This is a genomic window from Rhizobium sp. UGM030330-04 (assembly GCF_003208455.1).
Lineage (GTDB): Bacteria > Pseudomonadota > Alphaproteobacteria > Rhizobiales > Rhizobiaceae > Agrobacterium > Agrobacterium rhizogenes_A.
On record NZ_QKML01000004.1, the window covers coordinates 1 to 111389 of the forward strand.

The following is a 111389-nucleotide window of genomic DNA, read 5'->3' on the forward strand; positions in this document are numbered from 1 at the left end:
GGTACGGTTGTGACGGGTCGCGTTGAGCGCGGTATCGTCAAGGTTGGTGAAGAAGTCGAGATCGTCGGCATCCGTCCGACCTCGAAGACGACGGTTACCGGCGTTGAAATGTTCCGCAAGCTGCTCGACCAGGGCCAGGCTGGCGACAACATCGGTGCACTGGTTCGCGGTGTTAACCGTGACGGCGTCGAGCGTGGTCAGATCCTGTGCAAGCCGGGTTCCGTCAAGCCGCACAAGAAGTTCAAGGCCGAAGCCTACATCCTGACGAAGGAAGAAGGCGGCCGTCATACGCCGTTCTTCACGAACTACCGTCCGCAGTTCTACTTCCGCACGACGGACGTGACGGGCATCGTTACGCTTCCTGAAGGCACGGAAATGGTTATGCCTGGCGACAACGTGACCGTTGACGTCGAGCTGATCGTTCCGATCGCGATGGAAGAAAAGCTGCGCTTCGCTATCCGCGAAGGCGGTCGTACCGTCGGCGCCGGCATCGTGGCCTCGATCGTCGAGTAATCTCGACCGTTGAAATTCTGGCTGGCGGCGGTGTGAACAACACCGCCGCCGGACTTTTAGCAAAAAGCCTGGCGGCGTTGCATTTTTAGTGCTTGAAAAATTCGGTGAAAGCGCGTAAACGCGCACTCACAATCACCGCTGGATTCGCAAGCGATTGCGGAACGCGGTGTTTTTAGCAATACAGACTACCGAAATGATTGGGGTGCGACGCGCATCTCTCTCGATTTTTGAAAATCTGCGGCGCCACGATCAATAGAAGTTCATGTGTTTCCGCGTGCGGAAACGAATAACAAAGAACAAGGACAAGACGAATGAACGGCCAGAATATCCGTATCCGCCTCAAGGCGTTCGATCACCGGATCCTCGATGCCTCTACCCGTGAAATCGTGTCGACCGCAAAGCGCACCGGCGCCAGCGTTCGCGGCCCGGTTCCGCTCCCCACCCGCATCGAAAAGTTTACCGTCAACCGCTCTCCCCACGTTGATAAGAAGAGCCGTGAACAGTTCGAAATGCGGACGCACAAGCGTCTTCTCGATATCGTTGACCCCACCCCGCAGACTGTCGATGCTCTGATGAAGCTCGACCTCGCTGCTGGCGTTGACGTGGAAATCAAGCTCTAAGACCCGGCCCGATCCATCCAAGGTGAGGGCTGAAATAACAAGGAAGGTACGTGGAGCAATCCAACGACTTCCAAACCGGAGACCGGAAACATCGTGAGATGTCGAAGGGCACTCCTTAACAAAGGCCAGAGAGGGTTTTCCCTTCAAGGCTCGCAAGAGGATGAACCAATGCGTTCAGGTGTGATTGCACAGAAAGTGGGTATGACACGCGTCTATAACGACGCAGGTGAACATATCCCCGTAACAGTATTGCGACTGGATAACGTACAAGTCGTTGCCCAGCGCACGGAAGACAAGAATGGCTACACCGCAGTTCAGCTCGGTGCCGGCCAGTCCAAGGTCAAGAACACGACGAAGGCGCTTCGCGGTCATTTTGCCGCTGCCAATGTCGAACCGAAAGCCAAGCTCGTCGAGTTCCGGGTTTCCCCCGAGAACCTGATCGACATCGGTGCAACACTGACCGCAAATCATTTTCAGACCGGCCAGCTGGTCGACGTCACCGGAACCACGATCGGTAAGGGTTTCGCCGGTGCTATGAAGCGTCACAACTTCGGTGGTGGCCGCGCTTCGCACGGTAACTCGATCTCGCACCGTGCACACGGTTCGACCGGTTCCAACCAGGATCCGGGTCGCGTCTGGAAGGGCAAGCGCATGGCTGGTCATATGGGCCAGACCCGCGTTACGACCCAGAACCTCGAAGTCGTTTCGACTGATGAAGACCGTGGCCTCATCCTCGTGAAGGGTGCAGTTCCCGGCTCGAAGGGTTCCTGGATCATCGTCCGCGACGCCGTCAAGTCGGCTGCGAAGTAAGGGAGCCTTATCATGGAATTGAACGTCAAGACCCTCGAGGGAAAAGACGCCGGCAAGGTTTCTCTGTCGGATGAGATCTTCGGCCTCGACCCCCGCCAGGACATCCTGGCCCGTATGGTTCGCTGGCAGCTTGCAAAGAAGCAGCAGGGAACCCACAAGTCCAAGAACCGGTCGGAAGTTTCCCGCACCGGCGCGAAGATGTACAAGCAGAAGGGTACGGGCCGCGCTCGTCACCATTCGGCTCGCGCACCGCAGTTCCGCGGCGGCGGCAAGGCCCACGGCCCGGTCGTTCGCAGCCATGCACACGACCTTCCCAAGAAGGTTCGCGCGCTGGCCCTGCGTCACGCCCTGTCTGCAAAGCTGAAGGCTGAAGAACTGATCATCGTCGATCAGCTCGTCGCGTCCGAAGCAAAGACCAAGGCTCTGCTGGGCAGCTTCGCTTCGCTTGGCCTGACCAACGCTCTCGTTATCGGCGGCGCTGAACTTGATGGCAACTTCAAGCTCGCTGCTCAGAACATCCCGAACGTGGACGTTCTGCCGGTTCAGGGCATCAATGTTTACGACATCCTGCGCCGTGGCAAGCTGGTGCTTTCCAAGGCTGCTGTAGAGGCTCTGGAGGAGCGGTTCAAATGACGGATCTTCGCCACTACGATGTGATCGTATCTCCTTCGATCACGGAAAAGTCGACGCTGGTATCCGAACAGAACCAGGTCGTATTCAACGTCGCCAAGAATGCTTCCAAGCCTGAAATCAAGGCTGCCGTGGAAGCTCTCTTCGGCGTCAAAGTCACGGCTGTGAACACGCTTATCCGCAAGGGTAAGACCCGTCGTTTCCGTGGGTTCGCCGGTAAGCTGAAGGACGTCAAGAAAGCCGTCGTCACGCTCGCCGAAGGTCAATCCATCGACGTGTCCACCGGACTCTAAAGGTTAGGCCCAAGCGGGCAAAGACCCAAAAGGGAACAAGAAAATGGCATTGAAAAGTTTCAATCCGACCACGCCGAGCCAGCGCCAGCTGGTTATCGTGGACCGCGCTTCGCTCTACAAGGGCAAGCCGGTAAAGGCTCTCACCCAGGGCCTCAGCTCCAAGGGTGGCCGTAACAACCAGGGCCGGATCACCGTCCGTTTCCAGGGTGGCGGTCACAAGCGGACCTACCGTCTGGTGGATTTCAAGCGTCGCAAGTTCGACGTGGAAGGCACCGTTGAGCGTCTGGAATACGACCCCAACCGCACCGCGTTCATCGCGCTGGTTACGTATACCGACGGCGAACAGGCTTACATTCTCGCGCCACAGCGTCTCGCTGCCGGTGACAAGGTGATCGCCTCCGACAAGGCAGTGGACGTGAAGCCCGGCAACACCATGCCGCTTCAGTACATTCCGGTCGGTTCGATCATCCACAACGTCGAGATGAAGCCGGGCAAGGGCGGTCAGATCGCTCGCTCCGCCGGTACGTATGTCCAGCTCGTCGGCCGCGATGCCGGCATGGCCATCCTGCGTCTCAACTCGGGCGAACAGCGTCTGGTGCACGGCTCCTGCCTCGCATCGATCGGCGCTGTTTCGAACTCGGACCACGCCAACATCAACGACGGCAAGGCCGGTCGTTCCCGTTGGCGCGGCAAGCGTCCGCACGTTCGCGGCGTCGTCATGAACCCGGTCGACCACCCGCACGGTGGTGGTGAAGGTCGCACGTCGGGTGGTCGCCACCCGGTTACTCCGTGGGGCAAGCCCACGAAGGGCAAGCGCACCCGTTCGAACAAGTCGACCGACAAGTTCATCATGCGCTCGCGCCATCAGCGTAAGAAGTAAGAGAGGTAGTCACTAATGGCTCGTTCAGTATGGAAAGGTCCGTTTGTTGACGGCTATCTTCTCACCAAGGCTGAGAAGGTGCGCGAGAGCGGACGTAACGAAGTAATCAAGATCTGGAGCCGTCGCTCCACGATCCTGCCGCAGTTCGTTGGTCTGACCTTCGGCGTCTACAACGGCAGCAAGCATGTGCCCGTCTCGGTCAACGAAGACATGGTCGGACACAAGTTCGGTGAATTCTCTCCGACCCGTACCTATTACGGTCACGGCGCGGACAAGAAGGCAAAGAGGAAGTAATCATGGCGAAGGCTAAGACCGAACGCCGGCTGAAGGACAACGAGGCTCAGGCCGTTGCCCGTACGCTCCGCGTCAGCCCCCAGAAACTGAACCTGGTTGCCGCTCTTATCCGTGGCAAGAAGGTTGATCGCGCTCTCGCCGAGCTCGAATTCTCCCGCAAGCGCATTGCAGGCACCGTCAAGAAGACGCTGGAATCTGCAATTGCCAATGCGGAAAACAACCATGACCTCGACGTCGACGCTCTCGTCGTCGCCGAGGCCTATGTTGGCAAGTCCATCACCATGAAGCGTTTCCACGCTCGTGGCCGTGGTCGTGCTTCCCGCATCGAAAAGCCGTTCTCTCACCTCACGATCGTTGTTCGTGAAGTCGAGGAAAAAGGGGAGGCCGCATAATGGGTCAGAAAATCAATCCGATCGGCTTCCGCCTCGGCATCAACCGTACCTGGGACAGCCGCTGGTACGCTGACACCGCAGAATACGGCAAGCTTCTGCATGAAGACCTGAAGATCCGGGCTTACCTGATCAAGGAACTCAAGCAGGCCGGCATCGCCAAGGTCGTCATCGAGCGTCCGCACAAGAAGTGCCGCGTCACGATCCACTCGGCTCGTCCGGGTCTGATCATCGGCAAGAAGGGTGCAGACATCGAGAAGCTCCGCAAGAAGCTTTCCGAAATGACCAACTCCGAAACGCACCTCAACATCGTTGAAGTGCGCAAGCCGGAAATCGACGCGACGCTGGTTGCCCAGTCGATCGCTCAGCAGCTCGAGCGCCGCGTGGCTTTCCGCCGTGCGATGAAGCGTGCTGTTCAGTCCGCAATGCGTCTTGGCGCCGAAGGCATCAAGATCACCTGCGGCGGCCGTCTCGGCGGTGCAGAAATCGCTCGTACCGAATGGTACCGCGAAGGTCGCGTTCCGTTGCACACGCTGCGTGCGGACATCGACTACGGCACGGCTGAAGCTGAAACCGCATTCGGCATTTGCGGCATCAAGGTCTGGATCTTCAAGGGCGAAATCCTTGAGCACGATCCGATGGCTTCTGAGCGTCGCGGTCTCGAAGGCGACGCACAGGGCCCTGCAAGCCGTGAGCGTGGCGATCGTGGCGATCGTCGTCGCGAAAACGCTTGATTGACGCTGGCGAAAGATAAGCTCGGAGAAGTAAGAAAATGTTGCAGCCAAAGCGTACTAAGTACCGTAAGCAGTTCAAGGGACGCATCAAGGGCGTCGCCAAGGGCGGCTTTGACCTGGCATTCGGTGAATTCGGCTTGAAGTCGCAGGAACCGAACCGCGTGAATGCACGCGAGATCGAAGCGGCCCGCCGCGCGATCACGCGTTACATGAAGCGCGCAGGTCGTGTGTGGATCCGCGTATTCCCCGACGTTCCGGTAACGGCCAAGCCGACCGAAGTTCGTATGGGTAAGGGCAAGGGTTCGGTCGATTACTGGGCATGCAAGGTCAAGCCCGGTCGTATGATGTTCGAGATCGACGGTGTTACCGAGGAGATCGCCCGTGAGGCGCTTCGTCTCGGCGCTGCCAAGCTCTCGGTCAAGACGCGCTTCGTACAGCGCATCGCAGAGTAAGGAGCAAGGCACATGAAAGCCGATGAAGTTCGCGGCCTCAGCGCCGACCAGCTCAAGGACAAGCTCGCCGATCTGAAGAAGGAGCAGTTCAACCTGCGCTTCCAGAAGGCAACTGGCCAGCTGGAGAAGTCCTCGCGCATCAACGAAGTCCGCAAGGATATCGCCCGCGTTAAAACCATTGCCCGCCAGAAGGCGGCAGAAGCCAAGGCCTAAGGAAGAATAATATGCCGAAACGCATTCTGCAGGGCGTCGTAGTGTCCGACAAGAACGAGAAGACTGTCGTGGTCCGGGTTGAGCGCCGATTCGCTCACCCGCTGCTTCAGAAGACCGTTCGTCGTTCGAAGAAGTACAAGGCACACGACGAAAACAATCAGTATAAGGTCGGCGATGTCGTTTCCATCGAGGAATGCGCACCGATCTCCAAGGACAAGCGCTGGACGGTCGTTTCCGCCCAGGCTTAATTTCATCAGAATCGCGCCTTGTGTCTTGCACTTGGCGCGAATTCCTGTATGAAGCAGCGCAAGGACGCTCGTGACCCGAGCGTCTTTTGCTTTGATGCGCACGGAAGGTCCTTCGGGAAACCACCCTGTCACGACATTTCCGCGCAAAAAAAGAGATATTCATAAGCTGGGGCAGGGGGCTCGCTCGGGAGAGTTTGCCCAACCGTTCCGGTAACAACAAGAAGGCGACCTGACATGATTCAGATGCAAACAAACCTCGACGTGGCGGATAATTCCGGCGCACGTCGTGTCATGTGCATCAAGGTGCTGGGCGGCTCGAAGCGCAAATATGCTTCTGTTGGCGACATTATTGTCGTTTCCATCAAGGAAGCTATTCCGCGCGGCCGCGTCAAGAAGGGCGACGTGATGAAGGCGGTTGTCGTGCGCACCGCCAAGGACATCCGCCGCGCTGACGGCAGCGTCATCCGTTTCGATAACAACGCAGCCGTTCTTATCGACAACAAGAAAGAGCCCATCGGCACCCGTATCTTCGGACCGGTTCCGCGCGAGCTTCGCGCCAAGAACCACATGAAGATCATCTCGCTGGCTCCGGAAGTACTGTAAGGAGCGAATGCGATGCAGAAGATTCGTAAAGGCGACAAGGTTGTCGTATTGACCGGTAAGGACAAGGGCCGTACCGGCGAAGTAATCCAGGTTTTGCCGAAGGAAGACCGGGCTGTTGTGCGTGGCGTCAACATGGTGAAGCGTCACCAGCGCCAGACCCAGGCCCAGGAAGCCGGCATCATCAACAAGGAAGCATCCTTGCACATCTCCAACATCGCCATCGTCGACAAGGATGGCAAGCCGACCCGCGTTGGCTTCTCGGTTGTGGATGGCAAGAAGGTCCGTGTGGCCAAGCGTTCGGGAGAAGTGATCGATGGCTGATAAGTACGAGCCGCGTCTCAAGACGGAATACGTTTCCCGTATCCGTGGCGCCATGCAGGAGAAGTTCTCCTACGCAAACGTCATGATGATCCCGAAGCTTGAAAAGATCGTGATCAACATGGGCGTTGGCGAAGCAACTGCCGACTCCAAGAAGCCCACGATTGCTGCCGGTGACCTGGCTGCGATTGCCGGCCAGAAGCCGGTCGTTACCCGCGCTCGCAACTCGATCGCTGGTTTCAAGGTTCGCGAAGGCATGCCGATCGGTGCGAAGGTTACCCTTCGTGGCGCCCGCATGTACGAATTCCTTGATCGTCTGGTCAACATCGCGCTTCCGCGCGTTCGCGACTTCCGGGGCCTGAACCCGAAGAGCTTTGACGGCCGTGGCAACTTCGCCATGGGCATCAAGGAACACATTGTGTTCCCTGAGATCAACTACGATAAGGTTGATCAGATGTGGGGCATGGACATCATCGTTTGCACGACGGCGACGTCGGACGACGAAGCTCGGGCTCTGCTGACAGAGTTCAACTTCCCGTTCCGTCACTAACCGTAACGACGAGCGTAGAAAAGGAACTCCGATATGGCGAAAACAAGCGCAGTTGAAAAGAACAAGCGCCGCCGCAAGTCGGTCGCCCAGCAGGCCGCCAAGCGCGCCGCACTGAAGGCGATCGTGATGAACCAGTCCCTTCCGATCGAAGACCGGTTCAAGGCCACCCTGAAGCTCGCTTCGCTGCCGCGTGACGGCTCGAAGACGCGTATCCGCAACCGCTGCGAAGTAACGGGCCGTCCGCGCGCGTTCTATCGCAAGCTCAAGATGTCGCGTATCGCGCTTCGTGAGCTGGGCAATTCCGGCAAGGTGCCGGGCATTGTCAAGTCGAGCTGGTAAGGAGACGGGCACATGACCATGACTGATCCTTTGGGTGATATGCTCACCCGCATCCGCAATGGTGCTGCTCGCCGTAAGTCTTCGGTAAGCACGCCGGCTTCCAGCCTCCGCGCACGCGTTCTCGACGTGCTGCAGGCTGAAGGCTACATTCGCGGTTATTCCAAGGTCGATTTCGAAAACGGCAAGTCCGAATTCACCATCGAGCTGAAGTACTACGAAGGCGCGTCCGTGATCCGTGAGATCGGCCGCGTTTCCAAGCCGGGCCGCCGGGTTTATGTCTCGGTAAAGTCCATTCCGCAGGTCGCGAACGGCCTCGGCATCACCATCCTTTCGACCCCGAAGGGCGTGATGGCCGATCACCAGGCTCGCGAACAGAACGTTGGTGGCGAGGTTCTTTGCTCGGTCTTCTAAGACCCGAGCAGGATCTCCATAACGAACAGACAGGATTGAATAATGTCTCGTATCGGTAAAAAGCCCGTTCCGGTTCCCGCAGGTGTGACGGCCAATGTCGACGGCCAGAAGGTCACTGCGAAGGGCCCGAAGGGTGAACTGTTTTTCGTCGCTAACGACGACATTCAGCTGAAGCTCGAAGATAACGGCGTTTCCGTAACGCCGGCTAACGGCACCAAGGAAGCTCGTTCGAAGTGGGGCATGTCCCGCACGATGATCGAGAACATCTTCAAGGGTGTTAAGGACGGCTATGAGCGCAAGCTCGAAATCAACGGCGTTGGTTACCGTGCCGCCATGCAGGGCAAGAACCTGCAGCTGGCTCTCGGCTTTTCCCACGACGTGGTTTATGAGCCGCCGGTCGGCATCACCATTGCCGTTCCGAAGCCGACGGAAATCATCGTTTCCGGCATCAACAAGCAGCAGGTTGGCCAGGTAGCCGCGGAAATCCGCGAATACCGCGGTCCCGAGCCCTACAAGGGCAAGGGCGTGAAGTACGCTGAAGAGCGTATTGTCCGCAAAGAAGGCAAGAAGAAGTAAGGATCACGCGAAATGGCTAGCAGGAAAGAAGCACTTGCACGTCGCGCGAGCCGTGTGCGCCGCCAGATCAAGGCGGTTGCCAACGGCCGCCCGCGCCTGTCGGTTCATCGCTCGTCGAAGAACATCTACGCCCAGATCATCGATGACGTTGCTGGCAAGACGCTTGCGTCTGCCTCCACGCTCGAAGCCGATCTGCGCGGCTCGCTCAAGACTGGCGCCGACGTTGCAGCAGCAGCTGTTGTCGGCAAGCTGGTTGCCGAGCGTGGCGTCAAGGCTGGCGTCAAGGATGTCGTATTCGATCGTGGCGCGTTCATCTATCACGGCCGCGTCAAGGCCCTGGCAGACGCTGCCCGTGAAGGCGGTCTGAACTTCTGATCTTTTTCCGCCCGGGCATCGATCCGGGCGGAATTTCACCGGACCATGCGGATCTCTTCATCGAGGCCGCTGGTCTTTTCGTTTGCCGTTCCACCCGCAAAAGAAAAAGGACAAGGACAATGGCACAGGATAAAAGAGGTTCTCGCGAAGATCGCCAGAACCGCGAAGAGCGCGATAGCGAATTCGTCGACAAGCTGGTCGCGATCAACCGCGTTGCAAAGGTTGTTAAGGGCGGCCGTCGTTTCGGTTTCGCCGCTCTCGTCGTCGTTGGCGACCAGAAGGGCCGCGTTGGCTTCGGTCACGGCAAGGCTCGTGAAGTTCCGGAAGCGATCCGCAAGGCAACTGAAAGCGCAAAGCGCGATCTGATCTTCGTTCCGCTGCGCGATGGCCGCACGCTGCACCACGACGTCAATGGCCGTCACGGCGCAGGCAAGGTTCTGCTGCGTTCGGCCAAGGCCGGTACCGGTATCATCGCCGGTGGTCCGATGCGCGCCGTTTTCGAAACGTTGGGCGTTCATGACGTGGTTGCCAAGTCGACCGGTTCCTCGAACCCGTACAACATGGTTCGCGCCACGTTCGACGCTCTGAAGCATCAGGTTCATCCGAAGGACATCGCTGCACAGCGCGGTCTGAAGTTTGCGACCCTTCAGGCTCGTCGTGCCGCTTCCGGCAACGCTTCTGAAGAATAAGGAGCTGGATCATGGCCAAGAAGACTACTGAAGCCAAGAAGACTGTTACGGTCGAGCAGATCGGCAGCCCCATTCGCCGCCCGGCAATCCAGCGTCAGACGCTGGTCGGTCTGGGTCTCAACAAGATGCATCGTCAGCGCACCCTGGAAGACACTCCGGCGGTTCGCGGCATGATCCGTGCGGTCCAGCATCTCGTTCGCGTCGTTGACGAGAAGTGAGACGGAGTAACCTATCATGAAACTCAATGAAATCAGAGACAACGAAGGCGCCTCCAAGGACCGTATCCGCGTTGGTCGCGGTATCGGTTCCGGCAAGGGCAAGACCGGTGGTCGCGGTGTGAAGGGTCAGAAGGCTCGTTCGGGCGTCGCCATCAACGGCTTCGAAGGCGGTCAGATGCCCATCTACCGTCGTCTGCCGAAGCGCGGTTTCAACAACATCTTTGCTTCCGAATATGTTGTCGTATCGCTCGGCCGCATTCAGACCGCCATCGACGCCAAGAAGCTTGACGCTTCCGCGACGATCGATGCCGCTGCTCTCAAGGCTGCCGGCGTTATCCGCCGCGCCAAGGACGGCGTACGCATTCTCGCCGACGGCGAGCTGAAGGCCAAGGTCGCTTTCGAAGTTGCCGGTGCTTCCAAGCCCGCAATCGAAAAGATCGAAAAGGCTGGCGGCTCGATCAAGCTTCTCGCAGTTGCAGCAGAAGCCTCCGAGTAATATATAGACTTCAGACGCCCGGGGCTCGTCGCTCCGGGCGTTTGCGCTCCCTGGCCACTGGTGCTTTCGACCTAAATCGATTTATAGAGCATCAGGGCAATCTCTTCGCGGTGTGCTTCCAAGGCCCCGCTTGCGGCAGAAAGTGCTGCAGGGAGAGCCTCACAGTTCTTGAACTTCCGTAGGGGAGGGGATAGGACATAAAAAACAGGGTGAGGCATGATGGCGGCTCAGAGCCGCATTTGTCCGAAGCCCGGTTTTGACCAGTATCTTTTAGACCTTTCCGCATCGGCCGGTTGCGCTGGCTGGCAAGGGTCATTCGGAGAAATTTATGGCTTCAGCAGCGGAACAACTGGCTTCGAACCTGAATTTTTCGACCTTCGCTAAGGCGGAGGATCTGAAAAAGCGTCTCTGGTTTACTCTTGCCGCACTTCTCGTCTACCGTCTCGGCACCCATATTCCGCTTCCGGGCCTGAACCCCGAAGCCTATGCGCAGGCCTTCCAGGGCCAGGCCAACGGTATTCTCGGTCTTTTCAACATGTTTGCGGGTGGCGCCGTCGAGCGCATGGCGATCTTCGCGCTCGGCATCATGCCTTACATCTCCGCTTCGATCATCGTGCAGCTCATGACCTCGGTCGTGCCCTCGCTCGAAGCGTTGAAGAAGGAAGGCGAAGCCGGACGGAAGATCATCAATCAGTACACCCGTTACGGCACGGTGCTGCTCGGCACGCTGCAGGCCTATGGCATTGCGGTCGGCCTCGAAAGCGGCAACGGTCTCGTGGTCGATCCGGGCTGGTTCTTCCGCATCTCCACGGTCATCACGCTGCTCGGCGGCACGATGTTCCTGATGTGGCTCGGCGAGCAGATCACCTCGCGTGGTATCGGCAACGGTATTTCGCTGATCATCTTCGCTGGTATTGCCGCGGGCCTGCCCAAGGCGCTGGCCGGCACGCTGGAACTCGGCCGCACCGGTGCGCTTTCGACGCCGCTCATCCTGACGGTTGTCGTAGTCGCCATCGGCGTCATCGCGCTCATCGTTTTCGTGGAGCGCGCCCAGCGCCGCCTGTTGATCCAATATCCGAAGCGACAGGTTGGCAACCGGATGTTCCAGGGCGATACCTCGCATCTGCCGCTGAAGCTCAACACGGCCGGCGTCATTCCCGCGATCTTCGCATCGTCGCTGCTGCTGCTGCCGGCAACGGCTGCGGGTTTTGCCGGCAACACCAACCTGCCGGCCTGGGCGACATCGATCATCGCGTCGCTGCAGCACGGACAGCCGCTGTTCATGGCGCTCTATGGTCTGCTGATCGCGTTCTTCGCGTTTTTCTACACGGCTATCGTCTTCAATCCGAAGGACACGGCCGATAACCTCAAGAAGCATGGCGGCTTCATTCCGGGCATCCGTCCGGGCGAGCGCACCGCGGAGTACATCGATTACGTCCTGACCCGTATCACGGTTGTCGGCGCGATTTATCTGGTCTTCGTGTGTATCCTTCCTGAGACACTTATCGCACGCACGGGCATTCCATTAGCCCTTGGTGGTACTTCGCTTTTGATCGTTGTCAGTGTAACTCTTGACACGGTTGCGCAGATTCAGGGTCACCTGATTGCGCAGCAATATGAAGGGCTGATCAAGAAGTCGAAGCTGCGTGGAGGAAAGAGGGGACGATGAGACTGATATTTTTGGGTCCGCCGGGTGCGGGCAAGGGAACCCAGGCCAAGCGGCTGACTGACAAGTACGGGATCCCGCAGCTTTCCACCGGTGACATGCTGCGCGCTGCGGTCAGCGCGGGCACCGAAATCGGCAAGCGCGCCAAGGCCGTCATGGACGCCGGCGGGCTGGTTTCCGACGATATCGTCAATCAGATCGTTTCCGAGCGTATCGAAGCACCGGACTGTGCCAAGGGCTTTATTCTGGACGGCTATCCGCGCACCGTTCCGCAGGCGAAGGCGCTTGCAGAGAACATGCGCAAGAAGAATCTGGTCCTTGATGCCGTCATCGAACTGAAGGTGGACGAGGAGGCGTTGATTCGCCGAATCGAAAACCGCGTGGCAGAAACCGTCGCCGCCGGCGGCACTGTCCGTTCTGACGATAATCCGGAAGCTTTCCGCAAACGCCTCACGGAATATCGCGAAAAGACCGCTCCGCTGTCCAGCTATTACAGCGAGCAGGGCGAGCTTGTAACGCTTGACGGCATGGCGGATGTCGATGCCGTAACCGAGGCGATCGAGCGCGTTCTCGAGAAAGCCTCCGCCTGATTGACGGAGCGGATGGGCGAGGGCTGTTGCGTTCTTACCCGTATCCCGCTTTGGCATGGCGGCAGATCCTCTGGATCGCAAAAGAATCTTGGCGGAGCCGGTTGCTTTTTTGCGCTGATTCCGTTAAATACCGCGCCAACTCGCGACATCCCAAGCGACTGGCGCGGATTTCCCTGAGGGATGGGAAATCCGGGTTCGGTCGTTTTGACTTGTCACGGACACCAATTTGAACTGGCGGTCTTGTCGGCCGCTCGAATGGAATCACCACTTGCCGGATGGCAACTGGAACCAAGGAGAAGAGACGTGGCACGTATCGCTGGCGTCAATATCCCGACTGCGAAGCGCGTTGTTATTGCGCTGACCTACATTCACGGGATCGGTCCGAAATTCGCGCAGGAAATCATGGACAAGGTTGGCCTGCCGGCTGACAAGCGCGTTCATCAGCTGACGGATGCTGAAGTTCTTCAGATCCGCGAAGCCATTGACCGCGACTACCAGGTCGAAGGCGACCTGCGTCGTGAGACGTCGATGAACATCAAGCGTCTGATGGACCTTGGCTGCTACCGCGGCCTGCGTCACCGTCGTGGCCTTCCGGTCCGCGGTCAGCGCACGCACACCAACGCTCGCACCCGCAAGGGTCCGGCGAAGGCTATCGCTGGTAAGAAGAAGTAATTTTCCGGTTCTCCGGAAAGGGGAGGCTGGTGCAGTCCGCGCCAGCCTTTCTGAGTTTGGCGTGAGGCTCCAGTGGGGCTGATCGCCGGTGTAGCCGCTGGTGTTACGGCGGTGAAGAGATCAATGAAAGGTATAAAATGGCCAAGGAAGCCGCACGCGTCCGTCGTCGCGAACGCAAAAACATCACGTCGGGCGTCGCGCACGTCAACTCGACCTTCAACAACACGATGATCACCATCACCGACGCACAGGGCAACGCCATTGCCTGGTCGTCTGCTGGTGCCAAGGGCTTCAAGGGTTCGCGCAAGTCGACCCCGTTCGCTGCCCAGATCGCTGCTGAAGATTGCGCGAAGAAGGCTCAGGAACACGGCATGAAGTCGCTTGAAGTTGAAGTTTGCGGTCCGGGTTCCGGCCGTGAATCGGCACTTCGCGCCCTGCAGGCTGCCGGTTTCATGATCACTTCCATTCGCGACGTGACGCCGATCCCGCACAACGGTTGCCGTCCGCGCAAGAAGCGCCGCGTCTGACGCGACCGTGGTTCGGAAATTCCGCCTTTCCTTCGGTCTGGCGGAATTTTCGCGTATCTGGCGTGTGCGCGTCGATTTCGATCGACGGACTTGCGCTCAAGAACCCACTGATGAACCGCTGAATTAGGTTCCTCTCGGTGTTTTCATGCTCGGTCCGTCACGATTGGATGGTGGCGGCGAACGGAAGGTTTAAAGATGATTCAGAAGAACTGGCAGGAACTTATCAAGCCGAACAAGGTCGAGTTCACCTCGTCCAGCCGCACCAAGGCAACGCTGGTTGCCGAGCCGCTGGAGCGTGGTTTCGGTCTTACCCTCGGCAACGCGCTGCGTCGCGTTCTGTTGTCTTCTCTGCGTGGCGCCGCTGTAACGGCCGTGCAGATCGACGGTGTCCTGCACGAATTCTCCTCCATCCCCGGCGTTCGGGAAGATGTGACGGATATCGTGCTCAACATCAAGGAAATCGCCATCAAGATGGACGGCGATGATTCCAAGCGCATGGTCGTGCGCAAGCAGGGCCCTGGTGCCGTGACCGCTGGTGATATCCAGACGGTTGGCGACATCGAGATCCTGAACCCCGACCACGTGATCTGCACGCTCGACGATGGCGCTGAAATCCGCATGGAATTCACCGTCAACAACGGCAAGGGTTACGTACCGGCTGAGCGCAACCGCGCGGAAGATGCCCCGATCGGCCTCATTCCGGTGGACAGCCTCTATTCTCCGGTCAAGAAAGTGTCCTACAAGGTGGAAAACACCCGTGAAGGCCAGGTTCTCGACTATGACAAGCTGATCATGACGATCGAGACCAACGGTTCGGTTTCCGGCGAAGACGCCGTTGCCTTCGCCGCTCGCATTCTTCAGGACCAGCTGGGCGTCTTCGTCAACTTCGACGAGCCGCAGAAGGAAGCAGAAGAAGAATCGGTTACCGAACTCGCGTTCAACCCGGCGCTTCTCAAGAAGGTCGATGAGCTCGAGCTGTCCGTTCGTTCGGCAAACTGCCTGAAGAACGACAACATCGTTTATATCGGCGACCTGATCCAGAAGACCGAGGCCGAAATGCTTCGCACGCCGAACTTCGGTCGCAAGTCGCTGAACGAAATCAAGGAAGTTCTCGCTTCCATGGGTCTGCACCTCGGCATGGAAGTGCCGGCATGGCCGCCTGAGAACATCGAAGATCTCGCAAAGCGTTACGAAGACCAGTACTAACAATCAAAAAGGCAGACCCTTTAAAGACTGCCTTTCCCCGTCAAACAGCAGATAAGTCATCTGCATGTGCCAGGAAACGGCAGGCCTTAGAGAAGGAACCTGCGAAGAAGGAGAATAGCAATGCGCCACGGTAATTCAGGCCGCAAGCTCAATAGAACCGCCAGCCACCGCAAGGCAATGTTTGCCAACATGGCTGCTTCGCTCATCACCCATGAGCAGATCGTAACCACGCTTCCGAAGGCGAAGGAAATTCGCCCGATCGTTGAGAAGCTCGTCACCCTCGGCAAGCGCGGCGACCTGCACGCTCGTCGTCAGGCGATCTCGCAGATCAAGGATCAGGACGCGGTTCGCAAGCTGTTCGACGCGATCGCAGCCCGTTACGCAAACCGCAACGGCGGCTACCTGCGTATCATGAAGGCCGGCTTCCGCCAGGGCGACAACGCGGCTCTCGCCGTTGTTGAATTCGTCGAGCGTGACGTTGACGCCAAGGGCGCAGCCGACAAGGCTCGCGTTGCCGCTGAAGCCGCTGCTGCCGAAGCCGCATAAAGTTTGACGCCGTTCAGGCGTCATGAGTTAAAAAAAGCCGGGCGAGAGATCGCTCGGCTTTTTTGTTTGCTCACGGTCACGCGCTGGCATGTTGCGAACTATTGGCTCAATTTTTCTCTATAAATCGCGCCGCTTCTGGCTGCTCTTCGCCAAGGACGGGCTTTATTGAGCGGCCTGTCACAGTCGGCCGAAGTGCGGTCGAGCGTTGCTAAAGCCAGCTCGTTTCTTGCTTCAGCGGCGCAGTGAGCGATGACCTTACCATTGGGATCTATGATCCCTGCCGGGCCTTCGTGAGCGGTTTGAGCGGGTGTCGCACCGCTAATCCAGACACAATTGAAGCCGGCGTGGGCGCGAAGGGCGATCTGGAAAAAGCTTCTTATGCCGTAGGATGAAAACAGGACCGCATCGACATTTGCTCTTTCGTATTCCATGAATAATTCAGGGAACTGGACTTCGATGCAGGTGAGGCAGCCGAACCGATATCCATCGACGTCAAAAGTAACTGGCCGAGTTCCTGGGGTGAACCAGCCATCCAGTTCCGAGTGCGAAAGATATCGTTTGTCATATCGTTCAATCAACGCTCCGGTTTCACTGAAAATGTACTGGCTGTTATGTGGTGCATGGGGACTGGGCAGCGGGTGCGCGCAGCCGATGGCCGCGAAGATGCGACGTCGCCGGCAGGTCTCGGCAATGGTTGCGCGTTCTGCTTCGAGGGCACGCCAATCAAAAGATTTCCAGACGTCCGGGGATGCAAGCTGGGCTTTCGCGTAGCCTGAGAGCGCGCCTTCGCAAAAATTTACGAGGCGCGCGCCCTGATCTGCCGCCATCTCGATAAGGCGTCTTATCGTCTCGGCATTTTCCGCGATATCGGCCGTAACGATGCTTTGCGCAGCTGCGATCTTTATCACGATAGCCTCCGAGCCTTGAGTCTATTCCGGAGTTTAGCAATTTAGTTGGAGACGTGCCGGCGGATGTTTGTGGCAGAGGACTGTGTTTTTCGCGCCCGCTTCCTCGCCATGATCACCGGCCGCACCAGCCGATAGCCAAGCAATACCACCATCGTGCTGATATAGAACACCGGCTCCAGCGTGATCGACTTTCGCGCCAGCACGAAATGCAGCACGCCGACGATGAGGACGAGGTAGGCGAGCTTGTGCAGCGTGTTCCAGCGGCTGCCGAGCCTGCGGATCGACCAGCGGTTGGAGGTGAGCGCCAGTGGAATGAGCATGAGCAGCCCGGCCATGCCGAGCATGATATAGGGGCGTTTCAGGATGTCGCCGGCGATGGAGCCGAGGATCAGGCCTCGGTCCAGCACCAGATAGACGGTGAAATGCGCCAGCACGTAGTAAAAGGCGATCAGTCCCAGCGCGCGGCGATAGGCGATGAGGTTGATGTTGAAGAGATCGCGCAGCGGCGTCACCAGCAGTCCGAGGCACAGGAAGCGCAGCGCCCAGATGCCGAGCAGGTGTTCGAAATCCTTGACCGGGTTGAAGCCCAGGCCACCGGTTGCGGCGAGATAGAAATACCAGACGCCCGGACAGAGGCCGATCACATAAAGCGACCAGACTGCCGCAGGCTGGTAACGCTTCGGCAGCGATGGAAAGGGAAGGGCAAAGGCCATGGTCAATAATTCGCCTTCAGATCCATGCCGGCATAAAGGCTCGCAACCTCATCATAGCCGTTGAACATCAGGGTAGGGCGGTTCTGCACACCGAAGAAGCCACCTTCGCCGATACGCTGCTCCGTCGCCTGACTCCACCGTGGATGATCCACATGCGGATTAACGTTGGAATAGAAGCCATATTCACGGGCATTGGAGTTTTTCCATGTCGTTTCCGGCTGTTTTTCGACAAGCGAAATCCGCACGATGGATTTGATGCCCTTGAAGCCGTATTTCCACGGCACGACCAGCCGGATCGGCGCGCCATTCTGGTTCGGCAGGGTCTCGCCGTAAAGCCCGACGGCAAGGATGGTCAGCGGGTGGCGGGCCTCATCGAGGCGCAGGCCCTCGACATAAGGCCAGGAGAGAGGCTGGAACAGGCCGCTCTGGCCCGGCATTTCTTCCGGCCGCACCACGGTTTCGAAGGCCACATATTTCGCGCTGCCGAGCGGCTCCACCTTGTCGAGGAGGGCGGCGAGGGGGAAACCGATCCACGGAATGACCATAGACCAGCCCTCGACACAGCGCATGCGATAGGTGCGCTCCTCAAGAGGATATTTCATCAGGTCTTCGATGCCGAATTCCTGCGGTCTGGAAACGAGGCCGTCCACCTTCACCGTCCATGGGGCAGGCTTGAACTTGCCGGAATTTTCCTTGGGGTCGGATTTTCCGACGCCGAATTCGTAGAAATTATTGTAGCTGGTGACGGCGTCGAGCGGGGTGAGCTTCTCATCCAGCTTGTAGGCGCTGGCTTTTGCGGAAAGCGGGGCGGCAATCGCTTCGCGGCCGGCAAGCCCGATCGCTGCCAGCCCCGCCGCCGTGCCGAGAAAGCCGCGTCGGGACAGGTAGATATTCTTCGGCGTAATTTCACTTGCCGCGATCACGGGCAGACGATAGGCGGGCATTTCAACCTCCACAAAAGCCGGGTGCATCGGCGATAAATCGATTATGATAGCCAATACGACCGCTGCACAGATATGTTTCAGTGCTCTGCGGAAAAACAGCGGCCAGAGGGTGAAAATCGCGCATTTGTGATGAGGGCCCGGCCGAATGACCTGCCGGAGAACGAGCGTACCGTACCGAACCGTACTGTTTTGCCCGAAGGTGACAGTGACAGGGCTTGCGGTTTGCGCTAGAAAAACCGCAAAATAGGGCGGAAGCCGTTTTGACCGCGCTGCGGAAGACGGCCCTTCTGCCCAAGAGATTGAGGAAAACACCATGCCAGCCTATCGCTCCAGAACGACAACCCACGGCCGCAACATGGCGGGCGCGCGCGGCCTTTGGCGCGCCACCGGCATGAAGGACAGCGATTTCGGCAAGCCGATCATCGCGGTGGTCAATTCCTTCACGCAGTTCGTGCCGGGCCATGTGCATCTGAAGGATCTCGGCCAGCTGGTTGCCCGCGAAATCGAGGCGGCGGGCGGTGTTGCCAAGGAATTCAACACCATCGCGGTCGATGACGGTATCGCCATGGGCCATGACGGCATGCTCTATTCGCTGCCGTCGCGTGAGATCATCGCGGATTCGGTGGAATATATGGTCAATGCCCATTGCGCCGATGCGATGGTGTGCATTTCCAACTGCGACAAGATCACCCCCGGCATGCTGAATGCGGCGATGCGCCTCAACATCCCTGCGATCTTTGTTTCCGGTGGCCCGATGGAAGCGGGCAAGGTCGTCCTGCACGGCAAGACGGTGGCGCTTGATCTGGTCGACGCCATGGTTGCGGCTGCCGATGACAAGATTTCCGACGAGGACGTGAAGGTCATCGAACGCTCTGCCTGCCCGACCTGCGGTTCCTGTTCCGGCATGTTCACCGCCAATTCCATGAACTGTCTGACCGAGGCGCTTGGCCTGTCCTTGCCCGGCAATGGTTCGACGCTTGCCACCCATTCGGATCGCAAGCGGCTCTTCGTCGAGGCCGGCCATCTGATCGTCGATCTGGCGCGCCGTTATTACGAGCAGGAGGATGAAACCGTTCTGCCGCGCACCATCGCCAACAAGGCGGCCTTTGAAAACGCCATGTCGCTGGATATCGCCATGGGCGGCTCCACCAACACGGTGCTGCATATTCTGGCGGCAGCGCATGAGGGCGGTGTGGATTTCGGTATGGAAGACATCGACCGTCTTTCCCGTAAAGTTCCGTGCCTTTCCAAGGTCGCGCCCGCCAAGCAGGACGTGCATATGGAAGACGTTCACCGCGCCGGCGGCATCATGCGTATCCTCGGCGAGCTGGAGCGCGGCGGTCTTATCAACCGCGATACCTATACCGTGCACGAGACGACGTTGGGCGATGCCATTGACCGCTGGGATATCACCCGTACCAACAGCGAGACGGTGCGTGAATTCTTCAAGGCTGCCCCCGGCGGCGTGCCGACGCAGGTGGCTTTCAGCCAGTCCTCGCGTTGGGACGATCTCGATACGGACGGCGAAAACGGCGTTATCCGCTCGGTTGAAAAGCCTTTCTCCAAGGATGGCGGTCTGGCCGTGCTTTACGGCAACATCGCGCTTGATGGCTGCATCGTGAAGACGGCGGGCGTCGATGAATCCATCCTGAAATTCACCGGCCCGGCAGTGGTTTACGAAAGCCAGGACGCGGCCGTGAAGGGTATCCTTGGCAACGAGGTCAAGGCGGGTGACGTCGTCGTCATCCGTTACGAAGGGCCGAAGGGCGGGCCGGGCATGCAGGAAATGCTCTATCCGACCAGTTATCTGAAATCCAAGGGTCTCGGCAAAGCCTGCGCGCTGATCACCGACGGCCGTTTTTCGGGTGGTACCTCGGGCCTCTCCATCGGCCACGCCTCGCCTGAGGCGGCACAGGGCGGCGCCATCGGCCTTGTGCGCCAGGGCGACCTGATCGAAATCGACATTCCGAACCGCACCATCAACCTGAAGGTCACCGATGCGGAACTGGCTTCGCGCCGGGCCGAGCAGGAAGAGCAGGGCTGGAAGCCGGCGGCACCACGCAAGCGCAATGTCACGACGGCGTTGAAGGCCTATGCGGCCTTTGCTTCCAGTGCGGACAAGGGTGCGGTGCGGATTTTGCCGGAGTAAGGTTCGGTCCCGGTTGAGGAAGGGCTCAACCGTCCCGTTGTGCGGGGCGGCTGGTGCTTGCTTGGCAAGGGTCAAAAAGCTCTCATCCATCATGCCCGGGCGCCTGCAAGTGATTGATTTTAAGTGATGTGGATAGATCCTCGGGACAGGCCCGAGGATCCCGCAGACTGCGACGCGAGATTTACCATCCTTCGATCAGCCGCTCTTCGAGCGGCTTTTTTCGTCCTGAAGCCGGTGATGCGCTTCCGTTCACAAACAGATTCAATTGCCTCAGAAGATGATTCGCCATTCTTGTTCAAGTTGCTGTTTTAACGGCGTAAATTCAAAAATACTGGTCCGCTGCATTCCGCCCGGCAGTCACATTGGAGTGATGTTCATCTGTCGGGCCTTTTCCAGAACTCCGGGATGCCTAACTTCATCAGCATGAAAAGACGAACCGCACTCGCCCTCATCGCATCCCTGCCTCTTGCCCCGCTCGCCCGCGCGCAAAGCTCCGGCAATGCCGCCCGTTTTGATCCATTGCTGAGGGATGCGGATGCGCTTTCGAGTCTCAAGGCCGTTATCGTGAATATCGACGGTGCGGAGGTCGCCAGCCGTGCCTACCATGGCGCCAGCCTTAACGGCTCCACCAACATCAAGTCGGCGTCAAAATCGGTCATTTCGGCGCTGGTCGGCATGGCGATCGACCGGAAGATACTGTCAGGTGCCGATCAGCCGATTGCGACTATCCTGCGCAGTGATTTTCCGCCGAGTCCCGATCCGCGGCTGGAAAGGGTTACCGTCGGCAACCTGCTGTCCATGCAATCCGGTCTGGAGCGCATGTCGGGGCCGAATTACGGCCGCTGGGTTGCCAGCCGCAACTGGGTGAGAATGGCGCTGGGTTCCGGTTTTGTTGGGGAACCGGGAGGCGGCATGCTTTATTCCACCGGTTCCACCCATCTGCTTTCGGCGATCCTTACAAAAGCTTCCGGCCGTTCGACGCTGTCGCTTGCGCGTGACTGGTTCCGTCCGCTCGAAGGATTTTCCATCGGCGGCTGGGAGCGCGATCCGCAGGACATCTATCTCGGCGGCAACCAGATGGCGATGACGGCGCGCTCATTGCTGGCCTTCGGAGAGCTTTATCGTCTGGGTGGTGTGACGCCCAGGGGCGAGCGGCTGATTTCGCAGAGCTGGATCGACCAGTCCTGGCAACAGCGCACCAATTCGGTCTTCAACGGCGACGGTTACGGCTATTGCTGGTTCATCAAGGAGATGGCGGGAGAGACGGTCTATTACGCCTGGGGTTATGGCGGGCAGATGCTCTATATCGTTCCCGCAAAGCGACTCTCCGTCGTGATGACCTCTCGTGAAGACGCGCCATCGGCCAGAACCGGTTATCGTGACCAATTGCATGGCCTTACGGAAAACATCATCCGGGCCGCATAGCTTCATATGCCAATGCCGCTAGGCCGCCAGACGGCGTCTCAGCTGGAGGCCGTCGCGGAAGCTCTTTGCAAGAAGGGTGATATTTAGCGCCCCGGCGCAAAGCTCCAGCGCCTGAACGGCGTAGAAGACGCCGCCGTAATCGTCTGAGAGGGCGAAATGCCGAAGCACGAACGCGCAGGGGACGAGGATCAGCAACCCGTTCAGTGCGATGAGCGGCATACGCTTCTTCTTGGCTGCGACCAGCGGATGTTTCCATTTTGCGCCCATGCGAAAGCCGCTGAAACCCGTGATCGCGAGCGCGGGTGCAAGCACCAGGAAGCCCCATGGAATGGCGAGTTTGACGGCACGGATTGCTTCACTGGAACCGGAAATTTCGGTCAGCGCGGTGGATAACCAAAAGGCGAGTATGGTCGCCAGCGCCAGCGTGCCGGCGACGGGATGAAGGGTTCTCATCGATATAATCCTTTAGAAGATCGGGTCAGCCTTGCGGTGGATCGGCGTCCAGTCCGGCGAAAAGCTGGTTCAGGCAGTCTATGGCGTTACGCAGTTGCTCCGCCTGCATATCCGTGGCCAAACGGTCGGCGAGTTCATTCCATTGCTGCATGGTGGCGGCATAGGCGTTCTCGCCCTTTTCGGTAAGGCGGATGAGTTTGGCCCGCTTGTGGTGCGGATTGTTTTCGAAGCAAACGATGTCCTGTCGTTCCATCTCATCGATGAGGCGTTGTACACCCTGACGGGTCTGGCCCATGTTCCGTGCGATCTGCGCCACGGTCAAAGGCTGGCCGGCAAGCACCACCGCTCCCAGAACCTGCCAGCGTGCGCTGGACAGGCCGAAGGGGGCAGAGAGCGCGTCGCCTGCGGCAATCAACGCGCCATTGGTTCGAAAGATGGCGACCGCCAGAGCGGAAAGAGTATGTGCGTTATCCGTTTTCATGACAACACATTTCCATATTGACAATATGTTGTCAATATGGAATTCCCGCTACAACGGCCGTGAGATGCTCTGGAAGGCCTCTCCGAGGCGCTTCATGCGCTCCTCGTAGGCGCTGGTAAGGCAGGCGACATCCGCCGCGCATTCCTGGCGTTTCTTCAGCCATTGGCTCTGCTCGTCGCGCAGCGTGTCGCGGGCGCCCATGGCCATCAGTTGAGTGAGGATGTCGAAGGTGGTGGCCATCTTCACATCCTGATCGTTCAGGGTGCGGTTGTCGCAGATCGCCTTCTCGTCGGCGGCCAGATCGGGCTTCGTGCAATCGAAGCTGGCAGCGCCAGCGGGCGAGCCGAGAGTGGAGGAAACGAGGAGGATGCCGCAGGCGAGAAAAGTCTGTTTCAGATGCATGTGTCGTCTCTTTCAAGGACAGTCGATGCGGATGAAACCAAAAAGGGGCCTTGCTGGTTCCAGCTTCCGGAACCGGCCTGAACAGGGAAAAGGCCGGCCATCATCTTGCCGCTCTTTGCTTTACAGGCTTTGGCGTTATAACTCCATCATACTGATGACGATGAGGAATCACATGCGAAGCGTGTTGAAGTATCTGTCCACCGGCTTTCTCGCCGCGCTCGTTCTCCTGCCCGTGGGTGCCGCGGCGCAGGACAACAGGGCCGTGCCATCGAGCCACACGGAAATGCAGCTTTCCTTCGCGCCGCTGGTCAAGCGCACCGCAGGCGCGGTGGTGAACGTCTATGCCGAACGCGTGGTGCAGCGGCGCCTTTCGCCTTTTGCCGGCGATCCTTTCTTCGAGCAGTTCTTCGGCCAGCAGATGCCGAACCGCACGGAAAAACAGTCGTCGCTCGGCTCGGGTGTGATCGTGACCGCCGGCGGTCTCGTGGTGACCAATAATCACGTCATCGACGGGGCTGATGACATCAAGGTGGCGCTGGCGGACGGGCGTGAGTTCTCCTCCAAGGTGCTGCTGAAGGATGACCGGGTCGATCTCGCCATTCTGCAGATCGATGCGAAGGAGCAGTTCCCGGTGCTGTCGCTTGGCAATTCCGATGCGATTGAGGTCGGCGATCTGGTGCTGGCCATCGGCAACCCGTTCGGTGTCGGTCAGACGGTGACCAGCGGCATCGTCTCGGGCCTGGCGCGCAACCAGGTGACGCAGGGCGATTTCGGCTTCTTCATCCAGACCGACGCTTCCATCAATCCCGGCAATTCCGGCGGCGCGTTGATGAACATGGCGGGTGAACTGATCGGCATCAATACCGCCATCTTCTCCAAGGGCGGCGGTTCGAACGGTATCGGTTTTGCCATTCCCGCCAATCTGGTCCGGGTTTTCGTCGCCGCCGCCGAGCGGGGGGACGCAAGTTTCCAGCGGCCCTATATTGGCGCGACTTTCGATCCGGTAACCTCGGATGTCGCTGAAGCGCTTGGCCTGCATCGCGCTCGCGGTGCGCTGGTGGTCAGCGTCGTCAAGGACGGTCCGGCCGAGAAGGCGGGTATCGAGCCGGGGCAGGTCGTCACCGCCGTCAACGGTTTCGAGGTGGAACATCCGGATGCTCTTGGTTATCGCCTGACGACGGCCGGTATCGGCAAGTCAGCCGAACTGACAGTCATGGACAAGGGCAAGGAGAAGAAGCTGACCATTGCGCTCGACACCGCGCCTGAAACCGCGCCGCGCGATGAACGCCTGATCGAGGGCCGCAATCCCTTCGCCGGCGCGACCGTCGCCAATCTTTCGCCGAAGCTTGCCGACGAATTGCGCATGTCGTCGCAGGTGACCGGCGTTGTCATTACCGATGTGAAACGTGGCTCGCCCGCCTATCGTGTCGGTTTTCTGCCCAAGGATGTGATCCTGTCGCTGAATGGCGCGGATATCGCCTCCACGGCTGCTGTCGAAAAGGCGCTGGACGACAATCCCGGCTTCTGGCGCGTGGAAATCCTGCGTGACGGCCAGCGCATCCGGCAGTTCCTGCGATGAGCGACGACCTCTTTGCCCCGCAAGTGCCCGTGGAGGTCGCCAACCGGCGGCCTCTTGCCGATCGTCTGCGTCCAAAGACGCTGGCGGAGGTGAGCGGGCAGCCGCATCTGACGGGCGAAGAGGGCGTTCTGCGCCGCATGATCGAGAGTGGCTCCCTGGGATCGATGATCTTCTGGGGTCCGCCCGGAACCGGCAAGACCACGGTTGCTCGCCTGCTTTCCGGCGAGGCGGGGCTTGCCTTCGAGCAGATTTCGGCGATCTTTTCCGGCGTCGCCGATCTCAAGAAAGTATTCGAGGCAGCGCGCGCCCGCCGGATGAATGGCCGGCAGACGCTGCTTTTCGTAGACGAGATACACCGTTTCAACCGCGCCCAGCAGGACAGTTTCCTGCCGGTGATGGAGGACGGCACCATCATTCTGGTCGGCGCCACCACCGAAAATCCATCCTTTGAGCTGAATGCCGCTCTTTTGTCGCGGGCGCGTGTGCTGACGTTCCGCTCGCATGACGAGGAAAGCCTGAGCGAGCTTTTAAAGCGCGCCGAGGAGGCGGAGCAGAAGGCCCTGCCGCTGACGGAAGAGGCGCGGGCCAGCCTGATCCGCATGGCCGATGGCGATGGCCGCGCCGTGCTGACCCTTGCCGAAGAGGTCTGGCGCGCGGCGCGCAAGGACGAGACTTTCGATACCGAAGGTCTGACGCGCATCGTACAGCGCCGAGCGCCCGTCTACGACAAGAGCCAGGACGGGCACTACAATCTCATTTCCGCGCTGCATAAGTCGGTGCGCGGTTCGGACCCGGATGCGGCGCTTTATTATCTCGCCCGCATGTTCGATGCCGGCGAGGATCCGCTCTATATCGGCCGGCGGCTGGTGCGCATGGCGGTGGAGGATATCGGCCTTGCCGATCCGCAGGCGCTTGCCGTCTGCAACGCCGCCAAGGATGCTTATGACTATCTCGGTTCACCTGAAGGCGAACTGGCGCTGGCGCAGGCCTGCGTCTATCTTGCCACCGCGCCGAAATCCAACGCCGTTTATACCGCCTTCAAGGCGGCGATGCGGGCAGCCAAGGAAAACGGCTCGCTGGTGCCGCCGAAACACATCCTGAATGCGCCGACCAAGCTCATGAAGGGTGAAGGCTATGGCGACGGTTACCGTTATGACCATGACGAACCGGATGCCTTTTCAGGACAGGATTATTTCCCGGAGAAAATGGGGCGCACCACTTTTTACGATCCGCCGGACCGGGGGTTCGAACGGGAAATCCGCAAGCGTCTCGACTGGTGGGCGAAGCTGCGCCGCGAGCGTGGGGTACGCTAGGGTTTGCGTGGTCGGGGCGGGAGCCGCATTGCGCGGCGATGTTGAGAAACAGAATCAAGCCGCTGGCAAAAAGAGTCGCGAAACCGCGACAACCTCCTGTTTTTAAAGGAAATCAGGACGCCTTACGGTGGGGTGTCGCCTGTGGTTGCGCCGGCAGCATCTTGACCGAGGATTCCGCCAGGCCGTTATGGCCTTCGGCATCGATGATGAGGTGCCAGTGCATCGTTTCGGGAATGGCGATGCGGATCGGCGATTTTTTGGCGACGCCGCCGAGATATTTGAAGTCGAGCAATTCGGTGAAACGCTGGAAATTCGCGCTCGTCATCAGCCGGACATTGTTGACGGCCGACAGCGATATTTCAATGCTGGTGCCAGCCCGCAATTCCTTCAGGTCATAATGCGTATAGCGGAAATTCGGCCGTGCCATCGCGCGCCTCCCTGTATCCGTATTTTGGCAAAAGAGGATAGAACGCCAGGGTTAACGAGCTCTTTAAAACGGCACGGGGTTTGACGAATTCCACCCCGGCTGTACCGGTTTCGGATGGTGGTTTCCAGTATTGCAGGTACTGATCGACCGCCGATCGACATGAGTGAGAATAATACTAACGTATAATATGCATATTTAATGATAATAAATTTTTCAACTTTAACCTCGGCTGGTCGAACTACATCATCGGCGTTGGGGGGGAGTATGAAAAATATCACGATATCTATGCGCCTTTATGCGCTCGTCGCATTGTTTCTGGCAATATTGACCGCAGCCCTGACTTTCAGCCTGTTTGAAAGTTACCACAAGATGGAAAGCGAGCGGAAAGCGGGACTGGCGGCGATGAACGAAACCGCCGTCGCCATTCTGGAGCAATATTACCGCCTGGAGCAGGGCGGCAGTCTGAGCCGGGAGGCGGCGCAGCAGCAGGCCAAGACGACCATCGCCGCCATGCGTTATGACAATGGCAGCGGTTATTTCTGGATCAACGACATGCATCCCAAAATGGTGATGCATCCGATCAAGCCTGAAATGAACGGCACCGACCTCACCGTGAACAAGGATCCGAACGGCAAGGCGCTGTTCGTCGAATTCGTGAATACGGTGAAGGCGGGCGGTCAGGGCTTTGTCGATTATTACTGGCCGAAACCCGGCGCGCCGGAACCGGTGGAGAAGTTTTCCCATGTTGCCGGCTTTGCGCCCTGGGGCTGGATTGTCGGCACGGGGGTTTATGTCGATGACCTCGAGGCGGCTTTCTGGAACGACGCCTATTTTTATGTCGGCCTGTGCGCCTTGTCCGGCCTTCTCGTCATCGGGGTGGCCGCCGCCGTCGTGCGCGGCGTGACGCGGCCGATCGACCTGATCCGGCAGAGCATGAAGCGTATCGCGGATGGTGACGGCACGGCCGAAATCCAGTTCGCCGACCGCCGCAACGAAATCGGCGCGATTGCCAAGACGCTTTTGGTCCTGCGCGACAGCGTCAATGAGCGCAGCGCCCTGCAGGCGCGTGAGGCTGACCAGCAGCGGGCGCTGGAGGAGGCGCGACAGGGCAACGAGATGCTCCTGCGTTCCGCATCCGAGCGGCAGACCCACGCGATGGACCGGCTGGGCCATGCGCTTGAAGCCCTTGCCAATGGCGATCTGACCGTGTCGCTTGCCGACATCGGTGCGGACTATGAGAAACTGCGCATGGATTTCAACCGGGCCGTCGGGGCGCTGCACGGGGCGATCGAGGCTATTGCCAGAACCGGCCATGTGGTCAATGACAGTGCCTCTGACATCAGCGGCGCGACCGGCAATCTTTCGCGCCGGACCGAACAGCAGGCGGCGGCGCTGGAGGAGACAGCCGCGGCTCTGGATGAAATTACCGCCACGGTGCGCACCGCTTCCGAACGGGCCAACGAAGCCCGGCAGATGGTGCAGGACACAAAAACCAGTGCGGGCCGGTCGGGCGATATCGTCCGCAATGCCGTCGACGCCATGGGCCGGATAGAGGATTCCTCGAAACGCATCGGGCAGATCATCTCCGTCATTGACGAGATCGCCTTCCAGACCAACCTTCTCGCGCTGAATGCCGGTGTCGAGGCGGCGCGTGCGGGTGAGGCAGGGCGAGGTTTTGCCGTGGTGGCGCAGGAAGTGCGGGAACTGGCGCAGCGTTCCGCCAATGCCGCCAAGGAGATCAAGACCCTCATCAATCGTTCGGCGGAGGAGGTCGGCGGCGGCGTCGCGCTCGTCCGTTCCACCGGCGATGCGCTGGAGGAGATCGTGGAACTCGTCAACCGCGTCGAAGGTCATGTGAATACGATTGCCACGGCGGCGCGGGAACAGGCGACCGGACTGCAGGAGATCAATACCTCCGTCAACCACATGGACCAGATGACGCAGCAGAACGCCGCCATGGTGGAAGAGACGACGGCGGCCAGCCAGACGCTGGCCGAGGAAAGCCGCCAGCTACGCTCGCTGCTTTCACGTTTCGAACTTGGACAGGGTGCCGGGCGCGAGGTTTCGCGGGCGGCGTGATTTCAGGTGTTTCGGCCAAAAGTGGAGGGCGCGGCTTTGGCTGCGCCCTTTGTTGTTTCAGAACTTGTCAGCACGTCATCTGCCCGTGTCGCGGTTAGAAGCGCGGCCAGTCGAGCCCATCACGCCGACGTCATCCTCGGGACAGGGCTAAGGAGAACGTCGAGAGAATGTGCCCGCCCGGCATCATCGACTTCAAGGCGATTGAAGTCCGCGCGGAAAATTTGCCTGCGCATGACGGAAGAAGGGTCAGGGGACGTGGCCGTCGCGCTCGGTTTCGCAGCATCGTGTGCGTGCGGATGGCGTCAAACACATGATTTGTTATTTCCCGCAACCAATAAGGTTTCGTTTACCTCATTTCTTTAAAATTTGACCTGTATTGCCGCGTTTGCGGCCGCTGAAGGTACAGGTTCTCGTATGGCGTATGTTTCCCTTCCGCGTCGTCTTGTGACGTTGCTGATGATTTCCACGGTCATGGTGTCGTGTTCTGCGGAGGGCCTCGTGCCACCGGCGGAGGTGGACGGCACCACGCGCGTCAGCGCCATAAGGTCGTCGCGGCAGCAGGGTTACAGCGCACCGTCAGGCGCGGTCTATCAGGCCGAGCGGGCCGGGCAGGCCACCGATTATCCCGCAGCCGTGTCACAGCCGATGCCGGAGTCTTACGCTTCGCAGGACCCCCTGCTGCAATCGCCACAGGGCGGACAGGGCTATTCCACACTCGACACCCAGCATCAGGCGCGCATGGCGGCGAGCGGCCACAGCGCCCCGACGCAGACGATGTCAAATCAGGCGATGCCAAATCAGGCGACGCAAGGCCACACCATGTCCCCGCAACCGATGGCCGGCGGCCAGATCGCCGAAGGTGAGGGAGGGGTGAACATGGATTCCATGCTGGGCGTGGAACCGGTTCGCGGACTTGCGGAAGAGCAGGATGCCGACATTGCCGAAGGTGTTTCGGAGCAGCCGGTGGTGGATGGTATCGGCACCGACAATCCGGTGGCCGTTTCTCCTCCTCGCCGGCAGCAGAGCGCCGGTCAATCCCGGTTGATACCGCCGCCACCCGTTGGCGCGTCTTCCCGCCGCCAGCCGGTGGAGGAGGTTGCCATGTTGATGCCAAATGATCCGATGGCGCGCGGCGGGCAAAGCAACCGGTCGTCGATGCCGCCCGGCGTCATGCCTTCCTCCGAAGTTGCCTGTCGCTCCGAGCTGCGCCGTCTTGGCGTCGCTTTCCGCGATGTTGCGCGTATCGCCGATGGTCCTACCTGCGGCATCGATTATCCGATCGAACTCAGCGGTCTCGCCAGCGGCGTAGCCATCCGCCCGGCGGTGAAGCTCAATTGCCAGGTCACGCTCGCCTTCGCCAAATGGGTGAAATTCGAACTCGTGCCATCCTCGCGCTTCCGTTATCTCTCGGGCGTCGGCCGCATCACGCCGATGGGCGGTTATTCCTGCCGCAAGATGAATTCGCGCTCCAGCAACCCGTGGTCGGAACATGCGCGCGGCAACGCCATCGATATCGGCACCATCACGCTGAAGAACGGCAAGGAAATCGACGTTCGCAGCAAGAGCTTCTTCGCCTTCCGCGAAAAGGCGCTGCTGAAGGCGGTGAGGTCCGACAGCTGCAAATATTTCTCCACCGTTCTTGGGCCGGGCAGCGATCCCAATCACTGGAACCATTTCCACTTCGACCTGCGCACGCGCAAGTCCGGTTACAGGCATTGCGATTAGAGTGGCGAGAGATAAATCGAAATCGGTGCCGCCGCTCTCAGTTTTTGCTTGAGAATCGGATTTTCCGAAAACCGCAATACACTTTTCGTTCCGATGCTCCAGGTGTGAGCTTTCAGGAGGTTGCCCATTGGCAACTGGTCGAGGGTGCGTGGGGCTTACCCCCCTCTGCCCTGCCGGGCATCTCCCCCTCAAGGGGGGAGATCGACTCGCGGTTAGGTTTCGCCCATCACAACAGTTGCGAATGAAGTGGTATCAGCGCTTCCTGCTGATCTCCCCCCTTGAGGGGGAGATGCCCGGCAGGGCAGAGGGGGGTAAGCCCCACGCACCCTCGGCCAGTTGCCAATGGCCCCCCCCCCCTGAAAGCTAACATCTAGGACGTTCGGTGAGACCTGCCTGGTGATGCCGGACCATATTCGCTGGGGAGATCGGCGTTTGTTGTGACGCCGTGTATTTTCCGTCGTTCCCGTCCCTGAAGCCCGAGGATGAGCCGGAATAACGGAGGGAGGGCGTTGGCATCATCCATCTCCCAACACATACGCCCCTGTCACATGCCCACAAAAAAAGACCGGCCCGAAGGCCGGTGAAGAAGACAGCCTTATCGGGGGGATATCGGCGTCTTTGCAAGGGCATGAAAATGGGAATCGATCCCAAAAAGCGGTCCATCCGACGCGGATGTGCGGCAAAATACATCGCGCCGTACTGACCTGCGGCCAACATGGCTTGCCGCGCTCTTCTGATACGCTATGAGCGTCACATGTTTGTGACAACGGCCCCCGGGAGCCTGCTTTCATGCCCCCTGTTTCAGAGATAATGATCTTTGCTGCGGCGCTTGCGGCTGCGGGCGTCGTTGCGGGCCTCCTGGCGGGCCTTTTCGGTATTGGCGGCGGTGCGGTTCTGGTGCCGGTCTTTTACCATGTCTTCGGGCTTCTGGATGTGCCGGAGGCGGTGCGGATGCATCTTTCGCTCGGCACGTCGCTTGCCATCATCGTGCCGACCTCCATCCGTTCTTTCCTGACGCATCGTCAGAAGGGCGCGGTCGATATCGATCTTCTGAAGGGCTGGATCGTCGCCGTGCCGCTTGGCACCATCCTCGCATCCGTCGTGGCCGCCTATGCCTCCAGTGTTGCGCTGCGGCTGATCTTCGCCTTCATCGCGCTGGCGCTCGCCTTTCGGATGGTCTTCAATCGGGCGAGCTGGCATCTCGGTTCCGACCTGCCGCAAAACCCGGTCCGGTTTCTGGTGGGCACAGGCATCGGCCTTCTCTCCGGCCTGATGGGCGTGGGCGGCGGGGTGATGAACAATACTTTCATGACGCTTTACGGGCGCACCATCCATCAGGCGGTTGCCACGTCCTCCGGCGTCGGTGTGCTGATTTCGCTGCCGGGGCTGCTGGGTTACATCTGGGCCGGTTGGGGTGATGCGGGCCTGCCGCCATTTTCAACCGGCTTCATCAACTGGATCGCCGTGGTGCTCTTGATCCCCATTACGCTCGTGGTTGCGCCCTATGGCGCGCGGCTGGCGCATGCGCTCAGCAAAAAGCAGCTGGAGCGGGCCTTCGGGGTGTTTCTGGTCTTCGTCGCAGCGCAGTTCTTCTACAGCGTTTACGGCTGATTTTCCTTCTTTGCCGAACGCAGTGTTCAGGCCTCCGGACTGGCATTCGCGCATTCTACGGCCTATATGGCGTGCATCTTACTCGGTTTTTCGAAAGATTCGCCATGAATGCCATCGTTTCGATACGGAATCTGACCAAATCCTACGCAAATGGCTTTCAGGCGCTCAAAGGCGTCAGCCTCGATATCAGGGAGGGGGAAATCCTCGCCCTTCTGGGTCCGAATGGTGCCGGCAAGACAACGCTGATTTCCATCGTCTGCGGCCTCGTCAATCCGGGGGAAGGCTCCGTGCTTGTCGGCGGGCATGATGTGGTCAAGGAATTCCGCCAGACCCGCGCCCTGATCGGCCTCGTGCCGCAGGAATTGACCACCGACCAGTTCGAGACGGTGTGGAACACCGTCAGCTTCTCGCGCGGCCTGCACGGGCAGAAGAAGAACCCGGAACTGATCGAGCGTATCCTGAAATCCCTGTCGCTCTGGAACAAGAAGGACAACATGCTGCGGGAGCTTTCCGGCGGCATGAAGCGGCGTGTGCTGATCGCCAAGGCGCTGGCGCATGAACCGAAGGTGCTGTTCCTCGACGAGCCGACGGCCGGCGTGGATGTGGCGCTGCGCCGCGATATGTGGAATGTGGTTTCCGAGCTGCGCGCCAAGGGCGTCACCATCATCCTCACCACGCATTACATCGAGGAGGCGGAAGAAATCGCCGACCGGGTGGGCGTCATCAATGGCGGTGAATTGCTGCTGGTGGAAGAAAAGACGGCGCTGATGAAGAAACTCGGCCGCAAGCAGCTTTTCCTGGAGCTTGCCCAGCCCGTGGAGCAATTGCCCGACAGTCTCGCGCCCTTCGGTCTGACACTTTCCGATGACCGCTGCACCATCACCTATGAAATCGAGGATAATGGCGAACAGAGCCGCATTGCCGATGTTCTGAACGCCCTTTTCGCCGCCAACATCCATTTCAAGGATATTTCCACGCGGCAGAGTTCGCTTGAGGATATCTTCGTTTCGCTGGTGGGAGACCAGAAATGAATTTCGAAGCCATCAAGGCCATCTATCTGTTCGAAATGGCGCGCACGCGCCGCACCCTGCTGCAGAGCGTGGTGTCTCCGGTCATTTCCACGTCGCTTTACTTCATTGTGTTCGGAACCGCGATCGGTTCGCGGATTCAGGAGGTTGGCGGGGTTTCCTACGGCGCGTTCATAACGCCCGGCCTCATCATGCTGACACTTCTGACGCAATGTATCGGTAACGGCTCCTTCGGTATCTATTTCCCGAAATTCACCGGTACGGTCTATGAAATCCTCTCCGCACCCGTGGCGATGACGGAAATTCTGGCCGGTTATGTTGGGGCGGCGGCGACCAAGGGACTGATGATCGGTACGATCATCCTGATAACGGCCTCCTTCTTCGTGGATATCACCATCGCCCACCCGTTCATGATGATCCTGTTCTTCGTGCTGACGGCTGTCAGTTTCAGCCTGTTCGGCTTCATCATCGGCATCTGGGCGACGAATTTCGAGCAGTTGAACCTCATTCCCATGCTGGTGGTGCCGCCGCTGACCTTCCTCGGCGGCAGCTTCTATTCCATCGACATGCTGCCGCCCTTCTGGCAGACGGTGAGCCACTTCAATCCGGTGCTTTATCTCATCAGCGGTTTCCGCTGGAGCTTTTACGAGATCGCCGACGTCAATCCCGTCATCAGCCTCGCGATGATCACGCTGTTTCTGGCGTTTTGCCTCGGTGTTGTCGGCTGGATGTTCAAGACGGGGTATCGGCTGCGTAACTGACGGCATCCGCATTCCCCTCATTCCTGTGCCTGTCACAGGAATCCAGCCGACGCGCGTCTGCGCGGCGGGGAGGTCCTTTCAGCCCAAGGACTTGGGCTGACTGGATCCCTGTGACAGGCACAGGGATGAGGGAGATCGGGGCGTTCTGCCCCGTTCCCAAACAAGCCTTACGACATGATCAACCCACCGTCGACATTGATCGTCTGCCCGGTGATATAGGCCGCATCTTCGGAAGCCAGAAATGCCACCAGTGCGGCGACTTCGGCGGGCGTTCCGGCGCGGCGCATCGGAATGTTGCGCACCCATTCGGCCATCAGTTCGCCCGGCTTGTACTCACCCAGCATCTGGCCCCAGACGCGGTCGTTATAGTCCCACATTTCGGTGTGGATGATGCCCGGGCAAATGGCGTTGACGGTGATGCCCTCAGGCGCCAGTTCCTTGGCAAGGCTTTGGGTCAGGCCGATAACGCCGAATTTCGAGGCGGCGTAATGCGGGGTATAGATGAAGCCCTGACGCGCCTGGCCGGAAGCGGTGTTGACGAGGCGGCCTTTGGTGCCGCTTTCGCGGAAGCGGCGGATTGCTTCCTGGCAGCAGAGGAACGCGCCTTTGGTATTGACGTCGAGATTGAAATCCCACTGTTCCTGGGTCAGTTCCTCGATCTTGGAAATGGTGATGACGCCGGCATTCTGGACGGAGATGGACAGCGGGCCGATCGCTTCTTCGGCGGCACCATAGGCCTCGCGCACGGCTGCCGCGTCGCGCACATCAAGGATGACGCCGTGTGTGACGGCGCCGGTTTCGTCCGCCAGTTTTCTGGCGGCGTCATGGGTGTCCCTGTCGACAGAGGCGATGGCGACTTTCGCGCCTTCCTCGGCAAAACGGCGGGCGATGCCGTATCCGATGCCCTTATTGCCTCCGGTCACGAATACGGATTGACCTTCAAAGCGCCTCATGTCTCCTCCTTATGGGATTTTGGCTATGTTTCCTTGCCGACCAGTCGTTCGGCGGTGAATTTATCGGTGACGAGCACGTCGATCACACCGGTCCTGAGTGCCCCGGCAATCGCCTCGGTCTTTTTCGAGCCGCCGGCCAGCGCAATGACGCGGTCGACATTGGAGAGGTTTTCCAGCGGCAGGCCGATGACCCGGTCGTCGAGCGGCGTCTTCACCGGCTTGCCTTGCCTGTCGAAGAAGCGCAACGAGATGTCGCCTACCGCACCCGCCTGCGCGAGATCGGCCAGTTCCTTGGCGGAAAAGATGTTGCCGGAACGGGCGAGAAGCTCCGATGGTTCGACGGCGCCGACGCCGACGATGGCGAGCGTGATCGACCCGAAAAGATCGATGGTTTCGCGCACGAAGGGATCGGCGAGCATCAAGAGCTTGGCTTCGCGCGAGGTGGCGACGCCCGGCACCGGCAGCAGTTTCGGTTCGGCCTCCGTCAGCCGCGCCAGCCGGGTGGTGATCTGGGTCGCATGCGTCTGCACGGAAGGGTCGCCCATGCCGCCCAGTGTCTGGACGATATAACGCGCCTTGGCACCTTTAAGCGGATGGATGTTTTCCACCATCTTGAAGATCGTCTGGCTCCAGCTGGAGACGCCGATGATCTCGTTCTGCGACAGCGTCACCTCTAGGAAATGGGCCGCTGCCTCGCCGATGCGGGCCATGATCGCGCCGTCGCGATCCTCGCTGCAATCGACAACGATGGCTTCCGGCAGGTCGAAACGTTCGCGTAGCTGCGCTTCCAGATCGCTATAGGTGCCGGGCGGCGGAATGATGCTGGTGCGGACGATGCCTTCGGCCTCGGCACGCTTCAACATGCGCGAGACGGTGGCCTGCGACAGGTTGAGATGCTGCGCAATTTCCGCCTGCCTTTTGTGCTCGCTGAAATACATCTGCGCCACGCGGGATATCATTCGAAGTTCGTTTAGCCTGCCCATAAGCCCTCCGGGGTGAATTTTTATTCACCATTACCCGAGGTTACAGGCAAGGTCGAGCGGGCAATCGCATCGCGCCAGACGCTGAGCCGCTGGCTGTTTTCGCTCGCGGACGGCGCGATGGTGTTGCCGTTGCTGTTCAACGCCGCGATGGCATCGAGATCGCTCCAGACACCGAGGGCGAGGCCGGCGAGATAGGCGGCACCCAGTGCCGAGGCTTCCGGCGCGTCACGCTGGATGACGGGGTGTTGCAGCATGTCGGCAACGCATTGCATCAGGAAACGGTTCTGGCTCGGCCCGCCATCCACGAACAGGCGTCCAAAGCCCGAAGGCGACTGCGCGCGCATGGCGGCGAAGACGTCATGGACCTGAAAGGCAATCGAGTCAGTGACGGCGCGGGCCATCTGGGCACGCGTGGTGCTGAAATTGATCTGCGAGAACAGGGCGCGCGCATTGGTATCCCAATAGGGCGCACCGAGGCCAACGAAGGCCGGCACGAAACCGGGACCGTTTGGCTCGGCAGTGGCGGCGAGTTCCACCAGCGCGGCGACATCCGGCAGGCCGAGAATCTCCGTCATCCAGGGCAGGGAGGCTGCCGAAACGAGAATATTGCCTTCAAAGGCGAAGGTCGGTTTGCCGCCGAGCCGCCATGCAACGGTGGTGGTGATGCCGCGTTCGGGCGCGATGAAATGCGGCAGGGTGGTCATCACAGATGAGCCGGTGCCGAAAGTGACCTTACCATCGCCGGGGTTGAAGGCGCCGTGGCCGAAGAGGGCTGCGTGGCTGTCGCCGATGGCGGCGAGGATCGGTGTGCCGTCCTTGATACCGGGAACGCCCGATGTGGTGCCAAAATCGCCGTTGCTGTCGCGCAGATCAGGCAGGGCGTTGATATCGATGCCGAAGAGCTCGCAAAGCTCATCGCTCCAGACCTGCCGGTTGAGATCGAGCACCTGGCTGCGGGCGGCGTTGGAGGCGTCGCAGGCATGGACTTTACCGCCGGTGAAGCAATGGATGAGCCAGCTATCGATGGTGCCGACACGGAGCTTGCGCCCCTTCGGGGCACGCTCCAGCAGCCAGCGCATTTTTGCGCCGGGAAACATGGGGTCGATCGGCAGGCCGGTCAGCGCCATGACGTGCTCGGAATGGCCCTTTTCGATCAGTTCGGCGCAGTCCTGCGCCGTGCGGCGGCATTGCCAGCTGAGCACCGGGCCGAGCGGCTCGCCGGTTTCGCCATCCCAGATGGTGACGGATTCGCGCTGGTTGGAGATGGCGATTGCTGCGACATCGACGTTAGAGGGCGCGGCGGCGAGGCAGGCGGAGATCGCTTCACGGACCGAGGCCCAGATGCGGTTCGGATCCTGTTCCACCCAGCCGGGCTGCGGATAGGCGATGCCGACGGGAGATGAGCCGCGCGCCAGCAACTCTCCGCTTTCCGAGACGAGTATGGCCTTGGAATTGGTGGTGCCCTGATCGATGGACAGAATGGCGCGCATCATGGGAGTCTTTCGTCGGCAGTTTTTCGTTTCCGCCTTGCGGCGATTAAACGACGATATTGCAGAAAGGGTGTCGCCGCGCATCCGAAGACACGCGACGACACTGGGAGGAGACCTTATTTTCTCTTGATCAGCGCTTCGGCCGCATCCGCAATGGCGGCCGGCGCCATGCCGAATTCATCCAGCAGCCATTCGGCGGAACCGGTGTGGGCGAAGACACCGGGAACGCCGAGACGCTTCATCGGCACCGGGGCCTGTTCGACCACGACTTCGGCAATGGCGGAGCCGAGGCCGCCGAAGATCGAATGTTCTTCAGCCGTCAGGATCGCGCCGGTTTCCTTCGCAGCGGTGACGATGGCCGCCTCATCGATGGGGCGCACAGTTGCCATGTTCAGCACACGCGCCTTGACGCCACGGCTGGCCAGAATATCGGCGGCCTTGACGATGCGGTGGGTCAGCGTGCCATTGGCGATCAGCGTCAGGTCGGAACCTTCACGCAGCAGGTTGGCGCGGCCGAGTTCGAAGACATGGCCTTCCGGGAGCAGATCCGGCACGCCGACGCGTGACAGGCGCAGGAAGCAGGGGCCGGCATAGTCCGCCGCCCATTTGACGGCGGCGGCCGTTTCGATGCGGTCGCAGGGGGCGATGACCGGCAGGTTCGGTAGAACGCGGGTCCAGGCGAAATCTTCGATGGAATGATGCGTCGGGCCGAGTTCGCCATAGGCCATGCCCGAGGAGATGCCGATCAGCTTCACATTGGCGTTGGAATAAGCAAGGTCAGCCTTGATCTGCTCCAGCGCGCGGCCGGTGAGGAAGCAGGATGCGCCGCAGACGAAGGGCAATTGGCCGCCATTGGCGAGACCGGCGCCGACGCCGACCATGTTCTGTTCGGCAATGCCGACATTGACGAGGCGCTCGGGGAATTTCGACTTGAAGCCGCCGAGCTTCGAGGAGCCGACCGAATCGTTGCAGACGGCGACGACCCTGTCATTGCCGGCGGCCAGTGCTTCCAGCGTTTCGGCGAAGGCGTCGCGGCAGTCATAAAGCTTGGCGGCGGTTACGGGCGCGTTCATTACAATGTCTCCGAAAGTTCTTTGACGGCGATTTCATATTGTTCCCTGCTCGGAACCTTATGGTGCCAGTCAACGCGGTCCTGCATGAAGGAAATGCCGTGACCCTTGTTGGTGTGGGCGACGATGCAATGCGGGCGGTTGCCGCGATGCTCCAGCGCCGGCACGACTTCCGCCATGGCGTTGCCGTTGATTTCGCTGACTTCCCAGCCGAAAGCCTCGAGCTTGGGGCGAAGCGGCGCGACATCATTGGTTTCCGAAAGCGCCGCACCCTGCTGGAAGCGGTTGTGATCGACGATCAGCGTCAGATTGTTGAGGCCGAATTGCGCGGCGGACATGATGGCTTCCCAGTTGGAGCCTTCCTGCATCTCGCCGTCGCCGGTCATGACATAGGTGTGGTAGTCCGCGCCGGAAAGCTTGGCCGCCTTGGCCATGCCGACGGCAACCGGCAGCCCGTGACCGAGCGGGCCGGTATTGGTTTCCACACCCGGCACCTTGTTACAATTCGGATGGCCGTTGAGGCGCGAATTCGGCTGCAGGAAGGTCGAGATTTCCTCTTCCGGGATGAAACCGCGCTTGGCCAGCGTCACATACAGCGCGCAGGCCGTATGGCCCTTGGAAAGCACGAAGCGGTCGCGGGCAGGGTTCTTCGGATCATCCGGCCAGATGCGCAGGACGCGGAAGTAAAGGGCCGTCATGATGTCGATAGCCGACATTTCGCCGCCGACATGGCCCGCACCCGCTTCAAAAACAGCCTGTACGTCGCGAAGGCGAATCTGGCGCGCAATGCGCTCTAGCTCCTGGGACTGCATGGAATCCTCTTCAAAACATGCGTGTGAATATTTATGCATCTATTTATATAATTGCAGACGTGGCGTTTCTGTCAAGATGGAATTGCGGATTGTTTATCGTCCGGCGGTATCGGCATTGCCGTGAAAGCCCTATTGACAAGCTTCTCTCAACTGGCTTATGCATGTTTCGCCGATAATGAATAATTATTCTAATCGGTTTAAAAAATGCAAGACAGTCATCGGGAGGAGCCATGTCCGCGCTTGAACGCAATGAGGGAGTCACGCACACCAGGAGCCCGCTTGTCTGGCTGAGTGGTGCGACCGGACCGCTTTTGGGCCTGCTGCTGCTGTGTGTCTTTTTGACTTTCGCCAGCGAAAACTTCCTGTCGCTCCGAAACGGGCTCAACATTCTCGACCAGATCACAGTGCTCGGCATCATGGCCGTCGGCATGACCTTCGTGATCCTGCTTGGCGGCATCGATCTGTCCGTCGGCTCGGTGCTGGCGCTGTCGATGATGATCATGGGCTGGACGGCCAATGTCGCGGGCATGCCGATGGGCATGGCCATCGTGCTGGCGCTTGTCGCCTCTGCCGCCTGCGGCCTCGTGGTCGGTATTCTGGTGACGGCCTTCCGGGTGCCTGCCTTCATTGCCACGCTGGCGATGATGTCGGTGGCGCGCGGTCTCGCCAATATGATCACCGATGGACAGCAGATCGTCGGTTTTCCTGACTGGTTCATGATGCTGGCGATAGAGCGTCATTTCGGCGTGTTGACCGCAACCGTGCTGCTGATGCTGGTTGTTGTGCTTGTCACCTGGATTTTCCTGCGTTTCCGCTCCGAAGGCCGCACGGTCTATGCCGTTGGCGGCAACCCGGAAGTGGCGCGTCTTGCCGGCATCAACGTGCCGCTGGTGACGATCTGCGTTTATGTCGCCTGTGCGGTTCTGGCCGGTCTTGCCGGCATCGTTCTTGCGGCACGTCTCGACTCGGTGCAGCCCTCCAGCGGCTTCGGTTACGAGCTGGATACGATTGCGGCGGTCGTCATCGGCGGAACCTCGCTTTCCGGTGGTGCGGGCGGCATCGGCGGCACCCTGATCGGCGTGCTGATCATCGGCGTGCTGCGCAATGGCCTCAATCTGCTCAACGTTTCTCCCTTTTTGCAGCAGGTCATTATCGGTGTGGTCATCGTGCTGGCCGTGGGCGCTGAAACCTTGCGTCGCCGCAGAAGCTGAATTTGCCTGCGGATGGCGAAGAGCCGTCCGCGCAATAAACGACCCTCCCGGCATGGGAGGCGTGAAAACGGCCGGAGGGGAGGAGGTTTGATCTGCCCGAAGGTCAACAATCAACAAATGGAGGAATAATCATGAAATTTTCACGCATTCTGCTGACATCCGCCGCCCTTCTCGCCATGTCGCTCGGCCAGGCCAATGCTGCCGAAGTCAAGAAGATCGGCCTTGCCGTCGCCAATCTGCAGGCGAACTTCTTCAACCAGATCAAGCAGGCCGTTGAAGCCGAAGCCAAGACGCGCGGCATTGCCGTCGTCACCGTTGACGCCAAGGGCGATGGCCCGACGCAGGTCAATCAGATCCAGGATCTGCTGACCCAGAATATCGATGCGCTGATCTATATTCCGGCCGGTGCCGCCGCTGCGACCGTTCCGGTAAAGCTTGCCAAGGCCGCCGGCGTTCCCGTCATCAACATCGACCGCAATGCCGATGGCGCGCCCGGCGATACCTTCCTTGCCACCGATTCCGTCGCCTCCGCCAAGGCGGTTTGCGATTACATCATCAAGCAGGCCGGTGGTTCGGGCAAGATGGTCATCATCCATGGCCAGAAGGGCACGACACCAGAAGTGGACCGCACCAAAGGCTGCATGGAATCGGTAAACGCCAATTCCGGCGTGAAGATCGTCGCCGAACAGTGGTCCAACATGTGGAGCCAGGATGAAGGCTTCCAGATCATGCAGAACATGCTGCAGGCCAATCCGGATGTTTCCATCGTCTTTGCACAGGCCGATGGTCTGGCGCTCGGCGCGGCGCAGGCAATCAAGGTTGCCAACCCTTCGCAGAAGATCGTCGTTGGCGGCTTCGATGGTGATACGGCAGCCCTTGAGGCGCTGAAGAACGGCGTGTTCGACGTGACCGCGACGCAGCAGACCCAGAAGATGGGCCGCATGGCTGTGGAAATGGCCGTCAAGATCGTCGGCGGGGAGAAGGTTCCGGCCGTGCAGCTCTCCGATGCGACGCTGACGACAAAGGAAAATGTCGAAGGCTTCATCGCCAACCATCCCTGATCCTGCTGCCCCGCGCGACCCATGGGATGCGCGGGGCATTCACTGGTTTGTCTTTAGGTTATTTCGGACGCAAGGCTTGGGCATTGCCGCTGCTTATGTGTCCTGGGAGGTCCCGTCATGCGCGAGCCGGTTCTTTCGCTCCGTGGCATCAGCAAACGTTATGGTCCGCTTGAGGTTCTGAAAGCCGTCGATCTCGATGTCTATCCAGGCGAAGTGGTGGCGTTGCTGGGTGAAAACGGCGCGGGCAAATCCACGCTGTCAGGTATCATCGCCGGTTCGCGTGAGCCGTCCGAGGGCAAGATGACATGGCTTGGGCAGCCATACGCGCCTGCATCGCCCCGCGAGGCGATCGACAAGGGCATCGTGCTCATCCATCAGGAGCTGAAGCTTCTGCCGGAGCTTTCCATCGCTGAGAATGTCTTCATCGGCCGCTGGCTGATGAAGAACGGCGTTATCGACCGCGCCGAGATGGTGCGCAGAGCCCAGCAGCAGCTGGCGCGCCTCAATCTCCACATTCCCGCCACCCGCAAGGTAGCCGGCCTTTCCACCGCCAACCAGCAGCTGATTGAAATCGCCAAGGCGCTGGCGCTGGACGCGAAACTTCTGATCCTCGATGAGCCGACGGCGGCGCTTGGCGGCGCGGAAACGCAGGCACTGTTCGAGCAGGTGCGCAAGCTGCGCGCCGAGGGCGTCGGCATCATCTACATTTCCCACCGCATGGAAGAGATCAAACAGATCACCGACCGCATCGTCGTGTTGCGCGATGGCGAGCGGGTGCATGAATTTGCCGATAGCGCGACGCCGGTGCGTACCATCGTTGAAAGCATGGTCGGCCGCTCGCTGGAGCGCCTGTTCCCGGCGTTGCCGGAACCGCAGGACAAGGTGGTGCTGGAGGTCAAGGGGCTGACCGGCGCGACCAATGCCTTCCGCGACATCAGCTTCGGCGTTCGCGCCGGCGAAATCCTTGGTATCGCCGGTCTTATCGGCGCGGGACGCACCGAGCTGGTGCGGGCGATTTCCGGTGCTGACCCGACGAGTGCGGGTGAGGTACTGCTGGATGGCAAGGCGCTGACGCTGAAAAGCCCGGCGGACGCGATAGAGAAGGGCATCGTCATGGTGCCGGAAGACCGCAAATTGCAGGGGCTGGTGGTGGAGCACGAGATCGGCGAGAACCTGATCTATGCCAATCTCGACCGCGTCGGCACCGGCTGGATCACGCCGCGCATCAAGCGCGCCTTTACAAGGGAGGCAATCGCCAAATTCGGGGTGAAGGGCCGTAGCGAACAGCCGGCGTCGGATCTTTCCGGTGGCAACCAGCAGAAGGTGGTCATTGCCAAATGGCTTGCCCGCAATCCGCGCGTGGTGGTGCTGGACGAGCCGACCCGCGGCATCGATGTCGGCGCACGCGCGGGCATTTACGATATCATCGTCGGTCTGGCGAAAAGCGGCGTGGCCGTCATCGTCGTCAGTTCCGATCTCGAGGAAGTGCTGGGCGTATCGAACCGCATCCTCGTGCTCGCGCAGGGAAAACAGGCCGGCATCCTCAACCGTGACGAAGCAAACGACGTTTCGGTTATGGAACTGGCAACCATCTGAAGAAGGAAATACCGATGTCCACCATCACGCTCAACGCGCCGAAACTGTTCGATCTTTCCGGCCAGGTGGCACTTGTCACCGGTGCCGGCTCCGGTATCGGCCAGCGCATCGCCATGGGGCTTGCCCAGTCCGGCGCCAATGTCGCGCTGCTCGATCGCCGCACCGATGACGGTCTGGCGCAGACGGCCGATTTCATCGCCAAGGCCGGGCGCAAGTCGATCCAGATTGCGGCTGACGTCACCAGCAAGCAGGCATTGACTGAAGCGGTTGCGCGTACTGAGGCCGAGCTTGGCCCGCTTTCACTCGCCGTCAATGCCGCCGGCATCGCCAATGCCAATCCGGCCGAGGAGATGGAGGAAAGCCAGTTCCAGACGATGATGGACATCAACCTGAAGGGCGTTTTCCTCTCCTGCCAGGCGGAAGTCAATGCCATGCTGAAGAACGGTCGTGGTGCAATCGTCAACATCGCCTCCATGTCCGGCGTCATCGTCAATCGCGGGCTGATGCAGTGCCATTACAACGCCTCGAAGGCCGGCGTCATCCACATGTCGAAATCCATGGCGATGGAGTGGGTGGGGCGCGGCATTCGCGTCAACACCATCTCGCCGGGTTACACCGCAACGCCGATGAATACGCGGCCGGAGATGGTGCATCAGACCAAGCTGTTCGAAGAACAGACGCCGATGCAGCGCATGGCAGGCGTTGATGAGATGGTCGGCCCGGCGATCTTCCTGCTGTCAGATGCGGCGAGCTTCGTGACGGGCGTGGATCTGCTGGTGGATGGCGGTTTCTGCTGCTGGTAGGGTTTTCGACGCGGTAGCGCTGAGGTGGAGGATAGGGCGCGCCAGACCTATGGGTCAGGTTGACGCGGCTTTTTCCCTCCGTCACCCCGGACTTGATCCGGGGTCCAGCGCGATCAAGTCTTTGATCGCAAAAGACTCTTCTCACGGCGCAGACGCGCCGTGGCTGGATGCCGGATCAAGTCCGGCATGACGGAAGAGGAGAAGCCAGACGGTTTCACAAGCATCACGCCCGGCTTGCGCCGGGCGTTTTCGTATTCACACCACAAGCAGCAGCTCAAGCAACCTGCTTCTGCGCCACTTCCTCAACAATCTCGCCCTTGAGGTAAGCAATGAGGTCCTTGATCGTCACGACGAGCAGGCCGTGGCGTTCGGCGAAGACTTCGAGCTGGGGCAGGCGGGCCATGGTGCCGTCGTCATTGGCAACTTCGCAGATGGTGCCGGACGGGAATTTCCCGGCAAGGCGGCAGAGGTCCACGGCGGCTTCCGTGTGGCCGGTGCGGCCGAGAACGCCCTGCGGATTGGCGCGCAGCGGGAAGATGTGGCCGGGACGGGCGAAGTCTTCCGGGCGCGAACCCTCCGACACCAGCGCACGCACTGTCTCTGCCCGGTCGGCGGCGGAAATGCCTGTCGTGGTGCCCGGAATATAGTCCACCGAGACGGTGAAGGCCGTCTTGAGGGATTCGGTGTTGCGCGACACCATCAGCGGAATGTCGAGCGCATCCAGACGCTCACCCGGCATGGCGACGCAGACCAGCCCGCGCGCATGGTTCATCATGAAAGCGATCTGCTGCGGAGTGATGCTGTCGGAAGCGGCGATGATATCGCCTTCATTTTCGCGGTCTTCATCGTCAACCACAATCACCATCTCGCCACGGGAAATGGCATCGATCGCGTCTTCAATTTTAGCAATGGTCATTCTATTTCAAGCCTTTCAAGGGGTTATGCCGTTTTGCGGCATTTTCGCGCTTCAAGAAGCGCCAAATATCCCTTGGGCGAACAATGCAATGCGAAGCCCGCTCACGCGCGGGCGTCTTATGCCTTGTCCTCTTCCATCCGGACTATACCGTCGGCTCCGGCCTCTCACCGGATCTGCTGACCTTCCGGCTTTGGAGACCGGAAGCGCTCGCGGGCTCCGGGACAAGTCCCGATACCGCCGGTGGGGAATTGCACCCCGCCCTGAGAACGGAACCAACATAAATTATCAAATGGGAAGGAATCAAGGGGGCAACGCTCTGCGACGACCGGTCGGCGTGAAAAGAACATCCCGGTTGCACCTGGAATGGGGTATTTCCTTTCCGGCGCCGGTGAGCAGTGCGAGAGTGCCACGGCAGGGTCCCTGATCCCTGGGGTCTATCGATCCCGCAACCGCAATTCATCGGTCTGCATCTGCAGCGAACCGAGCGTCGACAGGAAGCTCATGCCGAGCAGGCTCTGGCCCAGTTGGCCGTCCTGGGCGACGAGGGCGGGGATGTTACGGCGCACGATTGGGCCGATGCCGATTTCCGACAGGCTGACTGGCGCTGCCGCCGTGCGGCCGTTTGCGGTCATGACCGGTACGGTATAACGCAGGCCTGTCGTGTCGATGCCGATTGCGGCCGCATCCGCGTTGGCGAGCACCACCGAGCTTGCGCCGGTATCGACCAGCATGTGGATCGTTTTGCCTTCGACGCTCACATTTGCCTCGAAATGGCCACTCATCGATTTATGCAGCACGATTTCCTGTTCGCCGCCAGCCGTCGTCACCACCACGGCGCGGCCGGGCATCAGGCCGCCGAGTAGCCTGTCGCCGAAGGATTGCAGGTCGTAACGATAGAGATAGAGCGAAACGAGGCCGAGGATGATGACGAGCCAGACGGCGAGCTGGCGGATGACGGTGCCGAAGCTGCCGCGTCTTCCCGCCAGAATGCCTGCGGACAGGAGGCCGGCGATGGGCAGAAGATAAAGAACGTGGGCGAACTGATCATTATCTATACCGAGCGTGCGGCCACCATCGTGATTGATGAGAAGCAGGCCGAGGCCCACGGCGAGGACAAGGAGAACGATGGTCAGCCTGTTCATGCGGTATGCGTCTCCTTGGCGGTCTTTCTCAAATTTTCCAGTCTTTGCGGCAGCGCCCGCATGATCGTGCGGCGCTTCTCGTCGCCATAGCCTGCCCAGCCGCCGATTTCATCCAGCGTGCGGCCGCAGCCGATACAGAGGCTGTTGGTCGCATCGAGGCGGCAGATATGGATGCAGGGTGTTTCCATGATGATCTATATCAGGCCGTTACGCCGCAAGGGCAAGGGCGACGAGAGTAACGATCTCCGTGATCTGCTGGCAGGCGCCGATGGTGTCGCCGGTGTGGCCACCGATCTTCCTGTCGCACAGCCGGCCGAACAGCACGGTGGCCAGAATGGCTGCCGCGAGCACAAGTGCAATCGACAGAAGAGGCAAAGCGTGCAGCGTGAAGAGGATGAAGACCAGTAGCCCGATCGCCAGGGCAATATTGCGCTCGGTTTCGCCGGGCTGGCCGGCGCCGGCGGCAATGCCGGAGGTTTTGGCGGCGGGCAGGGCCTGCCAGTGCCACACCATCAGCGCGCGGCTCAGGACAAGTGCGGCGATCAGGCCGGCGGCGGCAGTTTTTGCGGGAAGTGTCTCGATCAGCGATGCGAGTGCGGTGGCGCGCAGGGCAAAGGACAGCACCATGGCGATGGTGCCATAGCTGCCGATGTGGCTGTCCTTCATGATCTCAAGCGTGCGTGCCTTGTCCTTGCCTGCGCCAAAACCATCGGCCATATCGGCCAGTCCATCCTCATGCAGCGCACCCGTCAAAAGCGCCGTGAGGGCGATGGCGAGCCAGCCGGTGAGTTGCGGCGAGGCATCGAAGGAGGCGAAAATCACCACCAGAAAAGCCGCCGGCAGGGCGATCAGCAGGCCGGCGGCGGGAAAGGCGCGGGCGGTGCGGCGCATCGACACGCCATCGGCATCCTTGAAAAACCGTGAAGGGACGGGCAGGCGGCTGAGAAAGGCAACGGAATGCATGACATCTGTTATAAAATCCCCGGCCTTCATGCTCTCTCCGTTGCTGCACTTGCATTTCCGGTTGTTCCGCGGCGCATCCGCGATTATGAGAGGCGCAACAAAGACCGATTTGCCGGAAAACACAAGTTTCTGGACGCATGAGCCGATGCGAAAGCCAACCCGGCTATGAAAGAGACCGACACCATGAGCATGAGCGGATTGCCCTTCGACGATTTTCGCGCGCTGTTGCGTGAGCTTCCCGGCCCGGAGACGCACGCGCTGGTGGCAGCCAAGGAGCGTAATGCGCAGCTGACCAAGCCTGCCGGTTCGCTCGGCCGCCTTGAGGAAATCGCCATGTGGCTGGCCGCGTGGTCAGGCCGTTCGCCCGCCGTCACGCGTCCGCTGGTGGCGATTTTCGCCGGCAATCATGGTGTCACCCGTCATGGTGTTACGCCCTATCCGACTTCCGTGACCCAGCAGATGGTGGAGAATTTTGCAGCCGGCGGTGCGGCGATCAACCAGATCTGCGTCGCCAATGATCTCGGCCTGAAGATATTCGATCTGGCGCTTGATTATCCAACTGGCGACATCACGTGCGAGCCGGCCCTTTCGGAGCGCGACTGTGCGGCGACCATGGCCTTCGGCATGGAAGCGATTGCCGGTGGAACCGATCTTCTCTGCGTCGGTGAAATGGGCATTGGCAACACCACGATTGCGGCCGCGATCAATCTGGCGCTTTACGGCGGCACGGCGGAAGAATGGACCGGTCCCGGCACCGGTTCGGAAGGCGAGGTCATGGCCCGCAAGATCGCGGCGGTGAAGGCCGCTGTCGAGTTCCACAAGGACCACCTCTCCGATCCGCTGGAAATCATGCGCCGTCTCGGCGGACGCGAGATTGCGGCGATTGCAGGCGCTATCCTCGCGGCGCGCGTGCAGCGTATTCCCGTGCTGATCGACGGTTATGTGGCAACCGCCGCTGCGGCTCTCCTGAAAGCCGCCAATCCTTCGGCGCTCGATCATTGCCTGATCGGCCATGTCTCGGGTGAGCCCGGCCATCTGGCCGCTGTTGAAAAGCTCGGCAAGACGCCGCTTCTGGCGCTTGGCATGCGGCTGGGCGAAGGCACCGGTGCGGCACTGGCCGCCGGCATCGTCAAGGCTGCCGCGGCCTGCCATTCCGGCATGGCGACTTTCGAAGCGGCGGGTGTGGACACCCGCATCAGCCCCCGTACCGATCATTGAGGTCACAGATGGACGCGATGCCGGAAAAGAAGCAGAACGAGCCCGCCTTTCGCAAGGAAAAAGGCTGGCGGCATCTTTTCGCCGCTGCCCGCTATTCGGTGCAGGGGCTGGGCCGGCTGTGGCAGGAAGCGGCGTTCCGGCACGAAGTTCTCGCTTTCGGCGTCGGGCTGGCCCTGCTTCTGGTCGTGGGCGCACCGTTTGCGCATCTTCTCGTCTTTACCGTGCTGATGCTGCTGCTGTTTTCGGTTGAGGCGCTCAATACGGCAATCGAGGAACTGGTGGATCGCATCTCACCGGAAATTTCCTCGGTCGGGCGACATGCCAAGGACCTCGGCTCCTTTGCCGTTTTCTGCCTGTTGATGGCGAACGGATTTTTCGTGCTTTATTCGCTGGTAACGACGCTGTTCTTCTGAGGCTTTGAGCCCTTATGCGAAAGACCGGCGGCGCGGCTGGATCGCGTGGGTTTCCTCCACGGCCGGCAGGCTCTGCAACACGCGTTTTGCGGGCAGGATGGCGATGCCTTCGGTGCCTTCGCGCAGCTTCGATTTCAGGATGAACTGGCCGTCATGTTTGGCGAGAATGGCCTGAACGATGGGCAGGCCAAGCCCGGTTCCCTGTTCGGCGCTCTTGATGGCGATCGATCCCTGACCGAAGGCCGACAGCACCACGGGAATTTCGTCTTCGGGAATGCCGGGACCGTTATCCTTGATCGACACATATTGGCCGCCGCCCGCCGTCCAGCCGGCTTTCACAAGGATTTCACCGCCCTGCGGCGTGAATTTCACGGCGTTGGACAGCAGGTTGAGGATAACCTGACGGATGGATTTTTCATCGGCCCAGACCTGCGGCAGGCTGTTTTCGAACTGCTGGGCAATCCTGATATTCTTGGCGCGGGCGCGAAGCTGGATCATGCCGATGCAATCCTCGGCGATTTCCAGCATCGAGATCGCTTCTTCGTTCAGGTCGTAACGGCCGGCCTCGATGCGTGAGAGGTCGAGGATTTCGTTGATGAGATCGAGCAGATGCTGGCCGGAGCGGTGGATATCGCCGGAATATTCCTTGTAGAGCGGATTGTTGAGCGGGCCGAGCACCTCCGACGACATGACCTCGGAGAAACCGAGAATGGCGTTGAGCGGCGTGCGCAGCTCGTGCGACATGGAGGCGAGAAAGCGTGATTTGGCCAGATTGGCCTCTTCCGCCCGCCGCCGCGCCTCATCTGAAACCGAGTTGGCGACTTCGAGTTCGGCGATCAGGTCGTCCTTTTCCGTCTGGGAGGACAGGAGCTTGATACTGGTCTGGTAAAGCCGGCTGGTGATGCGATGACAAAAGAGGATCGCCATGCCGAACATCAGCGCCAGACCGACATCGAAGGGGTCGCGCGAAAAGGCGGAGGTGACGCAGAGCGCTGCCAGCACCGGCAGAAAGGTCATGAATGTCGCCCGGCGCAGCATGAAATTGGCCATGGCGGTGAGCGAAAGTGCGATCAGCAGCGTCGCACCCTTGAAGAAAAGCACGAGCGTCGGGTCGTTGCGGGCCGGTTCCGCCAGTGCGAACATGGCCCAGGCGCAGCCGATGAGGATCTGCATGCCAAGGAAGAGGTTTTTCCAGTGCTGGAGATTTTCGGCCGTGATGTCCTGCTTTGCGGCCCGTTTGGCCAGCACCAGCGACATGGCGTGGAAGCTTAGCGCGATCAGCGACCAGATGATCAGCCCTATGTCACGGGTGATATAGAGACCGATGATGGAGGCGAGCACGATGAAGAGCGGCATGATCATCGCGCCCTGAAGGGCTTCGGCGATGTGCATGGTCAGCATTTCGCGTTCATAGGCGTCGCTTGCGCCCGCACCTTGCTGCAGGCGTTCCCGCGTCGTCTTCACCGTGTCGAAAACCGCCTTGTTGCGATGTTTCTTCGACCGGTCGACGATGATCTTGTCGGTGGACGTGCTGACGCTTTTACTCATTGTTACAACGCGGGGTGACATGAACGCTTGCAGGCTACGCGTAAAATCTTAAGAAGATGCTGCCGTGAAAGGATTTGTTTGCCATTTCTGACAAGGGTTTGTTGTTACATGGGACGAAACGGAGGCAGGCGCAGGGGTTTTTCCGGGTTCCGCGACGGCGGGCTTTTCCTTGCCGCGGTTTTCCTGGGCATCCTCATTGCCGCCAAGCTCGACCAGATCAATAGCGAGACTTATGATGGCCGCTTCTTCGTGATCGACGGTGATACGCTGTCAAAGGGCGAGGACAGATTCCGCCTGCTCGGCATTGATGCGCCGGAACTGTCGCAGACATGCCTGCGGGGGGCCGAAACCTGGCCCTGCGGGCAGGAAGCCCGCCAGGTTCTGCAACGGCTGGTCGCGTCCGGGAATTTCTCCTGTTCCGGCAGTTCGAGGGACCGCTACGGGCGGCTGCTCGTTTATTGTTCCGCCGGGGGCAGGGATGTTTCGGCCGAAATGGTGTCGTCAGGCTTTGCCGTTGCCTCGGGTTATTTTCAGTTTTCCGCGGAACAGGCGGCGGCGCGGCGGGAAGCGCGCGGCATATGGGCGGGAGAGTTCGAAAAGCCTTCCGAATGGCGGCGTGAGCACCGCGCGGCGGATATCGAAACACCGGCGGCCGGCTTCCTGACCATCATCCGCTATCTTCTGGGATGGTCTCATGGCTGAGGCGGATCGATCCATGCCGGGCTCCGATGATGGGCTGAACGCGCTGCGGGGCGAGATTGCCCGCTGTCGCATCTGTCGCGACATGCCGTTCAGGGGAATGGCCGACCGATTGCCGCATGAACCACGGCCCGTGGTCATCCTGTCGGGGAAGGCCCGCATCCTGATTGCCGGGCAGGCGCCGGGGCTGCGCGTTCATGAAACCGGATTGCCCTTCAACGACGCTTCCGGCGACAGGCTGCGGCAATGGCTGAATGTCGACCGGGAGACGTTTTACGATCCGAACCATTTCGCCATCGTGCCCATGGGTTTCTGTTTTCCCGGTTATGACGACAAGGGCAGCGATCTGCCGCCACGGCGCGAATGTGCGCCTTCATGGCGTGAGCGGGTGATGGCGGCGATGCCGCAGGTGGAGCTTATCCTTGCCATCGGCCAATATGCGCAGGCGTTTCACCTGGGCGAAAGGCGGCGCAGGACCATGACCGCGACCGTGCAGGACTGGCGCAGCTATCTGCATGCCAATTCCGGCCCCGGCATTTTCCCCCTGCCGCATCCAAGCTGGCGCAATACCGGCTGGCTGAAAAAGAACCCGTGGTTCACGCAGGAGCTGCTTCCGGTTCTGCGGCAACATGTGGAAATGCGGCTTTAGTGAAACAATTTTCTGTTTTTCTGTGAAAATTAGTGTATTGAAAGGAAATTAATTCAGGAGGATAGACGCATTGGATCGCCTTGACCGTAAGATTTTGCGCATTCTGCAAGAGGATTCCACGCTGGCTGTCGCTGATCTGGCGAAAAAGGTCGGCCTTTCCACCACGCCCTGTTGGCGGCGTATCCAGAAGATGGAGGAGGACGGCGTCATCCGCCGGCGCGTGGCGTTGCTTGATCCGGGCAAGGTCAACACCAAGGTCACGGTTTTCGTCTCCATCCGCACCGCCTCCCATTCCATCGAGTGGCTGAAGCGTTTCTCCGAGGTGGTGTCCGAGTTTCCGGAAGTCGTCGAATTTTACCGCATGAGTGGTGATGTCGATTATCTGCTGCGCGTCGTCGTGCCTGACATTGCGGCCTATGACGCTTTCTACAAGCGGATGATCGCCAAGATCGAAATTCGCGATGTGTCCTCCGCCTTCGCGATGGAGCAGATCAAATATACGACGGAACTGCCGCTCGATTACATGCTGCTGGATAATCCGAAGTCCGGCGAGGAGTGATCCCCGCCCCATCATGCCTTTGAGCAATGCCCTTTCCGCTGCCGGGGAGGGCATTTTTCGTTTGCGGCCGAGGTTGTGCGAGCACACGGGCCCGCCACCTGCTTCCCGCCGTGGCGGGCGCGGTCAGGGCGGTTTCATGCGGCGCGACAATCTTATTCCGCCAGCAGGGGTAAATTTGCATATCCAGTTCTCTTCGCGTCGCCTTCGCGCAAAGCGGGATTTTGATAAAATCTCTCGAATATCTACGCTTTTGATGTCGAAACATGGCAACAGCGAGGGATATCCATATGCTCACACGACGCGGAACATTGGGACTGATTGCGGGGGCGGCGGGCGCGGTATTTTTACCGCATATAAGGCGGGCAGGTGCTGCGACAACCACATTGCGGATCGGCTGGCAGAAGAATGGCGTGATCGCGCTCGCAAAAAGCCAGGGTGCGCTCGAAGCGCTCCTCAAGGATCGAGGCATCGAGGTCAAATGGTCGGAGTTTTCTTCCGGTCCGCCACTTCTCGAGGCGCTGGGCGCCGGCGCACTGGACATCGGTCCGACCGGCGATGTGCCGCCGCTTTTTGCGCAGGCGGCCGGTGGCAATCTGCGTTATGTCGGCACCTACAAGGCGGCGGCCGGCGGATCGGCAATCCTCGTGCAGAAGGATTCACCGCTGAAAACACTGGAGGATTTGAAGGGCAGGAAGGTCGCCTTCAAGCGTGGTTCCAGCGCCCATAATGTCACCGTCAAGGCGCTGCGAAAGGCGGGGCTGACGTTGAACGACATCACGCCCGTCGATCTTGCCCCACCGGATGCGGCGGCCGCCTTCCGCAGCGGTAGTATCGATGCCTGGTCGATCTGGGATCCCTATTTCGCCGTGGCGGAAAAGGAGCCGACGACGCGGGTTCTTTCGACCGCCGAAGGCATCGTCGATCCCTGGAGCTATTTCCTTGCCAATGGCGATTTCGTGGAGGCCAATCCGGATCTCGTGCCACTGATCCTCAAGGAACTGGCGAATGTCGGGGCGAGGGCGCAGTCGACTGTTGACGATACCGCGAAATCACTGGCGGCCATCACCGGCGTTCCGGAAGATGTCACCAAGGTCTCGCTGACGCGCCCCGGAGCCGATCTCGGGCGCGTCTCGCTGGTTCAGGATGAGGCCATCGCCTATCAGCAGGCGCTTGCCGATGAGTTCTACGATCTGAAGATCGTGCCGAAGAAACTCAACGTGGCGGATATCGTCTGGCGGCCGAAGGCGAGTTGAGAGGGCCGGAAAGATGAGTCTCTTCAACCTGCTGGCGGGTGTTGCTGAGAGGCTGATTCAGCAATGTTCCTTAAACGCAGGGCGAGCATGTCCCGCTTGTTTCTTCTCCCCGGCGGGGAGAAGAAAACTGCCGAAACGTCGAGGGCACAAGCCTCCTATGTCGCATTAGCCCTTGAGCTTGGCAATCACCAGGTGGCCGGGTGTCGGATTGCCGTCCTGCATGCGCACATTGATGTCGGTCACTTCGAGAACCTCGAAACCGGTCGCGGCCAGTCTTTCGCGAACATAGGTTTCCGCATGGGCGAAACGCTGATGCGGGCCGACCATGTATGGGCGTCCGGCCATGGTCGCTTCGGGCAGGGTTTCCGATGAGAAGATCAGCAGGCCGCCGGCATTGAGGTTTTCGGCGGCGCCGAAAAACAGCGGTTCCAGCGCGCCGAGATAAGGCAGCACATCGGTTGCGGTGATGATGTCGAAGGGTTCGTCGTCATTGTCCTCGAGAAAATCCTCGGCTTCGGCGACGTAGAGCGTTTCGTAGAGGTCCTTCTCATGGGCGATCTCGACCATGTTTTCGGAAATATCGATGCCGGTGATATCGTCGGCCATGTCGCGCAGCGCTTCGCCGGTGAGGCCGGTGCCGCAGCCAAGGTCGAGCAGGCGCTTGAAGGGGCCGAGGTTCAGCGTCTGCAACCGCTGGCGCACCATCATCGGCACGGCATAACCGAGCTGTTCGACAAGGATATCCTCGAAGGCTTCGGCGTGCTGGTCGAACAGGGTTTCGACATAGGCGTCCGGCGCTTTCGGCGGGGTCTCGCCGCGGCCCATGGCGGCGATGCGCACGGCCGCGCCGCCGTGATCGTCCGGATCGATGGCCAGAACCTCTTCATAGGCCTTCACCGCCGCGTCCACATCGCCGGCTTTTTCAAGCGCGAGCGCGCGGTTATAGGCCTCGGCAAGCGCCTCTTCGTCGATTTTCTGGTTCTTCGTCATCGTGCCTTATCCGTCAGCGTCTTCAGTTGAGGTTTGCTGTAAGCCGCATCGGGGACGGGCGCAATGTTTATGTGGCGTGGCAGCTCAGTGGATGATGAACTCCCCTTTGAGCGCGCGCCATTCCTGCGCCGAGATGACCTGCCGGTGCACGTAGCGGACGGAGTGCAAAGGACCGTCCAGCTTTTCCTGCCAGAATTTGAGGAAGCCGTGCATTTCGGGGAAGTCCGGGGCCAGATCGTAGTCCTGCCAGACATAGGTCTGCAGAACCAGCGGGTGGTCCGGCAGGTGATAGAATATCTGGGCGGTGGTGAGGCCGTAGCCTCTCAGCATCATTTCCATGTCCTTGTTCATGACGGCGGTTCCCGTTTCCATGATTGCCGATCACAGCATTGCCGCTGTATCTGAGATGGGAACACGGCAGGGTTAATCCAACCTTGCCAAAGTCATGGATGCGTCACAAATTTGTTATATTTTTCAAATTGTTGGCAGCCTTCGTTGATGAGTGCTGCCAGCTTTTTGATTAACGCTTGAGGTGGCGTGTCAGGCGGGCTTCCAGCCATGCCCAGACATGCCGCAGCGTTTCGACGATCGTCAGGTAGAAGATCGCGGCCCAGAGATAGGCCTGATAGTCGAATGTGCGGGAAAAGGCGTAGCGGGTCTGGCCCATCAGGTCGAAGACCGTGACGATGGAGACCACCGCCGAACCCTTGATCATCAGGATGATCTCGTTGCCATAGGGGCGCAGCGCGACGATCAGCGCCTGCGGCAGGATGACCTTGCGGAAGGTGATGAATTTTGAAATGCCGAGCGAGGCGGCGCCCTCATGCTGGCCGAGCGGCACGCTGCGGATCGCGCCGCGCAGGATTTCGGCCTGATAGGCGGCGGTGTTGAGGGTCAGCGACAGCAGGCCACAATACCAGGCTTCGCGGAAGAACCACCACAGACCGACGGCTTCCAGTTGCGGGCGGAAGCTGCCGAGGCCGTAATAGATCAGGAAAAGCTGAGCCAGAAGCGGCGTGCTGCGGAAGACGTAGACATAGGCATAGGCCAGCGCGCCGAGGACGCGATTTTGCGACATTCGGGCAAAGGCGATCGGCACCGAAAGAATGGCGCCGAGAATGATCGAACTGCCGACCAGCGTGATGGTGGTGATGAGGCCGTCTATATAACGCGGGCCGTAACGTTCGAATTTCGCCCAGTCCCAGCCTTCGATCATGGCGAAGATCAACCCGGCGGCGAGCAATAGCCAGAGCGTGATGACGGCGATGCCGACGATGCGCGATATGTTGAGCGGCTTGTCGGCAATGGCCGGTGCCGGGCGCGGCGGAAGAAGTTCCTTGATATGGCTCATCGGCGTGCCTCCGACTTGCGCGACCAGCGATCGATGAAGCCGATCCCGATGGAGGAGAGAAGTGCGAGGATGAGATAGAGCAGGCAGGCGATGCCGTAGAAGAAGAAGGCTTCCTTGCTGACGCGGGCGGCGATGCCGGTCTGGCGGACGATATCGGCAAGGCCGATGATCGAGACGTAGGAGGTGTCCTTCAGCAGGATGACCCAGAGGTTTGTCATGCCGGGCAGGGCGATCCTGACCAGTTGCGGGATGATGATGAGCACCATGGTGCGGCCGCGCGACAGGCCAAGCGCATGGCCCGCCTCATATTGGCCCTTGGGAATGGCCTTGAAGGCGGAGAGCAGCACTTCGGAGGCATAGGATGAAAACACCACCGATAGCGCGACCATGCCGGCCACGAAGGCGTTGATCTCGACCGGACCGGTAATGCCGACATACCCTGCGGCCGACTGCAGCAGCATCTGAATGCCGTAATAGACGATGAAGAGCGTCAGCAGTTCCGGCAGGCCGCGGAAGATGGTTGTGTAGATGCCGGTTGCCAGCCGCAGCGACTTTTCTTCTGATTGCGCCGCAAGCGCGATGAGGAAGCCGATCAGCAGGCCGACAGGCAATGTCGCAAGCGCCAGCGAGATCGTGACCTTGACGCCGAAGGCGATTTCATCGCCCCAGCCCGCATCGCCACACGCAACAAGGGTGCCGTTTCCGAAAAGCGAGAAGAGACCGACCGGACCGCAGAAGGGGTCGAGAATTGTCGAGACATAGGTCCAGAACGCACCTATGGCGGAAAATGCTCCGCTCATGCCAGTTTTCCCCCGCGGTCTTAAGCCGCCGTGATTGTTATGGTGACGTTTTCAAACAAAAATGGCGGAAGGGCAAGCCTTCCGCCACCAGATTTCAACAGATCGAACGGGCTTACTCGCCGTAAACGTCGAAATCGAAGTATTTTTTGTTGATCTCCTGGTACTTGCCGCTGGCGCGGATACCGGCGATGGCGGCGGTGAACTTGTCGGCGAGCGCCGTATCACCCTTGCGGACCGCAATGCCCGCGCCATTGCCGTTGATTTCGACATCGACCTTGAGCGGCGTCAGGATCTTGCAGCAGGCGCCGGCATCCGTCTTCAGCCATTCCGAAAGCACGACGATATCGTCGATGACGGCATCGATACGGCCATTGGCGATATCGAGCTTATATTCATCGGCGGTCGGATACATCTTCACGTCGGCATCGGGGAAGTGCTTTTCAGCATAGTTGGAGTGGGTGGTGGAACCCTGGGCGCCGAGCGACTTGCCTTTCAGATCGTCGAGGGACTTGATCGGCGAATCCTTCGGCACGGCGATGGCCGGCGGCGTGTTGTAATATTTCTTGGAGAAATCGACCTTCTCGAGACGCTCGGGCGTGATCGACATGGACGCGATGATGGCGTCGAACTTCTTGGCCTGCAGGGCGGGGATGATGCCGTCCCAGTCATTGGTGACGAAGGTGCACTCGGCCTTCATCTGTTCGCACAGCGCCTTGGCGATGTCGATGTCGAAGCCGGTCAGGGTGCCGTCGGCTTCTAGGTTGTTGAAGGGCGGGTAGGCGCCTTCGGTGCCGATGACGATCTTGTCCTGTGCGAGGGCTGCGCCGGAAAACAGCGAGATGGCGGCAATCGATACGGCTGCAAGCAGACGGGTGGAAATAGGCATTTCGATCCTCTCTTTTGGTCGTTCATCCGCAGTCTGTTGTTATTTTCAGTGCGGATGCCATGAGCGCAGGCGCGACAGGGTGTTCTTGCTGTCCATGGCGCTTCTGCGCGAGGCAATTATTCGTCCGGTTGGTCAAAAAATGCAACTGCAATATTAGTGACCGCGATTGTGCCGCAGAGCTTTCACGAAAACGCCTTGATCTGTTCATTTCCGGTACAGAAGGCTTTGTCCATCATGGGAACCGAAGCGTGTGTAAGGCGTTGACCAGCGCCTGCACGCGCAGCCGGATTCAAGATGTCGCGAGACAAGCGGCCAATAATGGCAGATGAGGAAGCACCGATGCTGAAGAAGAACACATTGCTGACGGGGGTGGTTTTCCCCCTCATGTCGCTGGCGATTGCGGTGGAGCCGGCAGCTGCCGGTTTTGCCGGAGCCGCACGGGCGCAGACGCAGATGCCCCAGACCCCGCTGATTCTGGCGCAGGCGCAGCCGGAAGGGCAGGCCGCGGAGGAACAGAACCCGGAAGAGCTTCTGCGCAAACAGCGCAAGCAGGTTGAGGAGGCGCAGCCCCAGGCCGAGCCGCAGAAGCAGGAGCAGGCACCGGAACCGCCGCGTGAACGCCCGCCCGAGCCGAAGCCGGAAGCCGTACCCGCCGAACCGCGCCCCGAGCCACAGCGGGAAGCGCAGCCGGAACCCCAGCGCGAGCCGCAGCAGCGCGAAGCCCGCCCGGAGCCCGCACCGGCCGAACAGCCACAGGAGCGCCCGCGCCGCGCCGAGCGCGTGCAGGAGCCGCAGGGCGAAGGTGAACAGCGCCCCGCCCGCCAGCGCCCGGAGGCGGCGCCCGAAGCTGCTCCCGAGGCCGCGCCGGCCGAACAGCAGCCGAAGGAGCGCCCCCGCAAGCCGGAGCGTGCCGAGCAGCCAGCAGGCGAGGGTGAGCAGCGTCCGCGCAAGGAACGTGCGAAGGAGCCTGCCGCCGAGCAGCCTGCCGCTCGCCCTGAAAATGCCGAACAGCCCGCCAAACCGACGCCGGAGAAAAAGCCGCAGGTAGAGGAGAAGGCGTCCGAGCCGGCCGAAAAGGCCGTTCCGGAGAAGAAGCCCGCAGCCCCCGAGCCCGCCGCGAAGGAAGCTCCTGTTCCGACGGAAGCGCCGACCCCTGCGCGTCCGCCGGCACCGGAGGCCCAGCCTAACCCTGCGCCGGGCCAGCAGCCTTCCGAAAAACCGGCCGAAGGGCAGGGCAGGACGGAGCCGGCAGCGCCGCTGCCGGGTACTCCGACACCTCCGCCGAGCGGTGCTGCCACCGGACAGGCGCCTGCCGGTGAGCCCGTTCCCAACCAGGTTGCCGTTCCGCAGACGGAAGCGCCGCCGATGACGAAGGAAGAACTGGACAAGGCCAAGGCGGTTGCCAAGGACCCGTCCAAGACCGCCGATACCGTCATTCTGCCGGTCGACAAGGGCGCGGCCGTTCTCGACAGCGACAAGGAAGTGGAACGCTCCGGCAACAATCAGGCCCGTGAGCAACGCCGTCGCGAGCGCGAACAGGCTGGTGACGTGAAGGTTCCGACCTCCGACGCCGAGGCGCAGCGCGCCGGTGCCGCCGAAGGCAAGACCCCGCCGCCGCCCGTGAAAATGGAGGCGATCACCTCCCAGCAGGGCGAGCGCATTGACCGCCGTCCGCAATATGAGCGGCCGGAAGGCGTGCGCGAATGGCAGCCACGTGAGGGCCGCCCGCGTGACCGGGATCGTGATCGCGATGCGCCGATCATCCTGCAATTCGGCGACCGTGTCGTGGTGCGTGGCGATGACAACCAGCGCTTCATCCGTGATGGTGGCGAGCCCTATTACGAGCGTCTGCCGGGCGGTCGCGTCCGCGAAACCGTGGAGCGCCGTGACGGCACGCAGGTGGTGACGATCCGCAATCGTTATGGCGACGTGATCCAGCGCTCGCGCATCGACGATCGCGGCCGGGAATATGTGCTGTTCTACGCACCGGAACTGATGGACGATCCGGACCGCGATTATGTCTATCGTGATCCGGGCCTCGACCTGCCGCCGATGCGTCTGCGCATCCCCGTCCGCGACTACATCATCGATACCTCGAGCGATCCGGACCGCGATTATTACCGCTTCCTGGAGCAGCCGCCGGTCGAGCCGGTGGAGCGGGTCTATTCGCTGGACGAAGTGCGGTATTCGGCCCGTATCCGCGACAAGGTGCGCCGTATCGACCTCGATACGATCACCTTTGCCACCGGCAGCGCCGAAATTCCGATGGCGCAGGCCCGTTCGCTGCGCAAGGTGGCTGACGCGATCAACAAGGCGCTGGAAAAGAACCCGGCCGAAACCTTCCTGATCGAAGGCCATACCGATGCCGTGGGTTCTGATGAAAGCAACCTCGTTCTTTCCGACGAGCGCGCCGCTTCCGTTGCCAACGTGCTGACCGATGTCTACGGCATCCCGCCGGAAAACCTCGCGACGCAGGGCTATGGCGAGCGTTACCTGAAGGTCCAGACACTCGGCCCGGAGCAGCAGAACCGCCGCGTCACGATCCGCCGTGTCACGCCGCTGGTGAAGCCGGTCGCGCAGAACTGATTGGGTTCTGGCAGGAAAACAAAGGCCCGGAGAGCGCAAGCTTTCCGGGCTTTTTTGTTGATTACTATGTCCCCAGCGCCGAGGCGTTTGACGAAGTTGGATCATCCGCAATCCGTCACCCCGGATCTAGTCCGGCACGACAGATGAGAGGTTTTCGAACCCTACCATCGCCCACAAACTTGAGGATGATCCCAACCTCGGCGGTTAGTCCAGCGCCACGGCGATTTCCGCCGCCAGCCGCGCATTGTTGCGCACCAGCGCGATATTGGTCTCCAGGCTGCGGCCGTCCGTCAAGCGGAAGATATCGCCGAGCAGATAGGGTGTGACCGCCTTGCCGGTGACTTCGTCGCGCTCGGCATGGGAGATGGCGCGGTTGATGTAGATTTCCATCTCCTCGCGCGGGATTTCGTCTTCTTCCGGCACGGGATTGGCAATCAGCATGCCGCCCTCGATGCCGAGCTGTTCGCGGGTCGCCTGGAAATTGGCGATCGCCGCCGGGCTGTTCAGCGAGAGCGGGCTCGGCAGGCCGGAGGAGCGCGACCAGAAGGCCGGGAATTCTTCAGAACCGAAGGTGACAACAGGCACGCCATTGGTTTCGAGAACTTCCAGCGTCTTTGGAATGTCGAGGATTGCCTTGGCGCCGGCGCAGACGACGATCACGCCCGTCCTGGCCAGCTCGGTCAGATCGGCGGAGATGTCGAAGGTCTCTTCCGCGCCTTTGTGCACCCCGCCGATGCCGCCGGTGGCGAAAACGCGGATGCCGGCGCGGGCGGCGGCGATCATGGTGGCGGCAACCGTGGTGGCGCCCGTGCGGCGCTCGGCGATCGCGAAGGCGATATCGGCGCGCGAGACCTTCATGGCATCGGTGGTCTGGGCGAGCGCCTCAAGCTGGTCTTTCTCAAGGCCGATATGCAGGGTGCCATGAATGACGGCGATGGTGGCCGGAACCGCACCCTGATCGCGGATGATCTGCTCGACGCTTTCCGCCATCTCGATATTGCCGGGATAGGGCATGCCATGGGTGATGATGGTCGATTCAAGGGCGACGATCGGCGCGCCGCGCTGCTTGGCGGCGGCGACTTCCTGGGAATAGACGATGGGAAGGAGCGGGGAGATGGGGCGGGTCATTTCGTTTGTTCCAATTTACACAAGCGGGTTCATGCCAGCATTTCGGCCTGGGGAACAAGCCCCAACATGGCTTCGACACTGTCTTTTGATAGGTCCTGGGAGGTGGCGAAGGGCGATTGCACGGTGATGGCGGCGGCAGCCGCACCCTGCCTCAAGGCTTCCGCAATCGTCTTTCCCTCGGCGATGGCGGCAAGGTAACCGGAAGCCATGGCGTCACCCGCGCCGGTCACGTCCTTTACATCATGGATGAGGGGCGGGTGGAGGATCGCCGTTTCGGTCTCGCTGAAGGCCACCACTTCGCTGGCGCCACGGGTGACGACGCCGCCGGCAAGCCCGGCCCTGCGCAGAATGCCTGGCCACTCGCGGACGTCAGCCGCCGTCTCGCCGGTCAGGGCGCGGGCCTCCGCCTCGTTCATGAAGAGAATGTCGATATCGCCGAGCGCCTCCTTCAGCTTCACCGCCTTGGCGGGCGAAATGGCGATGGCCGCGAGCGGCTTTTCGCAGGCGCGGGCGACAAGGCCGAGCGCCTTCAGCGTGTCATCGGGCAGATTGGCGTCGCAGAGCAGGATATCGCTCGCCGTGATCGCCTCGCGCACGGCACGCACCTTCAGGCGGCGGGGGGTGAAAAGCTTGTAGAGGTCCATATCGGCCAGTGCGATGACCAGATTGCCATCGCGCTCCAGAATGGCGGTGTAGCTTGGTGTGCGGCGGTCGAGGAAGGTGAACGGCGTATCCTCCACGCCCGCCTGCCTTGCGGCCTCCGCCACCGCTTCGCCGGTCACGTCGCCGCCGCGCGGGGCGATGATGCGGACATGAAAACCGAGTCGGGAAAGATTGCGCGCGGCGTTGAAACCGCCGCCGCCGGCCTCTTCCATCCACGAGCCGGGATTGCTGGCACCCGGCGCCGTCTCGGTCTCGATCATGCCGCGCCGGTCGATATGCGCGCCGCCCAGAACGAGTATTTTCTTCACGCTTGCGTTTCCCTCTTTCGCGCATGGAAAGGCCGGACGATTCGGGCCTCACCGCGGGTCGATCACTTTTGCGCCGGTCCGGCCGTCACGATTGGAACCGGAAAAAACAAAAGTAGAACAAACCACTTATCGCTATTTGTTTTCAATATGCTGGCTTAGCCTTGCGAAATGAGAACAAATAGAGTACATACCATTTCCATACTGCTTCATTGCCTGTGCGGCTTCAATAACCTAAAGGTGGTTCGGATGGCACAAAATTCTTTGCGTCTCGTAGAGGATAAATCGGTGGATAAAAGCAAGGCACTGGAAGCGGCGCTCTCCCAGATCGAACGGTCGTTCGGCAAGGGATCGATCATGAAGCTCGGTTCCAATGAAAACGTGGTTGAGGTGGAGACCGTTTCGACGGGATCGCTCAGCCTGGATATCGCGCTCGGCATCGGCGGCCTGCCGAAGGGGCGCATCATTGAAATTTACGGTCCGGAAAGCTCGGGTAAGACGACGCTGGCGTTGCAGACCATTGCGGAAGCCCAGAAGAAGGGCGGCATCTGCGCCTTCGTCGACGCCGAACATGCGCTCGATCCGGTTTACGCCCGCAAGCTCGGCGTGGATCTGCAGGGCCTTCTGATCTCGCAGCCGGATACGGGCGAGCAGGCGCTGGAAATCACCGATACGCTGGTGCGTTCCGGCGCGGTTGACGTGCTGGTCGTCGACTCCGTTGCGGCGTTGACGCCACGGGCGGAAATCGAAGGCGAAATGGGCGACAGCCTGCCGGGCCTTCAAGCGCGTTTGATGAGCCAGGCGCTGCGCAAGCTGACCGCGTCGATCTCCAAGTCGAAGTGCATGGTGATCTTCATCAACCAGATCCGCATGAAGATCGGCGTCATGTTCGGTTCGCCGGAAACGACGACGGGTGGTAACGCGCTGAAGTTTTATGCCTCCGTTCGTCTCGACATCCGTCGTATCGGCTCCGTCAAGGAGCGCGAAGAGGTTGTCGGCAACCAGACTCGCGTCAAGGTCGTCAAGAACAAGATGGCCCCGCCCTTCAAGCAGGTGGAATTCGACATCATGTATGGCGAAGGCGTTTCCAAGACCGGTGAGCTGGTCGATCTCGGCGTGAAGGCCGGTATCGTCGAAAAATCCGGTGCCTGGTTCTCCTATAACAGCCAGCGTCTGGGGCAGGGGCGTGAAAACGCCAAGACCTTCCTGCGCGACAATCCGGAAACGGCCAATGAGATCGAGCTGGCGCTGCGCCAGAATGCCGGTCTGATCGCTGACCGCTTCCTGCAGAATGGCGGCCCGGAAGCCGGTGATGGCGACGGCGACGAAGGCTGACCCTGTCCCTGAAACGAGCCCGATGCTGAAAGTCGGGCCTGCATTTCCAGACGGAACGGTTGATGAAAATGGGCCTTGCGACTTGCCTCGCACGGCCCTTTTTGTTTGCCGATGCGTCTCCGCGGGCCGGCATGGCTGGACAGGGCACTATGCGGACGATAAAAGCCAGTGATTTTGCAATATAGCCATCATTTCCGATGGCGATGATGGACTCCAGCTGTGAGCGGTGTGTGGGCATGAGCGGTGTGAATGAAATTCGGTCGACCTTTCTCGACTACTTCAAGAAGAACGGACACGAGATCGTGCCCTCCAGCCCGCTGGTGCCGCGCAACGATCCCACACTGATGTTCACCAATGCCGGCATGGTGCAGTTCAAGAACGTCTTCACCGGTCTTGAAAGCCGTCCTTACTCCACGGCCGCCTCGGCGCAGAAATGCGTGCGTGCCGGCGGCAAGCATAACGACCTCGACAATGTCGGTTATACCGCCCGTCACCACACCTTCTTCGAAATGCTCGGCAATTTCTCCTTCGGCGATTATTTCAAGGAAGAGGCGATCACCCATGCCTGGAACCTGATCACCAAGGAATTCGGCATCGACCGCAACCGCCTGCTGGTCACGGTCTATCACACCGACGACGAGGCCTTTAACCTCTGGAAGAAGATCGCCGGTTTCTCCGACGACCGCATCATCCGCATTCCGACCAGCGACAATTTCTGGGCGATGGGCGATACCGGTCCCTGCGGCCCCTGTTCGGAAATCTTCTACGATCACGGCGATCATATCTGGGGCGGCCCGCCCGGTTCGCCGGAAGAGGACGGCGACCGTTTCATCGAAATCTGGAACCTCGTCTTCATGCAATATGAGCAGCTGACGAAAGAAGAGCGCATCGACCTGCCGCGTCCGTCGATCGATACCGGCATGGGTCTCGAGCGCATTTCGGCGCTGCTGCAGGGCAAGCACGACAATTACGATACGGACCTGTTCCGTGCGCTGATAGCTGCTTCCGTGGAAGCGACCGGCGTTCCGGCCGAAGGCGAAAAGCGTGCCAGCCACCGCGTCATCGCCGATCATCTGCGTTCGTCCGCCTTCCTGATTGCCGATGGCGTTCTGCCGTCGAACGAAGGTCGCGGTTATGTCCTGCGCCGCATCATGCGCCGCGCCATGCGCCATGCCGAACTTCTCGGCGCGCGCGAGCCGCTGATCTACAAGCTGCTGCCGGCGCTGGTGCAGCAGATGGGCCGTGCCTATCCGGAACTGGTCCGCGCCGAGGCGCTGATTTCCGAGACGCTGAAGCTTGAGGAAACCCGTTTCCGCAAGACGCTGGAACGCGGCCTGTCGCTGCTCTCCGATGCCACCTCGACCCTGCACAAGGGCGACATGCTGGATGGCGAGACTGCCTTCAAGCTTTACGACACCTATGGCTTCCCGCTCGACCTGACGCAGGATGCGCTGCGCGCCCGCGAAATCGGCGTCGATATTTCCGGCTTCACCGATGCGATGGAGCGCCAGAAGGCGGAAGCCCGTTCGCACTGGGCCGGTTCCGGCGACAAGGCGACCGAAACCGTCTGGTTCGAGCTGAAGGAGAAGCTCGGCGCGAGTGAGTTCCTCGGTTACGACACCGAAACCGCCGAAGGCGTCATCCAGGCAATCGTCAAGGATGGCAAGGCTGTCGACAGCGCTGCCGATGGTGAGACCGTGCAGGTCGTCGTCAACCAGACGCCGTTTTACGGCGAGTCCGGTGGCCAGATGGGCGACACCGGCGTGATCTCCGGCGACAATGGCGCCTTTGCCGTTTCCGATACCCAGAAGAAGGGCGAAGGTCTCTTCGTGCATCTGGGCACGGTATCCAGGGGCGGCCTCAAGGTTGGCGATGCCGTTCAGCTGACGGTCGATCACGGTCGCCGCTCGCGTCTGCGCGCCAACCATTCCGCCACCCATCTGCTGCATGAGGCGCTGCGTGAGGTGCTTGGCACCCATGTGGCACAGAAGGGTTCGCTGGTTGCGCCCGAGCGCCTGCGTTTCGACGTATCGCATCCGAAGCCGATGTCGGCCGAGGAGCTGAAGGTTGTCGAGGATATGGCAAACGAGATCGTGCTGCAGAACTCGCCTGTTGTCACCCGCCTGATGAGCGTCGATGACGCCATTGCCGAGGGCGCCATGGCGCTGTTCGGCGAAAAATATGGTGACGAGGTTCGTGTTGTCTCGATGGGCACGGGTCTGCATGGCGCGAAAGCCAACCGTCCCTATTCCGTGGAACTGTGCGGCGGCACGCATGTGGCCGCCACCGGCCAGATCGGCCTTATCCGCATTCTCGGCGAAAGCGCCGTTGGTGCAGGTGTGCGCCGTCTCGAGGCCGTGACCGGGCAGGGCGCGCTTGCCTATCTCGCCGAGCAGGATGAGCGGGTGAAGGCGCTGGCGTCTTCGCTGAAGGTACAGCCGGGCGATGTTCTGTCGCGCGTCGAGGGTCTGCTCGACGAGCGCAAGAAGCTGGAGCGCGAGCTTGCGGATGCGCGCAGGAAGCTCGCCATGGGCGGCGGTTCATCGGATGCCGGCGCAAGCGACGTCAAGCAGGTCGCAGGTGTCAATTTCCTCGCGAAATCGCTGTCGGGCATCGATGCCAAGGACCTGAAGGGTCTTGCCGATGAGGCGAAGGCCAATCTCGGTTCCGGCGTCGTGCTGCTGATCGCCGTTTCCGAAGACGGCAAGGCAAGCGCTGTTGCAGCCGTAACCGAAGATCTGACGGCCCGTTTCAGCGCCGTCGATATCGTCCGTACCGCTTCCGCAGCCCTTGGCGGCAAGGGCGGTGGCGGTCGCCCGGATATGGCGCAGGCCGGTGGCCCGGATGGCGCCAGGGCGCAGGAGGCCATCGAAGCGGTGGCCGCGGCACTGGCCGCATGATCCGGAACAATTCATGAAGGCGGGGTTTTACCCCGCCTTTTTGTTTTGACCTTCAAAGGCAAAAACGAAAGGCGCGGATGGCCGGGCGCCGGGGACATGAAAGGGAGAATGTGATGCGCTTTGTAAATCCCATCCCTTTCGTGCGCGATATAAACCGGTCCAGGGCGTTTTATCGTGACAGGCTTGGGCTGACGATATTGGAGGATTTCGGGAACTTCGTCCTCTTTGAAACCGGCTTTGCAATCCATGAGGGGCGGTCGCTTGAGGAAACGATCTGGCGGACCTCGCCGGATACGCAGGAAGCCTATGGCAGACGCAACATGCTGCTTTATTTCGAACATGCGGATGTGGACGCGGCTTTTCGAAATATCGGGCCGCATGTGGAGCTTATCCATCCGCTGGAGCGGCAGTCCTGGGGCCAGAGAGTATTTCGTTTTTACGATCCGGACGGGCATGCGATAGAGGTCGGAGAGCCGCTCGGCCAGCCCGGTGAATGACCCGTCGCGAAAATCGACCCGATGGGTGATTTCCGGACGGGCTATGCTTGGTTCGTCCGGAAACGGGCGAGCCGATTATCCCGTCGCCTGCAAATCCTTCGCCGCTTCCTCGTCGAGCTGGGCGGCGCGCTTGAAAGCCGGGCGGTCGGTGAGGTGGGCCATGTAGTCGATGAAGGCCGGGCGTTTTTCGATCGTGCCGAAGTGCAGCCCCCAACCGATATGGGCGCCGACATAGACATCGGCCGCGGTGAACAGATCGCCGGCGATGAAACGGTTTTCGCTGACGGCCCGTTCGAGCGTATTCATCACGTCGGCATAGCTGCCGCAGCCGGCCATGCGTAGCTTCTCCTTCGGCACTTCGAAACCCATCGCCTTCATGCTCGCCGCCATTTCCAGCGGGCCTGCGGCAAAGAACATCCAGCGGTAATAAAGCCCGCGCGCCTTGGGTGTCGGCGCAAGGTTCGCGCCGGGAAAGGCATCGGCGAGATAGGCGCAGATCGCCGCTGCCTCGGTGACGATGGTATCGCCATGTTTGATGGCCGGCACCTTGGCCATCGGGTTTATCAGCCGGTAAGCGGGCGATTTCATCGAGGTTTCGAAGTTCAAGATTTCCGTTTTATACGGAACACCCACTTCTTCGAGCATCCAGCGCGCGATGCGTCCGCGCGACATGGGATTGGTGTAGAAGATCAACTCACTCATAGTTTTGCCTCCCCAAGCAAAATAGCCGCAACCTCATGGGGAAACCCTGCGGGTCCCTCACTGGCGCGGTGTGTTTTTATAATCCGCGGCATCATTCTCACGCTCCTTGAAGATCGTACTGACGCTGCGGTAAGTTTTGACTGCGCCGGGCAAGTTATCTGTAAGTAGATGCTGTTTCAGCTTTGTCTTATTGTTGTGCTGGCCACGGCACGGTGCAGAATCGAAGTCTGCGCCTAGTGCAACGTCTAATCAAGATACTGTGAACAAAAAAAGAAAACCGGGCGTTTCGACCCGGTTTTTTAGCTTTTTCCACTTTTTTCTGCCCGATTCAGCCCAGATCAAGAGGGCTTGTGTCTCCCCGTGTTTCTTGTTGCGGAAAAAAGCGCGACAGCAAAGGCGATCGTGGTGAGTAAGGCGCGGATGGTATTGGAGAGCGCCCAGCGGTCGCGCAGTTCCTGCCAATCCTGCGGTATCTCGGTGGAAACAGTCTTGAAGAACTCGTTGATGGGGACGTTGACCATTCGGGTCTGGATTACGACGACGGTGTAGATGATGAGAGCTACCACCCACAACAGCCTGTTGCTGCGGTCGACAAGTGCGGCACTTGAAAGCATGGCAAGCGGAAGAAAGAAGGCGATAAAGAACAGGCCGTTTCGAACGCTGATATTGATGCCATTAAACGCCGGAATAAAAACATCGGCATCCAGCTGCTGGAATGCCATCATCACGGGATTGCTGAAGGCGAAGAAAAAGCCGGCCATGATGCCAAGGCTCAGCGGCGCAGCAATACGGGATGCAAAAATTGCCGGTTCTCTTGCCGAAGCCAGCGCGGAAAAGTGCTTTGTGGTTATCTCGTGCAGAAATGAGCTGGACATGAAAATCTCCATCTAATATCCGTACAGGTACGTACGGATATTAATTCCGTACGTACCTGTACGGATTTTGTCAAGGGAGCATCCATGCGTAGTGAGAGCAGGGAGTTGCGGCGGCGCGAGATCGTCGAACATGCCTTCACCATGCTGGCGCGGGATGGGTATGCCGCGTTTTCGATGCAGGCGCTGGCAAAGGTCAGCAAATCGTCGAAGGAAACGCTTTACGGCTGGTTTGGCGGCAAGGCCGGGCTTTACGAGGCGATGGTTGCCGAAAATGCTGCGGCACTGGTGTTGCCCTCTGCTGAGGCTTCCGATGGGGTGAATGAGCTATCCCGTTTCGGGGCTGATCTATTGGCAATGCTGCTCGGAGAGCGGGCCGTGTTGCTCAATCGGGTGGCGGCGGCGGAGGCCGGTGATGATGCAGCGCTTGGAGGGTTGCTGGCGGAAAACGGCCGTGACCACGTCATGCCGAAACTCGCGGCCTATTTTCATGCATTGGAAGAACGCGGTGTCATATGCGCTGACATGCCGGAAGGGCCGGGCGAGATCTGGCTGTCGCTTCTGGTCGGAGATTTGCAGATCAGGCGCGCGACGGGCGCACTCGGTCTTCCGACGCACGAGGAGGTGAGGGCGCGCTCGGCCCGTGCCGCCGCGCTGACGTTTCAGCTTTGTGGCGCAAAGAAAAAACCCGGCGCTGAGGCCGGGTTCTAATGTCGCTGAGTGAAGAGGCTTAAGCCGCCATCGCCTTCTTGAGGTTCTCGTCGATCTTGTCGAGGAACGCGGTGGTGGAGAGCCAGGGCTGGTCCGGACCGATGAGCAGGGCCAGATCCTTGGTCATGAAGCCGCTTTCGACGGTGTCGACGCAGACGGTTTCGAGCGTTGTCGCGAATTTTGCCAGTTCGGCATTGTCGTCCAGCTTGGCGCGGTGGGCGAGGCCACGGGTCCAGGCGAAGATCGAGGCGATCGAGTTGGTCGAGGTTTCCTGACCCTTCTGGTGCTGGCGGTAGTGGCGCGTCACCGTGCCGTGTGCGGCTTCGGCTTCGACCGTGCGGCCATCGGGAGACAGGAGAACGGAAGTCATCAGGCCGAGCGAGCCGAAGCCCTGAGCAACCGTGTCGGACTGAACGTCGCCGTCGTAGTTCTTGCAGGCCCAGATGTAGCCGCCGGACCACTTCAGCGCGGAAGCGACCATGTCGTCGATCAGGCGGTGCTCATAGGTGATGCCGATTTCGTCGAACTGCTTCTTGAATTCGTTCTGGTAGACTTCTTCGAAGATATCCTTGAAGCGGCCGTCATAGGCCTTGAGGATGGTGTTCTTCGTGGAGAGGTAAACCGGCCACTTGCGCATCAGGCCGTAGTTCATGGATGCGCGGGCGAATTCGCGGATGGATTCGTCGAGGTTGTACATGGCAAGCGCCACGCCGGCGCTCGGAGCGTCGAAGACGTCCTTTTCGATGACCTGGCCGTCTTCGCCGACGAACTTGATCGTCAGCTTGCCCTTGCCGGGGAACTTGAAATCGGTTGCCTTGTACTGGTCGCCGAAAGCGTGGCGGCCGACGACGATCGGCTTGGTCCAGCCGGGAACGAGGCGCGGAACGTTCTTGCAGATGATCGGCTCGCGGAAGATGACGCCGCCCAGAATGTTGCGGATCGTGCCGTTCGGGCTCTTCCACATCTGCTTCAGGCCGAATTCCTCGACGCGGGCTTCATCCGGGGTGATCGTGGCGCATTTGATGCCGACGCCGTGCTTCTTGATGGCGTGTGCCGCATCGACGGTGACCTGGTCGTTGGTGGCATCGCGGTTTTCAACCGAGAGGTCGTAATATTCGATATCGAGATCGAGGTAAGGCAGGATCAGCTTGTCCTTGATCAGCTGCCAGATAATACGGGTCATTTCGTCGCCGTCGAGATCGACGACCGGATTGGCTACCTTGATCTTTGCCATGAATTCCTCACCTTCGAAGCTGTGGCGCCTGTTGACGCCAATAGTCGGAAAAATATCCGGTGCGGCTATAGCATCGCACGCGCCTGAGGCAAAGCCATGGGGGGCGCTTTTTTGGCGCAGCGCAATAACGCTTTGCGCATTGCCAAACCACAATGCCGGAATACAGTCAGGCGAATCGCTTCGCCCGCCGTCGGGCCAATCCCGGGATCACATCATGCGGAATATTCTGCTTTTGACTGCCGCCGTCCTCTTTTCGCACAGCGCCCTTGCGGCAGGGCCTGCCGATCCCGTCCAGAAGGTGATGGATATCACCGTGAAGAACTGGTCCGGCGATGCGGAAAACTGGAAATATATTTTCGATGAGGACATGCTGACCAGCCTGTTCAGCAAGGACTTCGTCACCCAATATCGCGAAGCATCCAAGAAGCCGGCTTACGAGGCGGAAAGCGGCGAGACCGGCGATCCCTTCGGTTACGATGTCGTGACGAACTCGCAGGATGGCTGCCCGCTGGCGGATGTCTCGGTAACGCCGGGCGCGGTGAAGGACGGCGTGACTAACGTGACGGCGAAGTTCAAGCTCTGGGCCTGCATGGACGAGGCGGAAATGAAGGCAACCGTCGACGAGGTGCATTTCGATGTCATCGAGGAAGACGGCCGGCCGGTCATCAGCGATATTCACCGGGTTGGCGATGAGGGCAGGGATTCGCTGCGCGAAGAAATGGCGACGATCATCAAGGGAGAGCAATAGGGCGTCTTGCCAGCAGGCTGGTCCAGGCTTTCCCCGCGCCGGCTTTGATTTTGACGCGGATCTGTGCCAGTGAAGCGCGCTTTAGCGCGTCGGGCTGAAAATCGATGCGACGCTTCAAAAGACTGGAAACGACGATGGCAGGCACTAACAGCGAGCTCGAACTTCTGGCGGAAGGCCCGGCGATCATTCTGGTCGAGCCGCAGCTCGGCGAAAATATCGGCATGGTGGCACGGGCGATGGCCAATTTCGGCCTTTCCGAACTGCGTCTGGTCAATCCGCGTGATGGCTGGCCGAGCGAGAAGGCGCGTGCTGCCGCTTCCAAGGCCGATCATGTCATTGACGGCACCAGGGTATTCGAGACGCTGGAAGAGGCGATCAAGGATCTCAATTTCGTTTATGCCACGACGGCGCGCGAGCGTTACGGTTTCAAGCCGGTGCGGGCGCCGGTAACCGCCGCCGATACGCTCAGGGCAAAATTCAAGGCTGGCGAAAAGACCGGTATCCTGTTCGGGCGGGAGCGCTGGGGGCTGACGAACGAGGAAGTGGCGCTGGCCGACGAGATCGTGACCTTCCCGGTCAACCCCGCCTTTGCCTCGCTGAACATTGCGCAGGCGGTGCTGCTGATGTCCTATGAATGGATGAAATCAGGCATGGACGACCTGGGTGAAACGCTTTTCCAGTCCGTCGAGCAGCGACCTTCGACCAAGGAGCAGGTTTTCGGCCTGTTCGAACATATCGAGGAAGCGCTGGATGCGCGCGGTTATTTTCATCCTGCTGAAAAAAAGCCGAAAATGGTCGACAATCTGCGTGCCGTGCTGTCGAGACGGGGTTTTTCCGAGCAGGAAATCAGCGTTGTCCGCGGCGTGATCAATTCGCTCGACCGTTTCCCCCGGCAGTGGCCAAAGCAGTCAGGCCGGGCCGCGCCGTCGGCTGAGGGCGCCAATTCGGAGAGGACCGGGGAGAATGCTGAAGACGAGTGAGGCTGCGGCCGATGTGCTGAAACCGGTACTGGTATTTGATTCCGGCATTGGCGGGCTGACCGTGCTGCGCGAGGCGCGCGTGCTGATGCCCGAGCGCGGTTTCATCTATGTGGCCGACGATGCGGGTTTTCCCTATGGCGGATGGGAAGAGGAGGCGCTGAAGACGCGTATTCTCTCGCTCTTCGAAACGCTGCTACAGGACTACAGCCCGGAAGTCTGCATTATCGCCTGCAACACCGCCTTCACGCTGGCCGGAGCCGATCTTCGCGCCCGGTTTCCGCAGATGACCTTCGTCGGCACCGTTCCCGCTATCAAGCCGGCGGCGGAGCGCACCCGCTCCGGCCTCGTCTCCGTGCTGGCGACGCCGGGCACCGTCAAGCGCGCTTACACGCGTGATCTCATCCAGTCCTTCGCGACGCAATGCCATGTCCGTCTCGTGGGCTCGGAAAATCTGGCGCGCATGGCGGAAAGCTGGATCAGGGGCGAGCCGGTTTCGGACGAGACGGTGCTGGCCGAAATCGAACCCTGCTTCATCGAGAGCGAGGGCAAGCGCACCGATATCGTCGTGTTGGCCTGTACCCACTATCCCTTCATGGCCAATGTGTTTCGCCGGCTGGCGCCCTGGCCGGTGGACTGGCTCGACCCCGCCGAGGCGATCGCCCGGCGGGCGCGCCATCTGGTGCCGCTGCCGCAGGATGCGGAACATCCCGATGGTTTCGACTTTGCCGTCTTCACATCGGGCAAGCCGGACTTCGCCACGCGGCGGCTGATGCAGGGGTTTGGGCTCAGCGTTTCGGCAGCCTGAGCGCCTGTTGTATTTTTGCATCTATCCCATTTGACTTTTACAATTCGAGATTGCGACCACTTGTCGCGCCTGGCATCTCGTGTAAGATGCTCCTCGTGTGTAACCGCTATAAAAGGAGGCGCGAAATGACTGACGATTTTAATATGCGCCTTAACGGCATGTCTGGCATTTCCGGCATGGTCATCGGTGGTTACATGTTCCGAGGCATTACCCTCCGATAAGGCTTATTGCCTGATTTCTTTGCCGTTTGGCATTTTCACTTCGTTCGACATCTGAATTGTGCGTTAGCGTGGCCCGTCTGCTGCGTCCGTCGTTCCGGCATGTCGTTTTCCATCGATAAAGGACCCGGTCGCTTTGCCGCGCCGGGATGGATTTCTCATGCAAAATGATCAACCATTGGTAGCATATACGCTGCCGGATGCGGTCGACCGTCTGTTCGTCACATTCGGCGTCTGGAAAACTCTGAAGACGGTGCTTGTTGCGGCCATGGTGCCACGTGCTCCGCCGGCAGATGTTACCGATCTGCCGGAACGCCTGCTGGACGATATCGGTCTTGCGCCCTCCGAGCGGAAGCGGCGTCAAGACTGGGAGGTGCCTTACTGGGCGCCGCGGTTTTGATTGGGGTAACCGTGCTTCGCCGGTCCGCAAGGTCCGGCGAAGCTGTCTATCTGTTTTATGAAACCGTCGCGATCCCGTGCTTTCATCGTATTTTTGGAGTGGAGTTCCATGCGAATCCGAAAAGTCACGACGGCCGATATCGGGCTGCTTTGCCCTGTGTTTGTCGACATGGAGCGGCATTATGAGGGGGCGGGCGCGATTGGCGAGGCGGAGGTGCGTGCCCGTCTCGGGCGATTTTTGCGTTCCGGCCACGGCATCATGCTTGTTGCTGTCGATGATGGCGCTCTGGGCATTCTCTCAATGTTCGAGATGTTTCCCGGCGTGGCGTTGCGTCCGGTCTGGTTCATGAAAGAGCTTTATGTCGCCGAATGGGCGAGAAGCCGTGGCATCGGCGAGGCGCTGATCCGCGAGGCGGCAAAAATTGTCGTCGAACAGGGCGGTTCACGGCTCGATTTCACCACCGGCCGCGACAATAGTGGCGCGCAACGGTTCTACAGCCGCGTTGGGGCGGGCGAGGTGGAGTGCGTTGTCCTTCGCTTCGACGAGGCTGCACTTGCCCGTCTTGCCCAGCAGGAAACGGAGCACTTGCCAGAGTAATGTTTCCGTGGCTTGCTCCCAAAAATCGGACAAAGGAGACTCATCATGCCGCTGGAGAACTGGCTGGCCTTCGTGGCCGCATCCGCCATCATGCTCGCCATTCCGGGACCGACGATCCTGCTGGTGATTTCCTACGCGCTCGGCCATGGCCGTAAGGCGAGCACCGCGACGGTGACGGGCGTGGCGCTGGGGGATTTCACCGCGATGACGGCGTCGATGCTGGGGCTCGGGGCGTTGCTTGCGACATCGGCGGCACTTTTCACCGGGCTTAAATGGATCGGTGCGGCTTATCTCGTCTATCTCGGCATCAAGCTGTGGCGTTCGCCGGTTGGCGGAGAAGGCGCCGAAGGGACGGGCGTGACCGGCCGTGAAAGGCCGCTCAAGATTTTCCTGCACGCTTATATCGTCACTGCGCTGAACCCGAAGAGCATCGTGTTTTTCGTGGCCTTCCTGCCGCAGTTTCTCGTGCCGACATTGCCGTTTTGGCCACAGGTGCTGATTTTCGAGGTAACGTTCCTGGTGCTTGCCACCGTGAATGCGGCGCTTTATGGACTTCTGGCAAGTGCCGCCCGCAACACGATCCGCAAGCCGAAGGTTCAGCGCATCGTCAACCGCACGGGTGGCGGTCTCCTGATCGGCGCCGGTCTCATTGCCTTTGGCTGGAAGAGGGCGGTCACGCCCTAAGGCACCTCTCTATCGCCTGAAATTCGGACATAACAAAATGGCATTGCCGCATATACTTCTCGCCCTGATCACCGTGTTTTTGTGGGGCTTCAATTTCGTCGCCATCAAGGTCGGCGTTACCGACATGCCGCCTTTGTTTCTGACGGGTGTGCGTTATTTCTTCGCTGCCGTGCCGCTGGTATTCTTCCTGCCGAAACCCAATGTGCCGTGGCGGCATATGATCGTGTACGGCATGGCGATGGGCTTCGTGCAGTTCGGCCTGCTTTACCCGGCCATCAAGCTCGGCCTGCCGGCGGGGCTTGCTTCGCTCGTCATGCAGTCGCAGGCTTTTTTCACGCTGGCGCTTGCCGTGGTGTTTCTCGGCGAGCGGCCATTGCCTTCACAGATCGTCGGCGCGATCATTGCTTTTGGCGGGCTGGCGGTCATCGGCGTGGAACGCATGACGGTCGCAGCCCTGGTGCCGCTTCTGATGGGGGTCGGCTCGGCAATTGCCTGGGCCTGCGGCAACATCGTCAATCGCCGCATCGGCCAGGTGAATGCGGTTTCCTTTGTCGCATGGACGAGCCTTGTACCGGTTCTGCCGTTGATCCTGCTTTCGCTGGTGGTGGAAGGGCCTGAGGCGATTGCGGAAGGCGTGCTCAATGCGACGCCGACGATGGCTCTCGTGGTGATCTACATGGCCTATGGTGCGACGATTGTCGGCGCGGGCATCTGGAGCTACCTGCTTCTGCGTTATCCGGCCGGAACGGTGGCACCGTTTTCGCTGCTGGTGCCGATTGTCGGTTTCGTCAGCGCCTATCTCGCTTTTGCGGAGCATATCACCGTCTTTGAAGTGGTCGGTGCCGCATTGGTCATCATCGGGCTGATGCTGAATGTGTTCGGCAGACGGCTTGCATTTTTGCGGGTCTCGTCCGGGGCTGCCTAGAGGCGGTGCAATTGCCTGTGCATTATCGGCACGGGACAGACGCAACCGGCGATTTTTTGGTAAAGAGCATGTTCGGCCGCCGCCAGGGGAATCGGCCGGATCGGATACAGCACGAGGAATTGAACATTGCAGGTCGGCATCGACATGGGAACCCTATCGGGCGGGCAGCAGGCCAAGCTTGATATCGAGGAATTGCTTGCGACGCGTTTGCTGGTGCAGGGCAATTCCGGTTCCGGCAAGTCGCATCTGCTGCGCCGGCTGCTGGAGCAATCGGCGCCATGGGTGCAGCAGGTCATCATCGATCCCGAGGGTGATTTCGTCACGCTTTCCGACAGGTTCGGTCATGTGGTGGTGGATGGCGAGCGCACCGAAGCCGAGCTTGCCGGCATTGCCAACCGCATTCGCCAGCACCGCGTTTCCTGCGTGCTGACGCTGGAAGGTCTCGATATCGAACAGCAGATGCGGGCCGCAGCCGCCTTCCTCAACGGCCTGTTCGATGCCGACCGCGAATTCTGGTATCCGGTGCTTGTGGTCGTGGATGAGGCGCAGATGTTTGCGCCCTCCGTTGCCGGTGAAGTGACGGAGGATGCGCGCAAGGCGTCGCTTGGCGCCATGACCAATCTGATGTGCCGTGGCCGCAAGCGCGGTCTTGCCGGCGTCATTGCCACGCAGCGTCTTGCGAAGCTCGCCAAGAACGTGGCGGCTGAAGCCTCGAACTTCCTGATGGGCCGTACTTTCCTCGATATCGACATGGCGCGCGCTGCGGACCTGCTCGGCATGGACCGGCGACAGGCGGAAATGTTCCGCGATCTGCAGCGCGGCAATTTCGTGGCGCTCGGCCCGGCGCTTTCGCGTCGCCCGCTGCCCATCGTCATTGGAGCGGTGGAGACCTCGGCGCGCTCATCTTCGCCAAAGCTGATGCCGTTGCCGGATGCACCGCAGGATGTAGAAGACCTGATCTTCACGCCGGACCCGGAAGAATTCACGCGCGCCGCCGTGCGCCGCACGCCGCCGGCACCACGCCCGACCACGGATATTCTCGCCGAACTCTCCCGTTCCACGCCCGCCGCCGTTGGCCCTACACCGGAGCAATCGCCGCGTGCAGGTCAGCCGGAACTGACGCCGGAAGAGCGTGAGGAAAAGATCGGTGCGGTTCTCGTTGAAATTCTCGACGATCCACAATCGGCCTATCGCACGGATGCCGTGCTTTATCAGGATTTTCTGGTGCGCGCCCGTATGCGCCGCATTCCCGGCACGCCGATGACGCTGGCGGAATTCCGCCGGCAGGTGGCGATTGCCCGCTCCGGCGTGGATGCGGCGATGGCGGCAAGCGAAGGCTGGGAGAAGGCGCTGGAATTGTCCATGTCGGTTTCCGATGACCTGCAGGGAGTCTTCCTGCTGCTGGTCAAGGCCGCTCTTGGCGAGGAGCCTTGCCCGTCGGATGCCCGCATTGCCCGCGCCTATGGCACCCATTCCGCCCGCCGTGCGCGGCGTCTGCTCGGCTATTTCGAAGAGAAGGAGCTCGTGGTGGTGCATGCCGATTTCTCCGGCAAGCGCATCGTGGCGTTTCCCGATCTCGACGCAAAAACCGCACCCGGCGATGCGGATGCGGCTGAGGATGATGCGCGGCTTGCGGCGGAATGAGGTTGGCGGGGTTCCTGTTAGACTTACCTTCCGTCATGCCGGACTTGATCCGGCATCCAGTCACGGCGCGTCTGCGCCGTGAGAAGAGTCTATTGCGATCAAGGACTTGATCGCGCTGGACCCCGGATCAAGTCCGGGGTGACGGCGTGTATAGCGGTGGCAAACTCACCCATCAGCGGAGCGTCTGGGAGAGGAGGAGACGGCACAATCGCCTCCTCCTTGCTCATCATTACTCGACTGCCTTCACTTCTTTCCGCGTCGCGATCAGCGAACCGATGATGCCGGTTGCGAGGATGGCGACCGTGACGCCGAGCGAGACGGCGGGCGGGATCTTGGCGATGCCGAGCATATCGGCGACGAAGATTTTCGAACCGACGAAGACCAGAACCGCAGCCAGCGCATATTTCAGATAAGCGAAGCGGTGGATCAGGGCGGCAAGCGCAAAATAGAGGGCGCGCAGGCCAAGGATCGCGAAGATGTTCGAGGTATAGACGATAAACGGATCGGTGGTGATCGCGAAGATCGCCGGGATCGAATCGACCGCGAAGATCAGGTCGGCGATTTCGACCATGATGAGCGCCAGGAAGAGCGGCGTCACGAAGGTTTTCAGCTTGCCGGTGGTCGCATCCGTTTCCTTGACGAAGAATTTCTCGCCATGCAGCTTTTCCGTCACCGGCAGGCGGCTGCGCAGGAATTTCAGGATGCGGTTGTTGCCGATATCGGCCTCGTCATGGTCGGACGAGAACAGCATCTTGAGGCCCGTGAAGACGAGGAAGGCCGCAAAGAGATAAAGCACCCAGTGGAAGTTTTCGACGATGGCCGCACCGCCGGCGATCATGATGCCGCGCAGGATGATGACGCCGAGGATACCCCAGAGCAGCACACGGTGCTGGTACTGACGGGGAATGGCGAAATAAGAGAAGATCATGGCGATGATGAAGATATTGTCCATCGCCAGGCTTTTTTCGACCACGAAACCGGTGACATATTCCATCGCCGATTGCTGGCCGGACTGATACCAGATCCAGCCGCCGAAGGCCAAACCGATGGCAATATAAAAGCCGGACATCAGCAGGCTTTCACGAATGCCGATTTCCTTGGAATTCTTGTGCAGAACGCCGAGATCGAGCGCGAGCAGGCCAAGGACGAGAGAAATGAAGACCGCCCACATCCATGTGGGGGTACCGAGAAAATCGTTGAGGAGGAACTCCATCAGTCAACCTTTAGCCGGACGAGGTTGGCTTTGCGGATGGGGAACGTGTGTCAAGAATATACGTGGGCCCCAACCTAAAGAAACTCGACATCACGTGTTGTCCGGTAACACGTCAGAGGGGCCCGAGTTCTGATCACGATGGGTAAATGGGTGGCCCCTCGATCTTTTCAAGGGCAGGGCCGAGAAAAAATCGGCAGGCGCTGTTTGACAAATTTGTAAAACGACTATAGAAGCCGCCCCAACGCCGGGCAGTGATGTCCGGTGTGTTTTGTTGACTGCCTTGCAGTTTAAAGGCTGACGTTCGGCGGTCAATATCACCGACATGTCCCGTGGTTTCTCCATTTGCATGTGAGAAGCCTGTCAGAGGCCCTGAAACGGGCTTCAGAGGAGGGCGTGTTTCCTTAAACCGGTTTGGCAACAGACCGGCATAACCTTTTGAGAAGGAAATACGATGAGCAAGCGCGAATCGGCTAAGTACAAAATTGACCGCCGCATGGGCGAAAACATCTGGGGTCGTCCGAAGTCCCCGGTTAACCGCCGCGAATACGGCCCGGGCCAGCACGGCCAGCGCCGCAAGGGCAAGATGAGCGACTTCGGCACGCAGCTGCGCGCCAAGCAGAAGCTCAAGGGCTACTACGGCGAACTGCGCGAAAAGCAGTTCCGCGCCACTTTCGACGAAGCAAACCGTCGCAAGGGTGACACTTCCGAAAACCTCATCGGCCTGCTCGAGTCGCGTCTGGACGCCATCGTCTACCGCGCCAAGTTCGTTCCGACCGTTTTCGCATCGCGCCAGTTCATCAACCATGGCCACGTCACGGTTAACGGCGTTCGCGTCAACATCGGTTCTTACCGCTGCAAGCCGGGCGACGTCATCGAAGTTCGCCAGAAGTCCAAGCAGCTCGTAACCGTTCTGGAAGCCGTTCAGCTCGCTGAGCGTGACGTTCCGGACTACATCGAAGTTGACCACAACAAGATGGTTGCGACCTACGCCCGCGTTCCGGCTCTCTCCGACGTTCCGTACCCGGTCGTCATGGAACCGCATCTGGTCGTCGAATTCTACTCGCGTTAATCGACGCGTTTCAGTATTCAGAAAGCCGCCCTTCGGGGCGGCTTTTTTGTTTGCCGGGGAAGGCTTTGCATGCAGGACATTCAGGGTATCGTCGATTCCATCTATGACAGCATGCTGCCAAGACTGGGCGAGGGGAAGGTTGCGGATTACATTCCCGAACTCGCCAAGGTCGATCCCAACCAGTTCGGCATTGCCATCACCACCGTCGATGGAACCACCTATACGGCCGGCAATGCGCTCACCCCGTTTTCGATCCAGAGTATCTCCAAGGTCTTCATGCTGACGCTGGCGCTCGGCAAGGCCGGTGAGACGGTGTGGAACCGGGTGGGGCGCGAACCTTCAGGCTCTTCCTTCAACTCCATCGTCCAGCTGGAGCATGAGCACGGCATCCCGCGCAATCCCTTTGTGAACGCGGGCGCCATCGTGGTGACCGATATCGTTCTTTCCGGCCACCAGCCGCGCGAGGCGATCGGCGAGCTTCTGCGCTTCGTTCGTTATCTCGCTGACGACGATACGATCAGTATCGACGATACGGTGGCGAAATCCGAGCAGGCGACGGGTTTCCGCAATTTCGCACTTGCCAATTTCATGCGCTCCTTCGGCAATCTGCACCACCCGGTGGAATATACGCTCGGCGTTTATTTCCATCAGTGTGCGCTGTCGATGACCTGCGCCCAGCTATCCCGTGCTGGCCTCTTCCTCGCCAATCGCGGCCGCAATCCGTTGACCGGTCACACGGTCGTTTCAGACCGCCGGGCGCGGCGCATCAATGCGCTGATGCTGACCTGCGGCCATTATGACGGATCGGGCGATTTCGCCTATCATGTCGGTCTGCCCGGCAAGAGCGGCGTCGGCGGCGGTATCATGGCGGTGGCGCCCGGCAAGGCGTCGATTGCCGTCTGGTCGCCGGGTCTCAACAAGGTCGGCAATTCGGCGCTCGGGTCACAGGCGCTGGAATTGCTGGCGACGAAAACCGGCTGGTCGGTATTCGGGGCTTGATATTGCCGGCGGATGGGGGCATTGCCTGCATGAAGAACGGCAGTCGTGCCGGAGCGAGCGGATGATGAACATTCTCACCAAGATCGATGACTTTGTAGATCAGGCCGGGGCCGCACCAATCGGGGTGGATCACGACGCGTCCGAGGAAAACGGCAGTTCGCATCCGCTGTTCGACAACGCGCCGCGGTCGGTCTCGTTCAACAAGCTGCGCAAGCGGCTGCTGCGTAATGTGCGGCAGGCGTTTGAAGATTTCGGCATGCTGAACGGCCAGAAGCGCTGGCTTGTCGGCCTTTCCGGCGGCAAGGACAGCTACGGTCTTCTGGCGCTGCTGCTCGATCTCAAATGGCGCGGGCTTTTGCCGGTGGAACTGGTGGCCTGCAATCTCGATCAGGGCCAGCCGAATTTTCCCAAACACGTCCTGCCGGAGTATCTGGCGAAGATCGGTGTCGTCCATCGCATCGAATATCGCGATACCTATTCGGTGGTGAAGGAAAAGGTGCCTTCCGGCGGCACTTACTGTTCGCTCTGTTCGCGGCTCCGGCGTGGCAATCTCTACCGCATCGCGCGGGAGGAGGGCTGCGACGCATTGCTGCTCGGTCATCATCGCGAGGATATTCTCGAGACCTTTTTCATGAACTTCTTCCACGGCGGCCGGCTGGCCGGAATGCCGGCGAAGCTTTTGAATGACGAGGGCGACCTGATGGTCCTGCGCCCGCTTGCCTATTGCGCCGAAGACGATATGGCGAAATTTGCGGCGGCGATGGAATTCCCGATCATTCCCTGCGACCTCTGCGGCTCGCAGGACGGGCTTCAGCGCAATATCATGAAAGAGATGCTGGCGGATATCGAACGGCGTATGCCGGGCCGCAAGGATGTGATGCTGCGGGCACTTGCGCATGTAAACCCTTCGCATCTGCTTGATCCCAGGCTTTTTGATTTTTCGGCGCTTGCTGTCACCGGGGCGTCACCTGAAGAGCGTAGTGAGGCCAGCCCTCCCTGATGAAGAAGTGCCCCGCGCCATGAGCCTTTCCGATAAAGATATCGACTTCCTCGTTTCCACCGTTGCCGCTGCCGGTACCGATGTCATCCTGCCCCGCTTCCGAAACCTGGGCGCCAGCGCCGTATCGGAAAAAACCTCCGCCGTCGATCTCGTCACCGAGGCCGATATTCTCGCGGAAAAGGCGATTACCGCCGCGTTGTTGCAGCGGTTTCCGACGGCCCATATCGTCGGTGAGGAAACCTATGACGCCGACCGGTCCGTCGTTTCCGCCCTTGCCGATGCGCCGCTCGCCTTCGTGATCGATCCCATCGATGGCACTTTCAACTATGCTTCCGGTTTTCCCGCTTTCGGTACGCTGCTTGCGGTCACCGTCAAGGGCGAAACGGTGGCGGGCATCATCCACGATCCTGTCATGGGCGATACCATTCTTGCACTGAAGGGCGAGGGTGCGTTTCTCAATCGCAGGAACGGCTCGCAGGCGAAGCTCCGGGTTGCCGATCCCGTGCCGTTGTCCGAAATGGTCGGCATCTTTTCCTGGGGCCACAGCCATCAGGATCGCCGCCCGGTGATTGCCGCCAATATGGCGAAGACAAGGATGGCGTTTTCGCTGAATTGTTCGGCGCACGAATATTGGCTCGTCTCGGCCGGCAAGCTGCATTTCATCGGCCATGAAAAGCTGATGCCCTGGGATCACCTCGCCGGCGTGCTCATTCATCAGGAGGCGGGCGGTTATACGGCCCGTTTCGACAATACGCCCTATCGGCCGGGACAAATGGCGGGTGGCATCCTGTCTGCCCCCGACAAGGAAAGCTGGAAGATGCTGCGACGGGAAATCGTCGCCTTATAGTCGTTGCGCTCAGAAAGAAGGATATCGCCCATGGCCCTCGAACTCGACATCGCCTCTCTCGCCAACGCGCTTCAGGAGGCGGCAGCAGTGGAAATCCTGCCGCGGTTCCGCAATCTGGGCGATGGCGACGTCAGGATAAAGTCCGAGGCGATCGATCTCGTCACCGAGGCCGACGAGGCCGCCGAGCGGTTGATCCGCGCCCGCGTACAGGACATCATGCCCGATGCGCTGTTCATCGGCGAAGAGGCGGTGGCGGCGGATGCCTCGCTGCTCGGCAAGCTTGCCGATGCCGATCTGGCCGTGGTGGTCGATCCGATCGACGGCACCTATAATTTCGCTTCCGGCCTGCCGCTCTTCGGCGTGATGATGAGCGTCATCTCCAAGGGCGAGACCGTTGCCGGCCTGATCTTCGATCCGATGGGCAATGACTGGGCGATTGCTGAAAAAGGCTCCGGCGCATGGCTTTGCAGCGCCGATGGCGCGCAGACGCAGATGTCGGTCGTGCCGGCGCCGGAACTGTCGCAGATGGTCGGCATCGCCAATACCGGCTATTTCGACATAGAGACCCGCCGCAAGGTGCTGCTGAACCTTGCGGATGTGCGGCTCTTCACCAGCTATCGCTGCGCGGCGCATGAATATCGCCTGTTCTGCGGCGGCCACATGCACTTCCTGATGTATAACAAGCTGATGCCGTGGGACCATCTGGCCGGTACGCTGATCTCGCAGGAATCGGGTGCCTACGCTGCCCGCCTCGATGGCTCGCCCTATCTGCCGCGCCATGTGGATGGCGGGCTGCTGCTGGCGCCGGATCAGGAGACCTGGGAATTGCTGCGCGAGAAGATTTTTACGGTGTGAAGCTTCGGATTCGGGGGGATGACGCAACACCCTCCACCGTCACGCCGGACTTGATGCGGCATCCAGCCGCGGCGCGTCTGCGCGGCGGAAAGACTTTTCTCAACCCAGGGGCTTGGGCTGGCTGCACCCCGGACCAGGTCCGGGGTGACGGCGGGCGGATGAGGTCAGCTTGTACCCAAACAAAAAGGGCGCGGAATTCTGTTCCGCGCCCTTTCCTTTTTCCAATGGCTCTCACCGTGTCGGCTTGTTGTGCGCCTGAAACAGCATGCCCTTTTCGCCGATCAGCACGAAGATCAGGCCGATGATGGAGACGACGAAGAAGCCGGCCACCATCGGCAGCGCCGTGCCGTCGAAAGCCTGGCCGATGCCGGCGCCGATCAGCGAACCGCCGACGGTTCCCATGAAACCGATGACGGAGGAGGCGGTGCCGGCGACATGGCCGAGCGGCTCCATGGCAAGCGAGTTGAAGTTCGAGCCGATCCAGCCGAACTGGAACATGGCCAGCGCAAAGAACACGATGAAGATGGCAAAGGGCATCGGCTCCGGTCCCAGCATCTGCACCACCAGCCAGATAAAGGTGATGGCGATGAAGCCGAGCAGCGATCCGTGCGACAGCTTGCGCATGCCGAACCTGCCGACCAGCCTTGCATTGATGAACGACGAGAAGGCCATGAACAGCGCAACGCCGGCAAAGGCCGCCGCAAACCATGCGCCGAGGCCATAAATGCCCTTATAGACCTGTTCAGCCGAGTTGATGAAGCCGAACAGCGCGCCGAAGATGAAGGTGCTCGAAAGCGTATAACAGAGCGCGATACGGTTGGTGAGCACGATCTTGAAGCCACCGAGCACCGAACGGGCGGTGAAAGGGCGGACATCATCCGGATGCAGGGTTTCCGGCAGGCGGAAATACATCCAGGCCGTCACGACGGCGGCGATGCCGGCCATGAAGGCAAAGATCAGATGCCAGTTGCCGAAGAAAAGCACGATCTGGCCGGTGCCGGGCGCGATGACCGGAACGACCATGAAGACCATCATGATCAGCGACATGACTTCCGCCATCTGACGGCCGCCATAGATGTCACGGACGATCGAGATGGTGATGACACGCGTCGCCGCCGAACCGATGCCCTGGATGAAGCGCAGGACCAGGAGGCCGGAGAATGACGGTACGAAGACCACGGCAATGGCGGAGATGATATAGATGGCCAGACCGACGAGCATCGGCTTGCGGCGGCCGAAACGGTCCGAGATCGGTCCATACAGAAGCTGGGCGATGCCGAAGCCGAGAAGATAGGTGGAAATCACGTATTGGCGGTGATTTTCGTTCTCGACGCCCAGCGAGGCACCGATTTCCTGAAGACCGGGCAGCATGATGTCGATGGCAAGCGCGTTCAGCGCCATCAGCATTGCGGCCAGCGCAATAAATTCCGTGCGCCCCATCGAGCCTGCGCGCGAAGCGGTGGATTGTGAAAGATTTGTCACAGGATTGCCCCAAAAAGAACGGCAAAGGCGTTGCATGAAGCAACGCCTGGCATACATTTCTGACAATCAGGGTGGGCCGGATGAACCGGCCGAAATCAGGCCGCGCCGCGGACGCTGATACCCTGTTCTTGGAAGTGATTCTGCAGTTCGCCGGACTGGAACATCTCTCTTACGATGTCACAGCCGCCGACGAATTCGCCCTTGACGTAGAGCTGCGGAATGGTTGGCCAGTTGGAATAGTCCTTGATACCCTGACGGATGTCAGCATCGGCAAGCACGTTGATGCCTTTGTAGTCGACGCCGAGATAATCGAGAATCTGTACCACCTGGCCGGAAAAGCCGCACTGCGGAAATTGCGGGGTGCCCTTCATGAAAAGAACGATGTCGTTGCTCTTCACTTCGCTGTCGATCATGTCGTGAATGCCGCTCATAGGCTTATTCCTTTCACATGCGGTTCAAGGCCGCTGCTTTCTGTTTGTTCCTAGATAACATGTCGCGGCGCGATTTCCACCCGGAAAGCGTAAAAAACTGCGGGTGTGGCATCGAAGAATGGAGACGGGATTTCTTGTTAAGCAGTATCCGTCAGGGATCCGGATATATGAGCAGTATTTTTCCCATCGTCTTGCGCGGCTTGGAGACAAGCAGGGTGAATATGCCGGTCTCTTCACCGGAAAAAAGATCCAGTTCCCGTTGGCTCTGGAGCTTCATGCGCGACCGGCCGTTCGCTAGCGAACAATCACGCTCGCAGTCGATCCACATTTCACTGGTCCAACTGCTGGCTTGGGCGATGACCTCAAGATCGATAATGAGCTTAGGGCTTTTCTGTTCGAACAGGCGACAGGTTTGACCGACCTTACATATGGTCTTGCCCGCAATCGGCTCTGCATTGTCGAGCAATATGCCGAAGCCGACCCTGATCTCTTTTTCGCTTGTATCCTCCGCTGCGCCTTGTTGCGGCCCCAAGAACGTTAGTAGAGCGCAGGCGATAAGCAGACGGAGACAATTCATCACCGATATCTCTGCCGGCTGCGCGCGGCGGCGGTGCGTCTTTTGCTCACCTGTTTCTTGGCCGGCTTGGGTTTGACGGCGGCGTTGATCGCGGCTTCGAGGACTGATCCGACGATGCCGCCTGCGAGGGAGCCGCTGTTTTTCGTCCGGCGCGTGCGGCGGGTTTTGCGGATACCGGTCTTGGTGAGGATTTCAGACAGCGCGCCCTTGACGACGCCGTTGAGCACTTGATCGACGATGCCAGACAAATTTCCCTCACCGATAAATAAATCATATTTCCGTCGTGATTTTTACTATACGTGCATCGCCCACTGTATCAAGCGATCCTTTCGGGTGGCTGTAGAGCATTTCCGCGTTTCTCTGAAACGCGGAAATGCTCTATCTATTTGTTTTTACGCATTGTCCTGACGTAAAAGCGGTCCCGCTTTTACTGGAAATGCTCCCGCCCGAAGGTTTGTGCATGCCGACCGTCAAGTCACGACTTGTTCTTTATTTCCCCGGTTTCGATCCGCTCGATGCGGCCGCCCATCATCTGCGTTACCAGCGGGCGGCGGCACTGGCCGGCAAGACCTGGGATGTGGACTATGCGGTGGGGCCGCTGGAGAATGCGCCAGGAGGTGAAACATTCACGGTGGAGGCCTCGGCGGGCGACTGGCGAACCCGTTCGGAGATTTTTGTCTATGATCATAATGGGGTCATCTCCGAGCTGCGGGATGAACCGGTCTGGCGGCAGATCTGGTTCGGGTTCAAGGCCGGGGCGGGCATCATCGCCGAAGGCGGCGCGGCGCGCTACTTTCGCCATGCCTGGCGTTTTGGCCTGTTCTTCATCTTTCCGTTCCTGCTGATGCTTGCCGGTGGTGCGCTTGCTGCGGGTATCGCCTTGTCGCCGTGGCTGTTCGGCTTGCCACTCTGGCTGTTTGCGATCAGTCTTCCCGCCGCCGCGCTGTTTTTCCTGAAGGCGTTTCTGCCGTTTGCCGAGCGGTTTCACACCCTGCATCTTTACGCGGACTGGCGGTTCGCGCTTGCAGTCGGCCGCGATGAGCCGATTGCGCGTGACTGGATCGAGGAGAGGGCAGCACTTGTGCTGACGGCGCTCGAACAGCCCTCGGACGAGGTTCTGGTCGTTTCGCACAGCATGGGCGCCAGTCTTGCGCTCGCCACTATCGGCCGCGTGCTGGAGCTGAAACGGGATGCGCTGGATGGCCGGAAACTGTCCTTTGCGACATTGGGTGGGGCGGCGCTGCAATGCGCGTTCCTGTCGAGTGCGGACAGGCTTCGTGAGAGCGTCGGCACGATCGCGCATCACCAGCAGGTGACATGGTTTGACATCCAGTGTCTGACCGATCCTATCCACCTTTACCGGTGCAATACCGTGGCCCTGACCGGTCACGCGGATGCGCCGCAGCCGAAGATCGTGCCGATCCGCTTCAAGCATTCGCTTTCGCCGGAGCGTTATAAAAAGAACAAGCGCAACTTCCTGCGCATGCACCGGCAATATGTTCTGGGCCCGGATCGCAGGTCCGGTTACGATTTTACGCTGCTGACGGCGGGGCCTTTGCCGGCCGCGTCCTTCGCCGATCTGGATTCACAGACGCCGCCTGCCTTGTAAGCGGCGTTTGCCCTTTGCCTGACATGGAAAGGCCCGCGTGAGAGTGTCACGCGGGCCTTTGATTTAGTCCTGAGCCTTTATGCGTCGGCGGGACAGTGAAGCTGTCTCGCCTTCATCGCCGTCACGGGCGCAATCATTCGGGAGCCGAGGTCTGCAGGGCAAGGGCATGCAGAACGCCGCCCATATTGCCCTTCAGCGCGTCATAGACCATCTGGTGCTGCTGCACGCGGGTCTTGCCCTTGAATGCTTCCGCGACGACTTCCGCCGCGTAATGATCGCCATCACCGGCCAGATCGCGGATCGTGACCTTTGCCCCGGGAATTCCCGCCTTAATCATGTCTTCAATGTCGCCGGGTTTCATGGGCATGGTGTTTCTCCTTAATTCATTCTGCGGCGAGCAAAGTTTCGCCGTCCATGAATTGAGGGAACCACGATTCATAGGCCAAGTGCAATTCTTTAATCTCGACGGCGCGCGCCGTGCCCAGCTTTACGGTGGAACCGCCGGTAACGCCGATGACCGGGCAGGAAACGCCCGCCGCCTTCGCTGCTGCCTGCACCTCGTCGAGATCGTCCTTTTTGATCGTCAGAACGTAACGGCCCTGATCTTCGCCATAGAAGGTGAGTACCGGGTTGTGGCCTTCGACCGCGTCGATGGTTGCGCCGATGCCCGACGAAATCGCCATTTCGGCAACCGCAAGTGCCAGACCGCCCGAGGAGCAATCGTGAACGGCGGTGGTAAGACCATCGTTGATGAGGCTGCGGACGAAATCGCCGTTGTTCTTTTCGGCGGCCAGATCGACATGTGGCGCCGGGCCATCGATGCGGCCATGAATGTCACGCATGTAAACCGACTGGGCGATATGCGTGCCGAGGCCGGCAGGGGCGCCGACGAGCAGCACCACGTCGTCAGCGGCGGCGAAACGGATGCGTGCCATGCGGCCCCAATCCTTCAAGAGGCCGACGCCGCCGATGGTGGGGGTGGGCAGGATCGCCTGACCATTGGTCTCGTTATAGAGCGAGACGTTGCCGGAAACGATGGGGAATTCCAGCACGCGGCAGGCTTCGCCGATGCCCTTGATGGCATGGACCAGCTGGCTCATGATTTCCGGCTTTTCCGGGTTGCCGAAATTGAGGTTGTCGGTGGCCGCCAGCGGCAGAGCGCCTGTCGCGGTGATGTTGCGCCAGCATTCGGCCACAGCCTGCTTGCCGCCTTCGAAGGGATCGGCCTCGACATAACGCGGGGTCACGTCGGAAGAGAAGGCGAGTGCCTTCTTGTCATGGCCTTCGACGCGCACCACGCCGGCATCGCCGCCGGGAAGCTGCAGCGAATTGCCCTGGATCAGCGTGTCATACTGTTCGTAGACCCAGCGGCGCGAGGAGTTGTTGGCCGAACCGACCAGCGATACCAGCGCATCGGCGATGTCGGCGGCAGGAACGTCGTTTTCTGAAAGCGGTGCGGGCACCTTGGCGGGCGTCCACGGGCGGTCATATTCTGGAGCCTGATCGCCCAGTTCCTTGATCGGCAGGTTGGCGACTTCCTCGCCATTGTGCAGCACGCGGAAACGCAGATCATCGGTGGTCTTGCCAACGATGGCGAAGTCCAGACCCCACTTGACGAAGATCGCCTTGGCGACCTCTTCCTTGGAGGGCTCGAGAACCATGAGCATGCGCTCCTGGCTTTCGGACAGCATCATTTCGTAAGCCGTCATGCGCTCTTCGCGCACCGGCACGGCGTTCAAGTCAAGCTCGATGCCGAGGTCGCCCTTGGCACCCATTTCGACGGCCGAGCAGGTGAGGCCGGCCGCACCCATGTCCTGAATAGCGATGACCGCGCCGGTCTTCATCAGTTCAAGGCAGGCTTCCAGCAGGCATTTTTCGGTGAAGGGGTCGCCGACCTGAACGGTCGGGCGCTTTTCCTCGATGGATTCGTCGAATTCGGCAGAAGCCATGGTCGCGCCGCCGACGCCGTCGCGGCCGGTTTTCGCGCCGAGATAAACGACCGGCAGGCCGACGCCCTTGGCTTCCGAAAGGAAGATCGCATTGGACTTGGCAAGGCCGGCGGCAAAGGCGTTGACGAGGATATTGCCGTTATAACGCGGGTCGAATTCCACTTCGCCGCCAACCGTCGGCACGCCGAAGGAATTGCCGTATCCGCCGACACCGGCGACAACGCCGGCCACCAGGTGGCGGGTCTTCGGGTGGTCAGGCGCGCCGAAACGCAGCGCGTTCATGGCCGCGATCGGGCGCGCACCCATGGTGAAGACGTCACGCAGGATGCCGCCGACGCCGGTTGCCGCACCCTGATAGGGCTCGATATAGGACGGGTGGTTGTGGCTCTCCATCTTGAAGACGACGCAGTCGCCATCGTCGATATCGACCACGCCGGCATTTTCACCGGGGCCCTGAATGACGCGTGGGCCCTTGGTCGGCAGGGTCTTCAGCCACTTCTTGGAGGACTTGTAGGAGCAGTGCTCGTTCCACATGGCCGAGAAGATGCCAAGCTCGGTAAAGCTCGGCTCCCGTCCGATCAGGTCGAGGATACGCTGGTATTCGTCGGGCTTCAGCCCGTGGGATGCAACGAGTTCCGGGGTGATCTTGATGGAGTTTGGAATCGACATAGGTCTCACGCGGTTCGAGCCGAGGAAAGTTTCCGGTTCTTTAGCGCAAGAGGCTCAATGGTGCGACAGGAAAATGCGCCGCTTTGCCCGCTAATTGGCGGTTTATGCCGATATTGGCGACCTGCGGGCGGTGCCCGCAGGGCCGGGGCCGGTATCAGGCCACGCTTTCATAGCCGGCTGAACCATTATCGAGCAGATGGCGAAGAATGCCGAAGGCGTGTGTCAGTTCCTCGCGGCTGGAAGGCCCGGAAAAGCTGATGCGGACACGGTGGAAAACCTTTTCCGCCCGCCCGGCCTTGAACTCGTCCTCATCGTCGATCAGCACGCCTTCCTTCATTGCCGCATTGCGGAAGGTGCCGGAAAGCCAGGGTTCGGGCAGCCGCAGCCACATGAAGGCGATATCGGGCAGGGAGTTGAAGTCCAGTCCGGCAAAGACGCGCCGGGCAATCGCCTCGCGCCCGTTCAATTCGGCAATGCAGTCTTTGCGGATATCATGCGCGTCGCCGCTGTTGACGAGGCGCGCATTCAGTTCCGCCAGCATGAAGGGCAGGCCACCCGTTATCATCGAATGCGAAATCCGGATACGCGAGGAATATTGCGCCGGGCAGGCGACCCAGCCGCCCCGGACACCGGCGGCGACGGATTTCGACAGGCCGCCGACCACGAAGGTGATGTCGGGTGCGAATTCGGCGATCAGCGGGATCGCCTCGCGGGTCATCGCCCCATAAAGATTGTCCTCGACGATCCAGACGCCGTATCGGCGGGCGATATCGGCAATGGCGCGGCGGCGTTCTTCCGGCAGGGTGGCGCAGGTCGGGTTCTGGCCGGCGGACATCAGGAAGATCATTTTCGGATGCTGCTGGGCGCAGACGCGTTCGAAATCATCAGGCACAATACCGTTCTCATCGGCCTCCACCAGCGTCACCCGCCGGCCTGCAAGCGTGGCGCTGCGGCTGATATGGGAATAGGTCAGCGGTTCGAAGACGATGCGGTCGCCCGGCGCGGTCATGGCCGTGATCACGCTCATCACCGCCGCATGGGCGCCGAGCGTCGAGACAATGTTTTCCGGCTTCGGCGACCAGCCGTTCTGGGAAAGCCAGCGGACGCCCGCCATACACCAGCTGTCGGGAAAAGAGCGGGCATAATTGGTGATGTCGTAGGTGTGCTCCCGGGTGACGGCCTCGATGTGCCTGGCGATCAGCAGGCTCTGGCCGACATCGGGCGCGGCCGTCGTGTTCAGTCGGAACTCGGCGCTGCTGTCGACGGCATGGCGCGTGCTGCCGAAGGCCGCCGCTGCCGGTTCCAGAGGCAGGGACGGGGCAGGGGTCTTGCGCTCATTGACATAGGTGCCGCGGCCGACTTCGCCGCTAACGAGGCCACGTTCGTGAATGAGCGCATAGGCCCGGCTGATTGTGCCGATTGTCACACCCAGATCATAAGCGAGATTGCGCTGTGGAGGCAATTTCGAGCCGGCCTGCAGGGTGCCATCGGAAATCGCGCCTTCGATGCTGTCCGCAAGGCGAAGATAAATCGGGCCGTCGCCCTCGGTAATGTCGGGAAGCCAATTTGTCATGGTGACAATTTATGCATTGTATCTATCCATAAGTCAATTGTATTTATTGTCCTCATTGAATGAGGCTAAACGCACGGAGACAATAGGTGCAATATGCGCAAGATGGATCAATACCTTTCGACAGCGGATACACTCTATCCTGACGGTTACGAACGGGAACGCGTGTTCCGCGATGCCGGCGACATGGTCGCACCGGCGCCCTTTCCGGCCAGGATCGCCCACACGCTTATTGGTCGCCTGATTGCGGGCATGGCCCATTGGCAGCAGAAACGACGGGGACGGCTCGCCTTGCGGGAACTGTCCGACGATCTTCTGGAGGATATCGGCGTTACACGGGATGAGGCTCTCAAGGAGGCCGCAAAATCGCGGCTTCTCTCCTGGCCGTCCCGGTCGCTTTGATTTTTGTCGGAGAGCGGTGCCTTCTTTCCCCGGCACCATCAAGCCATTCGGCAGCCCGCCACGCCACTCCCAACCGGCGCTGGCGGGTTTTTTTATTGGATTTGCGCGGGGATGCAGGAAAATGGCCCCCGTCATCCCCGGGCTTGTCCCGAGGATCTGCGACGGATTGATTTTATTCGAGGTGATCAGATCCTCGGCACAGGGGCGAGACTGACGCCTTTGACGTAGACGTATCTAGATCAGCAGCCTTTGCCGCCGTTTGCCCAGCGCTTGACGTCGGTTGCGATGCGGCCGGAAATGGCTTCGTTCATGACAGGTCCGAAAGCATCGAGCTTTGCCGGATTGCCTTCGGCCTGCACCACCAGCATGGGGCGCGATTCCGGGCTGTTGCGGGGTACTAGCAGGATGCGCGGACGGCCGGAGAAGGAATTGAGTTCCGGGGCCAGACGATAGGCCTTGAAGGCCGCATCACCCGACTTGAACCAGCAGGCATTGGCACCAAGCGCGATCCTCTCCATCGTCGGCAGGGCGGCACGGGATACGGAGGCGGCCGGCTGCGGTTTCGGCTGGCAGGCGGCGAGTGCGGCGGCAGCGAGGATCAGTCCGGTCGCTTTGTAGGCATTCAGTCGAAAAGCAAGAGACATCAGGTCATCCAGAAGAGAGGCCGAAACGGCAGCCGCGAGCGGGCATTAAAAAGGCGGGCTTGAAGCCCGCCCGGTCTGTCAGGCCGCGATGACGCCGAGCGCCGAAGCAAAGAGGCCGCGGCCGTCATTGCCGCCATGGGCGGCTTCGATGAGATTTTCCGGATGTGGCATCATGCCGAGGACATTGCCCCTGGCGTTGATGACGCCGGCGATGTCGTTCAGCGAGCCGTTGGGGTTGGTGCCGTCGGCATAACGGAACACCACCTGGCCGTTGTCTTCCATCGTCTTCAGCTCTTCGGCTTCGACGAAATAGTTGCCGTCGTGATGGGCGACGGGGCAACGCAGGATCTGGCCCTTGTCATAGGCGCGGGTGAAATCGGTGTCGTTATTGGCGACTTCGAGCTTCACTTCCCGGCAGACGAATTTCAGCGAGGCGTTGCGCATCAAAGCACCCGGCAGCATGCCTGCTTCGACGAGAATCTGGAAACCGTTGCAGACGCCGAGAACCTTCACGCCCTTTTCGGCCTTTTCGCGAATGGCCTGCATGACCGGCATGCGGGCGGCGATGGCACCGCAACGCAGATAGTCACCATAGGAGAAGCCGCCCGGAATGACGATCAGGTCGACATCGGGAATATCCGTTTCCGTCTGCCAGATGGTGACGGGCGCGCTTCCGGAGATTTTCGTCAGGGCCGCGATCATGTCGCGGTCGCGGTTGAGGCCGGGAAGTTGGACGACAGCGGATTTCATGGACGGCGGCTCCTTGGGCTTCAGAGAATGGCGATGGCGTAGTTTTCGATGACCGTATTGGCCAGCAGCTTTTCACACATTGCCTTCAGGTCGGTTTCGGCCTTTGCCTTGTCGGCACCTTCCAGCTCCAGATCGAAGACCTTGCCCTGACGGACATGGCCGACGCCGCCAAAACCGAGGCTGCCGAGCGCGCCTTCGATTGCCTTGCCCTGCGGATCGAGAACGCCGTTCTTCAGCGTAACAGTCACCCGTGCCTTGATCACCTGATCTTCTCCTGATTTTACCTTAAGAGGCCAATATTACTTCACGAGCCGATATTATTTTACCAGAACTGGGCCGGTGCCGCGGATCGGTTCGTTTTCATTGATGATGCCGAGACGGCGTGCGACTTCGGAATAGGCTTCCACCAGCCCGCCCATGTCACGGCGGAACAGGTCCTTGTCCATCTTTTTCTGGGTCTCGATGTCCCACAGGCGGCAGCTGTCGGGCGAAATCTCGTCGGCCAGGATGATGCGCATCATGTCACCTTCGAACAGGCGGCCGCATTCGATCTTGAAATCGACGAGCTGGATGCCGACGCCGAGGAACAGGCCGGAGAGGAAGTCGTTGACACGAATGGCAAGCGCCATGATGTCGTCAAGCTCGGCGGGGTTGGCCCAGCCGAAAGCTGTGATGTGCTCTTCGGAGACCATCGGGTCTTCCAGCTCATCCGACTTGTAATAAAATTCGATGATCGAACGCGGCAGCACCACGCCTTCCTCGATGCCGAGGCGCTTGGAGAGAGAGCCGGCGGCGACATTGCGCACGACGATCTCGAGCGGGATCATCTCCACTTCCTTGATCAGCTGCTCGCGCATGTTCAGGCGGCGGATGAAATGGGTGGGAATGCCGATCTTGTTCAGATGCGTGAAGACATATTCGCAGATACGGTTGTTCAGCACACCCTTGCCGTCGATGACTTCGTGCTTCTTCTTGTTGAAGGCGGTCGCATCGTCCTTGAAGAACTGGATAAGCGTGCCTGGCTCCGGACCCTCGTAGAGGATCTTGGCCTTGCCTTCGTAAATACGGCGGCGACGGTTCATAATAGCAGGTCTCTTGGTTGACGCCGATTCTGGTGGCGTTGCGTTTGGTCTTTGAAGCGGTCCCATAAAGGAAAAGAGCGCATACTACAATGCAGCTGGCCTATCTTCCCTTCAATTCTTGTGTCGGGCGGATAGGGCCACGCCCGCCGGCAAACAGGGCCGGGAGCAGGGTGAGCCGCACAGACTGCGACCGTCAGGGGTCGACTGCCTTCAGGCGGCTCAGGAACTGGGCGAATACCATGCCGCCTTCCGGCCACGGACCATGGCCGGACTCGGCATTGATGTGGCCCGACATGCCGGCATCGATCAGTAGCGAACCCCAGGCCGCGGCAATGTCGTCGGCGTGTTCATAGGAGCCGAAGGGATCGTTGCGGCTGGCGATGGTGATGGCCGGAAACGGCAGCGGATCGCGCGGATAAGGTCCGAAGGTCATCAGATGTTTCGGCCGGATATCGGGATTGGCGACATCGGGCGGCGCGACGAACAGCGCGCCCGAGACCTTCCTGCCGATTTCCGGCAACGCATGGATCACCGTCGGCACGCCGAGCGAATGGGCGACGATGACTATGGGCCTGGTGGAGGCATTGACCTCTTCCACCAGCCGGGCGACCCAGTCTTCCTTCACGGGTTTGGACCATTCCGCCTGCTCGACACGGCGGGCGGTGGAAAGCTTGCGCTCCCAGCGGGTCTGCCAGTGGTCGGGGCCGGAATTGGTATAGCCCGGGACGATGAGGATATCTGCTTCTGAAACTTTCATGCGCCCATATCTGTGTTGTGATGCCGCCGCGATCAAGGCCGCGGCGGCATTAACTTCAGGGAGTTTTCTCAGGCGTTGCCGAAGACACGGGCGAAAATCGTGTCGACATGCTTGGCGTGGTAACCGAGGTCGAACTTCTCGCGGATCACCTCTTCGGAAAGTGCGGCGCGCACTTCGTCGTCGCCCAGCAGCTCCTCAAGGAAGTCCGCACCCTGTTCCCAGACCTTCATGGCGTTGCGCTGGACCAGACGGTAAGCGTCTTCGCGGGAAACGCCGGCCTGCGTCAGCGCCAGGAGAACGCGCTGCGAATGCACGAGGCCACGGAACTTGTTCATGTTCTTCAGCATGTTGTCCGGGTAGATCACCAGCTTTTCGATGACGCCGGCCAGACGGTTCAGGGCGAAATCCAGCGTGACGGTCGTGTCGGGGCCGATGGCGCGCTCCACGGAGGAGTGGCTGATATCGCGCTCGTGCCACAGCGCCACGTTTTCCATGGCCGGAACGACCGACATGCGCACCAGACGGGCAAGGCCGGTCAGGTTCTCGGTCAGAACCGGGTTACGCTTGTGCGGCATGGCCGAGGAACCCTTCTGGCCGGGCGAGAAGAACTCTTCCGCTTCCAGAACCTCGGTGCGCTGCATGTGGCGGATTTCGATGGCGACGTTTTCGATCGACGAGGCGATGACGCCAAGCGTCGCGAAGAACATGGCGTGGCGGTCACGCGGGATGACCTGCGTGGAAACCGGCTCGGGGATGAGGCCGAGCTTGGCGCAGACATGTTCCTCAACGCGCGGGTCGATATTGGCGAAGGTGCCGACGGCGCCGGAGATCGCGCCGGTAGCGATTTCGGCGCGGGCGTTGACGAGGCGCTCGCGGTTGCGGTGCATTTCGGCATAGAAGCGGGCAAAGGTCAGGCCCATGGTGGTCGGCTCGGCATGGATGCCGTGGCTGCGGCCGATACGCACCGTGTTCCTGTGCTCGAAGGCGCGGGTCTTCAGCGCGGCGAGCACGCGGTCCATATCGGCCAGCAGCAGATCGGCTGCGCGCACGAGCTGGATGTTGAGCGTGGTGTCCAGCACGTCGGACGAGGTCATGCCCTGATGCACGAAACGGCTGTCGGGGCCGACAAATTCGGCAAGGTGAGTCAGGAAGGCGATGACGTCGTGCTTGGTCACAGCCTCGATCTCGTCGATGCGGGCAACGTCGAAGGTGGCGCTGCCGCCCTTTTCCCAGATGGTCTGCGCTGCGGATTTCGGAATGACGCCGAGGTCCGCCAGTGCGTCACAGGCATGCGCCTCGATCTCGAACCAGATGCGGAACTTTGTTTCCGGCGACCAGATGGCGACCATCTCCGGCCGGGAGTAACGAGGGATCATGGCAATGACTTTCTTCGTAGAGAGGCTTGGCTTGGTGGAGGGATTTTGCTGCCCGTTTAGCAAAGTGTTCCGGTAATCTCAATCTATGAACTCAGAAGCGCGGTGCCGCCGCCGGCAAAGGACTGCGCCTGCCAGTGCGAGCGGAATGGCGGCGAACGGAAAATAGAGGCCGAGGCCGAGAATGGCGAACTGGTAGACCGCGCCGAGCGAGGTGAAGAGCTGCTGGAAAAACCAGATGCGGGAGAGCGCCGGCGCATGCCATTGCGCATAAAACATGCGATACTGCAAAGCGAAAAATGCCGCAGCCGCCGCCAGTGTGAAGAAGGTGACGGCAAGACAGCTTGCCGCAAAGCGAAGCGGCAGGGCGATGGAGGCGGGAAGGAAGCGCAAGGCGCCGGTCGCCAGCGGCCATCCGATCAGACCACCGAGAAAAAACAGCGCTGCGATCTCGTCGGCATGGTCGGTTTCCAGCCGGTTCCTGAGATAAAGGCCGAGCGTGGCGACGGCCGCCGAACAGAGAGCCCAGACAAACGAAGCGAGGAGCGGGAACAGCGCTTTCGAGATTACCTTGCGGAAGTCCTGCGTATCGCTGTCCATCAAGCCCTCATCCGGACGCCCTCTCGCCTTGTCTGCAGCGCATCTCCGTTTTAAATCAGGATCTTGCCGCTTCCGCCGCCGTGCGTAACAGCGTCACCGTCTTGCGGTAGTCTTCAACGCCATCGCCCTTGAAGACGGCCGAACCCGCCACCAGTGCATTGGCGCCGGCGGCAACGATTGCGCCGGCGGTTTCCGCCGTCACGCCGCCATCCACTTCCAGTTCGATCGGCCGGCTGCCGATCATCGCCTTGGCGGCACGGATCTTGTCCAGCATGGCCGGAATGAACTTCTGACCGCCGAAGCCGGGATTGACGCTCATGATCAGGACGAGATCGACATCATCGAGCACGTTTTCAATGACGGAAAGCGGCGTGGCGGGGTTGAGCGTAACACCGGCCTTCCTGCCGAGCGTGCGGATGGTCTGCAGCGAGCGATGCAGATGCGGTCCGGCTTCCGCGTGCACGGTAATGCCATCGCAGCCCGCCTTGGCGAAAGCCTCGAGATAGGGGTCGACGGGGGCGATCATCAGATGGCAGTCGAAAAAGGCATTGCTGTGTGGACGAAGCGCCTTGATGACATCAGGCCCGAATGAAATATTCGGCACGAAGTGGCCGTCCATGACGTCGAGATGGATCCAGTCCGCGCCGGCTTCCGTGACATCGGCGACCTCCTGTCCGAGCTTGGCGAAGTTGGAAGCAAGGATTGACGGTGCTATCCGGACGGGCAGGGACATGGGCAAACTCCTCTCGACGCGTTGCGTAAGCTGCCTTTAGCATCAAGTATCCGGGTTTGAAACGGTCTGCCGTGCGGTTGCCGATGGTTTTCAGCCGCGCCTTGCCGAATTTCCCGCCGTGCTCACGTCAGCTATTGTCTTTCGGCCTTGTCCGCGGGCTCAAAGCGCTGGCCGTTCCAGCGCTGCAGGCGGTAGGGATTGTCCGAAAGTTCGTGCGACGGGTTGAAGCCGAGATCGCCGATCACGGTTTTGAAGACGGTTCCGGTCGCCAGTATTTCCGGCGCGGGTTTCGACTGCGCCTGTGCCGCTTCCGCGAGCGCTGCCGTCAGTTCCGCTGCCGCATAAGCGGGCAGGACGTAGCCCTCCGGTTCGATGCCGGCGGCGCGCAATTCGCCGGTGACGGCCTGCGCCGATGGCAATGTGTCATAGGCCGGGCGGGTGATGGCCAGCACATTTGCCGTAAGCGGAACCGGGTTGTTGGCGGCATCCAGCGCATCGCCGCCCATGATGGTGAGGGAGGAGTTTTCCGAGGCGGCGTCGCGGGCGACGATAGCGATGTCGTTGCGTTCCGCGCCGATGAAAACGTGGGTGACGCCGGTTCGCGCCAGCCGGCGCACCAGCGCCACCTGCTGCTCCTGGTTCGGCCGCATCGTATCGGCAAAGGTGGGCTTCAGCCCGTTTTCCTCCAGCGTCGAGCGGATACGGTCGATCAATTCGCGGCTGTAGATGGTGCCGTCATCCACAAGGCCTATGGAATGGCCTTTCCAGTCGCGCAGGATGATCTCGGCCGCCCTTTCCGATTCGGCCTTGTCCGAGGGCGCGAAACGGAACAGTGGCCAGCCGTATTTCAGGGCGTCTTCCATCAGGATCGGGGCGCGGCTGGAGAGCGTGATGGCCGGAATGGCGGCCGCTTTCAGCGGCGGCAGAACGTCCTGCAGCGTTTCGGTGCACAGGAAGCCGATCGCCGCGCTGACTTTCGCAGCCACGAGGCCGTCGGCAATGGCGCCGCCGCTGCCGTCCTCGCAGCTCTCGTGGATTTCGACGACATCCAGCCCGAGTTTGGCGGCAGCCGCCTTCGCGCCCTGCCGAACCTGCTGCCCCAGAAGCTCATATGGCCCGTTCTGCGGAGCAACAATGCCGATCGACGCCGCGCTTGCTGAGCCCGCAAAGGCAAAACCGGCGATGATCGTTAGCAGGCGAAGTGAAAGCATGACGTGATCGAAATCCTGTTGTTCCGCTTGATGTTTATCGGCAACAAACGGTTTTCCAAAGGAAAAATCGCCGCAACCCCGGCATAATCGCATATCGCCGTCTGCACGGCGGCGGTTTTGACCGCCCGCTATCCGAATCAAGGGCGCGGGACGTGATGGCACGTTGTAGTTGTTGCCATTCGATATTATTGTCTCTGTTCCAGCTTGATTTTTGCGGATTTATAAGCCGCTCCCGCATTCCGTGAATGGAGAAGTATCTTCATTATCAGTTGCAAGGATTTTTACTTTATAAAACTGTAACATGTGGTGCGTATAAGCACAGTTTAGCAAGGGCGAATTATTATTTTGCCTCTTAAAGTGCAGTCGCAAAAACTGCCCATTTTGTTTTCACATATTTAACTTCTTGATATTTAATGCTAATATTTAGCTTTTCTCCGTGGCGTCACTTTTTCTCCGGGCCTTTTTTCGCATTTGCGAGAAGATTTGCTTGACGGAAAGTAAATGTTTAGCTTAGATATACCTGTTTCAGGGGACGACTGAAATTGGCTGTAACAAGCCTCGGAAAGTGTTCCGGTTATAAGCACTGCCAGACTATATTACATTATATATTCTATTATTTTCATTACGTATAAACCGCTTCGGGAAACTGGAGCGGTTTTTTACATGGTTCTAATTTAAGCAATTTAAAATTGAATTTGAAAATATTCACGCAAAGCCATTCTCTTATTATTATATTTGCTGAAAATAAATCGCGCAGCCGGCCTGGGGTGAGTGCGGGTAGGGTCCGTTCCGGACCGTTTCACCGCACCCGCTCGTGATTTCAGGACGGTCGTGTCACGGCTTCATACCCGACGGAATCGGTTTGCCTGCCTGCCGGTTATTCGGCCTGTTTCAGGGCCGCCAGCGCGTCTTTTGCAAAAAGGGAGGTGGGTTCGGGAAGGCTGTCGAGATGGAACCAGCCGATTTCGGAAAGCTTGTCCGGTTCGGTTAATACAGGTTCGCCCTGCGTGTCCCGGGTAACGAAGATCAGCGACACCCAGTGATGCCGTTCCGCAGTATCGATATATTCGCTGTGACGGAGAAATTCGATCTTGCCGATTGTCAGGCCGGTCTCTTCCTCGGCCTCCCGCCGTGCCGCGGCGAGGGAGGTTTCGAGATGATCGACCTTGCCTCCCGGAATACTCCAGTACCCCGCCTCCGGCGCTTTCAGGCGCCGGCAGAGGAGCAGCCGGTCGTCGCGCAATATCGCAAGACCGACGCCGACACCCGGGAAATCGAGGCCTGGTTTGATGGTCGGCGTCATGTTCGTGCCGGCCTCAGCCCTTGGCGTTGGCCACGATCAGCATGAATGCGGGAATGTCGTCGCCGAAGCCGACGGGGGTCGGGCCATCGTCATGGTCGCGATAATGGCGGCGACGGTCACGGTTGTCGTCATTGGCGTGCAGCGGGTTACGAATGTTGCGCTCGGAATTGCGCGGGGTCTTTTCCGGTCTGCGTTCTGCTTTCACCTTGTCGTCTCCGTGAGCCGCGATGTCCGTGTCCGCAGCGGATTGTGCACCCTGATTGATGTTTTCGGCCGGCGATGCGTCGCGACGGTTCCGGTCGCGACCCCTGCCGCCCCGTTCCTTGCCGCGGCGGCCGGAATTGCTTTCAAAGCTTTCCATCGGCGCGGGCAGGGTGGAGAGATCACCGTTCTGCCACTCGATCTTTTCGCCGATCAGCTTTTCGATCGCGTCGAGATACTTGGTGTCGCTCTTGGTGACGATGGTGAAGGCCTTGCCCGAGCGGCCGGCACGGCCGGTACGGCCGATACGGTGGACATAGTCTTCCGAATGAATGGGGATATCGAAATTGAAGACGTGGCTGACATCGGGAATGTCCAGTCCGCGCGCCGCGACATCGGAGGCGACGAGCAGCTTCAGATTGCCGTCCTTGAAGTTCTGCAGCATCGTGGTGCGCGACCGCTGGTCCATGTCGCCATGCAGTGCGCCGACAGAGAAGCCGTGCCGGTCGAGCGACCGGAAGAGATCGGCCACATCCTTCTTGCGGTTGCAGAAGATGATGGCGTTCTTCAGTTCCGCTTCTTCGGCCCGGATGAGATCGCGCAGCACCGCGCGCTTTTCATAATCCTTGTTGTGGGCCGCGACGATGCGCTGGGCGACGGTCTTTGCCGTGGAGGAGGGCTTGGCGACCTCGACACGAACGGGGTTCTGCAGGAAGCGATCAGCCAGCTTCTGAATTTCCGGCGGCATGGTGGCCGAGAAGAACAGCGTCTGGCGGGTAAAGGGGATCATCTTGGCGATACGCTCGATATCGGGGATGAAGCCCATGTCCAGCATACGGTCGGCTTCGTCGATGACGAGGATTTCCACGCCGGTCATCAAAAGCTTGCCGCGTTCGCAATGGTCGAGAAGGCGGCCGGGCGTGCAGATGAGCACATCGGCGCCACGCTCAAGCTTGCGGTCCTGATCTTCGAAGGAAACACCGCCGATGAGAAGGGCAACGTTCAGCTTGTGATTCTTGCCGTATTTCTCGAAGTTCTCCGCCACCTGCGCTGCAAGCTCACGGGTCGGCTCGAGGATCAGCGTGCGCGGCATTCTGGCGCGTGCGCGGCCCTTTTCGAGCAGGGTGAGCATCGGCAGAACGAAGGACGCGGTTTTGCCCGTGCCGGTCTGTGCGATACCGCAGATATCACGCTTTTCCAGAGCCGGCGGAATGGCGCCAGCCTGAATGGGTGTCGGCGTCGTGTAGCCGGCATCTGCAATAGCGGAAAGAACTTTTTGGCTCAGGCCAAGATCAGAGAATGTTGTCAAAGGAAGAACTTTTTCCGTTCTGGTTCGGTAAGAACACCTGCGTGCCGCGACGACACTTGCAAAGACTTGGCGCGGGGATATGCCCAAATTGCCGGAAAGTCAAGGAAACAACGGGAAAAGCGCGCGAAACCTCGCCGTTCGGGCGAGGCTTTTTGGCCTGTGGCGCGGTTTCGGGCGATTTATCGTAAAAAGCGCAAAAAAAGCGTTAAAATCGGCCTGTCATTTCAGGTAGGTTTTCAGCTCCGCCCCGGCGACCAGAAACCGCATCGGATCGACCGGCGTATCGTTGCGGCGCACCTCGTAATGCACATGCGGACCGGTGGAGCGGCCGGTGCTGCCGGCGCGGCCGATTATGTCGCCGGCTTCGACGCGGTCTCCGGCCTTGACCAGAATGGCGGAGAGGTGACCGAATCGCGTCGAGACGCCCTGGCCGTGATCGATCTCGACCATATTGCCGTAGCCGCCGGAATTTTCCGCGACAGTTACCCTGCCGGCTCCGGTGGATTTGACGTCGGCCCCGGTTTCGGCACGGAAATCGATGCCGGTATGCAGGGCCGGCCGACCCAGAAACGGATCCATCCGGTTGCCGAACCGGCTGGTGATCGCTCGGCCGGGGGCGGGGTTGCCGAAGGGCAGGGTGGTTGCGGTTTCCTTGACGGTATCGAGCCGGTTCAGCGCATTGTCGAGATTGGTGAGCGACAGGCTGAAGGGATCTGTCTCACCGCGCTCGGGATCCGCATAGGGGCCGCCGATATCCTCCGTGCCGTTTTCCTCTATCTTCAGACCCGCCTGCCGGATGATGTCCTGCATCGCGCTCGCCTTGTCCTCGGCATCGCTGGTCAGTCTGGCTATGCGCGATATCTGCTGGCGCTCGATATCCTTCAGCGAAAGCGTCACCCGCGAAAATACCCGGTCGGCCCGGTCCGAGGGTGTTTCGCCGGCTTCAGGCACGTAAGCGGCACGTCTGTCGGTTGCCGCGGGCTTTTCGGGCGGCTGTTTGCGCGGCGTCATCAGCTTTTCGATGGCGGAAAGGCCGCCGGAGAGATCGGCGCGTTTTTCGGGCGCCATGGCGTTCGAAAGGGAAGAGGGCGCGGCCGGGGAGGCGGCGATGCCGGAACTTTCGGCGCGCTCGAGCAATTCGCTCATGCGCCCATGCCGCGAGGTCAGCGCCGCCTGCTGTTCCAGCAGCTTTTCCACTTTCTTTTCAACAACCTGCTGGTCAAGCAATTGCCGCGACGTGACGCGGTCCACCTGCGCCCTGAGTGCTGCGATACGGTCTTCATAATCGTTCTGCATGCGGGTCTGGCGTGCCATGGTCGCGCCGATCAGGTCGTCACGCAGGATGAGATAGCCGGTGGCGCCGAGATAGCCGAGCGAAAACAGGCCGATCGTGCAACCGGCAAGCGCGGTCATCCACGGGCGGATCGTCATATGCCGAACCTTCTCGCCGCTCGCCAGAATAAGGACGTGCTGCGACCGCTTTTTGCCGAATACCCGGTTTTCCGCTGTATCAGTCAAAATCTCTCTCCGGACTGGCCGATTTCTCAACGGAAATCATAATTCGTTAAGGTTAACGAAGTTTTGCCGGAGGTATCCGTCTGGCTTGTATCCCGCTGGTAAGGACAGTGTCAGCTCTGGCTGACGGAGGTCAGCGAGCGGTAGAAGGACGGTGTCAGGCCGGCCTCGGCACGGGCGAGGTCGTTGAAGGGCGGTTTCAGCGGCCCGCGGAAATTGGCGCGTACCAGCTGCTTGAAGGTCGCGGCCGGGTCCTTCCTTTCGCGGGCGCAGAGGAACCGGAACCATTTGGCGCCGATGGCGACATGGCCCTTTTCATCATTATAGATGATGTCGAGGACGGCCGCGCTTTCGAGATCGCCGGTTTCCCGCATCCTGGCCTGCAGGGAAGGCGTGACGTCCAGTCCGCGCGCCTCCAGAATGAGCGGCACGACGGCCAGTCGCGCGGTCAGGTCGTTGCGGGTGGAATGCGCCGCCTGCCAGAGCCCGTCATGGGCGGGCAGGTCGCCATAATCAGCCCCGAGGCTTCTGAGCCGGTCTCGCACCAGCCGGAAATGTTTCGCCTCCTCGAAGGCAACCTGCATCCAGCCATCGAAGAAGGAATGCGGAACCGGTTCGCTGGCATAACGCGCGACGATATCGAGCGCGAGATCGACGGCGTTGAGTTCGATATGGGCGATGGCGTGCAGCAGCGCGATGCGGCCCTTGACGCTGTGAAGCGAGCGGCGCTCCACGGCGGTTGGCGGAACGAGATCGGGCTTTTCCGGCCTGCCCGGCCGCTCCGGCAGGGGCGGGTCGAGCGGGGAGCGCAGCGACAGGCGGCGTTCAAACCACCGTGTCGCCGTTTCCTGCGCAAGCGCGGTCTTGCGGTCGAGATCGGCGCTGGCTATGGCGTCGGTCGCCCCGCCGCGCAGGGAGGTGATCTTGAACGGAGGCGTCACAACGGGTCCGTCTCTCAGAGTTTCCCTGCCGCTTCCAGAACGGCCTGGGCGTGGCCCGCAACCTTGACCTTGTTCCAGATCTCCGCGATCTTGCCGTCTGGCGCGACAAGGAAGGTGGTGCGTTCGACACCCATGTATTTCTTGCCATACATGCTTTTTTCCTTCCAGACGCCATAGGCTTGAAGAGCCGTCCGGTCTTCGTCCGAGGCAAGCATGACGGACAACGCATGTTTCGCGGCGAATTTGTCGTGGCTTTTGACGCTGTCGGGGGAAATGCCGATGACGACGGCATTGGCCGCCTCGAATTCACCGCCCAGCGCGCTGAAGTCGATCGCTTCGGCCGTGCAGCCTGACGTATCGTCCTTGGGGTAGAAATAAAGAATGACCGCCTTGCCTTGCAGTTTGGACAATGTCACCGTTCCTTCACCGTTGCGGGGCAAAGTAAAATCCGGAGCCGGGCTGCCAATCGTCAAGTCTGTCATAATCTACCTTTCTTTCGCCGGGATGTTGAGTGAAAGTCGCCACATTCGATATATAGCGAAACCGCGCATCGTCCAGATCACGATTGAGATTTCAGGTCTAATCGGTCTGAAATCTCAATCGTGATCTGGATTAAGGAATTAAAGCGGGATTCCAGACGAAAACCGCTTACACTTTTCGCCATCCCGCTCCGGTGTTGCGGCGAAACGAAAGCTATTCAGGGGCAAGCACGGGCGTATGGCTGAAGTCAGGGGTGAAAAGGTCAAGTTCGGCAGACGCGATATCGTTGCGCTGCACGATCTTCCTTCGGCACAGGCCGAAGATCCCATCATCGTGCATTGCCCGCCGCCGCGCTCCATGGTGCGCGCCTTCGTCAAGATTTTTACGGCGCTTTTTGTGCTCGCCTTCCTGTCCATCGGCGGAATCATTCTTTCCGTCGAGACGGGATCGATCGACACGACGCTTTCCAGCCAGGCGCAGCAGGCGCTGGAACGGGCGCTTGGTCCCCATTACAGCGCGCGGATCGGCTCTTCTGCCATCAGGTTTTCGACGGGGCTTCAGCTTGCGCTCGTGGCCGAGGATGTGGATATCGTCGAGAAGGAATCCGGCCAGCATTTGAGCCGGGCACGGGCCATCGGCATGGCGCTCGATCCGCTCGCGCTGCTGACCGGCCGTATCTCCGTGCAAAGCCTCGAAGCCGATGGCATGGAGCTCGATACGGCGCTTTTGCCCAAGGGCAACGGCTTCGACCTGTCCAGTATCAAGCTCGATGCCGTGCCGCAGCAATTGCAGGGGGCGTTCGAGCAGCTCGACAGGCTTGCCCAGGCTTTCTTGAGCAGCGGGACCGAGGAAATCGACATTTCCAGCGTTTCGGTGCATCTGCCGCCCGGCGAGCTTGGGAAACCGCGCACCATAGAGATACGCGAACTGTCGCTGACACCTGACCAGCAGGGCGGATATTCGCTTGATGGCGAGACGCTGTTTAATGGCGAGGTCGCCAGCGTCGCGCTGACCACATCCGGTTCGGGCGGCGTGATCGACGGCTTTCAGGCGCGGATCGATGGTTTCGACATCGGTCCGTTTCTGGAGAAATATGATCCGCAGGGCAATCTTCATGAGGGTCTGAACGTCAAGACCGGCGTCAGCATTTTTGCCCGGCGGGCTGCGGAAGGGCGCGAACCGCAGCTGGAAGTATCGGTCGGCATGGGCAACGGAACGCTTCTGATCGGCGGCGAGGCCCAGCCCTTCACGGCCGGCAATGTCAACGCGCATTATGATTTTCAGAAAAGCACCCTGGTGATCGCCAATTCGCGGCTGGAACTCGGGCGAACGATTATACCGGTTGCCGGCGAAATCAGGGATACGGAGGAAGGTTTCGGCCTTTCGCTCCGGATCGACAACGGAATTGCTTCGGCGGAAGCCTCGGGCGAGGAACCGGTTCCCTTCAGCCTGAAGGCGGACGGCCACTACACGGCGGCGACGAAGCAGCTGGAGGTTCCCTCGCTTTACGTCAGCGGCCCGCTCGGAGACATGGCGGGATCGCTGAAAATACGCTTCGGGGAGGGCTCGCCGGAAATCAGCTTCGGCGGGCAGATTCCCAAGATGGAGGCCACGGCGGTCAAGCAGCTGTGGCCGTTCTGGATGGCGCACAAGCCGCGCGACTGGGTGGTGTCCAACCTTTATGGTGGCACCGTTACCAATGGCTCGATCGCGATTTTCATTCCGCAGGGACGGATGTGCGGTCCCGGCTGCCCGCTGGTGCTCGGCGAGAGTGAAATGCAGATCCGCTTCGATATTGACGATACGCGGCTCAACACTACGGGAGATATTCCGCCGCTTCGGGATGTCGACGCGCATTTCAATCTGGTCGGTGGCGGCATGACCGTCGATATCAAGCGGGCAACGTCCTATTTCCCGTCCAACCGGACGCTGGAGCTGGAAAACAGCCGTTTCCTCATCTCTTCCGTCTATGACAAGCCGCTGCTTGGAAATGTCGAGCTGAACGTTGCCGGTGCCGCCGATGCCGTCGCCGAGCTTGCGACGCTGAAGCCGATCAATGCGCTGAAAGACACCCGGTTCAAGCCCGAGGATTTCACCGGCGACGTGAAGGCCAATGCGAAACTGACCGTCGGCCTGCTTTCCAGCCAGAACCCGCCGCCGCCGGTGTGGACGGCCGATCTCGACTTGAAGAACCTGTCGCTGACCAAGCCCTTTGCCGGCCACAAGGTGACGGCGCTTGACGGTTTCATGGCATTGAACGACCGGCAACTTCTGCTCCAGGGCAAGGGCCGGGTGGATGACGTGCCGATGGATATCGAGATGACGGAGCCGGTGCGCAAGAACAGCGATGTTCCCCCGACGCTTTCTCTCAAGGCGACGCTGAGCGAGACACAGGTCGCCAAGCTTGCGCCGGAGTTGTCCTCCGTTCTGGGTGGTACGACGGTGATGGAAGTCAACGGTGCGGACCCGAAACGGCAGGACATCCGGCTCGATCTGACGAGGGCGTCGATCATCCTGCCGGGGCTCGGCTGGAGCAAGGGCATCGGCATTCCGGCAAAAGCCGCCTTCACCATGGAAGCGGCGGATGGCCGCACGACGATCAGCGGTTTTTCCCTCGACGGTGACGGTTTTGGCGCCGCCGGCGATATTGCCTTCACCAAGAACGGGTTGATTTCGGCCGATCTCAGCCGCGTGCAGCTGTCGCCTTCCGATAATTATGCCGTTTCCGTCGCGGCATCCAGGAACGGCTACACCATCAATGCTTCCGGGAAATCCGCCGATGTCCGGCCTTTCCTCTCGAAGCTGCGCAGCTCTTCCGGGGGCGGTGATGGTGCGTCACGTTCGCAGCCGTCGCTTGCCATCAAGACGCAGTTCGACAAGGTCTATGGTTTCAACGATGAAGTCCTGGCCAATGTCACTTCCGATGTCAGCGTGCGCGACGGCAAGGTCCGTTCGATCGATTTTCGCGGTGTCACCGGAAACGGCCAGGCGGTTGTGGCGCAGACCACCAATCGCGGAGCGACGGGAACAGTGACGCTCACCAGCAGCGATGCCGGGTCGCTCGCCCGTTTTGCCAATATCTACAGCCGCATTCGCGGCGGCCTTCTCAACCTTGCGCTGACGACCTCCAATGGCAGCGACTGGAGCGGCTCGCTCGACCTGCGCAATTTTGCCGTCGTCAATGAAGCCAAGCTGCAGGACATTGTTGCCACGCCAACCGGTGAGGACGGCAGGAGCCTCAACAATGCCGTTCGCCGCAATATCGATGTCAGCTCGGAAAAATTCCAGCGCGGTTTTGCCCGGGTCGTCTACGTCAACGGTTCGGTTGCCGTGGAAAACGGCGTGGTGCGCGGCGAGCAGATCGGCGCGACCTTCCAGGGTCTGCTGAAAGACCAGAACGGCCGTATGGACATGACCGGCACCTTCATGCCCGCCTATGGCCTGAACCGGCTGTTCGGCGAGCTGCCCTTCATCGGCATCTTTCTCGGCAATGGCCGCGACCGGGGGCTGCTCGGCATCACCTTCAAACTGTCCGGCCAGACGGACCAGCCGAAGCTGACGATCAATCCGCTGTCGCTGATTGCGCCTGGCGTCTTCCGGCAGATTTTCGAATTTCAGTGAATGGAGCGTCGCAAAGCTTGGCGCAAGCGGCTGTTTGGCGAGAACTGGTCACCCGCACTCCGTCACTCCGGACCTGATCCGGGGTCCAGTGCGATCAAGTCCTTGCTCGCGCGAGAGCCCTTTCACGGCGCAGACGCGCCGTGGCTGGATGCCGGATCTAGTCCGGCATGACGGAATTGGGGGTATCGGCGCATCGAGGACCGCTTTCGCAGTCCTCGATGCGATGTTTTTGTAAGTCTTACGCTGGGCGAACCAGAACGTGCTTCTTCTTGCCGACCGACAGCTTGATGACGCCGTCGCCGGTCACTTCACCGGAACCGACCGTCTGGCGCTCATCCGAAACGCCGATGTCGTTGATCTTCACCGCACCGCCCTGAACGTGGCGGCGGGCTTCGCCGTTCGAACCGGCAAGGCCGGCGCGGACGATGAGGGAAAGGACACCGACGCCGGCTTCGAGTTCGGATGCCGGAACCTCGATTGAGGGCAGATTTTCAGCGAGCGCACCTTCCTCGAAGGTCTTGCGCGCCGTCTCGGCCGCTTCTTCCGCTGCGGCACGGCCATGCAGGATCGCCGTCACTTCGGTTGCGAGGATTTTCTTCGCCTCGTTGATCTCCGATCCGCCAAGGGCGGCGATACGGGCGATCTCATCCATGGGCAGGGTGGTGAAGAGCTTGGCGAAGCGCACGACGTCGGCATCTTCCGTATTGCGCCAGTATTGCCAGAAATCATAGACCGGCAGCAGGTCCTTGTTCAGCCACACGGCGCCCGATGCCGATTTGCCCATCTTCGCACCCGAAGAGGTGGTGAGCAGCGGCGAGGTCAGTGCGTAAAGCTGCGGCGTCCCCATGCGGTGACCGAGATCGATGCCGTTGATGATGTTGCCCCACTGATCCGAACCGCCCATCTGCAGCTGGCAGCCGGTGCGCTGGTTCAGCTCCACGAAATCGTAGGCCTGCAGGATCATGTAGTTGAATTCGAGGAAGGACAGCGACTGCTCGCGATCGAGGCGCGTCTTCACGCTGTCGAAGGACAGCATGCGGTTGACCGAGAAATGGCGGCCGACATCGCGCAGGAATTCGAGGTAGTTCAGACCACGCAGCCAGTCGGCATTGTTGATCATCAGCGCCGGATTATTGGCGCGGTCATAATCGAGGTAGTTGGCGAAGACATGCTTGAGCGAGGTGATGTTGTCCTCGATCATGTCGATCGTCATCAGCTTGCGGGCCTCTTCCTTGAAGGAAGGGTCGCCCACCATGCCGGTGCCGCCGCCCATCAGCGAGATCGGCTGGTGGCCGGTCTTCTGCATCCAGTGCAGCATCATGATCTGGGTGAGGTGGCCGACATGCAAACTCGAAGCCGTCGGGTCATAGCCGATATAGGCGGTCACGGTTTCCTTGGCGAACAGTTCGTCGAGACCTGCCTCATCGGAGATCTGGTGAATGAAGCCGCGCTCGTCGAGCGTGCGGAGGAAATCGGACTTGAACCTGGACATAACCTTTTACTTTCTGGTTTGATCTTTGCCGTCATCGAGAACCAATGAACGTCGCGGCTTTATCATTGTTTTTTGAAATGTGCACCCGTTTCGGCCATGAATATCGGGATTCACTCCATGATGATTCGAGATTGCAGGGGAGCGGCAGGTGGGCGAGGTCAAAACGGCAATCGGGCTGATGAGCGGCACATCGATGGACGGCATCGATATCGCCCTGTTGCGCACGGATGGCGAAAGCGTGGTGCGGCATGGGCCGAGCGGGTATTTCCCCTATGATCCGGGCTTGCGCGCCATCTGGCAGAAGGCATTGGTTACGGCCAAAACCATTCGTGAGCGGCGCGAACGTCCCGGCGATCTGGCGGAGGCCGAGCGCAAGCTGACGCTTGCCCATGCGGCGGCGGTGAAATCCTTTCTCCACCGTCACCGGCTTCTGCCCGATGATATCGATGTCATCGGGTTTCATGGACAGACCGTGCTGCACCGGCCGGATGAGGCGCTGACCGTGCAAATCGGCGATGGTGCACTGCTGGCCTCCGAAACCGGTATTGATGTGGTGTACGACATGCGGGCCAACGACATGGTGCATGGCGGGCAGGGTGCGCCGCTGATCCCGGCCTATCACATGGCGCTTTCCGCCAATCTGCCTGATGGGTTCGAAACGCCGGCCGTCTTCGTCAATATCGGCGGCATCTCCAATCTGACTTATATCGGTGAGGCGGGGCGGCTTGCCGCTTTCGATAGCGGCCCCGGCAACATGCTGATCGACCAGTGGATCGAGGCGCATACGGGTAAGGCTTTCGACAAGGGCGGTAGAACGGCGGCCGGCGGCAGCGTCGTCGCGCCGCTGGTGGCGCGTTATATGGAAAGCCCGTTCTTCTCGGCCAACATCCGCCGATCGCTGGACCGCGGTGATTTTGTGCCGCCGAAAAAAGGGGAAGTCTCGCTGGCGGATGGGGCGCGGACGCTGGCGCATCTGACCGGTGCCGCGATCCTCAAGTCCGCAAGTTACCTGCCGGAGGCGGCGAAGACCTATGTGGTCTGTGGCGGCGGGCGGCTCAATCCGGTCATCATGGCGGAATTTGCCGAGCTTGCCGCAAAGGTGGGCGCGCGGGTGATCGCTGCGGAAGAGGCGGGTTTTGATGGCGGGGCGATGGAGGCGGAGGCCTGGGCCTATCTGGCCGTGCGTTCGCTTAAAGGGTTGCCGCTGACCTATCCCGGCACGACGGGGGTGAAGGAGCCGGTGACGGGTGGGGTTTTGGTGCGGTCACGTTAGACGGCGGTGGGCTTGGCTTACCCCCTCTGCCCTGCCGGGCATCTCCCCCACAAGGAGGGAGATCGAATCGCGGCAGCCTTTCGACCATCTTGAACGTCGCAGCTGAGGCGAAGAGTAAGCGTCCTGCCAATCTCCCCCCTTGAGGGGGAGATGCCCGGCAGGGCAGAGGGGGGTAAGCCACACCCACCGTCGATCATTGTAGATAAATCGAGACCTGCGTTAGAAAGTGCGGCCAATCACCGAATGCGCTTCGCCGCCGGTTCCGGCACAAGCTCA

Annotated in this window: 120 protein-coding genes and 1 riboswitch (1 of these 121 running past the window's edge); of the genes, 69 read left to right on the plus strand and 51 right to left on the minus strand. The window is 60.2% G+C overall.

Translation table 11 applies throughout. From position 1 onward, the window contains the following. From N434_RS06910 to rplQ, 28 genes are all read left to right on the plus strand, one after another. The coding region (locus N434_RS06910) for an EF-Tu C-terminal domain-related protein (RefSeq protein ID WP_286172148.1) at nucleotides 1–513 on the plus strand (513 nt) is incomplete at its 5' end. Between the two features lie 311 nt (nucleotides 514–824). Beyond that, nucleotides 825–1133: a 30S ribosomal protein S10 gene (gene rpsJ / locus N434_RS06915; protein ID WP_003507767.1), complete on the plus strand. Its 309-nt coding sequence runs from the start codon at nucleotides 825–827 to the stop codon at nucleotides 1131–1133. Nucleotides 1134–1301: 168 nt separating this feature from the next. Further along, nucleotides 1302–1943: a 50S ribosomal protein L3 gene (rplC, locus tag N434_RS06920; protein ID WP_004442604.1), complete on the plus strand. Its 642-nt coding sequence runs from the start codon at nucleotides 1302–1304 to the stop codon at nucleotides 1941–1943. Nucleotides 1944–1955: 12 nt separating this feature from the next. Further along, complete coding sequence (gene rplD / locus N434_RS06925; RefSeq protein ID WP_003495173.1) at nucleotides 1956–2576, plus strand: 50S ribosomal protein L4; 621 nt, start codon at nucleotides 1956–1958, stop codon at nucleotides 2574–2576. Then, entirely contained in the window at nucleotides 2573–2866 is a 294-nt protein-coding gene (locus N434_RS06930; protein ID WP_003521003.1) for a 50S ribosomal protein L23, read from the plus strand. Before rplD ends, N434_RS06930 begins: the two co-directional genes overlap by 4 nt. A 43-nt stretch (nucleotides 2867–2909) precedes the next feature. Beyond that, complete coding sequence (rplB, locus tag N434_RS06935; protein WP_003521004.1) at nucleotides 2910–3746, plus strand: 50S ribosomal protein L2; 837 nt, start codon at nucleotides 2910–2912, stop codon at nucleotides 3744–3746. A gap of 15 nt (nucleotides 3747–3761) precedes the next feature. Beyond that, on the plus strand, nucleotides 3762–4040 hold the full coding sequence (gene rpsS / locus N434_RS06940) for a 30S ribosomal protein S19 (protein WP_003507772.1): 279 nt from the start codon (nucleotides 3762–3764) through the stop codon (nucleotides 4038–4040). Between the two features lie 2 nt (nucleotides 4041–4042). Then, nucleotides 4043–4432 (plus strand): 50S ribosomal protein L22, encoded by a 390-nt coding sequence (rplV, locus tag N434_RS06945; RefSeq protein ID WP_065113658.1) that lies wholly within the window; start codon nucleotides 4043–4045, stop codon nucleotides 4430–4432. Beyond that, nucleotides 4432–5163, plus strand: coding sequence for a 30S ribosomal protein S3 (gene rpsC, locus N434_RS06950; protein WP_004442600.1), 732 nt, complete (start codon nucleotides 4432–4434; stop codon nucleotides 5161–5163). Before rplV ends, rpsC begins: the two co-directional genes overlap by 1 nt. Nucleotides 5164–5201: 38 nt before the next feature. Continuing rightward, a complete protein-coding gene (rplP, locus tag N434_RS06955; RefSeq protein WP_003507774.1) occupies nucleotides 5202–5615 on the plus strand; it encodes a 50S ribosomal protein L16 in 414 nt (137 codons plus the stop codon). A 12-nt stretch (nucleotides 5616–5627) separates the two neighbouring features. After that, complete coding sequence (gene rpmC / locus N434_RS06960; RefSeq protein ID WP_003495193.1) at nucleotides 5628–5828, plus strand: 50S ribosomal protein L29; 201 nt, start codon at nucleotides 5628–5630, stop codon at nucleotides 5826–5828. Between the two features lie 11 nt (nucleotides 5829–5839). Next, nucleotides 5840–6076 (plus strand): 30S ribosomal protein S17, encoded by a 237-nt coding sequence (rpsQ, locus tag N434_RS06965; protein WP_003495195.1) that lies wholly within the window; start codon nucleotides 5840–5842, stop codon nucleotides 6074–6076. Nucleotides 6077–6310: 234 nt separating this feature from the next. Continuing rightward, nucleotides 6311–6679, plus strand: coding sequence for a 50S ribosomal protein L14 (gene rplN, locus N434_RS06970; protein WP_003495199.1), 369 nt, complete (start codon nucleotides 6311–6313; stop codon nucleotides 6677–6679). A gap of 12 nt (nucleotides 6680–6691) precedes the next feature. Further along, nucleotides 6692–7000, plus strand: coding sequence for a 50S ribosomal protein L24 (rplX, locus tag N434_RS06975; protein ID WP_003521006.1), 309 nt, complete (start codon nucleotides 6692–6694; stop codon nucleotides 6998–7000). Beyond that, nucleotides 6993–7547: a 50S ribosomal protein L5 gene (rplE, locus tag N434_RS06980; RefSeq protein ID WP_003495201.1), complete on the plus strand. Its 555-nt coding sequence runs from the start codon at nucleotides 6993–6995 to the stop codon at nucleotides 7545–7547. The genes rplX and rplE overlap by 8 nt, the downstream gene beginning before the upstream one ends. Nucleotides 7548–7580: 33 nt before the next feature. Continuing rightward, complete coding sequence (gene rpsN, locus N434_RS06985; protein ID WP_003507785.1) at nucleotides 7581–7886, plus strand: 30S ribosomal protein S14; 306 nt, start codon at nucleotides 7581–7583, stop codon at nucleotides 7884–7886. 12 nt (nucleotides 7887–7898) lie between these two features. Beyond that, entirely contained in the window at nucleotides 7899–8297 is a 399-nt protein-coding gene (rpsH, locus tag N434_RS06990) for a 30S ribosomal protein S8 (RefSeq protein WP_003521007.1), read from the plus strand. A 42-nt stretch (nucleotides 8298–8339) separates the two neighbouring features. After that, entirely contained in the window at nucleotides 8340–8873 is a 534-nt protein-coding gene (gene rplF, locus N434_RS06995) for a 50S ribosomal protein L6 (RefSeq protein ID WP_003495204.1), read from the plus strand. 12 nt (nucleotides 8874–8885) lie between these two features. Continuing rightward, on the plus strand, nucleotides 8886–9248 hold the full coding sequence (gene rplR, locus N434_RS07000; protein WP_065113657.1) for a 50S ribosomal protein L18: 363 nt from the start codon (nucleotides 8886–8888) through the stop codon (nucleotides 9246–9248). Between the two features lie 119 nt (nucleotides 9249–9367). Then, complete coding sequence (gene rpsE / locus N434_RS07005) at nucleotides 9368–9937, plus strand: 30S ribosomal protein S5 (protein WP_046798171.1); 570 nt, start codon at nucleotides 9368–9370, stop codon at nucleotides 9935–9937. 11 nt (nucleotides 9938–9948) lie between these two features. Beyond that, nucleotides 9949–10155 (plus strand): 50S ribosomal protein L30, encoded by a 207-nt coding sequence (rpmD, locus tag N434_RS07010; RefSeq protein WP_003495212.1) that lies wholly within the window; start codon nucleotides 9949–9951, stop codon nucleotides 10153–10155. A gap of 16 nt (nucleotides 10156–10171) precedes the next feature. Then, complete coding sequence (rplO, locus tag N434_RS07015; RefSeq protein WP_035224073.1) at nucleotides 10172–10651, plus strand: 50S ribosomal protein L15; 480 nt, start codon at nucleotides 10172–10174, stop codon at nucleotides 10649–10651. Nucleotides 10652–10979: 328 nt separating this feature from the next. Next, a complete protein-coding gene (secY, locus tag N434_RS07020; protein WP_065113655.1) occupies nucleotides 10980–12320 on the plus strand; it encodes a preprotein translocase subunit SecY in 1341 nt (446 codons plus the stop codon). Beyond that, nucleotides 12317–12907: an adenylate kinase gene (locus tag N434_RS07025; RefSeq protein ID WP_065113654.1), complete on the plus strand. Its 591-nt coding sequence runs from the start codon at nucleotides 12317–12319 to the stop codon at nucleotides 12905–12907. Before secY ends, N434_RS07025 begins: the two co-directional genes overlap by 4 nt. Nucleotides 12908–13210: 303 nt before the next feature. Next, nucleotides 13211–13579: a 30S ribosomal protein S13 gene (rpsM, locus tag N434_RS07030; RefSeq protein WP_003516122.1), complete on the plus strand. Its 369-nt coding sequence runs from the start codon at nucleotides 13211–13213 to the stop codon at nucleotides 13577–13579. Between the two features lie 137 nt (nucleotides 13580–13716). Continuing rightward, on the plus strand, nucleotides 13717–14106 hold the full coding sequence (gene rpsK, locus N434_RS07035; RefSeq protein WP_003495225.1) for a 30S ribosomal protein S11: 390 nt from the start codon (nucleotides 13717–13719) through the stop codon (nucleotides 14104–14106). 195 nt (nucleotides 14107–14301) lie between these two features. Then, the gene (locus N434_RS07040; RefSeq protein WP_003495228.1) at nucleotides 14302–15312 is read left to right on the plus strand and encodes a DNA-directed RNA polymerase subunit alpha; all 1011 of its coding nucleotides are present in this window, start codon (nucleotides 14302–14304) and stop codon (nucleotides 15310–15312) included. 120 nt (nucleotides 15313–15432) lie between these two features. Then, nucleotides 15433–15858 (plus strand): 50S ribosomal protein L17, encoded by a 426-nt coding sequence (gene rplQ, locus N434_RS07045; protein WP_004442575.1) that lies wholly within the window; start codon nucleotides 15433–15435, stop codon nucleotides 15856–15858. Between the two features lie 98 nt (nucleotides 15859–15956). Here rplQ and N434_RS07050 read toward each other — a convergent pair whose 3' ends face one another. The 3 genes from N434_RS07050 to msrP are packed head-to-tail and all read right to left on the minus strand — an operon-like array spanning nucleotide 15957 to nucleotide 18423. Further along, nucleotides 15957–16766 (minus strand): carbon-nitrogen hydrolase family protein, encoded by an 810-nt coding sequence (locus tag N434_RS07050; RefSeq protein ID WP_286172151.1) that lies wholly within the window; start codon nucleotides 16764–16766, stop codon nucleotides 15957–15959. Between the two features lie 41 nt (nucleotides 16767–16807). Beyond that, nucleotides 16808–17479 (minus strand): protein-methionine-sulfoxide reductase heme-binding subunit MsrQ, encoded by a 672-nt coding sequence (msrQ, locus tag N434_RS07055; RefSeq protein ID WP_110756886.1) that lies wholly within the window; start codon nucleotides 17477–17479, stop codon nucleotides 16808–16810. Between the two features lie 2 nt (nucleotides 17480–17481). Beyond that, entirely contained in the window at nucleotides 17482–18423 is a 942-nt protein-coding gene (gene msrP, locus N434_RS07060; RefSeq protein WP_110757177.1) for a protein-methionine-sulfoxide reductase catalytic subunit MsrP, read from the minus strand. A 313-nt stretch (nucleotides 18424–18736) separates the two neighbouring features. Between msrP and ilvD the strand changes: the two genes are divergently transcribed. Next, nucleotides 18737–20572, plus strand: a complete 1836-nt coding sequence (gene ilvD, locus N434_RS07065; RefSeq protein ID WP_065116004.1) for a dihydroxy-acid dehydratase — start codon at nucleotides 18737–18739, stop codon at nucleotides 20570–20572. A 423-nt stretch (nucleotides 20573–20995) separates the two neighbouring features. Further along, entirely contained in the window at nucleotides 20996–21997 is a 1002-nt protein-coding gene (locus N434_RS07070) for a serine hydrolase domain-containing protein (protein ID WP_110756888.1), read from the plus strand. 18 nt (nucleotides 21998–22015) lie between these two features. Here the strand turns inward: N434_RS07070 and N434_RS07075 are convergent, their stop codons facing one another. Genes N434_RS07075 through N434_RS07085 form a run of 3 tightly spaced genes read right to left on the minus strand, consistent with a single transcriptional unit; the run spans nucleotide 22016 to nucleotide 23333 of the window. Beyond that, nucleotides 22016–22450: a hypothetical protein gene (locus N434_RS07075; RefSeq protein ID WP_065116003.1), complete on the minus strand. Its 435-nt coding sequence runs from the start codon at nucleotides 22448–22450 to the stop codon at nucleotides 22016–22018. Between the two features lie 25 nt (nucleotides 22451–22475). Then, complete coding sequence (locus N434_RS07080; protein ID WP_110756889.1) at nucleotides 22476–22931, minus strand: MarR family winged helix-turn-helix transcriptional regulator; 456 nt, start codon at nucleotides 22929–22931, stop codon at nucleotides 22476–22478. Nucleotides 22932–22979: 48 nt separating this feature from the next. Next, nucleotides 22980–23333 (minus strand): lysozyme inhibitor LprI family protein, encoded by a 354-nt coding sequence (locus tag N434_RS07085; protein WP_110756891.1) that lies wholly within the window; start codon nucleotides 23331–23333, stop codon nucleotides 22980–22982. A gap of 172 nt (nucleotides 23334–23505) precedes the next feature. Between N434_RS07085 and N434_RS07090 the strand changes: the two genes are divergently transcribed. Continuing rightward, nucleotides 23506–24912 (plus strand): DegQ family serine endoprotease, encoded by a 1407-nt coding sequence (locus tag N434_RS07090; protein ID WP_065116243.1) that lies wholly within the window; start codon nucleotides 23506–23508, stop codon nucleotides 24910–24912. Beyond that, nucleotides 24909–26225, plus strand: a complete 1317-nt coding sequence (locus N434_RS07095) for a replication-associated recombination protein A (RefSeq protein WP_110756893.1) — start codon at nucleotides 24909–24911, stop codon at nucleotides 26223–26225. The genes N434_RS07090 and N434_RS07095 overlap by 4 nt, the downstream gene beginning before the upstream one ends. 112 nt (nucleotides 26226–26337) lie before the next feature. On the opposite strand, the gene N434_RS07100 is transcribed toward N434_RS07095, so the two are convergent. Next, complete coding sequence (locus N434_RS07100; RefSeq protein WP_065115999.1) at nucleotides 26338–26652, minus strand: DUF1883 domain-containing protein; 315 nt, start codon at nucleotides 26650–26652, stop codon at nucleotides 26338–26340. Nucleotides 26653–26916: 264 nt separating this feature from the next. On the opposite strand from N434_RS07100, the gene N434_RS07105 reads away from it, so the two are divergent. The 5 genes from N434_RS07105 (at nucleotide 26917) to N434_RS07135 (ending at nucleotide 33856) form a co-directional block, all read left to right on the plus strand. Then, the gene (locus tag N434_RS07105) at nucleotides 26917–28731 is read left to right on the plus strand and encodes a methyl-accepting chemotaxis protein (protein WP_110756894.1); all 1815 of its coding nucleotides are present in this window, start codon (nucleotides 26917–26919) and stop codon (nucleotides 28729–28731) included. 414 nt (nucleotides 28732–29145) lie between these two features. Then, entirely contained in the window at nucleotides 29146–30456 is a 1311-nt protein-coding gene (locus tag N434_RS07110; protein ID WP_110756896.1) for an extensin-like domain-containing protein, read from the plus strand. 789 nt (nucleotides 30457–31245) lie between these two features. After that, the gene (locus tag N434_RS07125) at nucleotides 31246–32067 is read left to right on the plus strand and encodes a sulfite exporter TauE/SafE family protein (RefSeq protein WP_065115996.1); all 822 of its coding nucleotides are present in this window, start codon (nucleotides 31246–31248) and stop codon (nucleotides 32065–32067) included. Nucleotides 32068–32171: 104 nt separating this feature from the next. Then, nucleotides 32172–33098: an ABC transporter ATP-binding protein gene (locus N434_RS07130; RefSeq protein WP_110756901.1), complete on the plus strand. Its 927-nt coding sequence runs from the start codon at nucleotides 32172–32174 to the stop codon at nucleotides 33096–33098. Next, nucleotides 33095–33856 (plus strand): ABC transporter permease, encoded by a 762-nt coding sequence (locus N434_RS07135; RefSeq protein ID WP_065115994.1) that lies wholly within the window; start codon nucleotides 33095–33097, stop codon nucleotides 33854–33856. Before N434_RS07130 ends, N434_RS07135 begins: the two co-directional genes overlap by 4 nt. Nucleotides 33857–34023: 167 nt before the next feature. On the opposite strand, the gene N434_RS07145 is transcribed toward N434_RS07135, so the two are convergent. From N434_RS07145 to N434_RS07165, 5 genes are all read right to left on the minus strand, one after another. Beyond that, on the minus strand, nucleotides 34024–34809 hold the full coding sequence (locus N434_RS07145; protein ID WP_110756903.1) for an SDR family oxidoreductase: 786 nt from the start codon (nucleotides 34807–34809) through the stop codon (nucleotides 34024–34026). 23 nt (nucleotides 34810–34832) lie between these two features. Beyond that, nucleotides 34833–35792, minus strand: coding sequence for a sugar-binding transcriptional regulator (locus tag N434_RS07150; RefSeq protein WP_003520399.1), 960 nt, complete (start codon nucleotides 35790–35792; stop codon nucleotides 34833–34835). 20 nt (nucleotides 35793–35812) lie between these two features. Further along, nucleotides 35813–37282: an FGGY family carbohydrate kinase gene (locus tag N434_RS07155; protein WP_110756904.1), complete on the minus strand. Its 1470-nt coding sequence runs from the start codon at nucleotides 37280–37282 to the stop codon at nucleotides 35813–35815. 116 nt (nucleotides 37283–37398) lie between these two features. Beyond that, on the minus strand, nucleotides 37399–38355 hold the full coding sequence (locus N434_RS07160; RefSeq protein WP_065115992.1) for a transketolase family protein: 957 nt from the start codon (nucleotides 38353–38355) through the stop codon (nucleotides 37399–37401). After that, nucleotides 38355–39164 carry a transketolase gene (locus N434_RS07165; RefSeq protein WP_052817934.1) on the minus strand — a complete coding sequence of 270 codons (810 nt, stop codon included), beginning with the start codon at nucleotides 39162–39164 and terminating at the stop codon, nucleotides 38355–38357. Before N434_RS07165 ends, N434_RS07160 begins: the two co-directional genes overlap by 1 nt. A 230-nt stretch (nucleotides 39165–39394) precedes the next feature. On the opposite strand from N434_RS07165, the gene N434_RS07170 reads away from it, so the two are divergent. From N434_RS07170 to N434_RS07185, 4 genes are all read left to right on the plus strand, one after another. Further along, entirely contained in the window at nucleotides 39395–40375 is a 981-nt protein-coding gene (locus N434_RS07170; RefSeq protein WP_110756906.1) for an ABC transporter permease, read from the plus strand. A 131-nt stretch (nucleotides 40376–40506) separates the two neighbouring features. Further along, the gene (locus tag N434_RS07175; protein ID WP_065115989.1) at nucleotides 40507–41436 is read left to right on the plus strand and encodes a sugar ABC transporter substrate-binding protein; all 930 of its coding nucleotides are present in this window, start codon (nucleotides 40507–40509) and stop codon (nucleotides 41434–41436) included. Nucleotides 41437–41553: 117 nt separating this feature from the next. Then, complete coding sequence (locus N434_RS07180; RefSeq protein ID WP_110756908.1) at nucleotides 41554–43032, plus strand: sugar ABC transporter ATP-binding protein; 1479 nt, start codon at nucleotides 41554–41556, stop codon at nucleotides 43030–43032. Between the two features lie 14 nt (nucleotides 43033–43046). Further along, a complete protein-coding gene (locus N434_RS07185) occupies nucleotides 43047–43835 on the plus strand; it encodes an SDR family oxidoreductase (protein WP_110756910.1) in 789 nt (262 codons plus the stop codon). A gap of 274 nt (nucleotides 43836–44109) precedes the next feature. Here the strand turns inward: N434_RS07185 and ribB are convergent, their stop codons facing one another. The 4 genes from ribB to N434_RS07205 all read right to left on the minus strand — a co-directional run bounded on the left by ribB (nucleotide 44110) and on the right by N434_RS07205 (nucleotide 46886). After that, nucleotides 44110–44751 (minus strand): 3,4-dihydroxy-2-butanone-4-phosphate synthase, encoded by a 642-nt coding sequence (ribB, locus tag N434_RS07190; protein ID WP_110756912.1) that lies wholly within the window; start codon nucleotides 44749–44751, stop codon nucleotides 44110–44112. 121 nt (nucleotides 44752–44872) lie between these two features. Further along, a riboswitch (FMN riboswitch) is annotated at nucleotides 44873–45023 on the minus strand. 162 nt (nucleotides 45024–45185) lie between these two features. After that, nucleotides 45186–45893, minus strand: a complete 708-nt coding sequence (locus tag N434_RS07195) for a TIGR02281 family clan AA aspartic protease (protein WP_110756914.1) — start codon at nucleotides 45891–45893, stop codon at nucleotides 45186–45188. Next, the gene (locus N434_RS07200; protein WP_110756916.1) at nucleotides 45890–46081 is read right to left on the minus strand and encodes a DUF1289 domain-containing protein; all 192 of its coding nucleotides are present in this window, start codon (nucleotides 46079–46081) and stop codon (nucleotides 45890–45892) included. The genes N434_RS07195 and N434_RS07200 overlap by 4 nt, the downstream gene beginning before the upstream one ends. A gap of 19 nt (nucleotides 46082–46100) precedes the next feature. Then, entirely contained in the window at nucleotides 46101–46886 is a 786-nt protein-coding gene (locus N434_RS07205) for an adenosylcobinamide-GDP ribazoletransferase (protein ID WP_110757179.1), read from the minus strand. Nucleotides 46887–47039: 153 nt separating this feature from the next. Here N434_RS07205 and cobT point away from each other — a divergent pair, with 153 nt between their 5' ends. Then, nucleotides 47040–48074: a nicotinate-nucleotide--dimethylbenzimidazole phosphoribosyltransferase gene (gene cobT / locus N434_RS07210; protein ID WP_110757180.1), complete on the plus strand. Its 1035-nt coding sequence runs from the start codon at nucleotides 47040–47042 to the stop codon at nucleotides 48072–48074. An 8-nt stretch (nucleotides 48075–48082) separates the two neighbouring features. Further along, the gene (locus tag N434_RS07215; RefSeq protein WP_110756917.1) at nucleotides 48083–48487 is read left to right on the plus strand and encodes a diacylglycerol kinase; all 405 of its coding nucleotides are present in this window, start codon (nucleotides 48083–48085) and stop codon (nucleotides 48485–48487) included. A 12-nt stretch (nucleotides 48488–48499) separates the two neighbouring features. Here N434_RS07215 and pdhS2 read toward each other — a convergent pair whose 3' ends face one another. After that, nucleotides 48500–50035 carry a two-component system sensor histidine kinase PdhS2 gene (gene pdhS2, locus N434_RS07220; RefSeq protein WP_110756919.1) on the minus strand — a complete coding sequence of 512 codons (1536 nt, stop codon included), beginning with the start codon at nucleotides 50033–50035 and terminating at the stop codon, nucleotides 48500–48502. A 108-nt stretch (nucleotides 50036–50143) separates the two neighbouring features. Here pdhS2 and N434_RS07225 point away from each other — a divergent pair, with 108 nt between their 5' ends. The 4 genes from N434_RS07225 to N434_RS07240 all read left to right on the plus strand — a co-directional run bounded on the left by N434_RS07225 (nucleotide 50144) and on the right by N434_RS07240 (nucleotide 53195). Then, nucleotides 50144–50737, plus strand: a complete 594-nt coding sequence (locus N434_RS07225) for a thermonuclease family protein (protein WP_110756920.1) — start codon at nucleotides 50144–50146, stop codon at nucleotides 50735–50737. Continuing rightward, nucleotides 50730–51383, plus strand: a complete 654-nt coding sequence (locus N434_RS07230; RefSeq protein WP_181423905.1) for a uracil-DNA glycosylase family protein — start codon at nucleotides 50730–50732, stop codon at nucleotides 51381–51383. The genes N434_RS07225 and N434_RS07230 overlap by 8 nt, the downstream gene beginning before the upstream one ends. Before the next feature lie 70 nt (nucleotides 51384–51453). After that, a complete protein-coding gene (locus tag N434_RS07235; protein WP_065115978.1) occupies nucleotides 51454–51942 on the plus strand; it encodes an Lrp/AsnC family transcriptional regulator in 489 nt (162 codons plus the stop codon). Nucleotides 51943–52229: 287 nt separating this feature from the next. Further along, on the plus strand, nucleotides 52230–53195 hold the full coding sequence (locus N434_RS07240) for an aliphatic sulfonate ABC transporter substrate-binding protein (RefSeq protein ID WP_110756922.1): 966 nt from the start codon (nucleotides 52230–52232) through the stop codon (nucleotides 53193–53195). Nucleotides 53196–53360: 165 nt separating this feature from the next. Here the strand turns inward: N434_RS07240 and N434_RS07245 are convergent, their stop codons facing one another. The 5 genes from N434_RS07245 to N434_RS07265 form a co-directional block, all read right to left on the minus strand. Next, on the minus strand, nucleotides 53361–54185 hold the full coding sequence (locus tag N434_RS07245; protein ID WP_110756923.1) for a class I SAM-dependent methyltransferase: 825 nt from the start codon (nucleotides 54183–54185) through the stop codon (nucleotides 53361–53363). Between the two features lie 84 nt (nucleotides 54186–54269). Then, nucleotides 54270–54536: an usg protein gene (locus N434_RS07250; RefSeq protein WP_065116240.1), complete on the minus strand. Its 267-nt coding sequence runs from the start codon at nucleotides 54534–54536 to the stop codon at nucleotides 54270–54272. A 169-nt stretch (nucleotides 54537–54705) separates the two neighbouring features. After that, a complete protein-coding gene (locus N434_RS07255) occupies nucleotides 54706–55536 on the minus strand; it encodes an ABC transporter permease (protein ID WP_065115975.1) in 831 nt (276 codons plus the stop codon). Beyond that, nucleotides 55533–56336 carry an ABC transporter permease gene (locus N434_RS07260; protein WP_065115974.1) on the minus strand — a complete coding sequence of 268 codons (804 nt, stop codon included), beginning with the start codon at nucleotides 56334–56336 and terminating at the stop codon, nucleotides 55533–55535. Before N434_RS07260 ends, N434_RS07255 begins: the two co-directional genes overlap by 4 nt. Before the next feature lie 112 nt (nucleotides 56337–56448). After that, nucleotides 56449–57222: an ABC transporter substrate-binding protein gene (locus tag N434_RS07265; RefSeq protein ID WP_065115973.1), complete on the minus strand. Its 774-nt coding sequence runs from the start codon at nucleotides 57220–57222 to the stop codon at nucleotides 56449–56451. 339 nt (nucleotides 57223–57561) lie between these two features. Here N434_RS07265 and N434_RS07275 point away from each other — a divergent pair, with 339 nt between their 5' ends. Then, entirely contained in the window at nucleotides 57562–59808 is a 2247-nt protein-coding gene (locus tag N434_RS07275) for an OmpA family protein (protein WP_110757184.1), read from the plus strand. Nucleotides 59809–60012: 204 nt separating this feature from the next. Here N434_RS07275 and N434_RS07280 read toward each other — a convergent pair whose 3' ends face one another. Next, entirely contained in the window at nucleotides 60013–60936 is a 924-nt protein-coding gene (locus N434_RS07280; RefSeq protein WP_110756925.1) for a pseudouridine-5'-phosphate glycosidase, read from the minus strand. A gap of 29 nt (nucleotides 60937–60965) precedes the next feature. Further along, nucleotides 60966–61907, minus strand: coding sequence for a carbohydrate kinase family protein (locus N434_RS07285; protein ID WP_110756926.1), 942 nt, complete (start codon nucleotides 61905–61907; stop codon nucleotides 60966–60968). A 246-nt stretch (nucleotides 61908–62153) separates the two neighbouring features. Here N434_RS07285 and recA point away from each other — a divergent pair, with 246 nt between their 5' ends. The 3 genes from recA (at nucleotide 62154) to N434_RS07300 (ending at nucleotide 66636) form a co-directional block, all read left to right on the plus strand. Then, the gene (gene recA, locus N434_RS07290) at nucleotides 62154–63239 is read left to right on the plus strand and encodes a recombinase RecA (protein WP_065115971.1); all 1086 of its coding nucleotides are present in this window, start codon (nucleotides 62154–62156) and stop codon (nucleotides 63237–63239) included. Nucleotides 63240–63475: 236 nt separating this feature from the next. Further along, nucleotides 63476–66139 (plus strand): alanine--tRNA ligase, encoded by a 2664-nt coding sequence (alaS, locus tag N434_RS07295; RefSeq protein WP_110757186.1) that lies wholly within the window; start codon nucleotides 63476–63478, stop codon nucleotides 66137–66139. Nucleotides 66140–66252: 113 nt separating this feature from the next. Continuing rightward, entirely contained in the window at nucleotides 66253–66636 is a 384-nt protein-coding gene (locus N434_RS07300; RefSeq protein ID WP_110757194.1) for a VOC family protein, read from the plus strand. A 75-nt stretch (nucleotides 66637–66711) separates the two neighbouring features. Here the strand turns inward: N434_RS07300 and N434_RS07305 are convergent, their stop codons facing one another. Then, on the minus strand, nucleotides 66712–67338 hold the full coding sequence (locus tag N434_RS07305; protein WP_110756928.1) for a glutathione S-transferase family protein: 627 nt from the start codon (nucleotides 67336–67338) through the stop codon (nucleotides 66712–66714). Nucleotides 67339–67676: 338 nt separating this feature from the next. Then, nucleotides 67677–68213: an anthrone oxygenase family protein gene (locus N434_RS07310; protein WP_161490911.1), complete on the minus strand. Its 537-nt coding sequence runs from the start codon at nucleotides 68211–68213 to the stop codon at nucleotides 67677–67679. An 84-nt stretch (nucleotides 68214–68297) separates the two neighbouring features. Between N434_RS07310 and N434_RS07315 the strand changes: the two genes are divergently transcribed. After that, complete coding sequence (locus tag N434_RS07315; protein WP_110756929.1) at nucleotides 68298–68921, plus strand: TetR/AcrR family transcriptional regulator; 624 nt, start codon at nucleotides 68298–68300, stop codon at nucleotides 68919–68921. A 19-nt stretch (nucleotides 68922–68940) separates the two neighbouring features. Here the strand turns inward: N434_RS07315 and N434_RS07320 are convergent, their stop codons facing one another. Continuing rightward, nucleotides 68941–70155: an NADP-dependent isocitrate dehydrogenase gene (locus tag N434_RS07320; RefSeq protein ID WP_110757195.1), complete on the minus strand. Its 1215-nt coding sequence runs from the start codon at nucleotides 70153–70155 to the stop codon at nucleotides 68941–68943. 214 nt (nucleotides 70156–70369) lie between these two features. Here N434_RS07320 and N434_RS07325 point away from each other — a divergent pair, with 214 nt between their 5' ends. The 8 genes from N434_RS07325 to N434_RS07365 all read left to right on the plus strand — a co-directional run bounded on the left by N434_RS07325 (nucleotide 70370) and on the right by N434_RS07365 (nucleotide 77156). After that, nucleotides 70370–70903 (plus strand): hypothetical protein, encoded by a 534-nt coding sequence (locus N434_RS07325; protein ID WP_181423906.1) that lies wholly within the window; start codon nucleotides 70370–70372, stop codon nucleotides 70901–70903. 134 nt (nucleotides 70904–71037) lie between these two features. Next, nucleotides 71038–71883: an RNA methyltransferase gene (locus N434_RS07330; protein WP_110757199.1), complete on the plus strand. Its 846-nt coding sequence runs from the start codon at nucleotides 71038–71040 to the stop codon at nucleotides 71881–71883. Next, complete coding sequence (gene murI, locus N434_RS07335; RefSeq protein ID WP_110756931.1) at nucleotides 71867–72688, plus strand: glutamate racemase; 822 nt, start codon at nucleotides 71867–71869, stop codon at nucleotides 72686–72688. Before N434_RS07330 ends, murI begins: the two co-directional genes overlap by 17 nt. Nucleotides 72689–73066: 378 nt before the next feature. Beyond that, nucleotides 73067–73306, plus strand: a complete 240-nt coding sequence (locus N434_RS07345; protein WP_065115962.1) for a hypothetical protein — start codon at nucleotides 73067–73069, stop codon at nucleotides 73304–73306. Between the two features lie 108 nt (nucleotides 73307–73414). Then, the gene (locus N434_RS07350; RefSeq protein ID WP_181423907.1) at nucleotides 73415–73903 is read left to right on the plus strand and encodes a GNAT family N-acetyltransferase; all 489 of its coding nucleotides are present in this window, start codon (nucleotides 73415–73417) and stop codon (nucleotides 73901–73903) included. A gap of 45 nt (nucleotides 73904–73948) precedes the next feature. Further along, a complete protein-coding gene (locus N434_RS07355; protein WP_110756935.1) occupies nucleotides 73949–74587 on the plus strand; it encodes a LysE family translocator in 639 nt (212 codons plus the stop codon). A gap of 37 nt (nucleotides 74588–74624) precedes the next feature. Beyond that, nucleotides 74625–75512, plus strand: coding sequence for an EamA family transporter (locus N434_RS07360; protein WP_065115959.1), 888 nt, complete (start codon nucleotides 74625–74627; stop codon nucleotides 75510–75512). Between the two features lie 126 nt (nucleotides 75513–75638). Next, nucleotides 75639–77156, plus strand: coding sequence for a helicase HerA domain-containing protein (locus N434_RS07365; protein ID WP_110756936.1), 1518 nt, complete (start codon nucleotides 75639–75641; stop codon nucleotides 77154–77156). Nucleotides 77157–77385: 229 nt separating this feature from the next. Here N434_RS07365 and N434_RS07370 read toward each other — a convergent pair whose 3' ends face one another. Continuing rightward, nucleotides 77386–78369: a TerC family protein gene (locus N434_RS07370; RefSeq protein ID WP_110756937.1), complete on the minus strand. Its 984-nt coding sequence runs from the start codon at nucleotides 78367–78369 to the stop codon at nucleotides 77386–77388. 451 nt (nucleotides 78370–78820) lie between these two features. Here N434_RS07370 and rpsD point away from each other — a divergent pair, with 451 nt between their 5' ends. The 5 genes from rpsD (at nucleotide 78821) to N434_RS07395 (ending at nucleotide 83139) form a co-directional block, all read left to right on the plus strand. Then, nucleotides 78821–79438, plus strand: a complete 618-nt coding sequence (gene rpsD, locus N434_RS07375) for a 30S ribosomal protein S4 (protein WP_003520423.1) — start codon at nucleotides 78821–78823, stop codon at nucleotides 79436–79438. A 69-nt stretch (nucleotides 79439–79507) separates the two neighbouring features. Beyond that, the gene (locus N434_RS07380; protein WP_110756938.1) at nucleotides 79508–80437 is read left to right on the plus strand and encodes a glutaminase; all 930 of its coding nucleotides are present in this window, start codon (nucleotides 79508–79510) and stop codon (nucleotides 80435–80437) included. A 64-nt stretch (nucleotides 80438–80501) separates the two neighbouring features. After that, entirely contained in the window at nucleotides 80502–81437 is a 936-nt protein-coding gene (gene ttcA / locus N434_RS07385; RefSeq protein WP_110757201.1) for a tRNA 2-thiocytidine(32) synthetase TtcA, read from the plus strand. Nucleotides 81438–81456: 19 nt separating this feature from the next. Then, nucleotides 81457–82284 (plus strand): inositol monophosphatase family protein, encoded by an 828-nt coding sequence (locus N434_RS07390; RefSeq protein ID WP_110756940.1) that lies wholly within the window; start codon nucleotides 81457–81459, stop codon nucleotides 82282–82284. A gap of 30 nt (nucleotides 82285–82314) precedes the next feature. Then, the gene (locus N434_RS07395) at nucleotides 82315–83139 is read left to right on the plus strand and encodes an inositol monophosphatase family protein (protein ID WP_065115953.1); all 825 of its coding nucleotides are present in this window, start codon (nucleotides 82315–82317) and stop codon (nucleotides 83137–83139) included. Nucleotides 83140–83370: 231 nt separating this feature from the next. Here the strand turns inward: N434_RS07395 and N434_RS07400 are convergent, their stop codons facing one another. From N434_RS07400 to N434_RS07415, 4 genes are all read right to left on the minus strand, one after another. Next, on the minus strand, nucleotides 83371–84579 hold the full coding sequence (locus tag N434_RS07400) for a multidrug effflux MFS transporter (RefSeq protein WP_110756942.1): 1209 nt from the start codon (nucleotides 84577–84579) through the stop codon (nucleotides 83371–83373). Nucleotides 84580–84716: 137 nt separating this feature from the next. Further along, nucleotides 84717–85052, minus strand: coding sequence for a Grx4 family monothiol glutaredoxin (gene grxD, locus N434_RS07405; protein ID WP_003520429.1), 336 nt, complete (start codon nucleotides 85050–85052; stop codon nucleotides 84717–84719). A 151-nt stretch (nucleotides 85053–85203) separates the two neighbouring features. Beyond that, nucleotides 85204–85629 carry a hypothetical protein gene (locus N434_RS07410; RefSeq protein ID WP_286172166.1) on the minus strand — a complete coding sequence of 142 codons (426 nt, stop codon included), beginning with the start codon at nucleotides 85627–85629 and terminating at the stop codon, nucleotides 85204–85206. Continuing rightward, the gene (locus tag N434_RS07415; RefSeq protein WP_065115951.1) at nucleotides 85629–85877 is read right to left on the minus strand and encodes a hypothetical protein; all 249 of its coding nucleotides are present in this window, start codon (nucleotides 85875–85877) and stop codon (nucleotides 85629–85631) included. Before N434_RS07415 ends, N434_RS07410 begins: the two co-directional genes overlap by 1 nt. A 212-nt stretch (nucleotides 85878–86089) precedes the next feature. On the opposite strand from N434_RS07415, the gene N434_RS07420 reads away from it, so the two are divergent. Further along, nucleotides 86090–87238, plus strand: a complete 1149-nt coding sequence (locus N434_RS07420; protein ID WP_110756945.1) for a hypothetical protein — start codon at nucleotides 86090–86092, stop codon at nucleotides 87236–87238. 133 nt (nucleotides 87239–87371) lie between these two features. On the opposite strand, the gene N434_RS07425 is transcribed toward N434_RS07420, so the two are convergent. The 3 genes from N434_RS07425 to N434_RS07435 all read right to left on the minus strand — a co-directional run bounded on the left by N434_RS07425 (nucleotide 87372) and on the right by N434_RS07435 (nucleotide 91429). Next, a complete protein-coding gene (locus N434_RS07425) occupies nucleotides 87372–87605 on the minus strand; it encodes a BolA/IbaG family iron-sulfur metabolism protein (protein ID WP_003507909.1) in 234 nt (77 codons plus the stop codon). A 16-nt stretch (nucleotides 87606–87621) separates the two neighbouring features. Beyond that, on the minus strand, nucleotides 87622–89856 hold the full coding sequence (gene purL / locus N434_RS07430; protein WP_110756947.1) for a phosphoribosylformylglycinamidine synthase subunit PurL: 2235 nt from the start codon (nucleotides 89854–89856) through the stop codon (nucleotides 87622–87624). 154 nt (nucleotides 89857–90010) lie between these two features. Next, nucleotides 90011–91429: an aminotransferase-like domain-containing protein gene (locus N434_RS07435; protein WP_110756948.1), complete on the minus strand. Its 1419-nt coding sequence runs from the start codon at nucleotides 91427–91429 to the stop codon at nucleotides 90011–90013. A gap of 93 nt (nucleotides 91430–91522) precedes the next feature. Between N434_RS07435 and N434_RS07440 the strand changes: the two genes are divergently transcribed. Next, nucleotides 91523–91828 carry a DUF1127 domain-containing protein gene (locus tag N434_RS07440; RefSeq protein ID WP_065115947.1) on the plus strand — a complete coding sequence of 102 codons (306 nt, stop codon included), beginning with the start codon at nucleotides 91523–91525 and terminating at the stop codon, nucleotides 91826–91828. 239 nt (nucleotides 91829–92067) lie between these two features. Here the strand turns inward: N434_RS07440 and N434_RS07445 are convergent, their stop codons facing one another. The 14 genes from N434_RS07445 to N434_RS07510 all read right to left on the minus strand — a co-directional run bounded on the left by N434_RS07445 (nucleotide 92068) and on the right by N434_RS07510 (nucleotide 104729). Then, entirely contained in the window at nucleotides 92068–92472 is a 405-nt protein-coding gene (locus N434_RS07445; protein ID WP_065115946.1) for a hypothetical protein, read from the minus strand. 78 nt (nucleotides 92473–92550) lie between these two features. Further along, nucleotides 92551–93222 carry a phosphoribosylformylglycinamidine synthase subunit PurQ gene (gene purQ, locus N434_RS07450; protein WP_065115945.1) on the minus strand — a complete coding sequence of 224 codons (672 nt, stop codon included), beginning with the start codon at nucleotides 93220–93222 and terminating at the stop codon, nucleotides 92551–92553. A 20-nt stretch (nucleotides 93223–93242) separates the two neighbouring features. After that, the gene (purS, locus tag N434_RS07455) at nucleotides 93243–93485 is read right to left on the minus strand and encodes a phosphoribosylformylglycinamidine synthase subunit PurS (RefSeq protein ID WP_003507918.1); all 243 of its coding nucleotides are present in this window, start codon (nucleotides 93483–93485) and stop codon (nucleotides 93243–93245) included. 54 nt (nucleotides 93486–93539) lie between these two features. Further along, nucleotides 93540–94304, minus strand: coding sequence for a phosphoribosylaminoimidazolesuccinocarboxamide synthase (gene purC / locus N434_RS07460; protein WP_003507919.1), 765 nt, complete (start codon nucleotides 94302–94304; stop codon nucleotides 93540–93542). A 193-nt stretch (nucleotides 94305–94497) separates the two neighbouring features. Continuing rightward, complete coding sequence (locus N434_RS07465) at nucleotides 94498–95061, minus strand: alpha/beta hydrolase (protein WP_065115944.1); 564 nt, start codon at nucleotides 95059–95061, stop codon at nucleotides 94498–94500. Between the two features lie 68 nt (nucleotides 95062–95129). Next, the gene (gene purB, locus N434_RS07470) at nucleotides 95130–96437 is read right to left on the minus strand and encodes an adenylosuccinate lyase (RefSeq protein WP_110756950.1); all 1308 of its coding nucleotides are present in this window, start codon (nucleotides 96435–96437) and stop codon (nucleotides 95130–95132) included. 78 nt (nucleotides 96438–96515) lie between these two features. Then, a complete protein-coding gene (locus N434_RS07475) occupies nucleotides 96516–97034 on the minus strand; it encodes a hypothetical protein (RefSeq protein WP_110756952.1) in 519 nt (172 codons plus the stop codon). Between the two features lie 55 nt (nucleotides 97035–97089). Next, nucleotides 97090–97767: a ribulose-phosphate 3-epimerase gene (gene rpe / locus N434_RS07480; protein ID WP_065115941.1), complete on the minus strand. Its 678-nt coding sequence runs from the start codon at nucleotides 97765–97767 to the stop codon at nucleotides 97090–97092. Between the two features lie 131 nt (nucleotides 97768–97898). Beyond that, a complete protein-coding gene (locus N434_RS07485) occupies nucleotides 97899–98978 on the minus strand; it encodes an ABC transporter substrate-binding protein (protein WP_110756953.1) in 1080 nt (359 codons plus the stop codon). 877 nt (nucleotides 98979–99855) lie between these two features. After that, entirely contained in the window at nucleotides 99856–100281 is a 426-nt protein-coding gene (locus N434_RS07490; RefSeq protein WP_110756955.1) for an NUDIX domain-containing protein, read from the minus strand. Nucleotides 100282–100294: 13 nt separating this feature from the next. After that, nucleotides 100295–101791, minus strand: coding sequence for a DEAD/DEAH box helicase (locus tag N434_RS07495; RefSeq protein ID WP_065115938.1), 1497 nt, complete (start codon nucleotides 101789–101791; stop codon nucleotides 100295–100297). A 219-nt stretch (nucleotides 101792–102010) separates the two neighbouring features. Further along, on the minus strand, nucleotides 102011–103309 hold the full coding sequence (locus N434_RS07500; protein WP_110756956.1) for a M23 family metallopeptidase: 1299 nt from the start codon (nucleotides 103307–103309) through the stop codon (nucleotides 102011–102013). A 110-nt stretch (nucleotides 103310–103419) separates the two neighbouring features. After that, nucleotides 103420–104247 (minus strand): ferritin-like domain-containing protein, encoded by an 828-nt coding sequence (locus N434_RS07505; RefSeq protein WP_110756957.1) that lies wholly within the window; start codon nucleotides 104245–104247, stop codon nucleotides 103420–103422. A gap of 14 nt (nucleotides 104248–104261) precedes the next feature. After that, entirely contained in the window at nucleotides 104262–104729 is a 468-nt protein-coding gene (locus N434_RS07510; protein ID WP_110756959.1) for a peroxiredoxin, read from the minus strand. 235 nt (nucleotides 104730–104964) lie between these two features. On the opposite strand from N434_RS07510, the gene N434_RS07515 reads away from it, so the two are divergent. Then, nucleotides 104965–108348, plus strand: a complete 3384-nt coding sequence (locus tag N434_RS07515) for a YhdP family protein (protein ID WP_110756960.1) — start codon at nucleotides 104965–104967, stop codon at nucleotides 108346–108348. Between the two features lie 238 nt (nucleotides 108349–108586). Here the strand turns inward: N434_RS07515 and tyrS are convergent, their stop codons facing one another. Beyond that, nucleotides 108587–109840, minus strand: coding sequence for a tyrosine--tRNA ligase (gene tyrS / locus N434_RS07520; RefSeq protein ID WP_110756961.1), 1254 nt, complete (start codon nucleotides 109838–109840; stop codon nucleotides 108587–108589). A gap of 148 nt (nucleotides 109841–109988) precedes the next feature. On the opposite strand from tyrS, the gene N434_RS07525 reads away from it, so the two are divergent. Beyond that, entirely contained in the window at nucleotides 109989–111113 is a 1125-nt protein-coding gene (locus N434_RS07525; RefSeq protein ID WP_110756963.1) for an anhydro-N-acetylmuramic acid kinase, read from the plus strand. A gap of 236 nt (nucleotides 111114–111349) precedes the next feature. On the opposite strand, the gene N434_RS07535 is transcribed toward N434_RS07525, so the two are convergent. Continuing rightward, nucleotides 111350–111389 carry the 3' portion of an alpha/beta hydrolase gene (locus N434_RS07535; RefSeq protein WP_003522662.1) on the minus strand. It continues 638 nt past the right edge of the window, so only the last 40 of its 678 coding nucleotides appear in the window; the start codon falls outside the window, past its right edge; its stop codon occupies nucleotides 111350–111352.

Excerpts from the sequence above, each read along its gene's own strand:
- rpsJ (WP_003507767.1), top strand. The coding sequence starts at position 825 with ATGAACGGCCAGAATATCCGTATCCGCCTCAAGGCGTTCGATCACCGG.
- rplC (WP_004442604.1), top strand. The coding sequence starts at position 1,302 with ATGCGTTCAGGTGTGATTGCACAGAAAGTGGGTATGACACGCGTCTAT.
- rplD (WP_003495173.1), top strand. The coding sequence starts at position 1,956 with ATGGAATTGAACGTCAAGACCCTCGAGGGAAAAGACGCCGGCAAGGTT.
- N434_RS06930 (WP_003521003.1), top strand. The coding sequence starts at position 2,573 with ATGACGGATCTTCGCCACTACGATGTGATCGTATCTCCTTCGATCACG.
- rplB (WP_003521004.1), top strand. The coding sequence starts at position 2,910 with ATGGCATTGAAAAGTTTCAATCCGACCACGCCGAGCCAGCGCCAGCTG.
- rpsS (WP_003507772.1), top strand. The coding sequence starts at position 3,762 with ATGGCTCGTTCAGTATGGAAAGGTCCGTTTGTTGACGGCTATCTTCTC.
- rplV (WP_065113658.1), top strand. The coding sequence starts at position 4,043 with ATGGCGAAGGCTAAGACCGAACGCCGGCTGAAGGACAACGAGGCTCAG.
- rpsC (WP_004442600.1), top strand. The coding sequence starts at position 4,432 with ATGGGTCAGAAAATCAATCCGATCGGCTTCCGCCTCGGCATCAACCGT.
- rplP (WP_003507774.1), top strand. The coding sequence starts at position 5,202 with ATGTTGCAGCCAAAGCGTACTAAGTACCGTAAGCAGTTCAAGGGACGC.
- rpmC (WP_003495193.1), top strand. The coding sequence starts at position 5,628 with ATGAAAGCCGATGAAGTTCGCGGCCTCAGCGCCGACCAGCTCAAGGAC.
- rpsQ (WP_003495195.1), top strand. The coding sequence starts at position 5,840 with ATGCCGAAACGCATTCTGCAGGGCGTCGTAGTGTCCGACAAGAACGAG.
- rplN (WP_003495199.1), top strand. The coding sequence starts at position 6,311 with ATGATTCAGATGCAAACAAACCTCGACGTGGCGGATAATTCCGGCGCA.
- rplX (WP_003521006.1), top strand. The coding sequence starts at position 6,692 with ATGCAGAAGATTCGTAAAGGCGACAAGGTTGTCGTATTGACCGGTAAG.
- rplE (WP_003495201.1), top strand. The coding sequence starts at position 6,993 with ATGGCTGATAAGTACGAGCCGCGTCTCAAGACGGAATACGTTTCCCGT.
- rpsN (WP_003507785.1), top strand. The coding sequence starts at position 7,581 with ATGGCGAAAACAAGCGCAGTTGAAAAGAACAAGCGCCGCCGCAAGTCG.
- rpsH (WP_003521007.1), top strand. The coding sequence starts at position 7,899 with ATGACCATGACTGATCCTTTGGGTGATATGCTCACCCGCATCCGCAAT.
- rplF (WP_003495204.1), top strand. The coding sequence starts at position 8,340 with ATGTCTCGTATCGGTAAAAAGCCCGTTCCGGTTCCCGCAGGTGTGACG.
- rplR (WP_065113657.1), top strand. The coding sequence starts at position 8,886 with ATGGCTAGCAGGAAAGAAGCACTTGCACGTCGCGCGAGCCGTGTGCGC.
- rpsE (WP_046798171.1), top strand. The coding sequence starts at position 9,368 with ATGGCACAGGATAAAAGAGGTTCTCGCGAAGATCGCCAGAACCGCGAA.
- rpmD (WP_003495212.1), top strand. The coding sequence starts at position 9,949 with ATGGCCAAGAAGACTACTGAAGCCAAGAAGACTGTTACGGTCGAGCAG.
- rplO (WP_035224073.1), top strand. The coding sequence starts at position 10,172 with ATGAAACTCAATGAAATCAGAGACAACGAAGGCGCCTCCAAGGACCGT.
- secY (WP_065113655.1), top strand. The coding sequence starts at position 10,980 with ATGGCTTCAGCAGCGGAACAACTGGCTTCGAACCTGAATTTTTCGACC.
- N434_RS07025 (WP_065113654.1), top strand. The coding sequence starts at position 12,317 with ATGAGACTGATATTTTTGGGTCCGCCGGGTGCGGGCAAGGGAACCCAG.
- rpsK (WP_003495225.1), top strand. The coding sequence starts at position 13,717 with ATGGCCAAGGAAGCCGCACGCGTCCGTCGTCGCGAACGCAAAAACATC.
- N434_RS07040 (WP_003495228.1), top strand. The coding sequence starts at position 14,302 with ATGATTCAGAAGAACTGGCAGGAACTTATCAAGCCGAACAAGGTCGAG.
- rplQ (WP_004442575.1), top strand. The coding sequence starts at position 15,433 with ATGCGCCACGGTAATTCAGGCCGCAAGCTCAATAGAACCGCCAGCCAC.
- msrQ (WP_110756886.1), bottom strand. The coding sequence starts at position 17,479 with ATGGCCTTTGCCCTTCCCTTTCCATCGCTGCCGAAGCGTTACCAGCCT.
- msrP (WP_110757177.1), bottom strand. The coding sequence starts at position 18,423 with ATGCCCGCCTATCGTCTGCCCGTGATCGCGGCAAGTGAAATTACGCCG.
- ilvD (WP_065116004.1), top strand. The coding sequence starts at position 18,737 with ATGCCAGCCTATCGCTCCAGAACGACAACCCACGGCCGCAACATGGCG.
- N434_RS07070 (WP_110756888.1), top strand. The coding sequence starts at position 20,996 with ATGAAAAGACGAACCGCACTCGCCCTCATCGCATCCCTGCCTCTTGCC.
- N434_RS07075 (WP_065116003.1), bottom strand. The coding sequence starts at position 22,450 with ATGAGAACCCTTCATCCCGTCGCCGGCACGCTGGCGCTGGCGACCATA.
- N434_RS07080 (WP_110756889.1), bottom strand. The coding sequence starts at position 22,931 with ATGAAAACGGATAACGCACATACTCTTTCCGCTCTGGCGGTCGCCATC.
- N434_RS07085 (WP_110756891.1), bottom strand. The coding sequence starts at position 23,333 with ATGCATCTGAAACAGACTTTTCTCGCCTGCGGCATCCTCCTCGTTTCC.
- N434_RS07090 (WP_065116243.1), top strand. The coding sequence starts at position 23,506 with ATGCGAAGCGTGTTGAAGTATCTGTCCACCGGCTTTCTCGCCGCGCTC.
- N434_RS07095 (WP_110756893.1), top strand. The coding sequence starts at position 24,909 with ATGAGCGACGACCTCTTTGCCCCGCAAGTGCCCGTGGAGGTCGCCAAC.
- N434_RS07100 (WP_065115999.1), bottom strand. The coding sequence starts at position 26,652 with ATGGCACGGCCGAATTTCCGCTATACGCATTATGACCTGAAGGAATTG.
- N434_RS07105 (WP_110756894.1), top strand. The coding sequence starts at position 26,917 with ATGAAAAATATCACGATATCTATGCGCCTTTATGCGCTCGTCGCATTG.
- N434_RS07110 (WP_110756896.1), top strand. The coding sequence starts at position 29,146 with ATGGCGTATGTTTCCCTTCCGCGTCGTCTTGTGACGTTGCTGATGATT.
- N434_RS07125 (WP_065115996.1), top strand. The coding sequence starts at position 31,246 with ATGCCCCCTGTTTCAGAGATAATGATCTTTGCTGCGGCGCTTGCGGCT.
- N434_RS07130 (WP_110756901.1), top strand. The coding sequence starts at position 32,172 with ATGAATGCCATCGTTTCGATACGGAATCTGACCAAATCCTACGCAAAT.
- N434_RS07135 (WP_065115994.1), top strand. The coding sequence starts at position 33,095 with ATGAATTTCGAAGCCATCAAGGCCATCTATCTGTTCGAAATGGCGCGC.
- N434_RS07145 (WP_110756903.1), bottom strand. The coding sequence starts at position 34,809 with ATGAGGCGCTTTGAAGGTCAATCCGTATTCGTGACCGGAGGCAATAAG.
- N434_RS07150 (WP_003520399.1), bottom strand. The coding sequence starts at position 35,792 with ATGGGCAGGCTAAACGAACTTCGAATGATATCCCGCGTGGCGCAGATG.
- N434_RS07155 (WP_110756904.1), bottom strand. The coding sequence starts at position 37,282 with ATGCGCGCCATTCTGTCCATCGATCAGGGCACCACCAATTCCAAGGCC.
- N434_RS07160 (WP_065115992.1), bottom strand. The coding sequence starts at position 38,355 with ATGAACGCGCCCGTAACCGCCGCCAAGCTTTATGACTGCCGCGACGCC.
- N434_RS07165 (WP_052817934.1), bottom strand. The coding sequence starts at position 39,164 with ATGCAGTCCCAGGAGCTAGAGCGCATTGCGCGCCAGATTCGCCTTCGC.
- N434_RS07170 (WP_110756906.1), top strand. The coding sequence starts at position 39,395 with ATGTCCGCGCTTGAACGCAATGAGGGAGTCACGCACACCAGGAGCCCG.
- N434_RS07175 (WP_065115989.1), top strand. The coding sequence starts at position 40,507 with ATGAAATTTTCACGCATTCTGCTGACATCCGCCGCCCTTCTCGCCATG.
- N434_RS07180 (WP_110756908.1), top strand. The coding sequence starts at position 41,554 with ATGCGCGAGCCGGTTCTTTCGCTCCGTGGCATCAGCAAACGTTATGGT.
- N434_RS07185 (WP_110756910.1), top strand. The coding sequence starts at position 43,047 with ATGTCCACCATCACGCTCAACGCGCCGAAACTGTTCGATCTTTCCGGC.
- ribB (WP_110756912.1), bottom strand. The coding sequence starts at position 44,751 with ATGACCATTGCTAAAATTGAAGACGCGATCGATGCCATTTCCCGTGGC.
- N434_RS07195 (WP_110756914.1), bottom strand. The coding sequence starts at position 45,893 with ATGAACAGGCTGACCATCGTTCTCCTTGTCCTCGCCGTGGGCCTCGGC.
- N434_RS07200 (WP_110756916.1), bottom strand. The coding sequence starts at position 46,081 with ATGGAAACACCCTGCATCCATATCTGCCGCCTCGATGCGACCAACAGC.
- N434_RS07205 (WP_110757179.1), bottom strand. The coding sequence starts at position 46,886 with ATGAAGGCCGGGGATTTTATAACAGATGTCATGCATTCCGTTGCCTTT.
- cobT (WP_110757180.1), top strand. The coding sequence starts at position 47,040 with ATGAGCATGAGCGGATTGCCCTTCGACGATTTTCGCGCGCTGTTGCGT.
- N434_RS07215 (WP_110756917.1), top strand. The coding sequence starts at position 48,083 with ATGGACGCGATGCCGGAAAAGAAGCAGAACGAGCCCGCCTTTCGCAAG.
- pdhS2 (WP_110756919.1), bottom strand. The coding sequence starts at position 50,035 with ATGAGTAAAAGCGTCAGCACGTCCACCGACAAGATCATCGTCGACCGG.
- N434_RS07225 (WP_110756920.1), top strand. The coding sequence starts at position 50,144 with ATGGGACGAAACGGAGGCAGGCGCAGGGGTTTTTCCGGGTTCCGCGAC.
- N434_RS07230 (WP_181423905.1), top strand. The coding sequence starts at position 50,730 with ATGGCTGAGGCGGATCGATCCATGCCGGGCTCCGATGATGGGCTGAAC.
- N434_RS07240 (WP_110756922.1), top strand. The coding sequence starts at position 52,230 with ATGCTCACACGACGCGGAACATTGGGACTGATTGCGGGGGCGGCGGGC.
- N434_RS07245 (WP_110756923.1), bottom strand. The coding sequence starts at position 54,185 with ATGACGAAGAACCAGAAAATCGACGAAGAGGCGCTTGCCGAGGCCTAT.
- N434_RS07250 (WP_065116240.1), bottom strand. The coding sequence starts at position 54,536 with ATGAACAAGGACATGGAAATGATGCTGAGAGGCTACGGCCTCACCACC.
- N434_RS07255 (WP_065115975.1), bottom strand. The coding sequence starts at position 55,536 with ATGAGCCATATCAAGGAACTTCTTCCGCCGCGCCCGGCACCGGCCATT.
- N434_RS07260 (WP_065115974.1), bottom strand. The coding sequence starts at position 56,336 with ATGAGCGGAGCATTTTCCGCCATAGGTGCGTTCTGGACCTATGTCTCG.
- N434_RS07265 (WP_065115973.1), bottom strand. The coding sequence starts at position 57,222 with ATGCCTATTTCCACCCGTCTGCTTGCAGCCGTATCGATTGCCGCCATC.
- N434_RS07275 (WP_110757184.1), top strand. The coding sequence starts at position 57,562 with ATGCTGAAGAAGAACACATTGCTGACGGGGGTGGTTTTCCCCCTCATG.
- N434_RS07280 (WP_110756925.1), bottom strand. The coding sequence starts at position 60,936 with ATGACCCGCCCCATCTCCCCGCTCCTTCCCATCGTCTATTCCCAGGAA.
- recA (WP_065115971.1), top strand. The coding sequence starts at position 62,154 with ATGGCACAAAATTCTTTGCGTCTCGTAGAGGATAAATCGGTGGATAAA.
- alaS (WP_110757186.1), top strand. The coding sequence starts at position 63,476 with ATGAGCGGTGTGAATGAAATTCGGTCGACCTTTCTCGACTACTTCAAG.
- N434_RS07300 (WP_110757194.1), top strand. The coding sequence starts at position 66,253 with ATGCGCTTTGTAAATCCCATCCCTTTCGTGCGCGATATAAACCGGTCC.
- N434_RS07305 (WP_110756928.1), bottom strand. The coding sequence starts at position 67,338 with ATGAGTGAGTTGATCTTCTACACCAATCCCATGTCGCGCGGACGCATC.
- N434_RS07310 (WP_161490911.1), bottom strand. The coding sequence starts at position 68,213 with ATGTCCAGCTCATTTCTGCACGAGATAACCACAAAGCACTTTTCCGCG.
- N434_RS07315 (WP_110756929.1), top strand. The coding sequence starts at position 68,298 with ATGCGTAGTGAGAGCAGGGAGTTGCGGCGGCGCGAGATCGTCGAACAT.
- N434_RS07320 (WP_110757195.1), bottom strand. The coding sequence starts at position 70,155 with ATGGCAAAGATCAAGGTAGCCAATCCGGTCGTCGATCTCGACGGCGAC.
- N434_RS07325 (WP_181423906.1), top strand. The coding sequence starts at position 70,370 with ATGCGGAATATTCTGCTTTTGACTGCCGCCGTCCTCTTTTCGCACAGC.
- N434_RS07330 (WP_110757199.1), top strand. The coding sequence starts at position 71,038 with ATGGCAGGCACTAACAGCGAGCTCGAACTTCTGGCGGAAGGCCCGGCG.
- murI (WP_110756931.1), top strand. The coding sequence starts at position 71,867 with ATGCTGAAGACGAGTGAGGCTGCGGCCGATGTGCTGAAACCGGTACTG.
- N434_RS07345 (WP_065115962.1), top strand. The coding sequence starts at position 73,067 with ATGCAAAATGATCAACCATTGGTAGCATATACGCTGCCGGATGCGGTC.
- N434_RS07350 (WP_181423907.1), top strand. The coding sequence starts at position 73,415 with ATGCGAATCCGAAAAGTCACGACGGCCGATATCGGGCTGCTTTGCCCT.
- N434_RS07355 (WP_110756935.1), top strand. The coding sequence starts at position 73,949 with ATGCCGCTGGAGAACTGGCTGGCCTTCGTGGCCGCATCCGCCATCATG.
- N434_RS07360 (WP_065115959.1), top strand. The coding sequence starts at position 74,625 with ATGGCATTGCCGCATATACTTCTCGCCCTGATCACCGTGTTTTTGTGG.
- N434_RS07370 (WP_110756937.1), bottom strand. The coding sequence starts at position 78,369 with ATGGAGTTCCTCCTCAACGATTTTCTCGGTACCCCCACATGGATGTGG.
- rpsD (WP_003520423.1), top strand. The coding sequence starts at position 78,821 with ATGAGCAAGCGCGAATCGGCTAAGTACAAAATTGACCGCCGCATGGGC.
- N434_RS07380 (WP_110756938.1), top strand. The coding sequence starts at position 79,508 with ATGCAGGACATTCAGGGTATCGTCGATTCCATCTATGACAGCATGCTG.
- ttcA (WP_110757201.1), top strand. The coding sequence starts at position 80,502 with ATGAACATTCTCACCAAGATCGATGACTTTGTAGATCAGGCCGGGGCC.
- N434_RS07390 (WP_110756940.1), top strand. The coding sequence starts at position 81,457 with ATGAGCCTTTCCGATAAAGATATCGACTTCCTCGTTTCCACCGTTGCC.
- N434_RS07395 (WP_065115953.1), top strand. The coding sequence starts at position 82,315 with ATGGCCCTCGAACTCGACATCGCCTCTCTCGCCAACGCGCTTCAGGAG.
- N434_RS07400 (WP_110756942.1), bottom strand. The coding sequence starts at position 84,579 with ATGGGGCGCACGGAATTTATTGCGCTGGCCGCAATGCTGATGGCGCTG.
- grxD (WP_003520429.1), bottom strand. The coding sequence starts at position 85,052 with ATGAGCGGCATTCACGACATGATCGACAGCGAAGTGAAGAGCAACGAC.
- N434_RS07410 (WP_286172166.1), bottom strand. The coding sequence starts at position 85,629 with ATGAATTGTCTCCGTCTGCTTATCGCCTGCGCTCTACTAACGTTCTTG.
- N434_RS07420 (WP_110756945.1), top strand. The coding sequence starts at position 86,090 with ATGCCGACCGTCAAGTCACGACTTGTTCTTTATTTCCCCGGTTTCGAT.
- N434_RS07425 (WP_003507909.1), bottom strand. The coding sequence starts at position 87,605 with ATGCCCATGAAACCCGGCGACATTGAAGACATGATTAAGGCGGGAATT.
- purL (WP_110756947.1), bottom strand. The coding sequence starts at position 89,856 with ATGTCGATTCCAAACTCCATCAAGATCACCCCGGAACTCGTTGCATCC.
- N434_RS07435 (WP_110756948.1), bottom strand. The coding sequence starts at position 91,429 with ATGACAAATTGGCTTCCCGACATTACCGAGGGCGACGGCCCGATTTAT.
- N434_RS07440 (WP_065115947.1), top strand. The coding sequence starts at position 91,523 with ATGCGCAAGATGGATCAATACCTTTCGACAGCGGATACACTCTATCCT.
- N434_RS07445 (WP_065115946.1), bottom strand. The coding sequence starts at position 92,472 with ATGTCTCTTGCTTTTCGACTGAATGCCTACAAAGCGACCGGACTGATC.
- purQ (WP_065115945.1), bottom strand. The coding sequence starts at position 93,222 with ATGAAATCCGCTGTCGTCCAACTTCCCGGCCTCAACCGCGACCGCGAC.
- purC (WP_003507919.1), bottom strand. The coding sequence starts at position 94,304 with ATGAACCGTCGCCGCCGTATTTACGAAGGCAAGGCCAAGATCCTCTAC.
- N434_RS07465 (WP_065115944.1), bottom strand. The coding sequence starts at position 95,061 with ATGAAAGTTTCAGAAGCAGATATCCTCATCGTCCCGGGCTATACCAAT.
- purB (WP_110756950.1), bottom strand. The coding sequence starts at position 96,437 with ATGATCCCTCGTTACTCCCGGCCGGAGATGGTCGCCATCTGGTCGCCG.
- N434_RS07475 (WP_110756952.1), bottom strand. The coding sequence starts at position 97,034 with ATGGACAGCGATACGCAGGACTTCCGCAAGGTAATCTCGAAAGCGCTG.
- rpe (WP_065115941.1), bottom strand. The coding sequence starts at position 97,767 with ATGTCCCTGCCCGTCCGGATAGCACCGTCAATCCTTGCTTCCAACTTC.
- N434_RS07485 (WP_110756953.1), bottom strand. The coding sequence starts at position 98,978 with ATGCTTTCACTTCGCCTGCTAACGATCATCGCCGGTTTTGCCTTTGCG.
- N434_RS07490 (WP_110756955.1), bottom strand. The coding sequence starts at position 100,281 with ATGACGCCGACCATCAAACCAGGCCTCGATTTCCCGGGTGTCGGCGTC.
- N434_RS07510 (WP_110756959.1), bottom strand. The coding sequence starts at position 104,729 with ATGACAGACTTGACGATTGGCAGCCCGGCTCCGGATTTTACTTTGCCC.
- N434_RS07515 (WP_110756960.1), top strand. The coding sequence starts at position 104,965 with ATGGCTGAAGTCAGGGGTGAAAAGGTCAAGTTCGGCAGACGCGATATC.
- tyrS (WP_110756961.1), bottom strand. The coding sequence starts at position 109,840 with ATGTCCAGGTTCAAGTCCGATTTCCTCCGCACGCTCGACGAGCGCGGC.